Source organism: Desulfonauticus sp. (assembly GCF_055126295.1).
Genome location: NZ_JBSRHE010000005.1, coordinates 1 through 112,664, shown reverse-complemented (window position 1 = coordinate 112,664; position 112,664 = coordinate 1). Strand labels below are relative to the sequence as shown.

Annotated in this window: 118 protein-coding genes, 3 tRNA genes, 1 other RNA gene and 1 pseudogene (1 of these 123 running past the window's edge); 58 read left to right on the top strand and 65 right to left on the bottom strand. The window is 38.2% G+C overall.

What is annotated here, in order from left to right; translation table 11 throughout:
• The 3 genes in view from ACTCIM_RS04815 to ACTCIM_RS04805 are tightly spaced (at most 13 nt apart) and all read right to left on the bottom strand, a layout consistent with a single transcriptional unit that may run on beyond the window.
• On the bottom strand, nucleotides 1-1,069 hold the 5' portion of the coding sequence (locus tag ACTCIM_RS04815; protein ID WP_464278479.1) for a sigma-54-dependent transcriptional regulator. Its footprint begins 287 nt before the window's first position; the window shows 1,069 of its 1,356 coding nt (coding positions 1-1,069); it begins with the start codon at nucleotides 1,067-1,069; its stop codon lies beyond the left edge, outside the window.
• On the bottom strand, nucleotides 1,070-2,341 hold the full coding sequence (locus ACTCIM_RS04810) for a dihydroorotase (RefSeq protein ID WP_464278480.1): 1,272 nt from the start codon (nucleotides 2,339-2,341) through the stop codon (nucleotides 1,070-1,072).
• Nucleotides 2,342-2,354: 13 nt separating this feature from the next.
• Complete coding sequence (locus ACTCIM_RS04805; RefSeq protein ID WP_472314145.1) at nucleotides 2,355-3,275, bottom strand: aspartate carbamoyltransferase catalytic subunit; 921 nt, start codon at nucleotides 3,273-3,275, stop codon at nucleotides 2,355-2,357.
• An 80-nt stretch (nucleotides 3,276-3,355) separates the two neighbouring features.
• Between ACTCIM_RS04805 and rimO the strand changes: the two genes are divergently transcribed.
• The 4 genes from rimO to mqnE all read left to right on the top strand — a co-directional run bounded on the left by rimO (nucleotide 3,356) and on the right by mqnE (nucleotide 8,420).
• Complete coding sequence (rimO, locus tag ACTCIM_RS04800) at nucleotides 3,356-4,660, top strand: 30S ribosomal protein S12 methylthiotransferase RimO (protein WP_472314143.1); 1,305 nt, start codon at nucleotides 3,356-3,358, stop codon at nucleotides 4,658-4,660.
• Between the two features lie 116 nt (nucleotides 4,661-4,776).
• Nucleotides 4,777-6,507, top strand: coding sequence for a 30S ribosomal protein S1 (locus ACTCIM_RS04795; protein ID WP_472314140.1), 1,731 nt, complete (start codon nucleotides 4,777-4,779; stop codon nucleotides 6,505-6,507).
• A complete protein-coding gene (gene sppA, locus ACTCIM_RS04790; RefSeq protein ID WP_464278483.1) occupies nucleotides 6,491-7,384 on the top strand; it encodes a signal peptide peptidase SppA in 894 nt (297 codons plus the stop codon). The genes ACTCIM_RS04795 and sppA overlap by 17 nt, the downstream gene beginning before the upstream one ends.
• Complete coding sequence (gene mqnE, locus ACTCIM_RS04785; RefSeq protein ID WP_472314138.1) at nucleotides 7,377-8,420, top strand: aminofutalosine synthase MqnE; 1,044 nt, start codon at nucleotides 7,377-7,379, stop codon at nucleotides 8,418-8,420. Before sppA ends, mqnE begins: the two co-directional genes overlap by 8 nt.
• Here the strand turns inward: mqnE and ACTCIM_RS04780 are convergent.
• A complete protein-coding gene (locus ACTCIM_RS04780) occupies nucleotides 8,417-8,572 on the bottom strand; it encodes a hypothetical protein (RefSeq protein ID WP_464278485.1) in 156 nt (51 codons plus the stop codon). The genes mqnE and ACTCIM_RS04780 overlap by 4 nt on opposite strands.
• Nucleotides 8,573-8,835: 263 nt before the next feature.
• On the opposite strand from ACTCIM_RS04780, the gene ACTCIM_RS04775 reads away from it, so the two are divergent.
• Nucleotides 8,836-8,985, top strand: a complete 150-nt coding sequence (locus tag ACTCIM_RS04775; protein WP_464278486.1) for a hypothetical protein — start codon at nucleotides 8,836-8,838, stop codon at nucleotides 8,983-8,985.
• Here the strand turns inward: ACTCIM_RS04775 and ACTCIM_RS04770 are convergent.
• Nucleotides 8,982-10,025 (bottom strand): radical SAM protein, encoded by a 1,044-nt coding sequence (locus tag ACTCIM_RS04770; protein ID WP_472314135.1) that lies wholly within the window; start codon nucleotides 10,023-10,025, stop codon nucleotides 8,982-8,984. The genes ACTCIM_RS04775 and ACTCIM_RS04770 overlap by 4 nt on opposite strands.
• Nucleotides 10,026-10,112: 87 nt before the next feature.
• On the opposite strand from ACTCIM_RS04770, the gene ACTCIM_RS04765 reads away from it, so the two are divergent.
• Both ACTCIM_RS04765 and ACTCIM_RS04760 read left to right on the top strand, forming a co-directional pair.
• Nucleotides 10,113-10,523, top strand: coding sequence for an HIT family protein (locus ACTCIM_RS04765; protein WP_464278487.1), 411 nt, complete (start codon nucleotides 10,113-10,115; stop codon nucleotides 10,521-10,523).
• 13 nt (nucleotides 10,524-10,536) lie between these two features.
• A complete protein-coding gene (locus ACTCIM_RS04760; protein ID WP_029968147.1) occupies nucleotides 10,537-10,824 on the top strand; it encodes an HU family DNA-binding protein in 288 nt (95 codons plus the stop codon).
• Here ACTCIM_RS04760 and ACTCIM_RS04755 read toward each other — a convergent pair.
• Genes ACTCIM_RS04755 through ACTCIM_RS04745 form a run of 3 tightly spaced genes read right to left on the bottom strand, consistent with a single transcriptional unit; the run spans nucleotide 10,814 to nucleotide 13,709 of the window.
• Nucleotides 10,814-11,506 carry a septal ring lytic transglycosylase RlpA family protein gene (locus ACTCIM_RS04755; RefSeq protein WP_464278488.1) on the bottom strand — a complete coding sequence of 231 codons (693 nt, stop codon included), beginning with the start codon at nucleotides 11,504-11,506 and terminating at the stop codon, nucleotides 10,814-10,816. The genes ACTCIM_RS04760 and ACTCIM_RS04755 overlap by 11 nt on opposite strands.
• Nucleotides 11,507-11,511: 5 nt before the next feature.
• Nucleotides 11,512-12,504 (bottom strand): GTP 3',8-cyclase MoaA, encoded by a 993-nt coding sequence (moaA, locus tag ACTCIM_RS04750; protein WP_472314132.1) that lies wholly within the window; start codon nucleotides 12,502-12,504, stop codon nucleotides 11,512-11,514.
• An 11-nt stretch (nucleotides 12,505-12,515) separates the two neighbouring features.
• Nucleotides 12,516-13,709 carry a glycosyltransferase family 9 protein gene (locus tag ACTCIM_RS04745; RefSeq protein WP_464278491.1) on the bottom strand — a complete coding sequence of 398 codons (1,194 nt, stop codon included), beginning with the start codon at nucleotides 13,707-13,709 and terminating at the stop codon, nucleotides 12,516-12,518.
• Between the two features lie 66 nt (nucleotides 13,710-13,775).
• On the opposite strand from ACTCIM_RS04745, the gene ACTCIM_RS04740 reads away from it, so the two are divergent.
• The 10 genes from ACTCIM_RS04740 (at nucleotide 13,776) to mnmE (ending at nucleotide 21,573) form a co-directional block, all read left to right on the top strand.
• Nucleotides 13,776-14,438, top strand: a complete 663-nt coding sequence (locus ACTCIM_RS04740) for an NAD(P)-dependent oxidoreductase (protein WP_029968156.1) — start codon at nucleotides 13,776-13,778, stop codon at nucleotides 14,436-14,438.
• Nucleotides 14,422-15,246 (top strand): cytochrome C assembly family protein, encoded by an 825-nt coding sequence (locus ACTCIM_RS04735; protein ID WP_472314129.1) that lies wholly within the window; start codon nucleotides 14,422-14,424, stop codon nucleotides 15,244-15,246. The genes ACTCIM_RS04740 and ACTCIM_RS04735 overlap by 17 nt, the downstream gene beginning before the upstream one ends.
• A 2-nt stretch (nucleotides 15,247-15,248) precedes the next feature.
• On the top strand, nucleotides 15,249-16,562 hold the full coding sequence (hemA, locus tag ACTCIM_RS04730) for a glutamyl-tRNA reductase (protein ID WP_464278493.1): 1,314 nt from the start codon (nucleotides 15,249-15,251) through the stop codon (nucleotides 16,560-16,562).
• A gap of 2 nt (nucleotides 16,563-16,564) precedes the next feature.
• Nucleotides 16,565-16,900 (top strand): hypothetical protein, encoded by a 336-nt coding sequence (locus tag ACTCIM_RS04725; RefSeq protein ID WP_464278494.1) that lies wholly within the window; start codon nucleotides 16,565-16,567, stop codon nucleotides 16,898-16,900.
• Between the two features lie 74 nt (nucleotides 16,901-16,974).
• Nucleotides 16,975-17,109 (top strand): 50S ribosomal protein L34, encoded by a 135-nt coding sequence (gene rpmH / locus ACTCIM_RS04720; RefSeq protein WP_029968164.1) that lies wholly within the window; start codon nucleotides 16,975-16,977, stop codon nucleotides 17,107-17,109.
• Nucleotides 17,097-17,462 (top strand): ribonuclease P protein component, encoded by a 366-nt coding sequence (rnpA, locus tag ACTCIM_RS04715; protein WP_472314272.1) that lies wholly within the window; start codon nucleotides 17,097-17,099, stop codon nucleotides 17,460-17,462. Before rpmH ends, rnpA begins: the two co-directional genes overlap by 13 nt.
• Entirely contained in the window at nucleotides 17,459-17,707 is a 249-nt protein-coding gene (gene yidD, locus ACTCIM_RS04710) for a membrane protein insertion efficiency factor YidD (protein ID WP_029968169.1), read from the top strand. Before rnpA ends, yidD begins: the two co-directional genes overlap by 4 nt.
• The gene (gene yidC / locus ACTCIM_RS04705; protein ID WP_472314126.1) at nucleotides 17,700-19,310 is read left to right on the top strand and encodes a membrane protein insertase YidC; all 1,611 of its coding nucleotides are present in this window, start codon (nucleotides 17,700-17,702) and stop codon (nucleotides 19,308-19,310) included. Before yidD ends, yidC begins: the two co-directional genes overlap by 8 nt.
• Nucleotides 19,311-19,415: 105 nt before the next feature.
• Nucleotides 19,416-20,099, top strand: coding sequence for an RNA-binding cell elongation regulator Jag/EloR (gene jag, locus ACTCIM_RS04700; protein WP_464278496.1), 684 nt, complete (start codon nucleotides 19,416-19,418; stop codon nucleotides 20,097-20,099).
• A 106-nt stretch (nucleotides 20,100-20,205) separates the two neighbouring features.
• Nucleotides 20,206-21,573, top strand: a complete 1,368-nt coding sequence (mnmE, locus tag ACTCIM_RS04695) for a tRNA uridine-5-carboxymethylaminomethyl(34) synthesis GTPase MnmE (RefSeq protein ID WP_464278497.1) — start codon at nucleotides 20,206-20,208, stop codon at nucleotides 21,571-21,573.
• 11 nt (nucleotides 21,574-21,584) lie between these two features.
• On the opposite strand, the gene ACTCIM_RS04690 is transcribed toward mnmE, so the two are convergent.
• Nucleotides 21,585-22,553: a DctP family TRAP transporter solute-binding subunit gene (locus ACTCIM_RS04690; protein WP_464278498.1), complete on the bottom strand. Its 969-nt coding sequence runs from the start codon at nucleotides 22,551-22,553 to the stop codon at nucleotides 21,585-21,587.
• Between the two features lie 80 nt (nucleotides 22,554-22,633).
• Here ACTCIM_RS04690 and lpxB point away from each other — a divergent pair, with 80 nt between their 5' ends.
• Nucleotides 22,634-23,749, top strand: a complete 1,116-nt coding sequence (lpxB, locus tag ACTCIM_RS04685) for a lipid-A-disaccharide synthase (RefSeq protein ID WP_472314124.1) — start codon at nucleotides 22,634-22,636, stop codon at nucleotides 23,747-23,749.
• A gap of 184 nt (nucleotides 23,750-23,933) precedes the next feature.
• Nucleotides 23,934-24,010, top strand: a tRNA-Met gene (locus ACTCIM_RS04680).
• Between the two features lie 61 nt (nucleotides 24,011-24,071).
• Here ACTCIM_RS04680 and ACTCIM_RS04675 read toward each other — a convergent pair.
• From ACTCIM_RS04675 to ACTCIM_RS04625, 11 genes are all read right to left on the bottom strand, one after another.
• Nucleotides 24,072-26,822, bottom strand: a complete 2,751-nt coding sequence (locus tag ACTCIM_RS04675) for a tetratricopeptide repeat protein (RefSeq protein WP_472314121.1) — start codon at nucleotides 26,820-26,822, stop codon at nucleotides 24,072-24,074.
• A gap of 7 nt (nucleotides 26,823-26,829) precedes the next feature.
• The gene (locus ACTCIM_RS04670; protein ID WP_472314119.1) at nucleotides 26,830-27,780 is read right to left on the bottom strand and encodes a tetratricopeptide repeat protein; all 951 of its coding nucleotides are present in this window, start codon (nucleotides 27,778-27,780) and stop codon (nucleotides 26,830-26,832) included.
• The gene (locus ACTCIM_RS04665; protein WP_472314118.1) at nucleotides 27,725-30,379 is read right to left on the bottom strand and encodes an endo alpha-1,4 polygalactosaminidase; all 2,655 of its coding nucleotides are present in this window, start codon (nucleotides 30,377-30,379) and stop codon (nucleotides 27,725-27,727) included. Before ACTCIM_RS04665 ends, ACTCIM_RS04670 begins: the two co-directional genes overlap by 56 nt.
• A gap of 58 nt (nucleotides 30,380-30,437) precedes the next feature.
• The gene (pelG, locus tag ACTCIM_RS04660) at nucleotides 30,438-31,811 is read right to left on the bottom strand and encodes an exopolysaccharide Pel transporter PelG (protein WP_472314115.1); all 1,374 of its coding nucleotides are present in this window, start codon (nucleotides 31,809-31,811) and stop codon (nucleotides 30,438-30,440) included.
• The gene (gene pelF / locus ACTCIM_RS04655) at nucleotides 31,799-33,304 is read right to left on the bottom strand and encodes a GT4 family glycosyltransferase PelF (protein WP_472314112.1); all 1,506 of its coding nucleotides are present in this window, start codon (nucleotides 33,302-33,304) and stop codon (nucleotides 31,799-31,801) included. The genes pelG and pelF overlap by 13 nt, the downstream gene beginning before the upstream one ends.
• A complete protein-coding gene (locus tag ACTCIM_RS04650; protein WP_472314109.1) occupies nucleotides 33,301-34,077 on the bottom strand; it encodes a tetratricopeptide repeat protein in 777 nt (258 codons plus the stop codon). The genes pelF and ACTCIM_RS04650 overlap by 4 nt, the downstream gene beginning before the upstream one ends.
• A gap of 128 nt (nucleotides 34,078-34,205) precedes the next feature.
• Nucleotides 34,206-35,426, bottom strand: a complete 1,221-nt coding sequence (locus ACTCIM_RS04645) for a hypothetical protein (RefSeq protein ID WP_472314107.1) — start codon at nucleotides 35,424-35,426, stop codon at nucleotides 34,206-34,208.
• A 2-nt stretch (nucleotides 35,427-35,428) separates the two neighbouring features.
• Nucleotides 35,429-35,926, bottom strand: coding sequence for a hypothetical protein (locus tag ACTCIM_RS04640; RefSeq protein WP_472314105.1), 498 nt, complete (start codon nucleotides 35,924-35,926; stop codon nucleotides 35,429-35,431).
• A gap of 23 nt (nucleotides 35,927-35,949) precedes the next feature.
• The gene (locus ACTCIM_RS04635) at nucleotides 35,950-37,188 is read right to left on the bottom strand and encodes an HD domain-containing protein (protein ID WP_464278509.1); all 1,239 of its coding nucleotides are present in this window, start codon (nucleotides 37,186-37,188) and stop codon (nucleotides 35,950-35,952) included.
• Between the two features lie 2 nt (nucleotides 37,189-37,190).
• Nucleotides 37,191-37,976 carry a universal stress protein gene (locus tag ACTCIM_RS04630; RefSeq protein WP_472314103.1) on the bottom strand — a complete coding sequence of 262 codons (786 nt, stop codon included), beginning with the start codon at nucleotides 37,974-37,976 and terminating at the stop codon, nucleotides 37,191-37,193.
• A complete protein-coding gene (locus ACTCIM_RS04625) occupies nucleotides 37,960-40,410 on the bottom strand; it encodes a Lon protease family protein (protein ID WP_472314102.1) in 2,451 nt (816 codons plus the stop codon). The genes ACTCIM_RS04630 and ACTCIM_RS04625 overlap by 17 nt, the downstream gene beginning before the upstream one ends.
• A 173-nt stretch (nucleotides 40,411-40,583) precedes the next feature.
• Between ACTCIM_RS04625 and rplM the strand changes: the two genes are divergently transcribed.
• The 3 genes from rplM to ACTCIM_RS04610 all read left to right on the top strand — a co-directional run bounded on the left by rplM (nucleotide 40,584) and on the right by ACTCIM_RS04610 (nucleotide 42,845).
• Complete coding sequence (rplM, locus tag ACTCIM_RS04620) at nucleotides 40,584-41,012, top strand: 50S ribosomal protein L13 (protein WP_029969074.1); 429 nt, start codon at nucleotides 40,584-40,586, stop codon at nucleotides 41,010-41,012.
• A gap of 15 nt (nucleotides 41,013-41,027) precedes the next feature.
• Nucleotides 41,028-41,420, top strand: a complete 393-nt coding sequence (gene rpsI / locus ACTCIM_RS04615; RefSeq protein WP_472314099.1) for a 30S ribosomal protein S9 — start codon at nucleotides 41,028-41,030, stop codon at nucleotides 41,418-41,420.
• Between the two features lie 171 nt (nucleotides 41,421-41,591).
• Complete coding sequence (locus ACTCIM_RS04610; RefSeq protein ID WP_472314096.1) at nucleotides 41,592-42,845, top strand: radical SAM family protein; 1,254 nt, start codon at nucleotides 41,592-41,594, stop codon at nucleotides 42,843-42,845.
• On the opposite strand, the gene purM is transcribed toward ACTCIM_RS04610, so the two are convergent.
• A complete protein-coding gene (purM, locus tag ACTCIM_RS04605; RefSeq protein WP_472314093.1) occupies nucleotides 42,842-43,891 on the bottom strand; it encodes a phosphoribosylformylglycinamidine cyclo-ligase in 1,050 nt (349 codons plus the stop codon). The two genes, ACTCIM_RS04610 and purM, sit on opposite strands and share 4 nt — an antisense overlap.
• Before the next feature lie 89 nt (nucleotides 43,892-43,980).
• On the opposite strand from purM, the gene ACTCIM_RS04600 reads away from it, so the two are divergent.
• Nucleotides 43,981-44,208 (top strand): hypothetical protein, encoded by a 228-nt coding sequence (locus ACTCIM_RS04600; protein ID WP_472314090.1) that lies wholly within the window; start codon nucleotides 43,981-43,983, stop codon nucleotides 44,206-44,208.
• Here ACTCIM_RS04600 and ACTCIM_RS04595 read toward each other — a convergent pair.
• From ACTCIM_RS04595 to ACTCIM_RS04585, 3 genes are read right to left on the bottom strand one after another with little or no spacing between them, the layout of a single operon-like run.
• A complete protein-coding gene (locus ACTCIM_RS04595) occupies nucleotides 44,191-45,501 on the bottom strand; it encodes a TRAP transporter large permease (RefSeq protein WP_472314087.1) in 1,311 nt (436 codons plus the stop codon). The two genes, ACTCIM_RS04600 and ACTCIM_RS04595, sit on opposite strands and share 18 nt — an antisense overlap.
• Nucleotides 45,498-45,974 (bottom strand): TRAP transporter small permease, encoded by a 477-nt coding sequence (locus ACTCIM_RS04590; protein WP_464278518.1) that lies wholly within the window; start codon nucleotides 45,972-45,974, stop codon nucleotides 45,498-45,500. The genes ACTCIM_RS04595 and ACTCIM_RS04590 overlap by 4 nt, the downstream gene beginning before the upstream one ends.
• On the bottom strand, nucleotides 45,975-46,979 hold the full coding sequence (locus ACTCIM_RS04585) for a TRAP transporter substrate-binding protein (RefSeq protein ID WP_464278519.1): 1,005 nt from the start codon (nucleotides 46,977-46,979) through the stop codon (nucleotides 45,975-45,977).
• 359 nt (nucleotides 46,980-47,338) lie between these two features.
• Here ACTCIM_RS04585 and potA point away from each other — a divergent pair, with 359 nt between their 5' ends.
• From potA to ACTCIM_RS04565, 4 genes are all read left to right on the top strand, one after another.
• Nucleotides 47,339-48,433 (top strand): spermidine/putrescine ABC transporter ATP-binding protein PotA, encoded by a 1,095-nt coding sequence (gene potA / locus ACTCIM_RS04580; RefSeq protein ID WP_464278520.1) that lies wholly within the window; start codon nucleotides 47,339-47,341, stop codon nucleotides 48,431-48,433.
• On the top strand, nucleotides 48,423-49,262 hold the full coding sequence (locus ACTCIM_RS04575; protein ID WP_472314084.1) for an ABC transporter permease subunit: 840 nt from the start codon (nucleotides 48,423-48,425) through the stop codon (nucleotides 49,260-49,262). The genes potA and ACTCIM_RS04575 overlap by 11 nt, the downstream gene beginning before the upstream one ends.
• A 160-nt stretch (nucleotides 49,263-49,422) precedes the next feature.
• Nucleotides 49,423-50,046: an ABC transporter permease subunit gene (locus ACTCIM_RS04570; protein ID WP_464278522.1), complete on the top strand. Its 624-nt coding sequence runs from the start codon at nucleotides 49,423-49,425 to the stop codon at nucleotides 50,044-50,046.
• Nucleotides 50,043-51,068: an extracellular solute-binding protein gene (locus ACTCIM_RS04565; RefSeq protein ID WP_464278523.1), complete on the top strand. Its 1,026-nt coding sequence runs from the start codon at nucleotides 50,043-50,045 to the stop codon at nucleotides 51,066-51,068. Before ACTCIM_RS04570 ends, ACTCIM_RS04565 begins: the two co-directional genes overlap by 4 nt.
• A gap of 22 nt (nucleotides 51,069-51,090) precedes the next feature.
• Here ACTCIM_RS04565 and ACTCIM_RS04560 read toward each other — a convergent pair whose 3' ends face one another.
• Nucleotides 51,091-52,197, bottom strand: coding sequence for a DUF362 domain-containing protein (locus ACTCIM_RS04560; RefSeq protein ID WP_472314081.1), 1,107 nt, complete (start codon nucleotides 52,195-52,197; stop codon nucleotides 51,091-51,093).
• 79 nt (nucleotides 52,198-52,276) lie between these two features.
• A pseudogene (locus ACTCIM_RS04555) lies at nucleotides 52,277-53,500 on the bottom strand (OmpP1/FadL family transporter).
• 176 nt (nucleotides 53,501-53,676) lie between these two features.
• Here ACTCIM_RS04555 and ACTCIM_RS04550 point away from each other — a divergent pair.
• Entirely contained in the window at nucleotides 53,677-54,462 is a 786-nt protein-coding gene (locus tag ACTCIM_RS04550) for an ABC transporter ATP-binding protein (protein ID WP_472314079.1), read from the top strand.
• Nucleotides 54,395-55,294, top strand: coding sequence for an ABC transporter substrate-binding protein (locus tag ACTCIM_RS04545; protein WP_472314076.1), 900 nt, complete (start codon nucleotides 54,395-54,397; stop codon nucleotides 55,292-55,294). The genes ACTCIM_RS04550 and ACTCIM_RS04545 overlap by 68 nt, the downstream gene beginning before the upstream one ends.
• On the opposite strand, the gene ACTCIM_RS04540 is transcribed toward ACTCIM_RS04545, so the two are convergent.
• The 6 genes from ACTCIM_RS04540 to ACTCIM_RS04515 form a co-directional block, all read right to left on the bottom strand.
• Nucleotides 55,291-55,464: a hypothetical protein gene (locus tag ACTCIM_RS04540; protein WP_464278534.1), complete on the bottom strand. Its 174-nt coding sequence runs from the start codon at nucleotides 55,462-55,464 to the stop codon at nucleotides 55,291-55,293. The two genes, ACTCIM_RS04545 and ACTCIM_RS04540, sit on opposite strands and share 4 nt — an antisense overlap.
• Nucleotides 55,465-55,565: 101 nt before the next feature.
• Nucleotides 55,566-55,793 (bottom strand): DUF2905 domain-containing protein, encoded by a 228-nt coding sequence (locus ACTCIM_RS04535; RefSeq protein WP_472314074.1) that lies wholly within the window; start codon nucleotides 55,791-55,793, stop codon nucleotides 55,566-55,568.
• Nucleotides 55,769-56,920 (bottom strand): radical SAM family heme chaperone HemW, encoded by a 1,152-nt coding sequence (gene hemW, locus ACTCIM_RS04530; RefSeq protein WP_472314072.1) that lies wholly within the window; start codon nucleotides 56,918-56,920, stop codon nucleotides 55,769-55,771. Before hemW ends, ACTCIM_RS04535 begins: the two co-directional genes overlap by 25 nt.
• Before the next feature lie 11 nt (nucleotides 56,921-56,931).
• Nucleotides 56,932-57,474, bottom strand: a complete 543-nt coding sequence (locus tag ACTCIM_RS04525) for an epoxyqueuosine reductase QueH (RefSeq protein ID WP_472314069.1) — start codon at nucleotides 57,472-57,474, stop codon at nucleotides 56,932-56,934.
• Nucleotides 57,475-58,920, bottom strand: a complete 1,446-nt coding sequence (locus ACTCIM_RS04520; RefSeq protein WP_472314067.1) for an Rne/Rng family ribonuclease — start codon at nucleotides 58,918-58,920, stop codon at nucleotides 57,475-57,477.
• A complete protein-coding gene (locus ACTCIM_RS04515) occupies nucleotides 58,898-59,860 on the bottom strand; it encodes a radical SAM protein (protein WP_472314065.1) in 963 nt (320 codons plus the stop codon). The genes ACTCIM_RS04520 and ACTCIM_RS04515 overlap by 23 nt, the downstream gene beginning before the upstream one ends.
• 83 nt (nucleotides 59,861-59,943) lie before the next feature.
• Here ACTCIM_RS04515 and ACTCIM_RS04510 point away from each other — a divergent pair, with 83 nt between their 5' ends.
• From ACTCIM_RS04510 to ACTCIM_RS04490, 5 genes are all read left to right on the top strand, one after another.
• Complete coding sequence (locus tag ACTCIM_RS04510; RefSeq protein WP_472314063.1) at nucleotides 59,944-60,711, top strand: tRNA (adenine-N1)-methyltransferase; 768 nt, start codon at nucleotides 59,944-59,946, stop codon at nucleotides 60,709-60,711.
• A 105-nt stretch (nucleotides 60,712-60,816) separates the two neighbouring features.
• Complete coding sequence (locus tag ACTCIM_RS04505; RefSeq protein ID WP_464278542.1) at nucleotides 60,817-62,082, top strand: phenylacetate--CoA ligase family protein; 1,266 nt, start codon at nucleotides 60,817-60,819, stop codon at nucleotides 62,080-62,082.
• Nucleotides 62,073-63,149 carry a ChaN family lipoprotein gene (locus ACTCIM_RS04500; RefSeq protein ID WP_472314060.1) on the top strand — a complete coding sequence of 359 codons (1,077 nt, stop codon included), beginning with the start codon at nucleotides 62,073-62,075 and terminating at the stop codon, nucleotides 63,147-63,149. The genes ACTCIM_RS04505 and ACTCIM_RS04500 overlap by 10 nt, the downstream gene beginning before the upstream one ends.
• A complete protein-coding gene (gene mutM / locus ACTCIM_RS04495; protein WP_472314058.1) occupies nucleotides 63,149-63,967 on the top strand; it encodes a bifunctional DNA-formamidopyrimidine glycosylase/DNA-(apurinic or apyrimidinic site) lyase in 819 nt (272 codons plus the stop codon). The genes ACTCIM_RS04500 and mutM overlap by 1 nt, the downstream gene beginning before the upstream one ends.
• Nucleotides 63,960-65,045: a GGDEF domain-containing protein gene (locus ACTCIM_RS04490; RefSeq protein ID WP_472314056.1), complete on the top strand. Its 1,086-nt coding sequence runs from the start codon at nucleotides 63,960-63,962 to the stop codon at nucleotides 65,043-65,045. The genes mutM and ACTCIM_RS04490 overlap by 8 nt, the downstream gene beginning before the upstream one ends.
• A gap of 5 nt (nucleotides 65,046-65,050) precedes the next feature.
• Here the strand turns inward: ACTCIM_RS04490 and ACTCIM_RS04485 are convergent, their stop codons facing one another.
• The 21 genes from ACTCIM_RS04485 to mrdA form a co-directional block, all read right to left on the bottom strand.
• A complete protein-coding gene (locus ACTCIM_RS04485; protein ID WP_472314053.1) occupies nucleotides 65,051-65,323 on the bottom strand; it encodes a hypothetical protein in 273 nt (90 codons plus the stop codon).
• Between the two features lie 3 nt (nucleotides 65,324-65,326).
• Complete coding sequence (thrC, locus tag ACTCIM_RS04480; protein WP_472314050.1) at nucleotides 65,327-66,766, bottom strand: threonine synthase; 1,440 nt, start codon at nucleotides 66,764-66,766, stop codon at nucleotides 65,327-65,329.
• A 2-nt stretch (nucleotides 66,767-66,768) separates the two neighbouring features.
• A complete protein-coding gene (locus ACTCIM_RS04475) occupies nucleotides 66,769-67,380 on the bottom strand; it encodes a UbiA-like polyprenyltransferase (protein WP_472314269.1) in 612 nt (203 codons plus the stop codon).
• Between the two features lie 11 nt (nucleotides 67,381-67,391).
• Nucleotides 67,392-67,571, bottom strand: coding sequence for a hypothetical protein (locus ACTCIM_RS04470; RefSeq protein ID WP_472314047.1), 180 nt, complete (start codon nucleotides 67,569-67,571; stop codon nucleotides 67,392-67,394).
• A 1-nt stretch (nucleotide 67,572) separates the two neighbouring features.
• Nucleotides 67,573-68,775, bottom strand: coding sequence for a tyrosine--tRNA ligase (gene tyrS / locus ACTCIM_RS04465; RefSeq protein WP_472314045.1), 1,203 nt, complete (start codon nucleotides 68,773-68,775; stop codon nucleotides 67,573-67,575).
• A complete protein-coding gene (locus ACTCIM_RS04460; RefSeq protein ID WP_472314044.1) occupies nucleotides 68,762-69,556 on the bottom strand; it encodes a TIGR00282 family metallophosphoesterase in 795 nt (264 codons plus the stop codon). Before ACTCIM_RS04460 ends, tyrS begins: the two co-directional genes overlap by 14 nt.
• Nucleotides 69,546-71,105, bottom strand: coding sequence for a ribonuclease Y (gene rny / locus ACTCIM_RS04455; protein ID WP_472314043.1), 1,560 nt, complete (start codon nucleotides 71,103-71,105; stop codon nucleotides 69,546-69,548). Before rny ends, ACTCIM_RS04460 begins: the two co-directional genes overlap by 11 nt.
• Before the next feature lie 98 nt (nucleotides 71,106-71,203).
• A non-coding RNA gene (gene ssrS, locus ACTCIM_RS04450) (6S RNA) lies at nucleotides 71,204-71,389 on the bottom strand.
• Nucleotides 71,389-71,652, bottom strand: a complete 264-nt coding sequence (locus tag ACTCIM_RS04445) for a cell division protein ZapA (RefSeq protein WP_464278551.1) — start codon at nucleotides 71,650-71,652, stop codon at nucleotides 71,389-71,391. The genes ssrS and ACTCIM_RS04445 overlap by 1 nt, the downstream gene beginning before the upstream one ends.
• Before the next feature lie 5 nt (nucleotides 71,653-71,657).
• The gene (locus ACTCIM_RS04440) at nucleotides 71,658-71,837 is read right to left on the bottom strand and encodes a hypothetical protein (RefSeq protein WP_472314040.1); all 180 of its coding nucleotides are present in this window, start codon (nucleotides 71,835-71,837) and stop codon (nucleotides 71,658-71,660) included.
• A 1-nt stretch (nucleotide 71,838) separates the two neighbouring features.
• Nucleotides 71,839-73,191 carry a bifunctional UDP-N-acetylglucosamine diphosphorylase/glucosamine-1-phosphate N-acetyltransferase GlmU gene (gene glmU, locus ACTCIM_RS04435; RefSeq protein ID WP_472314038.1) on the bottom strand — a complete coding sequence of 451 codons (1,353 nt, stop codon included), beginning with the start codon at nucleotides 73,189-73,191 and terminating at the stop codon, nucleotides 71,839-71,841.
• A gap of 85 nt (nucleotides 73,192-73,276) precedes the next feature.
• On the bottom strand, nucleotides 73,277-73,705 hold the full coding sequence (locus ACTCIM_RS04430; RefSeq protein WP_472314036.1) for a F0F1 ATP synthase subunit epsilon: 429 nt from the start codon (nucleotides 73,703-73,705) through the stop codon (nucleotides 73,277-73,279).
• A gap of 14 nt (nucleotides 73,706-73,719) precedes the next feature.
• Entirely contained in the window at nucleotides 73,720-75,126 is a 1,407-nt protein-coding gene (gene atpD, locus ACTCIM_RS04425) for a F0F1 ATP synthase subunit beta (protein WP_464278555.1), read from the bottom strand.
• Between the two features lie 20 nt (nucleotides 75,127-75,146).
• Nucleotides 75,147-76,016 (bottom strand): F0F1 ATP synthase subunit gamma, encoded by an 870-nt coding sequence (locus ACTCIM_RS04420; protein WP_464278556.1) that lies wholly within the window; start codon nucleotides 76,014-76,016, stop codon nucleotides 75,147-75,149.
• Between the two features lie 14 nt (nucleotides 76,017-76,030).
• Nucleotides 76,031-77,539 carry a F0F1 ATP synthase subunit alpha gene (gene atpA, locus ACTCIM_RS04415; RefSeq protein ID WP_472314033.1) on the bottom strand — a complete coding sequence of 503 codons (1,509 nt, stop codon included), beginning with the start codon at nucleotides 77,537-77,539 and terminating at the stop codon, nucleotides 76,031-76,033.
• Between the two features lie 5 nt (nucleotides 77,540-77,544).
• Entirely contained in the window at nucleotides 77,545-78,096 is a 552-nt protein-coding gene (atpH, locus tag ACTCIM_RS04410) for an ATP synthase F1 subunit delta (protein ID WP_472314030.1), read from the bottom strand.
• The gene (gene atpF, locus ACTCIM_RS04405; protein WP_472314267.1) at nucleotides 78,093-78,626 is read right to left on the bottom strand and encodes a F0F1 ATP synthase subunit B; all 534 of its coding nucleotides are present in this window, start codon (nucleotides 78,624-78,626) and stop codon (nucleotides 78,093-78,095) included. The genes atpH and atpF overlap by 4 nt, the downstream gene beginning before the upstream one ends.
• Before the next feature lie 66 nt (nucleotides 78,627-78,692).
• The gene (locus ACTCIM_RS04400; protein WP_472314028.1) at nucleotides 78,693-79,115 is read right to left on the bottom strand and encodes an ATP synthase F0 subunit B; all 423 of its coding nucleotides are present in this window, start codon (nucleotides 79,113-79,115) and stop codon (nucleotides 78,693-78,695) included.
• A gap of 141 nt (nucleotides 79,116-79,256) precedes the next feature.
• Nucleotides 79,257-79,613 carry a bactofilin family protein gene (locus tag ACTCIM_RS04395; protein ID WP_472314026.1) on the bottom strand — a complete coding sequence of 119 codons (357 nt, stop codon included), beginning with the start codon at nucleotides 79,611-79,613 and terminating at the stop codon, nucleotides 79,257-79,259.
• Between the two features lie 10 nt (nucleotides 79,614-79,623).
• Entirely contained in the window at nucleotides 79,624-80,733 is a 1,110-nt protein-coding gene (gene rodA / locus ACTCIM_RS04390) for a rod shape-determining protein RodA (protein ID WP_472314023.1), read from the bottom strand.
• Entirely contained in the window at nucleotides 80,711-82,525 is a 1,815-nt protein-coding gene (gene mrdA, locus ACTCIM_RS04385) for a penicillin-binding protein 2 (RefSeq protein WP_472314021.1), read from the bottom strand. Before mrdA ends, rodA begins: the two co-directional genes overlap by 23 nt.
• A gap of 236 nt (nucleotides 82,526-82,761) precedes the next feature.
• Between mrdA and ACTCIM_RS04380 the strand changes: the two genes are divergently transcribed.
• The gene (locus ACTCIM_RS04380; protein WP_472314018.1) at nucleotides 82,762-82,896 is read left to right on the top strand and encodes a hypothetical protein; all 135 of its coding nucleotides are present in this window, start codon (nucleotides 82,762-82,764) and stop codon (nucleotides 82,894-82,896) included.
• A 52-nt stretch (nucleotides 82,897-82,948) separates the two neighbouring features.
• Here ACTCIM_RS04380 and mreC read toward each other — a convergent pair whose 3' ends face one another.
• Nucleotides 82,949-83,704, bottom strand: a complete 756-nt coding sequence (gene mreC / locus ACTCIM_RS04375; protein WP_472314015.1) for a rod shape-determining protein MreC — start codon at nucleotides 83,702-83,704, stop codon at nucleotides 82,949-82,951.
• Between the two features lie 55 nt (nucleotides 83,705-83,759).
• Complete coding sequence (locus ACTCIM_RS04370; protein ID WP_472314013.1) at nucleotides 83,760-84,800, bottom strand: rod shape-determining protein; 1,041 nt, start codon at nucleotides 84,798-84,800, stop codon at nucleotides 83,760-83,762.
• A 65-nt stretch (nucleotides 84,801-84,865) separates the two neighbouring features.
• Here ACTCIM_RS04370 and mnmL point away from each other — a divergent pair, with 65 nt between their 5' ends.
• From mnmL to ACTCIM_RS04340, 6 genes are read left to right on the top strand one after another with little or no spacing between them, the layout of a single operon-like run.
• The gene (gene mnmL, locus ACTCIM_RS04365) at nucleotides 84,866-85,804 is read left to right on the top strand and encodes a tRNA modification radical SAM protein MnmL/YtqA (protein ID WP_472314011.1); all 939 of its coding nucleotides are present in this window, start codon (nucleotides 84,866-84,868) and stop codon (nucleotides 85,802-85,804) included.
• A gap of 48 nt (nucleotides 85,805-85,852) precedes the next feature.
• On the top strand, nucleotides 85,853-86,449 hold the full coding sequence (locus ACTCIM_RS04360) for a TetR/AcrR family transcriptional regulator (protein WP_464278565.1): 597 nt from the start codon (nucleotides 85,853-85,855) through the stop codon (nucleotides 86,447-86,449).
• Complete coding sequence (locus ACTCIM_RS04355) at nucleotides 86,442-87,665, top strand: hypothetical protein (protein ID WP_464278566.1); 1,224 nt, start codon at nucleotides 86,442-86,444, stop codon at nucleotides 87,663-87,665. Before ACTCIM_RS04360 ends, ACTCIM_RS04355 begins: the two co-directional genes overlap by 8 nt.
• Nucleotides 87,666-88,145 (top strand): MFS transporter, encoded by a 480-nt coding sequence (locus ACTCIM_RS04350; protein ID WP_472314009.1) that lies wholly within the window; start codon nucleotides 87,666-87,668, stop codon nucleotides 88,143-88,145. It begins immediately after the preceding gene.
• Nucleotides 88,030-89,214: a DHA2 family efflux MFS transporter permease subunit gene (locus ACTCIM_RS04345; RefSeq protein ID WP_472314266.1), complete on the top strand. Its 1,185-nt coding sequence runs from the start codon at nucleotides 88,030-88,032 to the stop codon at nucleotides 89,212-89,214. Before ACTCIM_RS04350 ends, ACTCIM_RS04345 begins: the two co-directional genes overlap by 116 nt.
• Nucleotides 89,215-89,228: 14 nt before the next feature.
• Nucleotides 89,229-90,521 (top strand): TolC family protein, encoded by a 1,293-nt coding sequence (locus tag ACTCIM_RS04340; protein ID WP_464278567.1) that lies wholly within the window; start codon nucleotides 89,229-89,231, stop codon nucleotides 90,519-90,521.
• 1 nt (nucleotide 90,522) lies between these two features.
• On the opposite strand, the gene ACTCIM_RS04335 is transcribed toward ACTCIM_RS04340, so the two are convergent.
• Entirely contained in the window at nucleotides 90,523-92,958 is a 2,436-nt protein-coding gene (locus ACTCIM_RS04335; RefSeq protein WP_472314007.1) for a Lon protease family protein, read from the bottom strand.
• 248 nt (nucleotides 92,959-93,206) lie between these two features.
• On the opposite strand from ACTCIM_RS04335, the gene ACTCIM_RS04330 reads away from it, so the two are divergent.
• The 10 genes from ACTCIM_RS04330 (at nucleotide 93,207) to lpxC (ending at nucleotide 99,967) form a co-directional block, all read left to right on the top strand.
• Complete coding sequence (locus tag ACTCIM_RS04330; protein ID WP_029968342.1) at nucleotides 93,207-93,455, top strand: AtpZ/AtpI family protein; 249 nt, start codon at nucleotides 93,207-93,209, stop codon at nucleotides 93,453-93,455.
• Nucleotides 93,439-93,855 (top strand): ATP synthase subunit I, encoded by a 417-nt coding sequence (locus ACTCIM_RS04325; protein WP_029968345.1) that lies wholly within the window; start codon nucleotides 93,439-93,441, stop codon nucleotides 93,853-93,855. The genes ACTCIM_RS04330 and ACTCIM_RS04325 overlap by 17 nt, the downstream gene beginning before the upstream one ends.
• A 3-nt stretch (nucleotides 93,856-93,858) precedes the next feature.
• The gene (gene atpB, locus ACTCIM_RS04320) at nucleotides 93,859-94,563 is read left to right on the top strand and encodes a F0F1 ATP synthase subunit A (protein WP_472314005.1); all 705 of its coding nucleotides are present in this window, start codon (nucleotides 93,859-93,861) and stop codon (nucleotides 94,561-94,563) included.
• A gap of 56 nt (nucleotides 94,564-94,619) precedes the next feature.
• On the top strand, nucleotides 94,620-94,943 hold the full coding sequence (gene atpE / locus ACTCIM_RS04315; RefSeq protein ID WP_029968356.1) for an ATP synthase F0 subunit C: 324 nt from the start codon (nucleotides 94,620-94,622) through the stop codon (nucleotides 94,941-94,943).
• 92 nt (nucleotides 94,944-95,035) lie between these two features.
• Entirely contained in the window at nucleotides 95,036-95,692 is a 657-nt protein-coding gene (locus ACTCIM_RS04310; RefSeq protein ID WP_472314003.1) for a redox-sensing transcriptional repressor Rex, read from the top strand.
• 160 nt (nucleotides 95,693-95,852) lie between these two features.
• Nucleotides 95,853-96,077, top strand: coding sequence for a 50S ribosomal protein L31 (gene rpmE / locus ACTCIM_RS04305; RefSeq protein WP_029968360.1), 225 nt, complete (start codon nucleotides 95,853-95,855; stop codon nucleotides 96,075-96,077).
• 3 nt (nucleotides 96,078-96,080) lie between these two features.
• Nucleotides 96,081-97,001 (top strand): DUF1385 domain-containing protein, encoded by a 921-nt coding sequence (locus ACTCIM_RS04300; RefSeq protein WP_472314001.1) that lies wholly within the window; start codon nucleotides 96,081-96,083, stop codon nucleotides 96,999-97,001.
• Nucleotides 96,991-98,055 carry a peptide chain release factor 1 gene (gene prfA / locus ACTCIM_RS04295; RefSeq protein WP_472313999.1) on the top strand — a complete coding sequence of 355 codons (1,065 nt, stop codon included), beginning with the start codon at nucleotides 96,991-96,993 and terminating at the stop codon, nucleotides 98,053-98,055. The genes ACTCIM_RS04300 and prfA overlap by 11 nt, the downstream gene beginning before the upstream one ends.
• Nucleotide 98,056: 1 nt before the next feature.
• Nucleotides 98,057-98,905, top strand: coding sequence for a peptide chain release factor N(5)-glutamine methyltransferase (gene prmC / locus ACTCIM_RS04290; RefSeq protein WP_472313997.1), 849 nt, complete (start codon nucleotides 98,057-98,059; stop codon nucleotides 98,903-98,905).
• A 135-nt stretch (nucleotides 98,906-99,040) separates the two neighbouring features.
• The gene (lpxC, locus tag ACTCIM_RS04285; RefSeq protein ID WP_464278573.1) at nucleotides 99,041-99,967 is read left to right on the top strand and encodes a UDP-3-O-acyl-N-acetylglucosamine deacetylase; all 927 of its coding nucleotides are present in this window, start codon (nucleotides 99,041-99,043) and stop codon (nucleotides 99,965-99,967) included.
• Between the two features lie 123 nt (nucleotides 99,968-100,090).
• Here lpxC and ACTCIM_RS04280 read toward each other — a convergent pair whose 3' ends face one another.
• The 7 genes from ACTCIM_RS04280 to ACTCIM_RS04250 all read right to left on the bottom strand — a co-directional run bounded on the left by ACTCIM_RS04280 (nucleotide 100,091) and on the right by ACTCIM_RS04250 (nucleotide 104,352).
• Entirely contained in the window at nucleotides 100,091-100,225 is a 135-nt protein-coding gene (locus ACTCIM_RS04280; RefSeq protein ID WP_464278574.1) for a hypothetical protein, read from the bottom strand.
• Nucleotides 100,226-100,492: 267 nt separating this feature from the next.
• Nucleotides 100,493-100,570, bottom strand: a tRNA-Glu gene (locus ACTCIM_RS04275).
• Nucleotides 100,571-100,576: 6 nt separating this feature from the next.
• Nucleotides 100,577-100,650 (bottom strand) — tRNA-Gln (locus ACTCIM_RS04270).
• A gap of 132 nt (nucleotides 100,651-100,782) precedes the next feature.
• Complete coding sequence (gene queF, locus ACTCIM_RS04265; protein WP_029969873.1) at nucleotides 100,783-101,190, bottom strand: preQ(1) synthase; 408 nt, start codon at nucleotides 101,188-101,190, stop codon at nucleotides 100,783-100,785.
• 83 nt (nucleotides 101,191-101,273) lie between these two features.
• Nucleotides 101,274-102,128: a protease modulator HflC gene (hflC, locus tag ACTCIM_RS04260; RefSeq protein ID WP_464278575.1), complete on the bottom strand. Its 855-nt coding sequence runs from the start codon at nucleotides 102,126-102,128 to the stop codon at nucleotides 101,274-101,276.
• 4 nt (nucleotides 102,129-102,132) lie between these two features.
• Nucleotides 102,133-103,185, bottom strand: coding sequence for an FtsH protease activity modulator HflK (gene hflK, locus ACTCIM_RS04255; RefSeq protein WP_464278576.1), 1,053 nt, complete (start codon nucleotides 103,183-103,185; stop codon nucleotides 102,133-102,135).
• Between the two features lie 84 nt (nucleotides 103,186-103,269).
• The gene (locus ACTCIM_RS04250; RefSeq protein WP_472313994.1) at nucleotides 103,270-104,352 is read right to left on the bottom strand and encodes a GAK system CofD-like protein; all 1,083 of its coding nucleotides are present in this window, start codon (nucleotides 104,350-104,352) and stop codon (nucleotides 103,270-103,272) included.
• 117 nt (nucleotides 104,353-104,469) lie between these two features.
• Between ACTCIM_RS04250 and ACTCIM_RS04245 the strand changes: the two genes are divergently transcribed.
• Genes ACTCIM_RS04245 through rnhA form a run of 6 tightly spaced genes read left to right on the top strand, consistent with a single transcriptional unit; the run spans nucleotide 104,470 to nucleotide 109,955 of the window.
• A complete protein-coding gene (locus tag ACTCIM_RS04245; RefSeq protein WP_029969888.1) occupies nucleotides 104,470-105,840 on the top strand; it encodes a phosphomannomutase in 1,371 nt (456 codons plus the stop codon).
• Nucleotides 105,841-105,844: 4 nt separating this feature from the next.
• On the top strand, nucleotides 105,845-107,065 hold the full coding sequence (locus tag ACTCIM_RS04240) for an HlyD family secretion protein (protein WP_472313992.1): 1,221 nt from the start codon (nucleotides 105,845-105,847) through the stop codon (nucleotides 107,063-107,065).
• A 9-nt stretch (nucleotides 107,066-107,074) separates the two neighbouring features.
• Complete coding sequence (locus ACTCIM_RS04235) at nucleotides 107,075-107,755, top strand: ABC transporter ATP-binding protein (protein WP_029969893.1); 681 nt, start codon at nucleotides 107,075-107,077, stop codon at nucleotides 107,753-107,755.
• Nucleotides 107,756-107,781: 26 nt separating this feature from the next.
• Entirely contained in the window at nucleotides 107,782-109,014 is a 1,233-nt protein-coding gene (locus ACTCIM_RS04230) for an ABC transporter permease (protein ID WP_472313990.1), read from the top strand.
• Nucleotides 109,015-109,027: 13 nt separating this feature from the next.
• Nucleotides 109,028-109,501 (top strand): TPM domain-containing protein, encoded by a 474-nt coding sequence (locus ACTCIM_RS04225; protein WP_029969897.1) that lies wholly within the window; start codon nucleotides 109,028-109,030, stop codon nucleotides 109,499-109,501.
• Nucleotides 109,494-109,955 (top strand): ribonuclease HI, encoded by a 462-nt coding sequence (rnhA, locus tag ACTCIM_RS04220; RefSeq protein WP_472313988.1) that lies wholly within the window; start codon nucleotides 109,494-109,496, stop codon nucleotides 109,953-109,955. Before ACTCIM_RS04225 ends, rnhA begins: the two co-directional genes overlap by 8 nt.
• Before the next feature lie 41 nt (nucleotides 109,956-109,996).
• Here rnhA and ACTCIM_RS04215 read toward each other — a convergent pair whose 3' ends face one another.
• Entirely contained in the window at nucleotides 109,997-111,058 is a 1,062-nt protein-coding gene (locus ACTCIM_RS04215) for a phosphotransacetylase family protein (RefSeq protein WP_472313985.1), read from the bottom strand.
• Between the two features lie 176 nt (nucleotides 111,059-111,234).
• Between ACTCIM_RS04215 and rnc the strand changes: the two genes are divergently transcribed.
• A complete protein-coding gene (rnc, locus tag ACTCIM_RS04210; RefSeq protein WP_472313983.1) occupies nucleotides 111,235-111,963 on the top strand; it encodes a ribonuclease III in 729 nt (242 codons plus the stop codon).
• A gap of 103 nt (nucleotides 111,964-112,066) precedes the next feature.
• Here rnc and ACTCIM_RS04205 read toward each other — a convergent pair.
• Nucleotides 112,067-112,664 (bottom strand): flagellin (locus tag ACTCIM_RS04205; RefSeq protein WP_472313982.1); only part of this gene is annotated, 598 nt, incomplete at its 5' end.

The window sequence follows — 112,664 nt, the reverse complement described above, 5'->3', positions numbered from 1 at the left end:
CATTACCAGGATAATTATAGCTTTTTATCTTTTCTAAGGCCTCAGGAGTAAAACCTTGAATATTCTTCTTCTGCTCCTTTACTGCTCGTTGCAGGAAATACTCAGCCAGCAAAACCACATCCTCTTCCCGTTCTCTTAAAGGAGGTAAGTTGATAATAACTCCACTTAACCTATAAAATAGGTCTTCTCGAAAATCTCCCTGGGCTACCATTTCCAGGATATTTTGATTGGTGGCAGCAATAAAACGAACATCCAGTTTTCGCTCTTCGCTACTTCCCAGGGGACGAAAGGTCTTTTCCTGTAAACATCTAAGGAGCTTTACCTGTACCCCAGGAGCTAACTCTCCCACTTCATCTAAAAAAACAGTCCCACCCTGGGCTTCTTCTAAAAGTCCCTTTCGGGCCCTATCTGCTCCAGTAAACGCCCCCTTTTTATAGCCAAAAAGCTCACTTTCAATAAGGGTATCTGGAAGCCCGCCGCAATTTATAGGCACAAAGGGTGCCTTTTGACGGGGACTGGCTTCATGAATGGCCCTGGCCACAATTTCTTTGCCTGTACCTGACTCTCCAGTAATTAAAATATTGATGTTGGTGGGGCTAACCCTTTCTATAAGCTTAAAAACCTCCTGCATCTTGGCACATTGGCCAATAATGCGGCCAAAGTAACCTTTGACTTTGTTTTTAAGTAAGATATTTTCTCTGCGTAATCTTTTTTCCTCTAAAATTCGCTCTATGGAAAAGAAAAGCTCGGTCAGGTCAAAGGGTTTGGGTAAATAGTCCACTGCCCCCAGTTTTATGGCTTCTACTGCACTCTGAGTTTCAGCAAAGGCCGTTATCATCAACACAGGTAGTTCTGGATAAACCTTTTTAATCTCTTTTAAGACCTCCAGGCCACTTTCCTGCCCAAGCTTCAGGTCTAATAAGACAATATCTATGGGATACTCGTTTAAGTGTTCCCAGGCTTCTTTACTATCAGCAGCCAGGTAAACCAGCCATTTCTTTTTTTTACAGGCTATTTCCAGCACTTCCCTTAAACTGGGGTCGTCATCTACCACCAGAATTCTGGCCATTTATTTATCCTCATAGACAAGTTTGCCTTCTAAAAAATGATACTTTACCTTGCCCCTTAAAGTCTGCCCCCAAAAAGGAGTATTTTTTCCTTTAGAATACATGGTCTTTTCACTTACTACCCATTTTTTACTTTCATCTACCAGGATAAAATCAGCCCTATCACCCGGTTTAAAGGAATTAAAATTCAAATTAAACAAAGTTGCAGGTGTTTCTGCCCAAAGCCTTATAAGGTCTTGCTCTTGAAGTTGCCCCTGTCTTTTTAGTTCCAGACTCAAAGCCAGGGCTGTGTCCAGACCAGAAATACCATTGGGAGCCTGAGCCAGAGGCACTTCCTTTTCAAAGTCAGCATGAGGCGCATGATCAGTAACCAGAATATCAATAACTCCTGTTCTTAACGCAGCCAATAAGGCCTGCCTATCTTCTTCTGTGCGTAAAGGAGGATTGACCTTGGCCAGGGTATTGTAATCTGCCAAAATCTCTTCAGTAAGGAGCAAATAGTGTGGACAGGTCTCAGCACTTACGGGAATACCTTTTTCCTTGGCCCAGGCAATTAACTCGACAGATTCCTTACAACTGATGTGCGCTAAGTGCAGAGGAATATCCAGATAAGCAGCCAAAAGAATGTCCCTGGCCACCTGCAAACTCTCAGCTACCGTAGGAATACCCTTTAGTCCCAGGTAAGAAGACATTTTTCCTTCATTTATAACGCCAGCTTCACTTAAATCAGGGTCCTCACAGTGATCAATTACCAGAAGCCCAAGGTCATGGGCATATTCCACACAGCGCCTAAAAAGTTCATTGTTTTTTACAGGCAAACCATCATTGGAAAAGGCTTTACACCCTGCTTGAGCCAGTTCCCCTAAGGGAGCCATTTCCTCTCCCTGTAAGCCCCTGGTAAGCGCACCCACCGGATGCAAAGACGGCCCTGAGGGATAAAGTTCTCTGGCCCGAGTGAGCATAAACTCGGTCACACTGGCCTTATCATTTACGGGATTGGTATTGGCCATAGCCAAAACCTGGCCAAAGCCACCAGCTAAAGCTGCCTTTAACCCGCTTTCAATATCTTCCTTATATTCAAAACCAGGCTCTCTTAAATGCACATGGGCATCAATAAAACTGGGGAAAAGGGTACATCCCTGCCCATCAAAAACCGGTACTCCTTCTATGCTTAAATCCTTAAAGGAAAGCTCTGCAATCTTACCCTCTTTTATACCTAAAAATACCCTTTGGCCCAAAAATTTAATATTGTTAATTACTAAATCAAAATTCATAACCTTTCTCTCCTTAGGCGCCCACTAAATAAAGATACAACAAGGCCATTCTTACTGCCACCCCAGAGTGCACTTGCTCTAAAATGAGGCTTTCCTGACTATCGGCAAGCTCAGAATTTATTTCCACCCCTCTGTTCATAGGACCAGGATGCATGACCTTTGCTCCAGGTCTGGCTAGTTTTAAATGCTTCAGGCCTAAACCATAACGCCAGCTATATTCCCTTAAATCTGGCAACAGCCCCTTTTCCTGACGCTCCAGTTGTAAACGCAAACAAATAATAAGATCTACTCCTTTTACAGCCTCCTCTAAAGAAGAGTAGACCTTTACCGGCCAGGTATCCACCCTGGGAGGCAAAAGGGTCCTGGGAGCACAAAGCCTAACCCTGGCACCCAGCTTGGTAAAAAGTTTTACATCAGATCTGGCTACCCTACTATGAGCAATATCTCCCACAATCAAAATCTCTCTTCCTGCCAACTCCCCCCATTCTTCTTTTAGGGTAAAACCGTCCAAAAGAGCCTGAGTGGGATGGGCGTGCCAACCATCTCCAGCATTAATCACAGAACAATTAAGCTTGCTGGCAATAAATGCAGCTGCGCCACTAAACTGGTGCCTAATCACTATACAATCTGGCCGCATGGCCTGCAAAGTCAAAACCGTGTCCTTTAAGCTTTCTCCTTTTAACAGGCTACTTCCACTCTTACTTAAAGAAAAGGTATCTGCAGATAACCTTTTTCCAGCTATATCAAAAGAAACCCTGGTCCTGGTGGAAGGCTCAGCAAAAAACAACACCACAGATTTACCCTTTAAGGTGGGAACCTTTTTTACCGGCCTGTTATTTATTTCTTTAAAATTCCTGGCCAGCTCAAATATATGCTCAATCTCTTCTTTTTCCAGTTGATCCACATCCAGCAAATGCTTATGTCTCCAGTGCATAAAAACTTGACTCCTTTGGGTTAAAAGTTAAAAGTCGAGCTTTGCTTAAATCTTTTAGGAAATAACTTAATTTATCTCAAATGAAAAGAACAAATTCCCATCCAGCCAAACCAGGCCTGAAGGTCATTAGCCTGGGCTGCCCGAAAAACCTGGTGGACACTGAAAAAATCCTGGGTGCTCTGGCCACACATTTTGTCCTGGTGGAAGAGTTAAACCAGGCTCAACTGGTCCTTATCAATACCTGCTCTTTTATCCAGCCAGCCATTGAAGAGTCTCTAGAAAATATTTGCGAGGTAATTGCCAGCACTAGACATCTATCTCCAAAACCCAAAATAGTGCTTACTGGTTGTCTGGTTAATCGCTATTTTCAGGAAATAAAACAGGAATTTCCTGAAGTAGATTTAATCCTTCCCATTGCAGAACAAAAAAATATTTATCATCATTTAAAAACTTTTTTCCCCGAGCTTAGAACCAGTCAGCAAAGATTAATCACAACTCCTGCTTATGCCTATCTCAAAATAAGTGAAGGCTGTAATAATAGATGTTCTTTTTGCACCATACCCAGGATTAGAGGAAAACTTAAATCTGTTCCTCAAGAATTAGTACTTCAAGAAGCAAAAGAATTAGAAAAAGCAAAAATAAAAGAAGTGGTGATTGTTGCCCAGGATAGTACGTCCTATGGAAAGGATCTGGGCTATAAAGATGGACTTATTACTCTTTTACACAAATTAAGTGAGTTTGATTTTCAATGGATACGCTTGCTCTACCTATATCCTTCAGGAATAGATAAAAATTTACTGCAAATCATAAAAAACAATCCCAAAATCTTACCCTATTTTGACTTACCCTTACAGCATTCTCATCCGGATATTCTCCAGCAAATGGGAAGACCTTTTAAAAAAGACCCTCAGCTAATTATTAACCAAATTAGAGAGATTTTGCCTCAAGCCAGTCTTAGAACTACTTTTATCGTGGGATTCCCAGGAGAAACCAGCAAACACTTTGAACATCTGGTCCATTTTGTAGAAAAAAATAGGTTTAATCACCTGGGTGTATTTACCTTTTTTAAAGAAGAGGGCACACGGGCAGCTAAATTAGAAAGGCAAGTAAGTGCTCAGGAAAAAATAAAAAGAAAGCAAATTATAATGCAATTACAAAGTAAAATCAGTGCTCAAATCCTAAAACAATGGGAAGGTAAAAGTTTAGAGGTTATTATTGATAGGAAAAATCCGGAATGGCCTACCCTTTTTGAAGGTAGAGCCTGGTTTCAGGCTCCAGAAATAGATGGTCTTACTTACGTAAGTGGAGAAAATATAAAAGTGGGAGAATTTTACCAGGCTCAAATAGAGGAAACTAAAGTCTATGATTTGGTGGGATTGGTTTAATTCTTTTAATTGTCTAAGCAAATTAAAAATATTTATTTATTTAAATTAGTAGTTGTCTTTTAGGTCTGTCTTTGCTAGAAGGCCTAGAATATATCGTTTGTGTAGGGGGTTTTTTTATGATGAGTTCCAATGACATGGTCAACAAAAATCAAGACATGGAGGTGAATTTTGAAGCAGAGCTAGAAAAGTATCTCAACTTTGACTTTGATGAATTCCAGGAAGGAAGTATCATCAGTGGCAAAGTGGTCAAAATCACTCCTGAATTTGTCCTGGTGGATGTCAATTACAAGTCAGAAGGACAAATTCCTGTTGCCGAATTTATGGATGTAGACGGCAACTTAACCGTAAAGGAAGGAGATGAGGTTGAGGTCTTATTAATCCGCAAAAATGATGTGGAAGGAAGCATTTATCTTTCTTACGAAAGGGCACGCAAAGCCCATGTATTAGACAGCCTGGAACAAGCCTTTGAAAAAGGAGAAAGTGTTCGGGGCAAAATCATCAAACGCATCAAGGGCGGGTATCAAGTTGATTTGGGTGGTTTAATTGCTTTCTTACCCGGCTCTCATGTGGATTTAAGACCTGTTCCTGATATGAATGCTCTGGTTGGCCAAAGCTTTGATTTCAAAATCGTAAAAATCAACCGTCGCAGAAGCAATGTCATTGTTTCCAGACGGATTCTTTTAGAAGAAGAAAGAAACCAAGCAAAAGAAAAGCTTTTAAACACCTTGTCTGAAGGCGATCTCGTCAAGGGTAAGGTGAAAAATATAACCGACTATGGCGTATTTATTGACTTAGGTGGTCTGGATGGGCTCTTGCACATCACAGACATGTCCTGGAAAAGATTGAAACATCCTAAGGAAATGGTCTCCTTGGGAGATGAACTGGAATTAAAGATTTTAAGTTTTGATAAGGAAGAACAAAAGGTTTCTCTGGGTTTAAAACAGCTTACTCCCAACCCCTGGGAAAATATTGAAGAAAAATATCCTCTGGGCACCAAACTAAAGGGTGTGGTAACCAGTCTTACCGAGTATGGAGCCTTTGTGGAACTGGAAGATGGTGTGGAAGGCTTGGTCCATGTCACTGAAATGTCCTGGACCAGAAAGCTCAAACATCCTTCCCAGATGGTCAAAGAAGGCGATGAAGTGGAAGTGGTGGTTTTGGACCTGGACAAAGAGAAAAAACGCCTTTCTCTGGGTATGAAACAGGTCTATCCCAACCCTTGGGATATTGTGGCTGAAAAGTATCCAGAAGGCACTATCCTGGAAGCTCCCATTAAAAACATCACTGAATTTGGCCTTTTTATTGGTATAGAAGAGGGAATTGATGGTTTAATTCATGTTTCTGACCTTTCCTGGACCAAAAAAATCCGTCATCCTGGTGATCTCTACAAGGTTGGCGATGTGGTTAGGGCCAAAGTGCTTACTGTAGATAAGGAAAACCAAAAGTTCACCCTGGGAATTAAACAACTTACAGAAGACCCCTGGTTAAAAGTGCCTGAAAAATATCCCTCTGGCACCACTATTACTGGCACAGTGACCAATGTAACAGAATTTGGCCTTTTTGTAGAAGTGGAAGAAGGCATTGAAGGATTGGTACATGTTTCTGAACTAAGTACCAAAAAAGTCAAAGATCCCAGAGAAATCTACAAAGAAGGACAACAGGTTACAGCCAAGGTCTTAAATGCCAGTGCTGAAGAGCGCAGATTGGGACTGTCCATCAAACAATGGATGGAAGAAGAAGAGAAAAAAAGAGCTGAAGAACTAAAAAAGAAAAACCAGAACGCTGGTGGAAGCAACTTAGGGGAGATTTTAAGACAAAAACTAGAAGAGAATGAACAAAAGTCTTAAATTCAGTCAAAAACATCCCTTTCTCTTTGGTATTTTCCTGATTTTTATGGCCATGGTTCTAATAATTGGAGCCATGGCCTTTTTTACCTTTTCCTTTAATAAAAACAAATTAGCCTTTAACAAAGAAAAAATAGGCGTTGTTTACATAGAAGGCATTATTGCCAATCCCTTACCCATCCTGGATTGGATAAAAAAATTAAGCAAGGACTCAGAAATAAAGGGGATTTTAGTGAGAATAAATTCCCCTGGTGGCGTAGTAGGACCTTCTCAAGAAATCTATGAAGCCTTAAAGGAAGTATCCAAAAGCAAGATTATTGTAGCTTCTATGGGAGCAGTAGCTGCCTCTGGTGGTTATTATGTGTCTTTAGGAGCACACAAGATAGTAGCCAACCCTGGGACCCTTACTGGCAGCATTGGAGTAAAGGCCCAGCTTACCAATTTTCAAAAATTAATGGAAAAAATAGGCATAGAAGAAGAAACCATTACCAGTGGAAAATTAAAAAATGCAGGTACTCCCTTCAGGAAACTAAGTCCTGAAGAAAAAATATACTTTCAAGAACTGGTAAATGACCTTTACGAGCAATTTATCGGTGCAGTAGTAGAGAGTAGAAAATTGAGTAAAGAAGAAGTGCTAAAAATTGCTGATGGTAGAGCCCTTACTGGCAAACAGGCCCTGGCTCTGGGCTTAATCGACGAACTGGGAAATTTTAATCAAGCTCTGGAAATTTTAAAGGAAATGGCCGGGATAAAAAAAGAAGTAATTTTAGTAGAAGGACCACCTAAAGAAAAGAACTTTCTCTCTTCTGTTTTGGGTTCTTTAAATCTGAAATTAGACTCAGCCATCTTTGCTCCTACCTGGATTTTAAGCTATGAATAAAGAATTTTCCCAGAGATTATCCTCAACAGAAGCCTTAGAACTTGTACAAAAAGATATCCACTACCTAGGCCAACTGGCCTATGCTAAAAGAAAAGCCCTACACCAAAACAGGGCTTACTACATTTACAATCAACACCTAAATTACACCAATATCTGCAAAAACAAGTGTAAATTTTGTGCTTATTACAAAGATAAAACAGATAAAGACTCTTATACTTTTAGTATAGAAGATATAAAAAAAGAAATAAATAAAAGAATAAGGGAACCAATTAGAGAAATTCATATCGTAGGGGGCTTAAATCCTGACTTACCTCTTAGTTATTATGAAGAAATGCTTTCTACCATAAAAGAACTTCGTCCAGAAGCTGTAATAAAGGCTTTTACTGCTGTGGAAATACATTTTTTAGCTGAAAAACATCAGCTAAGTGAAGAAGAAGTTCTATTGAGACTAAAAAAGGCGGGTCTATCTATCTTGCCTGGTGGCGGAGCAGAAGTTTTTGCCGAAAAATTAAGAAAAAAGTTGTGCCCAGAAAAAATCTCTGGCCAAAAATGGCTGGAGATACACGCCAAAGCTCATAAACTGGGAATTTATACCAATTGCACCCTGCTTTTTGGACACATAGAAAGCTGGGAAGATAGGATTAAACACTTAGAAGTCTTACGCGACTTGCAAGACCAGACCCAGGGGTTTCTTTGCTTTATCCCTCTAGCTTATCAACCAGCTCACAATGAACTCAAGGCCCCAGGTCCAGATGGTATAGATTTTTTAAAAATGATTGCCCTATCTCGCCTGTTTTTGGATAATATTCCCCATATAAAAACATACTGGGCCTTTGCTGGCCTAAAACTCTCTCAAGTTGCCCTTTACTTTGGAGCAGATGATTTTGATGGAACCATTGTAGAAGAAAAGATTGGCCATGCTGCAGGCGCAGACACTCCTAAAGGTCTTACTGTAGAAGAATTAAAAACTTATATCAGACAGGCTGGATTTGAACCTGTAAATAGAAATTCTTTTTTTGAAGAAGTTAAAAATTAACCTTTTTTTACTTTAAACTTTTGTTTACAATTAACACATATCACTTCCTGGTCTTTATTTTTTATCTTTTGTTCATATCCACAAAAGGGACATTTAGTTACTTTTGTTAATTTTTTAAATACATTTATTACTGCTTGAAAAATAACACTCATCTTCACTCTCCTGGATAAAAACTTTTTTCATAAAAAAATATATTGACCCATAACTACTGTAAAAATTTTAAAGTTATTTAACTACCTATATCAGTTATTTTTTTAATTCTTACCTTCCTTTAACCTCAATTTCTTAAGTAATCAATCCAAAAACTATCTTGTTTTTATCCTCTCTTCTTCCTAAAACCTGTCCATATCTTGTTGACTTCTAACCCTATTTTGAGCTAAAAGGTTTTAATATCTTTTAGTGAGGAGGCCTAAAAATGCAAACCATTATAGAACTCTTGACCAATATGACCCACAGCACCACTGAAGGCAAATTTGGAGTAGCAGCAATCTTTATTTATTTCATCATTATCGTGGCTGTAGCTTGCTATAGGATAAAAGAAAATCTAAAGCACGAGCATCACTAATTGACAAAATCAATTTTTATCTCTCTATAGGGCCCTGTTTTTACCAGCTCAGGGCCTATTCCTATTTTTTCCCACTCTGTTTTTGCTTCTCCTTTGTACCCCCAAAAAAAACTCTCCAGCCTGGAAGGTAAATAGATGGTCTGGACCGTCCTGGAACTCCAGAATAAATACTCCTGCACATACATTCTAAAGGCCAGGGATTTTACCAGCAATCCCAAACTGGGGTGCCAGGGGCCTGCAAGAATATTTTCTAACAGTTCCTTTTCTGGAGTAAGGCCCACTCTAAGAATGGTAATTCCCTGTTCCCAAAGTTTTTTTACAGCCACAGCCAAAGCCAAAAGGGTTTTCTCAAGCTCCCAAGGCACAAATTTTCCCTGCCAATAGTACCTGGCTAGTAAAGTATCTTTTAAGACCAAACAGGGATATAGCCTAATGGTTTTAGGTCTTAGTTTTAGAGTCCAATCCAAATCTTCCCAAAAAATTGCTAAACTCTGTTTAAACATACCTGGCAAAAGCTGAAAACCATAATCTAAATTCTTTTCTTGCAACAAACTCAAAGCGCTTAAAATGTCTTTTAAACTATAAGACCTTTTATTGGCCTGTAACACCTCAGAGTTAAAACTTTGAATCCCCAGCTCCACCAAATCCACTTCTGCACTTGCCAGTAACTCTGCCACCTCATAGTTAACAAAATCTGGCCTGGTGGAAAGAGAAACAAAATCCACCCATCCCTCTTTCTTGAGTTTTCTTGCCTCACTCAAAATATAGGTTTGGAGTTCTAAACTAAGTCCGGTAAAAGTCCCTCCAAAAAAACCCAAACCAAAAACCTTCTTTTTTTGTTGCGCCTGCTTTTTTAGTTGCCTTAACTCTTTATTCACTAACAATTTTATATCATTGACTTTTTCTCTGCCTGTGCTAAGTTTTTGGTTACAAAACACACACCTCACCTTGCAGCCAGCAAAGGGAATAAACACTGGCCACAAGGATTTTTTTTTCTTGTTTAATTCTGGGCAGGGTAAAAGAAGAGAAGGTTTTTTCATTTTTAACTTGCCAAAAAAATAAAATTTAATTACCTCTATAAGTTAAAGTGATTTCTTTATAGTAAGAAGATTTAAGGAGATAGGCAAATGGAAAAATGTATCTTCTGTGAAATAGTAGCTGGAAATATCCCTTGCACCAAAATTTATGAAAGTGAAAACATCTTGGCTTTTTTAGACATAGCTCCAGTAAATCCTGGGCATACTCTGGTCATACCCAAACAGCACTATCCAACCCTCTTGGATTTGCCTCCAGCTTTGGGACAAGAACTTTTAGAAGCTCTGCAAAAGGTAGCTAAAGCTATAAAAGAAGGGCTACAGGCAGATGGAATCAACCTGGGAATGAACAATTACCGGGCAGCAGGTCAATTGGTGTTTCATGCCCACTTCCATCTTATCCCTCGTTATGAAAAGGACGGTCTAACTCTCTGGCCTCAGCAAAAATATGAAAGCGAAACCAAAATGCAAGAAATAGCTCAACAAATAATAAATAAGCTTTAAAAGGAGTTACACCATGGCCAACACCCTTACCAAAGCAGATATTGTAGAAAAAATTTACCAGTACAGCAAAAAGAACCGTACTGAACTAAAGGAAATCCTGGAGCATCTCCTCTTCTTGATTAAAAAAGGTTTAAAAGAAGAAGGAAGTGTACTTGTCAGCGGATTTGGCAAGTTTGAAGCCTATCAGAAAAATCCCCGTAAAGGGAGAAACCCTCAAACCAACGAAACCATTATTTTACCAGGGCGCAAGGTAGTTGTTTTTAGAATTTCCAAAAAATTTAGATCTGAGCTTAATTCATAAAAATAAAACTGCCTTTAAAAATATCACTTAACTTGGTTTTATTGGTTTCTGCCTGCAACAAATTATAATAAGGGCCAACTTGTACCCTCCAAAGAATAAGGCCATTTTTTCTAGCTTGCACCAGCCTGGAAGTATATCCCAGAAGAGAAAGTCTGTGTTGAAGTTTTAAGGCGTTTTGTTTTATGGAAAAAGAGCCCACCTGAATATAAAAAGTACCTTTTATCTTACTTTTAGGTAAACTATGCAAGCTCTCAACTCTAACCCTGGCAGTACCAGGGCCCACCATTCCCAAGGCTCTAGCCGCCTGATAGGATAAATCAATAATGCGCCCGGCCACAAAAGGCCCTCTGTCATTAATTTTAACAATTACCTGTTTTCCATTGTCTAAATTAGTAACACGCACTTTGGTGTGAAAAGGTAAAACCTTGTGTGCTGCAGTATAAGCATACATATTATAAATTTCCCCACTAGCTGTCCTGCGACCGTGAAATTTAGGTCCATACCAGGAAGCAATGCCCTCTTCTACATAATTGTTGGCACTGGGCAAAGGAGTATAGGTTTTTCCGTAGACTTGATAGGGTTTAGAAGGACTCTTGGGTAAAGGTGCATAGACCTTTTTTGTGGTACAACTAAAAATTCCCACGCATAGTAACAAACCAAGACCTAAAAAATAATAACGCACTCTACTTATCCTCCAATACCTACCATTGCTGAATCACAAACCTTATTTTTATTTTTTTCCAGCAAATGGGCACCTACAGGTTTGTGTTTGATGGCCAGAGATATCACCTTTTCCAGGTGTTTTAAGCTAAGTTTGGAATTTCTGACCAGAGCCAGCAATTTATATTCCCGATCTGAAAATAAACAAGGCCTTAACCTGCCTTGAGAAGTAATACGCAAGCGATTGCATCGCTCACAAAAATGATCACTTAGAGGAGAAATCACCCCAATTCTTCCCTTCCCTCCACTTATTTGAAAAACTCTTGCTGGACCTGCAGTTTGCTCCTGACTATCCAGAGGTAAAACCTCTACCTCCTGGGTTAATTGTCTTAAAATGTCTTGAGCAGACCAGAAATACTCTTTTTTCCATCTGGTCTTCTGTCCAATGGGCATAAATTCTATAAACCTAACATCTACTGGATACTTATAAGCAAAATTAGCAAAATCCACAAGCTCTTTATCATTTAAACCTTTTAAAGCTACAGCATTTATTTTGATTTTTAAGCCAGCTTCAAGTCCCCAGAAAATAGTTTGTAAAACCTGGTTTAAATAGCTAGCACCTGTAATTTGTAAAAATTTATCTTTATCAAAGGTGTCTAGAGAAACATTTAATCCCTTAAATCCTAATTCTTTTAATTTTAAGAGCTCTTTTTTACTTTTAATTAAAGTACCATTAGTGGTTAAACGAAAATCAAAATTGTTAAATTCCTTCCCTAGCTTTTCTAAAAAATCCCAAAAGTTACGTCTTAAAAAAGGTTCTCCTCCAGTAAGGCGTACCTTTTTTATCCCTATGGACTCAGCAACCAGCAAAAACTTTTCCATATCTTCATATCTTAAAATTTCTTTATGCTTTACCAGAGGGTCTCTTACTCCCTGACAATAAAAACAACGAAGATTACACTTATCCGTAATGCTCAAACGAAGATAACTAACACTTCTACCGTGTTTATCCATCAGCATATTCAACACCTCTAGGCTAAGATCCACTCCCTTTCTGCAAAGAGAAAATCAGGATAAGGCCAGTTTATATCTTTTCCCTGTAAGTAGGCAAGCAAACTAAACCTTGCCTGTTCTCGCTCTTGTAACCACAAAGGACCATAACTAAATCTATAATTTACACCCAACTCATCAAAATAGCTATTTCCAAGGCCTAAGTGGGGCATTGGTTCTACTTTCTCCTGACTTAGCAGGTAAAAGAGTTTGGGAGTAAAATCACTATGACACTTTTGTTGAAAAAGACATTTTTTATTTTCTATACAAGGAGCACAGGAATGAAAACCCTGAACCACCTTATGCCCCTTGCCATAAGGACCTGTTTCAAAAACCCAGGCTGAAGAAAGGAAAAAAGACCAGGTTTGTACTCCTAAATGGCAACAAAGGTGTAAAAGCCCTGTATCTGGGCTTATGACCAACTCTAGACCGGGTAACAAATCCAGTAAGTCCAATAAAGAAGTCTTACCGGTAAGATCTATTAAAAACTCCTTTTCCCTGGGACTTAAATGCTTTTTTAACTCTCTGGCCAGAGGTTGCTCTGCCCGGGTGCCCAAAAGATAAAATTTTTGTTTTTTTTGCTTTAATAAAACTTCAATTAACTGAGCTAAAGAATAAGGACTTAAGGACCTGCGCTGATTTCTTCCTGCCAGGACAATTCCCACTCCTTCCCCTTTATTTTGCGCAATGAGGGGATTTACCTCTTCTGGAGGACAAATCTCTCCCTTTTCCTTTAAATAGGCCCAAAAGTCTATGAGGTTAAGGGGAGCTAATTTGCGTTTTTTTATCCATTCAAAGGCCTTCCTGGTCCAGGAAGATTTAAGTTCTTGCCGGTTAAAGTGGGTATAACCTTTAACTATTTCTCCCGGAAAAAGCTGGGCACAGACATAATTTAAAGGAGAAAAGTTTAAATTGTAGACTGCAGCAAAATCTATTTCTTTTAATTCTTGAAAAACTCTTAGATTAAGAGCAAAAAGTTCAGCCAAATTACTCTGTCCATGGGCTTTTGCTGCCAGCACATAAGCAAAGGGATAAATTTGCCTGGCAAAAGCTTGCAGACTGGTATCCACCAGTAAGTAGACCTGCCCTTCTCTGGCCAAGGACAAAATAAGGCGCTTACTTTGCAGTAAATCTCCAAGCCTAGCAAACTGGATAACCAAAAAATTTGCAGCCATTTGGAAAATGATTTAAACACACCCCTATAAGTTTAGCAAGTAAATTTACAGCAAGGAATTTTCTCTATGCTATTTCCCCTTTGCCTGGATTTAAGCCAAAAAAAGTGCCTTCTGGTGGGAATAGGAGAAGTAGGGCAAAGAAAGCTTTCTACTCTTCTAAAATTTAAACCTCTACAGGTAAAAATCATAGACCCCATGCGTCCTTTACCCAAAAAGTTTAGCCACCTGGACAACATCCAGTTTTATGCCCGGCCCTTTAGCCCAGAAGATTTAGAGGGCATACACCTGGTATTTGCCTGTACTGACAACAAAGAGTTAAATCAAAAAATCGCTTCCCTGGCTAAGTCTAAAAACATCTTGGTCAATTCAGCCACCAATCCTCAGGATGGAGATTTTTCCCTGCCAGCTCTCTGGCAACAGGATTGCCTGCTATTAGCCATTTCTACCCAGGGACAGAGTCCAGCTTTAGCCAGGCTCATCAAAGAGGAACTGGACAAGTGCCTGGGGAGAGAATATGCTCTTTTAGCTGGCCTCATGGGGAAACTTAGGCCTTTGATTTTAAACCATATACCAGAAAACAAAAGGGCCAATTGTTTTAGAAAGCTGGCTAAAACTTTGCTTCTCCCTTTAAAAGAGCAAAACTGGGAACAGGTAAAAAGAACTATCCTTAAAGAGCTACCGCAAATAGAAGATGTAGTGGGAGATATTATTGATGAACTTAAACTTTAGCATATTTATCATTCTTATTTATTTATTATCCACTTTACTGGGATTTGCCAGTTATCTCAAAAATAATACATCCTTACAAAAAGTAAGTAAAATATTCTTAGGGCTTGGATTTTTCTTGCATACTGCAGAGCTTAGCTGGAGATATTTACTTCATTTCCCGCAAAGTCTTAATATTGTTCCCTTTTACTTTAGTTTACTGGCCTGGATCATTATATTTTTGCTTTTACTTATTTTTCTAAGGTTAAAGATAAATTTTCTTCTTTTTTTAGCTAGCCCTTTGTCCCTTCTTTTTTATATGTCTCATTTGCTGTTGAGCTTTAAACTTAAAGGAGTACTCCCAGCAAAAGGCGTAGCCCTCTGGTTTGGCTTACATATTGTTTCTTTGTTTTTAAGCTTTGCCTTTTTGGCCCTGGCCTTTGGAAGTGGGCTTATCTATCTTTATCTGGAAAAAAAAATAAAGACCAAAAGCAAATTGCCTTCCTTTTCCAATGACTTACCTTCACTTACCACCTTTGACCGTTTAAATCATCTGGCTGTGGTCTGCGGTTTTCCGCTCTTTAGCCTGGGGGTATTTACTGGATTTATCTGGGCAATTTTTAGCTGGAAAAGTTTTTTTACCTGGGATCCCAAGGAAATTGTGGCCCTTTTCATCTGGATTTTATATGCCTATCTTTTCCATCAACGTCTGGCCCTGGGGTGGAAGGGGAAAAAACCCGCCAAAATGGCCATTTTTCTCTTTATTTTATCCTTAATCTCCCTTATGGGAATAAACCTTCTTATGCCAACACACCATAGTTTTAGGCCCTAACTATGAAAAGTAGTATAATTCTTCTAGGACTAAATCATAAAACCGCCCCTGTAGAAGTAAGGGAAAAATATGCCCTTAGTCAGTACAATTACAGGGAAAACAATCTGCTCAAGGGAAGCGGTTGTCTCAAAGAATATTTGATTCTCTCTACCTGCAATCGGGTAGAAATATTAGCTATAGGTAATCCCAAAGAAAAAGTAGTTCAGGAAATACTAACCTTTTGGACTAATTATTGTTCTGGCAATAAAGAAGAGCTATACAAACACCTTTATATTTACCAGGACCTGGAAGCCATCAAACATCTTTTCACTGTGGCTTCTAGCCTGGACTCCCTGGTAGTGGGAGAGCCTCAAATTTTAGGCCAGCTCAAAGACGCCTATCGAGAAGCTGTTCAGGAAAACACTACCAAAGTTATTTTAAACCGCTTATTACACAAGGCCTTTTCTGTAGCCAAAAGGGTGCGTACAGAAACAGAAGTATCTTCTAGTGCTGTATCCATCAGCTATGCGGCAGTAAAACTGGCTAAAAAAATTTTTGGAGACTTAAGTAATTCCACAGTCATGCTCATTGGCGCAGGAGAAATGGCTGAACTGGCTGCTCTACACTTATTAAATCAGGGAGTAAAAAATATTTTAGTAGCCAATAGAACCCTAAGCAAGGGAGAAGAACTGGCTCAAAAATTTAAGGGAAAAGCCATCCCCTTTGCTCAGCTTTTAGACTACCTTTCCCAGACTGATATAGTGATAAGCTCCACTGGAGCCCCCCATACTATCCTCCAGGCCAGAGATTTAAAGCCCATATTAAAAAAACGTAAATACAGCCCCATGTTTTTTATTGATATTGCTGTACCTAGAGACATAGACCCGGATATCAATTTATTTGATAATGTATTTCTCTATGACATAGATGATTTAAAAGAAGTAGTTGAAGAAAACTTGGTTTATAGACAAAAGGAAGCTGAAAAAGCTAAATATATCATTGAAGAAGAAGTTTATAAATTTAAACACTGGTTAGATAACCTGGAAATAACTCCAACCATAAAAGAATTAATGGCCAAGGGAGAAGAAATAGCTCAAAAAGAATTACATAAAACTCTAAAAAAGGTAAACCTTGGAGATAAAGACAAAGAACATATAGAACTTATGCTAAAGTCCATAGTAAGTAAATTATATCAATCTCCAATTTTATTTTTAAAGAGAAGACAGCAGGAAGAAGGTACGGTAGAAAAATATCTTGATGCCTTACGCAAGATGTTTAATCTGGATGAAATAAATTTAGAAGAAAATAAAAAGATACATGAACACAAAAAGAGGTAATTATGAGATCCTATTATATCGAAGAATTAAACCAGCAGGACATGGAAAAAATAAAAAAGAGTTTTAAAGAAAAAAAACTGGATAACCCTCTTGATAATCTCTACTGGCTTCCTCTACCCCAAAAGTTCTATACTTCTGAACAGAAAGAACACCTATCCAACTGTGGACCTTATTATTTTCCTTTGGAATTGGGTAAAAACTGGCTAAAGGCCGAACTTTTAATCAGGGCCAGCAATAAAATCAGATGCCAGTGTATCACTTATGCTACGCCTGAACAACGAGAATATCTTGTGCAATGGATAAATCAGCTTTTATCTGAAAATCAAATTTTTATCTGAGTTTTTTTCTTGACCATTATCTTTCAAGAAGTTATCTAAAGAGTTTGTCTTAAGTTAGCAAGAAGGAGAGAGCAATGAAGAGAACATATCAGCCCAGTAAAATCAAACGTAAAAGAACTCACGGTTTTTTGGTTAGAATGCGCACTAGAGGCGGAAAACTGGTTATCAAAAGACGTAGGGCCAAGGGCAGAAAAAGATTAGCTGTTTAACCTTTCCCAAAACAAAACGTTTATTAAAGCGACCTCAATTTCAAAGATGTTATGAAAGAGGTCGCCGTTTTTTTACCTCTCTGTTTATAGTCTTCATCTGTCCCAACTCTTATGAATATGCAAGAGTGGGTATTACTGTAAGTAAAAAGATCGGGAAAGCAGTGGTGCGCAACCGGGTAAAAAGGTTAGTTCGTGAATTTGTAAGGCTATATCAAGACCTACTTCCTGGTGGACAGGATATAGTAATTGTGCCTAAAAAACACCCTGTATGGTCCACATTAAAGTTTAAAGATGTGGAAGAAGACTTAAGTTCCTTTTTTAAGAGCCTGAGGGAAAAAAGTATCTGTGTATGAAAAAAGTGCTCTTGTTTTTAATCAAAATTTATCAATATGCCCTTTCTCCTCTCTGGCCTGCCAAGTGCCGTTTTTATCCTTCCTGTTCTGAATATGCAAAAGAAGCCATCCTGCGCTTTGGTTGTTTAAAGGGCTCTTATCTTTTTCTTAGACGCTTTTTACGCTGTAATCCTTTTTTTGAGGGCGGAATCGACCCTGTACCTCAACAATTCTATATTTTAAGGAGAAAAAAAATCCATGGATAACAATATTCGAGTACTCTTGGCTGTGGGGCTATCTTTAGTGGTATTATTACTCTGGAATATAATTTTTCCTCCACCTCAACCTAAACAACAGCCACAACAACACATTACTACTAACTCCTCCAACACTGTGGCTACTAAACAACCCACTTCTACACCTGCTCCCAGTTATACTCCTTCCAATTTGGGACAAATCAACAACTTATTTGACCCCCAGAAGGGAAAAAAAATAACCATAGAAACTCCTCTATATCAAGCCATACTTAATACTCAAGGGGGAGTGCTGGAACATTTTGTCTTAAAAAAGTACCGAGTAAGTGTAGAGAAAAACTCTCCTCATATAGATTTAATCAGCCCTGAAGCTCTGGCCAAAGGACCTCTGGGCATTATCTGGAATCGCATACCTACCTGGTACAAATTCAACTGGAGCTATCAAGGGGAAAACAAAAAATTAAATCCAGGGGAAAGCACCTCTTTGACCTTTAAAGGTGAATTTGAAGGTATTACCCTCTTAAGGACACTCACCTTTTTTGCTGACACCTATCAAGTCAAGGAAGAACTCAAAATCTTAGCTCCTGGAAACAAGGACAATGAAGTAAGTTTTGTAATTTCTACCCTTCCTCTTACCAGAGAAGAAAACCGTTATAATCCCACCCAGATAGTATACTTGGGGACAGATGGACTAAGTGCAGAAACAGATAAAGATGACCTGGAAAAAGGAATTCTAACAGATAACAAAGTAAAATGGGGAGCAATAAGTAATAATTATTTTTTACTGGCTTTAGTGCCTACAAGCAACAATTTTGTCTTTAAAGCAAAGCTGGAAAAAAATATCTATCGCTTAGCTTTGTCTCAAATCGTAAATAACAATGAAACCACTTTAAATTGTATTTATTATTTAGGACCCAAGGAAGAAAAACAACTAGCTTTAGTACCCAACAATCTATCCCAGGCTATACACTATGGGTGGTTTGATTTTATTGCCAAACCACTTATAAAAGTTTTAAACTTCTTTTATACCTATACTCATAATTATGGAATTGCCATTATTTTACTAACCATTTTAATTAAACTTCTTTTCTGGCCTTTATCCCAAAAAAGCTATAAATCCATGAACCAGATGAAAAAGTTACAACCTCTCATGGCTGAAATACGGGAAAAGTACAAAGACGATCGCCAGAAAATGAATGAAGAGATGATGCGGCTGTATCGAACTTACAAAGTAAATCCAGCTGGTGGTTGTATGCCCATGCTGATTCAAATCCCTGTCTTTTTTGGATTATACCAGGGGCTTTTAGGAGCTATTGAGCTTAGACATGCTCCTTTTATAACTCACTTGCCCTTTACCAATCTCTTGTGGTTAGCGGATCTTTCTGCTAAAGATCCTTTTTATATTACCCCCTTGATTATGGGGGCAACAATGTTTATACAACAAAAGATGACTCCAGCGCCAGGGGACCCAACCCAAGCAAAGGTAATGTTGTTTATGCCTATACTTTTTACCTTTCTCTTTTTAAACTTTCCATCTGGGTTGGTAATATACTGGCTGGTCAACAATATACTGTCCATTGCCCAACAGTGGTGGATGTTGAAAAAACAGGCTTAAAGACCCGGTGATGACCTTTATCTTTCCCCTTAAAAAGGGTAATGGACGAAAAAGGGGAACTGTTCTTTGAAAATTAAAAACCGGGAAAAGAGGTAAGGAGTGAGCATGGAGGAATTTGTAGAATTCGTCGGTAAGGATGTGGATGAGGCTATCTCCAAGGCCTGTGAGTACTTTCAGACAGAACGCGACTCTCTGGAAATTGAAATTCTAAGCGGCGGCTCTTCTGGTATTTTTGGTTTGGTTGGGCTAAAAAAGGCAAAAATTAAAGCCAAAAAACGGGAAAATCCTTTGGAAGTGGAAAACAAAGTGCGGGATATTGTACACAACCTGACCCGCCCCATTGCCCCCAATTCGCAAATAAGTGTGGATTTGAGCAAAGAGCCAATCTATGTAAGTATTGAAGAAGAGGAAAATGCTGGGGTACTCATTGGCAAAGACGGACAAACTATCTCAGCTATCCAGTACCTGGCTAACAGGATTATAGCCAAACAATGTCCAGGTATCTCTAGAATCCAGCTGGACGCTGCTAACTATCGCCAAAGACAAAATGAAAAAATTAAACAAACAGCTCTGGCCTTGGCTCAACGGGCAAAACGTACTGGAAAAACAATGAAAACCCAGCCCTTAACTTCCTATCACCGCAGAATCATTCACCTCACCTTGCAAAAGGATAGAGGTATTCAAACCAAAAGCCTTGGAGAAGGCCCGCTGAAAAGAGTACTCATTATGCCTAAGAAAAAAACAATGCGACGCAAACCAGAACAATTACAAACAAGGCTTACCCAGTAAGCACTAAAAAAAGGCGAAGCTTAAACGCTTCGCCTTTTTTCTTTCCAACACTTCTTAACCCCAAAGAGCCTAAAAAGTATAAAAATTAAATAACAAGGACCCAAACATGGAGCACCAGAAGGATACCATAAGTGCTATAGTTACTCCTCTGGGACAGGGAGGAGTGGGAATCATAAGATTAAGTGGCAAAGAAAGTTTAAATATTGCCCTTCGCTTGTTTAAATCCAGTCAAAAACACTTTACCAGCCCAAAGCCCTACCGTTTACACCACGGTCATGTCTATTCCACTCAAGGCGAATTGCTGGATGAAGTGTTGTTAGCTTATATGCCAGAGCCTGGCTCCTATACTGGAGAAGATGTGGTAGAAATAAATTGCCACGGTGGACCTGCTATTTTGCAAGCCCTTTTAGAGGAAACCTTAAAGCTAGGGGCCAGATTGGCCAAACCAGGAGAGTTTACCTATCGGGCTTTCCTCAATGGCAAGCTAGACCTCACCCAAGCTGAAGCTGTAGCTGAACTAATCAGTGCTCCTACGAAAAAAGCCATTCCCCTGGCTCAACAAAAACTATCTGGACTGTTAAAAGAAAAGATTTCTTCCCTGAGGGCCAATCTAGAGGAAATAAAACAACACTTTTGCTTGGCAGTGGATTTTCCAGAAGAAGAACTGGAAATCCTGCCTCCCACTCAATTAAGCCCCCAAATCAAAACCATCCTCAGAGAAATACAAGAATTAATTACCAACTACGAACAAAAACACATCTACCAGGATGGAGCTCTGGTGGTTCTAACAGGAAGGGTAAATGCTGGAAAATCCAGTTTGTTAAATGCTCTTATTGGTAAAGAAAGGGCCCTGGTCACCCCCATTCCAGGAACTACCAGAGACTATTTAGAGGAAAGCATCAATCTTAAAGGACTTCCTGTACGCCTGGTAGATACTGCTGGTCTGCGTGAAACTCAGGATGAAGTAGAAAATCTGGGCTTAAAAAGAGGCTGGGAGCTTTTAAAACAATGTGATCTTTGCTTATTGCTAATAGATATTGAAGAAGAGTGGAGTGAATTTGAAGACAAAGTACTGGAAAGTATAGAGCAGGAAAAAATTATTCTGGTTATCAATAAAATAGATAAAACAGAAACAAAGCCCCTGTGGCTAAATCAATGTAAGTTAGAGCCCATTTTCCTTTCTGCCAAAACCGGTAAAAATCTGAACCTCCTAACCGAACAAATCTTAAAAAAACTAGTAGGCCAGCAAAAAGAACAGCAATCCCTACTGGTACCCAACCTGCGTCAAAAAATTTGCTTACAGCAAGCCCAGGAAGAACTGGAAAAGCTACTGCAAAACCTTTCCCAGTTTCCCTATGACCTTTTATCCCTGCACCTGGATGTAGCTATAAGAAAACTAGCGGAAATAACAGGAGAAATAACCACAGAAGAAACCCTTGAGGCTATTTTCTCCCGTTTTTGTATAGGAAAGTAATTACAAATATTTTACTTATTTTCCTGCAAAAAGGCTTCTATTTCCTTCAGCCAGGGAAAGCTTTCTGCCCACTTTTCTCTTAAGGGAGTTAAATAGGCTTTAAATTTTTCCCTATCCACCTGAAAAACCTTCATACCTGCTTTTTTTAGTTCTTCCAGTTGATTTTGTTCCTGCTCTCGAATCAACCTTTTCTCATATTTCGCTGCGATTAACCCTTTACTCTTTAAAATACTTTTTTCTTGAGCAGATAAACTTTGCCAGGTTTTCTGAGAAACTAAAAGCAAGGCAGGAGAATAAACATGCCCAGTAAGGGAAAGGTACTTTTGTAAGGTGTAGAGCTTAAAGGCATAAATAATGTTTATGGGATTTTCCTGACCATCTAAAACACCTTGTTTGAGGGCAGCTAAAGCCTCTCCATAAGGTAAAGGTTGAACAATGGCCCCCAGGTATTCAAAGGCTTCAATGTGAACCCTGTTTTCCATGGTTCTTAGTTTTAATCCCACCAAATCCTGAGGTACCAATACTGGATGTTTGTTATTGGTAAGATGCCTGAACCCGTTTTCCCAAAAAGCCAGACCCACCAGCTTAGCTTTATTTAAGGTACTTAAAAACTTTGTACCCAGCTTTCCCTCCAGCACGCTATCTACTTGTGCATAGGAGGTAAAAACATAAGGCACATCCAGGGCCAGAAACTCAGGGACAAAGTTGCCCACAGGGCCTGTAGAAATAACTGCCAAGTCCACCAAGCCCATTTGTAAAGCTTCAATAAGTGCCCTTTCATCTCCCAGTTGCCTGTTGGGAAATATCCTTATTTGCAAATCACCTTTACTTTCCTGTTCCACTAGTTTTTTAAATTCCAAACTCCCCAGATGATAGGGACTTTGCGTATTGACAGCATGAGCCAGTTTTAACTCCCTGGCTTCTCCTGTGGGTACTCCCAACCATAAAAATAACCCTAAAAACAAAATAAGGTGTTTCATTTTTTCTCCCTTACTCTAAAACTTGTATTTATCCCAACTTCATATTACCTTTAAACTCAATTTTAAGCATAGGATAGACCATGGGCAAAACTATTTGGATAAACTGCTGTGAACCTTCGGCAGACGTATATGCCAGCCAGCTTATAACCTGGCTAAAAACTCATCATCCCCAAATAAACATCATCGGGATGGGAGGAGAGCTAAGCCGTAAAGCCGGCCTAAAAGCCCTATTTAGGGCTGAAGAACTTTCTGTAATGGGATTTACCGAAGTCTTTTCCGCCTTGCCCCGCATCCTCAAATTGCTAAGGAACATAAAGCAATCTCTTAAAAAAACAAGGCCTGACCTTATCCTTCTTTTAGATGCCCCTGACTTTAACTTTAGGCTGGCCAAATATGCCTGGCACCTAAACATACCTGTTTTTTACTACATTGCTCCTCAGGTTTGGGCCTGGAGGAAAAATAGGGTTCATTTTCTAAAAAAATATATCAAAAAAATATTTTGCATTTTCCCTTTTGAAGAAGATTTTTTAAAACAATATAAAGTAAATACCTCCTATGTGGGAAATCCACTATTAGATATCATAGACTTTAATTCCTTTAAAAATATAACCAGAGAAAAAAATAAAATCTTATTGCTACCAGGAAGTAGATATAAGGAAGTGCATTCTTTGCTACCACTTTTTAATGAAGTATGCTTAAACTTACAACAAAAGAAAAATTATCAATTTACTCTTATTAAGGCAGATAACATAGACCTGAAAACAATAACCCAATACCTTAACCCCCAATTAAATTGTAAGATTGTAGAAAGAAAATATAGATATCAAGAAATGGCCAGCAGTTACCTGGCCCTGGCTGCTTCTGGCACTGTAACTCTGGAGTGCGCACTAATGCAATTACCCACCATTATCACCTATAAGGTATCTTCTCTAACCTATCTGGTGGGTAAATTATTAATAGATGTTCCAGCAATAGGGATGCCCAATCTAATATTAAAAGAAAAAATTTTCCCAGAATATATTCAAAAAGAAGCTAATGTAGAAAACATCTTACAAAGCATAAACTTATGGGAACAGGAAAAAACCTACAACAACACTATCCTAAAATTAAAAGAAATCAAAACTATTTTGGGAAATAAAAAAGCTTCACAAAGTGTGGGAGAAGAACTGCTCTCTTTTTTAGAACAGTTAAACTAGTAAGTCCACAAAAACAAGGATATTCTAAATTCCCAGCATCTATCTTTTTTTCACACTCACTCCAGGCAAATAAACGATAAGGAAAGGATAATCACCAGGCAAGCTAAAAGGCTAAAAATAAAAAAACACTGACAAAAATGTTGACAAATATAAAAAAATATATAAAGTAGCTTTTCTCGATTGACGCGGGGTGGAGCAGCTTGGTAGCTCGTCGGGCTCATAACCCGAAGGCCGGAGGTTCAAATCCTCCCCCCGCTACCAAAAAAAGAAAAAAAAGGTGGTAAGTTTTAAAGCTTACCACCTTTTTTATTTTTATCTAAGCTTAAAACCAATAATTATATTCCCCGTAAAACCTATACACCCCTTCTCCTTCTTGTATGAGTTCTTTGGAATAACCAAATCCCAGGGCCAGATTATCCTGTCCTAATAAGGAACCTCCAACTCCCAGTTCTAAAAAAGGCCCCCAACCATTTTGATTGTTATAAACCACTCCAAATTCTCCAAAAGGCCGCCATACTCGATTATAGTTGTCTCTATTTTCCAGACCAAAATCCAAAACCAGGCCTGTTTCCCAGAAATCCGCTGGTAGCAAATCTGGTGGCTGAACTGAAAACCGATTTAAATAGCTACTCTGATTTTCTGCATAAGAATTATAAAGCCAGTAATTGCGTAAAGTCAAAGAAGGATAGCCCACTCTAAGCTTTTTACTTATTTGCCAAAAACTACTTCTACTCTGACCAAAGAGATTATACTTTAAATCTCTATATCTACTAAAATCCTGGCTAAACTCTGTCTGCCAGCTATCGGTTAAATCATAAACTAAATCAAACCCAATTCCTTCCCTAAGCCCTAAAGTCTCCACAAGTAAATTTTCAGAAGCAAAGTCATTACCATAAACTCTAAACCTTAAATTCAGTCTATTATTCAAATAAGAAGAAAACTCTAACTTCCCGCCCCAAACCTCTTGTTTACTTACTATTTTCCATAGAGAAAATTTTACTTCTTTTCTTTCTCTTTTATAGCTAAAACTTAAAGTATATTTACTTATGTTATCTGGAAGGTTAAATAAATTGTTATCCCTCTCCTTGATTAATTTATCTTCTAATAAAACACTATAACTTAAATACTTATTCCAATCAGACAAAACCAATACTCTATTAGTCCAGATATCATAGTCTTTATGTAAGCTAGCCTCTGTAGCCAGGTGTATTTTATCCTCACTTTCTTCTATTAAATCTTTAAATTGTTTATAGAGTAAAAAGTCCTTTTTATTCTTATCTAGGTTACTAAAAGCAACTTCTTTACTCCTATCTATTCTACCAATCCTGCGTAAGCTTTCAACTTCATCTCTTATAGGTAACCTGAATAAAAAATTTTGGGTTAACCGGGCTAACTCCTCTCTATTGTCCTGCTCCAGGTTCATACTCATCTTAGCCCAGGGGGGAGCAAATCCATATCTTTTTTGTAAAAAAATTGCTTTTTCATAACTTCCCCGTGCAAGAAGATAGCTATAATAAAGGTTTAAATATTCTTCTTCTGGGAGTATCTCTTTAGCTTTTGCTAATAATTTTTTTATTTTTCCAGGAGAATCAAAATAAAAAGACAATCGCAGATAGAGATAAAGATTGTCCTTATTAGTTAAAAATTTATCATCTTGTTTAATCCTTTCTTTTATTAAAGCATAAGCTCTTTTTCTAAGTTTTATCTCTCTGTTTTTATATTCCTCGAGTGAGCCTAAAACATCTGCATAATCAACCAAAAAACTAATATCTTGTTTGTTTTTATCCAAGTACTTATCATAGTAAAAAATAGCTTTTTGATTATACTGTAAATAGGTATAAGCAGAGCCAACTACTAAATATAGGGACTCATCTACTAACTTATTTTCTTCTAGATACCTTAAAAAAGTAAGTAAGTCCTTTGTCTCTCCCAACTCAATAGCAGCATAAATATACTCTCTAGCTAAACTATTTTGCCTATATTTTAGATAAAGCTCTAAATAAATATCCAATGCTTCCCTTTTCTTACCCAGCCAAGTTAAAGATTTGGCCTTTAGTAATAAAATATTTATATTATTTTCCAAAAAGTGTTTATCCTCTTGGGAAAACTTTTCTATTTCTGTATAAAGCAGTTTATAGTCCTTTAATCTATCTAAGACATAGGCATAATTTAAGAAATAAATAGGCTCTTTATATTTCTTCCAGGCCTCTAAATAAACCCTTTTAGCTAAATCAAAATCTTTCTTTTTAAGGCTAAGTATTCCTAAACGCTCAAAATCAACCTTTCTAGCTATATCGTGCTGAAACAAAAAGTAATTAACCTCCAGACCAATTTCATCTTTTTGCATAAGCCAAGATAAATCACTTAAATTATACCAATAATCTGGCTCAGTAAAATCCATTTTGTCCTTAATCGAATATAGTTTTTGCAACGCATGGTCATATCTTCTTTTTATAAGTAAAATTTTAGCATAAAGATTAACTTCTTCAGAATTTAATTTTCTAACCTTTTCTATTTCTTTTAAATAAAACAGGGATAAATCAAGCTCTCCCAAGGAAAAAGCTAGCTCTGAGGCTATAAAATAATAATTAAAAGCTATCTTCTTGGGTATTTTTTTAAGTAAAGCAAATACCTTTTCTGGAGAACCAATATAGATATAGGCTTTAATGAGGCTATCTACATAAAGATATTCTTTTTTCCTTACTTTTTCCTCTAGTAAATCTACAATCTTATCTAATTGATTTAACTCTAGACCCAGCTTAATAATTTTATTACTCAAGTTTAAACTGGGTTTTAGTTTATATATTTGCTTATAATAGGAAAAGGCCAGGTTTGTTTCTCCCTGCCAAAGAGAAATTTGAGCTAACCATTGAAGCCAGAAGATATCTCTTTTATTAAGTTTATAACCTTTTAAAGCTGTTTTATAGGCATTATCTAAATCATTATTTTCTACAAATACATTAAGAGCCAGTTTTAAAAGCTCTGTTTGTTGCTTTAAATTATCTTCAGCTAGAGCAAGATTTAAATTTAAAGCAAGCAAACAAAAAATCAAAGTAAAAATTACTTTTTTCATCTTCAATTTAATTTTCTCTCAAAATTTTCCTTGATAGAAACTGTGCTTCTTTCCTGGCTCCAACTTTTCTAGCCAGAGATAGAAAATAATTATAACTGGCATAATCTCCAGGAATCTCTTTCAAATAACTATGTAAATATTTTTTAATTTCTTTTACCTTATTCCCACTTTCTAAAACTTTAAAAGCTGATATTAAAAATTTTTTCTTTTGCTTTTTGTCCTTACTTTCTTTAAACAATTGAAAATAAATCTCAGCACTGGCCAGGTATTTACCCTCTTGTTCGAGCAAAACAGCCTTTTTTTGTTTCCAGAACAAAGAATTGGGGCTATCTTTGACTATGAGTTCTTCTAAAAAAAACATTGCCTTTTTAAAATCAGACTTAGCCAGAGTAAGTTCAAGCCCCTTTTTAGCCCACTTCACATCTTCCTTATAAAGGCCATAATTTTCAATTATTCTAAGCGCTTCTGCAGATTGCCCCAGCCTCCAGTACTCCTCATAAAGCCAGGACGGTTTTACTTCTTCTTTTATTTCTATTTCCTTAAGTAAGCTTAAACACTTTTGTAAGTAAGCTATGGCTTTTTCGGGTTCTTTGTTTTGCAAAGCAAAAAACCGACTTTTACTTAAATCATAGCGCAAAAAAGGGCTTAATTTAATCTTTTCTCCCAATTTTTCAGCGTTTTCCCACTCTCCCTTATGTACATAGCCTTGAAAAAGTACTCTGGCATAATCCACCCGTGAATATTTTTTTACCAAAACTTCCAGATAGGAAATTGCTAAATCCAAATTTTTCTGTTCGCTTAAGACATAAAAGTCCAAAGACTTTCTGGGAAAAACTAAAAATAAAGCCAATAAAAAGGCTCCTAAAATAAACAAAAGCTCACTTCCAGTGACAACTTTTTCTTCACTGTCTACAGGTAATTCTTCCTGCAACTGTTTTCTCTTTACTTTGAAAAACATATGTATCTACTTTTTTCTTTACTTTCACTTTATTTTTAAAATCAAGACGACAACCATCTGGCAAAAACAGCTCTCCCTTTACAGGTCTAAAAGAGGTAAATTTAAAATCAAAGCCTTGTTTATATTTTTTAAATCTCAAAACCTTTCCATTTAAAGAAATTATATATGGTTCTTTTTTATTTTTTAAATTAGATTTTGTGCGTACCTTTATTCTGTAACTATCAGGCTCTAAGTGATAGTAATAAAGATTTTTATCTTGCTTTCTTCCCCAGCTATTTGAAACAATGCTTTCCTGGCTCAACCTTAAGGTGCCAAGGTTAAATTCCAGTCCAAAGTATTTTCCCTTTTTAACTACTTCTAAGCCTTCACTAGTTTTAAGTATGACACTATTATAAAAGGCCAACACCCTTTGTAAAAACTCAGAAACATAAAGGGGATGAATGTCTTGCTGCAAGCAAAAATTGTATACCTCTTCCAAAGCCTTTAAAGATGCAAGTTTAGAACCAGAATAAAAATGATAATATATGTCTATGGGTTTTAACCTTTTGGGACTTTCGGTTTTTAAAAAGGTCTGGATTACCTGCTTATAGCCATAAAAGGGACCGCTCCATAAGTTGGTGTAAAGGTTTTCATTTTGTTCAGGGGCAAAAATTTGAATAAACTTTCCCCTTTTAAAGCCCAAAGGAACTATCCTGGAAAACCAGGGCTCTTGATTGGTTATTGTCGTATCACCCCCATTAATGTTGTATAAACCCTGTTTGTAAGCAATTTTAAGAGCCTTTTCAGTGGGCAAACAATCTCCTGTCCAAAAAAACAAGCGTAAGGGTTTAGAGGTAAGTTGACTCAGAAAATCAACTGAACCTATAATTTCCCTTTCCAGATTAAGGGTATAGTTTTTAAGGGGTAAGTTATAAAATTCTCCTGTTGTATCTTCTAACTCCTCCTTCTTCAGCAACACTTTTTTCCATTGAAAAGGATGCGAATAGCTATGGCTGGCTGGCTCCACATAGGGAAGTTGCCAAATCTTTTTAACTAACGTTAACATCTTAGCTGAAAGTTGGGGATAAAGTCCATGAGGAGCAATTTCTGCCTCAATAAAAGAAACTCCATGGGGCAAGGTATATTTTTTTAAAATTTTTGAATAAATGATTTCTGCAGCCAGCTTATCTGGTTCAAACTCAGCCCTACTTACTGCTCCATCTCCATCAATATGAGCTATGAAAATCCTTTTCCCCATTTCTGTGCTTACATCAGGTATGGGAAGAAGAGGTAGTTCCAGCATCTCCTGAACCAGTTGAAAAGGGTCAACAACCCAGATTTCTTCTGGGCTGTTGAGCAAAAAACTCTCTCCCCAAGCATACCCACCCCAGGGAGTTTTGGCCATAAGCGTAATTTGCTCCTTTTTATTCTTTAACATTAACCAGGGCTCTCCTCTTTGGAGCACCAGGCCTGTATCTTCTGCTCTTATTCTAGGTTCAATCTCAAAGCCCAAATACTTTTTATTAAACCATAAATTAAAGTTTTTATCCTGCACTTCTACTAAATCCAGGCCCAGAGGATTTAAAAACTCCTTTTCTTCTGGGAAACCAAAACTTTCCAAAAATAAAACCTTATTTCCTTCAGCAATAGCTCTTTTAACCCACACATAAAATCGGGAATAATCTTCTAAAACACCTTTATTCAACCAGACGATAATTCCAGCATATCTATCTTTTAAAGGAAACTCAGGTAAACTTCTGGACACATTTTTTATCTCTGGAACAAAACCTAAGTATTCTAAAGGAAGGGAAATAAGCCTTGAAGGAGAATTTTTATAAATATCATTATAAACGCTCCCATCTGTTAAAATTAAAACTTTGCGAGGATAAATACACTTTTCATTTATTCCCAGAGCATTAAGTTCTCCATTACTGATATAAGGAATAAATCCAAGCTGTTGTATCTTTTGAGATAACTCCAGACCTTTCTCCATTTCGCCAGGCTTTAAATAGTCAATAACTATTATGGGCAACTTATATTTACTCTTAATACCCTTAAGTAAAACAAGAAGTTTCTCTCTTTCTTCAGATTTCACTGGAACATAACTTTGATTTACAGCATCATATCCCCAAAAAAGAGACTCTACAGCTAAAGCGTCTATATCTTGAAAGACCTTAGGTATTATTTCAAAACCCCTATTGAGAATAATCAGCTTCTGAGGAAATAACTTTCTTAGAGTCTTAATCAGCTTAACCTCTTGTTCAAAATAAGCCTCTAATTTCTCTCCCTTTAAAAAAAGAGTAGCTGAGTCTAAGGTATCCAGAAAAATACCTCCATAATCTTTAGTTAAAAGTCTTTTGGCCCTGGCTAAAAGATAATCAAAATACTTCCTATTAGTTAAATCCATTACCTTAGAGTCCCATCTTTTATTTACTCCCAGGACCCAATCTTTAGCTATTGCCTTATCCAGACTTTCTCCCACACTCAAATAGGCTATATATTTAGTATCTAAATCATAAGTAACTACAGGCTTTTCTTCTAGGTTTTTATCATCCACAACAATATACTTACAATAGGCCAGCATTTCTTCAGGAAGTCTATTTCCATAATAAAAACACATTCCATCCTCAATTTTTTGGGCCCAAATATTACCTGCTAAAAAAATAAAGATTATTAAACTAATACTCTTGAAAGGCAAATGTCTCATATTCTAAATCTTCCATTACTTTACTTAATAAAAATAAGATTAAAACAAAACAAACGAGCAAAGAACAAGAAAATCCATAACCATAAAAATATGGACCTAATTTTATACTTAGGTAAGTAAAAATAAAATTTAAGACAAAAAATAAAATAGACATAATAAGACAAATAATTCTTTTATTCAAATAAAATAAAAAACTTAAACAAAAGGTAAACCCAAGCTGCAACTGAGCTCCAACCAGGTCCACATAAAAAAGTGGTAGATACAATTTGGGAATATTGAGCAAAGAAAAAATATCCTCTGAAGTTAAGAACAAAATCAAGGTAAATATACCCTGCACTATCATTATCTCCCGAATGGCCATTCTAATACTTCTAATCATCTTTTTTTTATAGTAAAAAATTTCCTCTAAGGTTCCCTTCTCTCTAACAGCATCGTAAAATTTTTCATATTTCTCTGCAAAATCTACTTCCAGGCGATAAAAAAGCACAGACATTCCAGGAACAATAGAAAGATAGGCCAAAAAAATAGGTAAGTCATAAAGAATGGAATTTTTTAAACCGCCAATAACTACTCTTCCTGTATCCCGGGAAAACCAAAACATAAATTTATCTATCCAAATACCAAGATTATAAAAAAGACCTATTAAAGCATAGGTAAGGTAAAAATTATCTTTTTGCAAAAAATCAAAAGAAATAAAATTGTTTAAAACAAAATTACTACCTATCAAAATTAAGGAAAAATAAAGAAGAATACTTAGGCCTAAAAGAAAAGAAAAAAGCAAACCAGATAATCCATATTTTTTAAAATAAAAAGAAAAAACAAATATACTTGCAAAGGAAACAAAGTATAATAATAAAAGTTTTTTATACTCTTTTAAGCCAGAGAACAAAACATTGACAATCCAGATTCCACAAAGAGCAATAAAAGAAAAAAGTATTAGAATTTTAATAGTCAAATCCAGAGAGTTTAAAAATAAACCTATACCAATAAACGCCCCAATTATACCTAGCCCAAAAGATAATAAAAGGGCTCCCATTAAATTGGGGAATACCTGTTCTTCCCTTTTTTGAAAAATAAAATCTGCTATACTCCGAACAAAAGAAAGCTGAAAAGAACCAGTAAGAATAAGGCTAAGGGCCAGCAAATAGGTCACTAGACTTTGAAACTGGAGAATAAAAAGATTATCCTGCTGGGAGTATGCAAAATAACCCACCAACAAAATGCTGATAATAGAAATTACCCAAGGACCAGAAATCAGCACAGCACTATAACCATAGGCTACAAGCAGGGAAAATAGTTTTTGTTTTTTTAAAAGTTTTTTTAGTTCAAAGGCTATACCGGCCATTTACTTAATGCCTCTTGATACAACATCTTATAATTATTATAAAAAACCTTCTGAGAATAAAAAGTATGGACTCTTTTTTGAGCTACCAGACTTGCCTTTTGCCATTTTTCTCTATCTACCAAAAAATCCAGATACACCCGGGCAATTTCCTTAGGACTGGCCAGGGGCACAATCTCTCCAGCTTTGCCTAGGGCTTTATCTTCTCCTTCCTGCCCATAGATCAAGTCCTTACATGCCCCCACATCTGTGGCCACCACTGGCACTCCACAGGCAAAGGCTTCTAAAATGACCAGAGGCATTCCTTCGCTTATGGAAGTTAAGGTCAACAATTTTACTCCGGGCAAAATTTCTTCTGGTTTTCTAAAGCCTAAAAACTTTATTTTATCTTCCAAACCCAAAGCAGCAACCAAGTCCAGACATTCTCTAGCATATTCCTCATCTTCTTCTGTGGGTCCAACAATCCAACCTTCCACATCCTTCTTTTTAGTCAAAAGAACCCCCATGGCTTTTATAAAAGTCTTTATATCCTTTATCTTTACCACTCTTCCGATATTTACAATTACATTTTTTCTTTGCTGCTTCTCTTTTTTAAATATACCTAGATTTATGCCATTGGGTATAACCAAGCATTTTTCTTTAGGAGCACCTATTTTAACCTGTATATCTCTAGCTTTAGGAAAAAGGGAAACTATTTTAAATGCTCTATTATAAGTTATTTTAGCCAATCCTTCAAATAAGGAAATCCAGATTTTCTTTATATCTAACTTACTTTTATCAGATGAAAATAAATTATAACCAGAAATATTATCTTCCTGAGAAAAAATATCAATTTTTCTCTCCCGCACATAAATACCATGCTCAGTTAAAATAAAAGGTATGTTTCTATCATAAGACAATAAAGAACCCAAAAATCCAGCATAGCCAGTTGAAGGGCTATGAATAACTTTACATTTAAAATCCAGTTTACAAATTTTACTAGATTCAAGTACAGGTAAGTGCAAATTTCTTATTTGCCAAAAATAGTCAATAAAAGGCAATTCCTTGGCACTTTGTAAGTAATTTTGAACAATAAAGTCAAAACTATCTCTAGAGTATAAAAATTTATCTGCCTCCAAATCTTCATAAAAGGTCCTGGGGGAGTGAAATACTGGAGGAAAATTGGGCTCTAAGCCCTTATACCACTTATGTAGCTTGAAAACATCTTCAATCGTGCTTTTTTTTATCTTTAAACCTTTTTTTATTTTAAAATACGCAAAATCAAAAATAAAGACAGCTTTTAGGTATACTAAATTTTCTGGGAAAGTATATTGTACCTCACCATAGTCTTCTTTTTTACTCCCTAAAAAAACAATTCCAAATTTGTATTCAGGAAAAATGGAAATTAAATGATGAATCCAGGAAGAAACTCCACCGCGTACATAGGGATATGTTCCCTCAGCTAAAATTAAAATATCAAAAGACTTCTCTTTTTCCAATAGGGTATATTCTTTCACTTAACTAACATCCTCCAGATAAGCCCAAGTTTAGGATGCTCTACAAACTCTTTAAATTCATTGGCTATTTTTTTAAGGCTGGTAAAATCTCTTAAAGCAAAAAAGGCTTCAGCCAAATAGGGAATCGTACTATAGTTGCTAGCTCCGTATTCTTTAGCCCTGGACAGCCAGAAAATAGCCTCTTGTTGCTTACCTTGCCGCAAAGCCATTCTTCCCAACAAAACCAGCACATAAGGGTCTTTGGGTAAAACCTTTTTGGCTTCTTCCAAGAAGAATTCTATCTTCTTTAAAATTACCTTTTCCATTTCTGTATCTACCAAATTATAATAGAGAAAGTCCCAAAAGGCATAGGCTATATTACGAGCCAGAATAGCCTTTTCTTTCTTTTCTTTTGCTCCATGATATTTATCTAAAAAATATTCTACCTTTTTACTTATCCTGGTTTCCAATTTATCCAGAACACTATATCCCAAAAGCCTTACTTCATCTTCTTTATCCTTTAATAAGTTTTCTACAATTCTTATACTCCAGGGACTTTTATATTGATTTAAAAGGTTGATTAATTCCAGTCTTATTTCTAAGGGAACATTTCCCTTTTCAGGCAAAAGGGATACACTTGCTTCTCCCAATCTTCTCATACCAAAATTAAAAGGTTTAGCCCAAATATTATCTTCTTCTTCAAATAGTACTTTTTCCTTACTAATTGTTTTATTTTTTTGTTTAAGAATAAAAATAAAAAATATAGAAGAAAAAACAGGATTTAAAACAGTCAAAAGAAACACAAGTAAAAAGATAAAAATATAACTTTTTTTATACAAATCTTTAATCAAAAAAATAAAAAAAGTTAAAGCTAAAATAAAGCAAAATACAATATAAAATAGTATATAGTTATCAAAAGTAATCATAATAAAGCTAGAAAAGCTCTTACTTCTTGTTTGATTTTGGTCAGAGAAGAGTTGGCAAAGGGTATTATTTGATAATCTCTAAGCTCAAAGCCTTCCTTTTTAATCCTTTCTACAAATCCCAAAGCGCCATTTTTACCTTCAAAGGGGAAAAGAATAAGGGCTATTTTTTTATCTTGCCAGGTTAAAAACTCTATTCTATCCAGAAGTCTAAGCCTTAACTTATAACTCTTTAAATAGTTTTCCAACTTGGGATTTAATAAAATAGCCACCAGGGAGCTATTAAGCTTATATTTCTCTCCCAGGTAAGATAAGGTATACACATCCTTTACAAAACGAGGGTCACAATATTTACAAAGCTCATCTTTAAAAGTATCTTTTACAAAACCTATCCGCATGGCCAAGTAGGAAAGGGTAATAAACATAGCCATAAAGTTTTCTTGATTAAAGTCTAAGAACTCCATTTCTCTTACCAATAAAACCAGTAGAGGTTTATTGTCCCAGTTAAAACCAGGAATAACGGCTAATAAATTGTTATCCAGGTCTTTTTCTTCTGAAGAAATAAAGATAGCTTCTTCTTGTTCAAAAAAATTTTGAATTAACTCCACTTCCCTGGTGGCAAGTTTTTTCTTTTTTAGATTTGGGGTATAAAACTCTAAATTTTTTCTATCTACCAAAAGTAAATCAAAATCTTTTACCTTAAAATAATTTTTTATTACTGCCTCCAGTTTTATAAGTGCCTCTTGTTTTGATTTTTGGAAAGCAGTTTCTATTTCGTACAAAATATTTCTCAAACTATAAGGTTTAGTTAAATATTTTTCTTCTAGCTGATTATGTGATATTTTCAAAACATAAAAACTTCTACCCAGCTCTCTTAATCTATTCTTAAAGTATCTTAATTTTTCTTCATTACCTCTTATCTTACTATTCCAATAATAGTTAAACTCTCCGCATACCAAAATAAATAAAAAATTCTGAATATAAAAAAGATAGGGAAATTCAGAATAAAAAAAATATCCCTCAATAATAAACAGAATAAGCAAGATTAAACCAGCACTCAACCCGTAAAATAAAGTCAAGACAACTGAAACCAGCAAAGTATAGTTTAAGTGGCTATGTAAAAAGAGAGGGTCTTTTGAATTGAAAAATAAACCCAACACAAAAAATAGGAAGGCAAAAATAATAGTCTCTAAGATTATTCCCCAAAGAGAGCTACGCATACTTAAAAAACTTCCTCTACAAGTTCCAACAACACTTCCTGAGCTACTGTACCTAAAGACTCGTGTCCCCAGCCGCTCTTAGCCCCAACTCCACTCCAGACAATGCTTTCCTTTTGTACATCCCACAAAGCCAGACGAACACTTACTGCAGGCTCTCCATCTATCCCTGTTTTATACCTCCACTCATTAACTTCTCCACTCAAAAGATATTCCAGACCATCGTCTTTGGCCTGAAGTAAAAATTTATTCACTTCTTGAGGTAAATACTCGTCCTGCAACTTTTCCTGTAAATAAAACTTTACCTTAACTTCCCTGGCTTCCAGAATACCTTCTAAGATACTACTAGCTCTAAATCCAGCTAAAGGAGTCTCTGTATTATTCTTCAAAACCACCAAACCCAACTTTTTTTCCAGAGGATAAGAAAAGTCCCCTTGAGTTTTAACACTAGAACAGCCCAACAAAAACAAGGAAAGTACCATAAAAATAAATATTCTTTTCATTGTCTATCTCCTTTTACTATTTTTTAATCAAAGTCAGAAAGCAATCCACCTATATGTAGCTTATTAGCTAACATATAATTTTGATATTGACTTTTAATCCTAAAAATAGCTACTTGCAACTGTTCGTTCATAATTCCATTTCTATAGGCAGTATAAGCTTCAATAAAAGCAGCTAAATTATCACACACTTTTAATAATTCTCCATCTTTTGGGTCAAATTCATCTTTATTATAATTTACTTCCAGTTGTTCTAAAGTCACTTCCCTTACTTCTTCCTGTAAAATAACTGTAGAAGTAAATTCTGACCCCACATCAAGACCTAAAAAATATTTTAGCCTTTCCACCACCAGAGGATAATCCTTTAAAAGCGAAAATATCCGTTTTTCCAATTCACTTTCTTCATACTCTCGAATGAGATTGCTAATTTTAGGTACAGACTTTTTTACCGGTGAAATAATATCCCTGGTTAAAAGCTCGGGTAAGTCATGAAACAAGCCTGCAAAAAAGTTATTTTGTCTTCTTTTGGGGCAAGCCCCTATGACCAAACTGAAGAAATAGGCATAGCAGGCAACGATAAAAAGATGTCCTAAAACAGAAGTTTCTGGAATCCTGGGAGTTTGAGACCAGCGTTTTTGGAATCTAAGCTGCCCCCATAAGTTAATTACCTTTTTCAAGGCATTGTCTTCTTCAGCAAGTAATTCAGCAACTCCCTGCAAAAAGGTGTATTGTTGAATCTGTTGCTTAAAAGAAGCATCAATTTCTGCCATTTCTGGATCAAAAGCATTTAAGTCCCTAATCAAGGAAAACTCCCACCAGCTGGCCAATAAGTGGGCTGCCTCCAGGATTTGATTGCTAAGTCCCTCTTCTTTTTGCTCTTTAAAATAATTGACAAGTTTTTGCCAAAAACTTTCACCCAGACACTCTATCTTAGGATGAAGCTGTTCTAATACCCAGGAAGTAAGTTCAGAAAAATGGGCTGGATTTCCTTTTATTTTATAATAAATAGGGGGTTTTATATCTGTGATAATTAAACGATAAAAATAATCAAAAATTCCTTTTAAAATAACTTCCTCTCCAAGTTCAATTTGCTCTTCTTCCTGTAAATCCTTACTATTTAAGAGGTACAATACAAAAGCCAGCATCATCTTATGGGCTTGCTTTTCTACTTCTACCAATTCAACAGGTCTTAGCTTATCATTCCATCTTTTCATAAAAGAACCAGAAAATACAAACTGCAGCAAACTTTTTCTAACTGTAAGCATAATCACCTCAAAGCAAAAACACTTCCTTTAAAGTTGCAAATAAAATTAAACAACTCTTCTTCAGCCAAAAAATTCAAAAACAAAAAATTATTCCCTCTAACTTTACTCAATGCAAAAAATAATTCGGCCCTATTTTTAAATTCAAAAATATCTTTATCCTTTAAAAAAGGATATTCTATACTTAATGAGCTTAAAAAATTCTTTTTTTCTGCAGGAATAAAAAAGAAGATATCCTTGGGATAAGAATTATAGACCTTAAAACTAAAATCTAAAACCTGCCTATCGTGTTCACACCCTTCAAGGATAACTAAGTAATGATTAATTGGTTTCTCTCCTTCTTCCAGAAGGAGCACGCTTCCACACCCTTTTTTTAAGAGCTGGGTAGCAGTGGAGCCCACACAAAAAAAACCCCTCTTACTCCAGCCTCTTTTACCCAAAATTACCAGATCCCCAGATGTAATCTGGTTTAACAAAACCTCTTCCCCATTACCTTGCACTTTTGCCAGGTGCAAATCTGAAACTTCTCCTTGCCCCAAAAACTTACGCACCCTCTCCTCTTTAAATCTCACTTCCTTTTGCCAAAAAAAATCTTCTCTTTGGACTTGAAAGGAGAAAAAACGCACCTCTCTAGCATATATTTTCTGAGGCAATAAGGAAGGTTCTTCGATATAGACAGGCTTTACTTCAGCTGAAAAAATCCTTGCCAGCCACTGCCCAAACCTTAGAATCTGCCAGCTTAGCTTGGAACCATCCAATAAAAGCAAAAGGCGTTTAATCCTCTTTTCCATCCCCTTCCTTTCCCTGAAGCTGCCTGGCCAGCTCCTTTCTTCTTTGAGCAAAAAACTCCAATTTTTCCTGAACCAAGGCATTAAAACTTCCTCTGGCAAACCCTTCTCCCTCTATACTTTCTCCTGCTGGTAGGCCAGTAAAAAGTTCTATGGCTTCATCAATAGATTCTATAGCATAGACCTTAAACTTACCTTCTTTTACTGCTTCCACTACTTCTTCTTTTAACATCAAATGCTTAACATTGGCCCTGGGAATAACCACACCCTGGTCTCCAGTAAAACCTCTTTTCTTACAAAGAGTAAAAAAGCCCTCAATCTTTTCATTTACTCCCCCAATAGGTTGAATCCTGCCCTTTTGGTCCACGGAACCAGTAATGGCCAAACCTTGCTTTAAGGGCACTTCAGCTATAGCTGAAAGCAGGGCCAAAAGCTCTGCAGCTGACGCACTATCTCCTTCTACGCCTGAATAGGATTGTTCAAAAACCAAGGTAGCCTTTAAGGATAGAGGGTTGGTTTTAGCATAACGCGCTCCCAAAAAAGAACTCAAAATCATTACTCCTTTGGAGTGAATAGGCCCTCCCAATTTCACTTCTCTTTCAATATCAACCACTTCTCCCTCTCCCAAACGCACATTAGCAGTGATTTTACTTGGCCTTCCAAAGGAAAAATCACCTAAAGAGATAACAGAGAGACCATTAATCTGCCCAATGGCCTCTCCTTCTGTTTCTATAAAAATAATATCCCTTAAAATGGCTTCCAGCACCTTTTCTTGATGGCGATTTACTCTAAACTCTCTAAATTCTATGGCCTCCAGGACATCTTCTTTTTCCACTTCTTCTTTGTTTTTACTTTTGGCCAGAAAAGAAGATTCACTTACTAAATCACTTACCTTTCTTATCTCTGCACTTATTTTTTCCTTATCTTCAACAACTCTTAAGGCATATTCCATAACCTTAGCTATGGCTTCGACCTTAAAGGGAAGTAAGTTATTCTTCTTAATTATAGAAGCTATAAGTTTAAGATAATAATTAATATTTTCTGCATCAAAGGGTAAAGATTCATCAAAATCAGCTATTATCTTAAACAGCTTGATAAAGTCAGGGTCATACATTTTTAAAAGATAAAACAGATAAGGAGGAGCAATAAGAATTATTTTTACCTCTAAAGGAATGGGTTCTGGTTCTAAAGAAACTGTACTTATTAAAGAAAACTTTTCAGCTAAATTCTCAATGCGAATTTGGGCAGATTTTAAACACCTCTTCAAGGCTTCAAAACTGCCTGGATTTAACAAAAGCTGCTCCAAATCCAGGATTAATACGCCTCCATTGGCCTTATGTAGTGCTCCTGGTTTTAAAAGGTGAAAGTCTGTAACCAGAAAGCCCATTTGTTGGATATGCTCTATTTTCCCCACCAAATTCCCCAGACTGGGATTATCTTCATAAATTACAGGCGCGTGGCTTAAATGGGAGTTATCCACTAACACATTGACTAAATAGCGTCTGAAAAAAGAAGAGTTCTTACTCTCTTCACTTTTTAAAGGCACAGGCATTTCTTCTTGCAGGGCAGCTTTTTTTTGCTCTTCTAAAAAAAACAGGGCTATATTTTTGACCATATCTGCTTCTACTTTTTCCAGATAAGCAAGGACCTGTTTATTCTGGGCAAACTTTTCTTTTAGTTCATCTAAAAGATGTTTAAGTGTAAACTTGGCAACCTCTTGATTTAATTGTTTTATTTTCTCTCTTACTTCCTGTTGCCACCTGGGAATCTTCTGAAAAAAACGCTGGGCCTCCTTTTGCATTTCTTCCAGATGTTGTTCAAATACTTCTCTTTCCTCTGCAGGAAGGCTTTCAAACTCTTCTGGAGTAAGGGCTTTGCCTTCTTTTAAGGGGACAAAAACCAGACCCTGGGGAGTTCTCATTAAAGAGAGGCTTCTTTCTGCAGCCATTTGTTGCAAGCGCTCTATTTCTCTTTGTTGTTTTTCCCTTAACTCCTGTTCCAGGGCATCTTTTTGGGCTTGGTATTCTTCACTTTCAAAGGCGCTACGCAGATTACTTTTAGCATTTTCAATAAAAGTTTCCATGGATTGGGCCAGAACCTTCCCTTCCCCAGGCTTTAATTTTAAGTACAGGGGATTAAAGGGCTTTTCAAAGTTATAGACATAACACCAATCCCCAGGATTTTTTTTCTCTGCTGCCCACTTTTTAGCTACAGACTTAACTAAGGTATGCCTTCCTGTACCTGGCACTCCTGTAACTACTATATTATATCCAGGAAGCTCTATTCTCAGCCCAAACTCCAGGGACTTACACGCCCTGGGTTGTCCGGGTAACAAAATCACATCTTCTGCTTCCAGCTCTTGACTGCTCTTTATCTTCAGAGAAGCAGGGTCAATGGTCCTTCTCAATTTTTCTGGAGGTAGGGCTAATAAAGACATTCTTCTTCTCCTAAGATTTTTATTTTTATCATTTTTTTAAGCTAAGAAAAATAAAAAGTAAATGTTTCTTTTTTTTAAGAGGCTATTTTCTTTTTTTCCTTTAGAGAAAAGGTTGACAGATTTTTTAAAAACACATAAACAGTCTTTCTTCAGTTCAAGGAGAGGTAAGGAAAATGAAAACCTATAGTCCAAAGCCACAAGAGATTTCTCGCAATTGGTATGTAGTGAATGCCGAAGGCAAGACCTTAGGTCGTTTGGCCACAGAGATAGCAACAAGGCTCAGAGGTAAACATAAACCAGAATTTGCCCCTCATTTAGATTGTGGGGATTTTATTGTGGTGGTAAATGCTGAAAAGGTAAGCGTTACTGGTCGCAAACTAGAGCAGAAAAAATATTATTGGCATACAGGTTATCCAGGTGGTATTAAAAGCAGAACCCTGGAAGAAATGCTGGCTAACAAGCCAGAAGATGTCATCTTAAAAGCAGTGAAGGGTATGCTTCCCAAAAATCGCTTGGGAAGAAAATTGTTAAAAAAACTAAAAGTTTATAGAGGTGCAGAGCATCCCCATACAGCCCAGCAACCTCAAGCATTAGAAATTTAATACACGGAGAAGGTTATGAGTGTAGATTTCTTCTATGGAACAGGCAGAAGAAAAACATCTGTGGCAAGAACCAGGCTCTATAAAGGTAGTGGTCAGATTATTGTCAATGGCCGTCCTTTAGAAGATTATTTTCCTCGCCCCACTTTGCGTATGATTGTTAGACAGCCTTTAAAGCTGGTAAAGCTGGAAGACAAGTTTGATATCAAAGTAAATGTAGATGGCGGGGGTATGACTGGTCAGGCTGAGGCTGTTAGGCACGGCATAAGCAGAGCTTTATTGGACTACGATCCAGAATTAAGACCTATTCTTAAAAAAGCAGGATTTTTAACCCGCGATCCTCGGGCCAAGGAAAGAAAAAAATACGGACAAAAAGCTGCCCGAGCCAGGTTCCAATATTCAAAGCGTTAATTCATCTTCGCCTCCCCTTTTTACAAGGACAGGGCTCTGTTTTAAGGGCTCTGTCCTTCTTTTTTTCTTTAAAAAGTGTCTTTACAGAAGACCAATTTCCATTTAAAAATTTAGATTTGGCCTTAAGACCAATGGAAACCCCATAACCAACAAATTCAAATAACAAATAAGATGAGTGAAAAAATAAGACCCCATTTAGTTTTTGCTGATGATGAAGGCAATATCTATGACCATCCCCACCTACTCATGCTGGTTAGAAGGGGAAAAGAATGGGGACTGCCCCGTCCAGATGAACTTATAGAGCTTCCTCCAGAAAGCTCTTTATACTTACTTCCCCAAAGAAGGGCTTTGGGGTTAGACCCTGATAGTGGTCAGGTGGAGGTTTTAGAAGAAAACGCAGTAGCTGCCTTTGTTTCTCCAGGTTATACCCTCTCTGGAGTATGCGCCTTTTTAGAAGAAAATCCCCAAAAACCTCTACCCTTATTTGCTTATGGAGCAGTAGGCTTTTATCAGGACAAATTTTACGTAGCAGCAAAAAAGGTAGATAAGGACCAGCGTCAGGTGTTTTTAAATATCCCCAAGGAAAAGATTGCTCAGGGAGCAAGACAACTTTTACAACTTTTACCCCAAAATAGACTTATCCAGCATCTAACGCGCTGTGCCCTTACCTATTCCTGTCCTGCAGCCAAAAACCTGGCCTTGGGGCGCTTTGAAGCCCCTTTGCCCACAGCCCAAAGGTGTAATGCCCGGTGTATAGGTTGTATTTCCTTACAACCAGAAGATTCTGGCTTTCCAGCCACGCAAAAACGCATTAGTTTCAGGCCTAAACCGCAAGAAATTGCTGAAGTAATGGAAATACACGCCAAAAGGGCTAAAAACCCTATTTTCTCCTTTGGTCAGGGTTGTGAAGGTGACCCCTTGACTGAATGGAAAATCATTACCAAGGCCATAACCCTTTACAGAAAGAAAAAAGGGCACGGCACTATCAATATAAATACCAATGGCTCTATTCCAGAAGCAGTAGAGCCTTTAGCCAGAGCAGGTTTAACTTCGTTTCGCATCAGCCTAAACTCTGCCCAAGAACAATACTATCTACCCTACTATAGGCCCAATTACTCTTTTGCTCAGGTATTAGAAACCATAAAAGAAGCCAAAAAACATAATCTTTTTGTTTCCTTAAACTATTTATTTTTTCCTGGATTTAATGATACCGAACAGGAAACAGAAGCTCTCTTGGATTTGTTAAAAACTTATCAGGTAGATTTTATTCAACTTAGAAATTTAAATCTCGACCCCAATCTTTATTTAAGCCTTTTTCCCCAATTTAATAGCCCCAGCCTGGGACTTCATAACTTCTTAAAGAGAATAAAAAAAGAATGCCCCTGGATAAAATTTGGTTATTTTAATCCTTACCTGGGAAATTAAAAAACAATTTCTACCTTTTCTTCCTCTTTTTTATCTAAAGAAAGAACTTGCCCTATCTCATAACTATTTAAGTCAAAGGCCTTTAAACGCAAAATAATATCTTCCTTTAGTTCGGGATTGACAATCAAAATATATCCTATACCACAATTAAAAATACTGGCCATTTCTTCCCAGCGCAACTTTCCTTCCTCTTTTATCCACTCAAAAACAGGTAACTTAGGGAAGGCATTAAAATCAATACGCACCTTAACCCCTTTAGGCAAAACCCGTGGGATATTGTCGTAAAATCCACCGCCAGTAACATGGACCATGCCTTTTATTTCCATATCTCTTAAGATATTTAACACTGGCTTTACATAAATCTTGGTAGGCGTAAGTAAAACTTCCCAGACCTTTTTCTCTGTGCCCGGAAAAGTGTCCTCCTTTTTCAGCTTGGATTGAGACAACAGCTTTCTTACCAGAGAAAAACCATTGGAGTGCAGGCCTGAAGATTCAATGCCAATTAAGACATCTCCCTGGCGAATCTTAGAGCCATCTATAATTTTATCATAATCCACCACTCCCACACAAAAACCAGACAGGTCATATTCTCCGGGTCCATAAAAATCAGGCATTTCAGCTGTTTCCCCACCCAGGAGGGCACAGCCGCTTTCTTTACAACCTTCCACTATCCCGGAAATAACAGCTTCTGCCTTCTCCACTTCCAGGTGGCCTGTAGCAAAATAATCCAGGAAAAATAAAGGTTTAGCTCCTTGAACCAGGACATCATTGACACTCATGGCCACCAGATCAATACCCACGGTATGATGAAGGTCAAACAAGAAAGCCAATTTTAACTTTGTACCCACTCCATCTGTGGCACTTACCAAAATGGGCTCTGAATATTCTTCTGTATTTAACTTAAACAGCCCCCCAAATCCTCCCAAATCTGTAAGTACTCCTTTGGAAAAGGTAGAAGCAACCTTTGTTTTTATTCTCTGCACAAATAAATTTCCCTTTGCTATATCTACGCCAGCCTGGGTATAAGCCTTGGTTCGCTCACTCATTTAAATTTTCTCCTGGTTCACTTTTTGCTTTTTTTTATTGGTAAAAAATAAGTCTACAAAACAAGCACATTTTTGACAAGGAGGAAAATATGAAGGTTGTTAGCTGGGTTATGACACTCATAGGTTTTATTCTAGTTTTATCTCTAGCCCCGGCTCAAGATAAGCCCCAGGAAACCAATCCCCCTCAACAGGGAATAATTTTTCAAGAAACTCCCTCTGAAAGCTCTCTTAAGGTAATTTCTCCAGAACTGGAAAAAAACAGCACCAATAAATATTTTATAATTCAACCAGAGATAAACTTACCTGACCAGGACTAATTTCTCTCCCAAAAGGGCCAATTCTGGAAACCAGATAAGAAGCAAAATAAGTAAAAGATAACAGGGAATAAACAAAAATATACCTTTAAAAATTCTGGTCATGGGGACTTCCTTGGCCATAGAAGCTACAATAAAGGTATTGATTCCCACTGGAGGGGTAACAGCCCCTAAGGTAGTGACCACAGTGATAAATACGGCAAACCATACCGGGCTATATCCCAGAGAAGTGGCCAAAGGGAAAAAGATGGGAATGGTAATAATTAAAAGGGCCAGGGCATCCATAACTGCTCCACCCAGGATATAAATAAGGGCAATAAAAAACATTATCATCCCACCAGAAAGTTTTAAACCAGCTACAAACTGAGCCAGTTCATAGGGAAGCCTGGTTATAGCCAAGAAACGGCCAAAAATAATAGCTCCCAAAAGTATTACCATAATCATGGAACTGACTTTTAGAGTATCTTCTACAGACCTTTTAAACCCTTCCCAGGAAAGCCGTTTTCTAAGGAGAGCTATAAGCAAAGCAATAAAGGCTCCTACTCCGCCTGCTTGAGAAGGAGTAAAAAAGCCAGCTAAAAGACCTGTCATAACCAGAGCAAATAAAACCACCATTTCCACAGAGCCGCGTAAAGATTTAAACTTTTCTTTCCAGCTCACTTTAGAGCCACAAGGTGCCAACTCTGGTTTTAGCCAACACAAGATAAAGGTCGCCAGCATAAAAATCAAAGTAAGCAAAATTCCCGGGAAAAAACTGGCCCAAAAAAGTACGGCTATGGACTGGCCGGTTTGTAAACCAATAATAATTAAAACCACACTGGGAGGAATAACCACTCCCAGAGTAGCACCTACAGCCACACTAGCAGTGGAAAGTAAAGGGTCATAGTTAAATTTTTTCATTTCAGGCAAAGCCACAGTGCTCATAGTAGCTGCAGTAGCAGTATTAGAGCCACAAATAGCTGAAAACCCTGCACAGGCCAAAATAGTGGCGTGTACCAAACCACCCTTTACCTGGCCCAGCCACTTATAAGCTGTATCATAAAGGCGCCTGTTTACCCCTGCATAAAAACAAATCTGTCCCATAAGAATAAAAAGGGGAATCACTGTAAGCCCATAGGAGGAAAAGACTTTCCAGCATTCATCCGCCAGCATACTGGAAGCTGCCTTAAAATTTACCACCAGGCCAAACCCCAAATATCCAATTATGGCCATGGCAAAACCTACAGGCAATCTAAGAACAAAAATAACTAGCAAAAGTAAAACTATTCCCCAAAGACCAATGCTAAAAAGACTCACTCTTTCCCCCTCAAGCAAATTAAAAACTGTGCTCCCAGATTTAAGACCAAGAGAAACACCCCTACCCCCACAATAAGGACAAAGGGATAAAAAATAATATTTAAAGTTTGAGACAATTCTTCAAATTCATAAAGAGACCTGGCAAGTTCCAGCAGTTTAATTCCCAGGACAGCAAAAAAAACCAGGGCTAAAAGCAAGGAAAGGGCCTGTAAAAACTTACCAGTGCCTTTTCCCCAAAAGCCATCCAAAAGGGTGACCCGAATGTGCCCATCCTGGGCCTGAGTTGGGCCCAGGGCCAAACCACTCAGGATGGCCCCACAAAACCCCAATAATTCAAAAGCACCCTTTACAGGATAGCCCAAAAAAGTAGACAAGGTATTAAAAACAGTTAAAAAAAGCATAAACAAAAGCACACTGCCTGCTAAAAAAAGGCTTACTTTATTTAAAGAATTAAGCCATTTTAATCTATGCATTTAATACCCCATGGCTTCATATTTGGCTTTTAATTTGTACACATCTTCTAAAATCTGCTCTGCAGGCAACCCCTTGTCTTTTGCCCTTTGTTTCCAGGATTCAATCAAAACCTGCAATTTGTCCTGCACCATCTTTTGCTCTTCTGCTGGCAAAGTAAAAATCTGGAAATTATATTTGGACCTGGCATAATCCAGAGCCTCTTTAATATGCTCATCCATATATTTTCCTGTCCAGAGGGCCTGTTCCCGTCCCAAATCCTCCAAAACTTTTTTTACATCTGCAGGTAAACTCTCCCACTTATCTTTGTTCATCACCACTGCAAAGGGATAGACCTGAAAATCAGTCTGCGTACCATAGGGTAAGTAAGCCGCAAAATTGAGGTCTTTTAAAACTTCAAAAGAGGTTAGCAATCCCTTGGCCACACCTTTTTGAATAGCCTCAGGAGTTTCAGACATGGGCAAAGCCACTGGAGAGCCTCCTAAAATTTCTACAATTTTACCCGCTGCACCAGAGGCCCGCACCGTCATCCCCTTAAGGTCACTTAAACCTTTAACCGGAGATTTGGTCATTAAATTGGAAGGAGCAGAAGTAAACATGGTCAGGACTTTTACCTTGGCAAATTCTTGAGGTTGATATTTTTGGAAAATATCCCACAAAACCAAACTGGCAACCTTTGCCGACTTAAAGCCCACAGGAAGCTCTGCTACTGTAGTCAAAGGAAACACTCCAGGTTGATAAGACATAACCAAACACCCTATATCTGCCTGTCCGGCAATAACCCCTCTAAACATATTTTTGGCCCCCAGAAGCGTACTCCCGGGATAGGTTTCAATAATAACTTTGCCTTTAGTCCGCTTTTCCACTTCCTGCTTATAACGCTCCATCTGTACACAGGGAAAAGTAGAAGCTGGAGGGAAATTGGCATAACTGAGCTTTATAGGACCAGCTTGCCCGGGCAAAATCCAGGCCAAAACCAAAAAGAAACTCAACAACACTCTAAACATAAAATCGCCTCCTCTAAAAAATTAGTTTAAAAAAAAAGCCGCAAGGTTTTTACCTTGCGGCCTGAAAAGCAACCCGTTTAAATTATTATTCTACAAGGCCCCTTTCAGACCGCAACATATCCTGCTACGCCACCACCAAAAACCTGTCCAAGAAAAATCCAGAGCTGCGGTCTGAAAGTTTAGTTTTTTCATAAGAATTTTTTAGCCTTTTTTCTATCTAAAAGTCAACTTTAAAAAATATTTGCAACATATTAAAAAAAGCTTTTTATCCCAATAAGTTATAAAAGAAAAAAAGCTTGCTAAAATAAAGCTAGTTGGGCATAGTTTCTCTTCGTTTTTATTATTCTTAAGGTTGCTCTATGCCTATACTCTCTCTACACAATATAAATAAATCTTTTTCTGGCCAAAGGGTTTTAAAAAATATCTCCTTTGAGGTCTTTAAGGGAGAGTTTTTTACCTTGCTTGGGCCTTCAGGATGTGGAAAAACTACTATTTTGCGCCTGATTGCTGGTTTTGAAACTCCTGACAGTGGAGAGATTATCCTAGAAAACCAGGTCATAAACTCCATTCCAGCTCATAAACGCAATGTAAATACTGTTTTTCAAAGTTATACCTTATTTCCCCACATGACTGTGGAAGAAAACATTGGCTTTGGCCTAAAAATGAAAAAATTTTCTCCATCTCAAATAAAAACAAAAGTAAAACAAGCTCTCCATTTGGTAAAACTGAAAGGTTATGAAAACCGTTATCCCCACCAGCTTTCTGGCGGACAACAACAAAGAATTGCCCTGGCCAGAGCTCTAGTCAATGAACCCAAAGTCTTGCTTTTGGATGAACCCTTTTCTGCTCTAGACTATGCCCTGCGCAAGGAAATGCGCTTAGAGCTCAAGTTAATCCAGGAAAACCTGGGAATTACCTTTATCTTTGTTACCCACGACCAGGAAGAGGCCCTATCCCTTTCAGATAGAGTACTGGTCCTGGAAAATGGAGAAGTAAAACAACTGGGAACTCCCACAGATATCTATGAAAATCCCAGTAGTTTAAAAGTAGCTAAATTTGTAGGGGAAACTAACATTTTCAAAGGAAAAATTTTGCAGACTAGCGGAGAAAATGTACTCTGCAACATAGAAGGGCATGAAATAGAATTAAAAAATACAAAAAACTTTCAGACTGGAGAAAAAATAGTCTTAGTCTTAAGGCCAGAAGACATGAGTATATACTATCCTGAGGAAATCACAGAAAACAACAATCATGAATTATACTTCCCTGGAAAAATAATAAACACTGTTTATAAAGGAAGTACTTATGACCTTATAATCGAGCTTGAAAATAAAATTGTTAAAGCAACTCAATTCTTTAATGAAGACGATGAAAGTATGATTTATAAAAAAGGAGAAAAAGTGCTAGTAAGCTGGATAAAAGGATGGGAAGTTATCTTAAAAGATGAAACATAAATTTTATTTCTTCAAATATCCTTTAATATTTTGGCTCATAACCTTTGTCCTTATACCTTCAAGTGCCATTTTTGCCGTAGTTTTTTTTTCTTTTCATCCTACAAACTTTTTTTCCCTTCCCTTGACCTTATCTAATTTTAAAAAATTATTTGAATTACACTTTGTACAAATATTTTTAAACTCCCTTTTTCTAGCTGGAGGAGCTACTATTATAAGCTTGCTTTTAGGTTATCCCTTTGCCTTTATCTTATCTTGGCTTACTCCTAAAAAGAAAAAACTGGCCCTATTTTTTATTATTCTTCCATTCTGGACCAACTCGTTAATTCGTACCTATTCTTTAGTATTACTTCTGGGCAAAAAAGGATTTTTTAACAATTTTCTCCTCGCTTTGGGAATTGTTAATACTCCTTTAGAACTACTCTACACCAAAATAGCTGTCTTTATTGGCCTGGTTTATACCCTGCTACCCTTTATGATTCTGCCTATTTATTCCTCTTTTGAAAAAATGAATAAAAAACTTTTGGAAGCTGCCAGAGACTTGGGAGCCAGTTCCTGGAATGTATTTTTTAGGATTATTCTGCCTTTGACCAAGTCAGGTATATATAGCGGCTGCTTACTGGTTTTTTTACCAGCCCTGGGAATGTTCTATATTCCAGACATCCTGGGAGGTTCCAGAGATATTTTATTAGGAAACTTTATTAAGGACCAATTTCTTTTTACCCGCAATTGGCCCCTGGGAGCTGCTGCCAGTCTAGTTTTAAGCTTAATTATGATTGTGCTAAGCACTCTATTTTTCAAAGAGAAAAAAATAAAGTTTGTCCATGAATAAAAAGAAACTATTTTCAACCCTTTACTTATTTTTAATCTACGCTTTCTTATACATCCCTTTAATTTTACTCATCATCTACTCTTTTAACCAAAGTAAATTTTCCCTTTTTTGGAAAGGCTTTTCGCTCAAATGGTACCTTTCTCTTTTTCATAACAGTTTTTTGCTAAAGTCAGCTCTAAATTCTCTTATTTTAGCAACTACCTCAGCTACTCTAACCACCCTTCTATCCCTTATAGGCTCGCTGGGTTTAAAATATTCACCTAAGGCCAATAAAAATTTCTGGTTGGCTATAATCAATCTAGCTTTGGTTTCTCCAGATATTATTATTGGTGTTTCCTTACTTATTATCTTTACTTTACTTCAATTAAAGTTAGGTTTCTTTACTATTTTACTTTCTCATTTAACTCTCTGTTTGCCCTTTGGGGTGATTACCTTTTTAAGTACTCTAGAGCACTTTGACTTTAATCTCTTAGAAGTAGCTCAGGATCTGGGAGCCTCAGAAATCAATGTGCTTCGCTACATATTTTTGCCTTTACTTTGGCCAGCAATTTTATCTGCCTGGATTTTGAGTTTTACTCTCTCTTTAGATGATGTGGTTATAAGCTTTTTTACCACTGGGCCCCAATTTGAAATACTACCTTTACGCATTTATTCTATGGTAAGGGTGGGTATTAAACCAGAGGTAAATGCCTTATGTACTTTATTGATTATTTTAACCTTTATTTTTGTAGGCTTAGCTCACTTTTTACTAGAAAGGAATATTAAAGGAGGAAAAAGAACATGAAAAAAATCATTTTAACTTTGCTCTTTACCTTTTGCTTACTTATTAACATAGCCCAAGCAAAAGAACTTTATTTGTTTAACTGGTCAGAATACATACCAGATGAAGTTCTAGAACAATTTACAAAAGAAACAGGAATAAAGGTATACTTGAGCACTTATGATAGTAATGAAGCCATGTATACTAAAATAAAACTGGTAAAGGGAGAATATGATTTAATTGTGCCTTCTACCTATTTTGTAGAAAAGATGGCCAGAGAAGGCCTTTTAGAGCCCATAAATCATAAACTAATCCCCAATTTAAAAAACATCTCTCCTAAATTCCTAAACCAGTCCTTTGATCCTGAAAATAAATATTCAGTACCTTATATGTGGGGAAGTACTGCTGTTTGCTACAACAGTGCCAGGCTGGGAAAAGGTTATATCAAAAGCCTCAATGACCTCTGGAATCCAGAACTAAAGGGAAAGCTTTTACTTCCCAATGACGTAAGAGAAGTGTTTGGCTTGGCTCTAAAAAAATTGGGATACTCTATTAATGAAACCAACCCCAAACACATTGAAGAAGCCTATTTAGAACTTAAAAAACTACTTCCCCTGGTCAAGGTCTTTGATTCTGATTCTCCTAAACACGCCTTATTAAACGAAGAAGTTTTAGTGGCAGTTACCTGGAGTGGAGAAGCCTTTATTGCCAACTCTGAAGACCAAAACTTCCTCTATGCTTATCCTAAAGAAGGCTATTCTCTCTGGATGGATAGTTTTGCCATTCCCAGGGGCGCTAAAAATGTGGAAAATGCTCATAAGTTTATGAACTTTATTTTAAGGCCAGACATTTCTGCTAAGATTTCCCAGGAAATGGGGTATGCTACTCCCAACCAGGCAGCTATAAAATTGCTACCTCCTGAAATCCAGAACAATCCTATTATTTATCCCTCCCAGGAAGAATTAAAAAGGGGAGAATTTCAAACAGATGTGCAAGATGCCCTCTTGGTTTACGAAAAATACTGGAATGAATTAAAAAACAACTAAAAAAGGGGGCTTTAAGCCCCCTTTAAATTTTTATCAACTTATAGCTTCTTGTGCCTAAGCCTATTTGTTCAGCATATTCCAGAAGATATTTACCCTGGGTCTTGGGATGAATGGCTTGAAAAACATCCTCTTTTTTCACTAATTTTTCTGCATACTGGCTAAAGGGATTATAACTGGCCTTATTGACCAAATCCCAGGCAGCCTGATCCAGAGCTACTGGGTCATAAGAAGCCAAAATTCCAATATCAGGGCACAAATTGGCATCACTAAACCCCACGCAGTCACAATCAGGAGTTACATCCTTTACAAAATTTAAGTGCAAAAGGGGTGCTGAAAACTGGGAAACCACCCCCAAAACATATTCAGCCATACGCTCCAGAAAAACTTTTACATCTACCTTCCAATTGACCTCCAGAGCACCAGTTTTACAGGCCAGAAAGCAAGCTGCACAACCTGTGCACTTTTCCTTCTTTAAAGCAACCTTCTTATCCTCTAAAGTTAGGGCCTGGCTCTGGCACACCTGAACACATTCTCCACAGCCAACACATTTTTTTACCTCCACCTTGGGACCAAAACCACAATGTTGTTGCATTTTACCCTTTCTGGTAGCACAGCCCATGGCCAGATTTTTTAGGGCCCCACCAAACCCGGCAAGCTCATGCCCTTTAAAGTGAGCCAGATTAATTAAATAGTCTGCTTCTACTATATCCCCGGCCAAAAAAACCTCTTGAAAGTGTTTTCCTGCCAGGGATACTTTTTTTTCATTCTGGCTTTTTAAACCATCAGCAATAATAATAGGTGCACCCAGAAGCAAGGGGTCAAATCCATGCCTGGCTGCTTGCATCAAGTGGGATACAGCTTCTCCCCGTTCCCCCACATATAAGGTATTGGTATCAGTCAAAAAAGGAAGAGCGCCAGTTTTTTGTACAAATTCCACAAGGGGCTTTACCCACAAGGGAGCAATAAAGCCTGTAACGCCCTTTTCTCCAAAGTGAATTTTCAAGGCCACCAATTTTTTGCTACCTAAAAATTTAGCCACTTCACAGTTCTTTAAAAGCTTTTTTATTTTTTGCTCATAGGTATACTTTCTAGAAGTCCTAAAATCCCAAAAATATACTGAACTGGCCATAATCACACTCCTCTAAAAATAAAAAGGGATGAAAGTAAGTTACTTTCATCCCTGAAAAAAGTAAATGCCTGCAGGGAATTTAAAAGGAATAGCCTACACTAACTCCCACCAAATGGGCATTTCCATCTTTAAACTTGCCATCATAGACATGATCACTAGTTCTACCATCCACATCTCTATCTTCATACATAAGGTAGTTATAGGAAAGGTCAATGGTCCACTTATCTAGCTTAAAGCCAGTTCCAAGTCCAAAAATGTGTCTGTTATTAGCTGGTAAGATATAATCCACATGTTCATCAGGAATAGGCGACTGGTCATAAATATAACTGGCCCTTAAATCCACCATTTCATTTAAACTATACTCCACCCCAAACTGAAAACGCCACACATCCTTCCAGTCCTTTTTAGATGAAGATTGTGTAGCCAAGGGGGTAAGTTTGCTAATCGAACCATCATACTTTATGGTCAAAGCATCATAGGTACTTCACCTGGTATAAACCACATCTGCTTCCACACTTAACTTTTCGGTAGGATAAACAGCGATACCTAAAGTAAAGGAGTCAGGTAATGTGATACTTCCAGTAGCATCCTTATCATTATAATAAGTATTGTCTGTAAAATCTATTCTACCCCTTAACTGTTGCTCCACCTGACTTTTATAGGTAAAACCAAGCCTTAACCACTCAACAGGCTTATAGTGTAAACCCAGATTAAAACCATAATTTACACTATCTCCCTTAAGATGTGCATCTGTACTACCAATAGGTCCTTGAGGATAGGTATATTTTTTTTGCTGGAACTCAAAATACATGGCTTCCAGGCCCACAGCAAAGGAAAGTTTATCGGTTAATTTTACAGCCACACTGGGAACAATAGAGTAGGAAACAATAGAAGCATAATAGGAATTATAACGACCAGCCCAGTCTGAAGGAAAGTCTGTAGCCAGACCAAAGCGGGTATATTCACCCACCCCAATCCAGTAACGGTCATTTATCTGATGAGTCAGGTAAAAATGAGGGGGAAAGAAAATGTTGTTGTTTTCATTAGTAGTACCATAACCTTTGGCCTCTACCTTCATATCTGGAGCAATAGCAGTAACACCAGCCATAAAATGGGTTCCTTCCAGTTGGGTCATGCCCGCAGGATTAAAGGCAACAGCAGAAGCATCATCAGCCCTACCCACCAAAGTGCCTCCCAGGGCATTACCCCTGGCACTCCATTCATAAAGGGCAAATCCTGCACCATAACTTACTCCGACCAAAGCCAACCAAAAAATCAACAAAAACAAACTAACTTTGCGCATACCAACTCCTTTAAACAATTTTTGACAGAATAAGCACCTTAGATTAGCCACAAAAAAAACTCTGGGGCAAGAAATTTTTATTTTTTTAAATAGAAACTAAAAAGTTTTATTAACACTAAAAATAGACCCCCTTAAAAACATTAACAATCCCTTTATCTCAGGATAAGATAAAACCTATGACCAACCCCAAAAAACATCAGCTAGAGGTAAAAAATTTAAGCTTTGGCTATGAAGATAAAAAACTTTTGCAAAACATCTCCTTTTCCCTTGTGCCTGGGCAAATAAAGGGAATTTTGGGGCCCAATGGCAGTGGTAAAACCACTCTTTTTTTCTGCTTAAGTGGCTTTTTAAAGTACAAAGGACAGGTTCTTATTCAGGGGCAGGAAGTACAAAAACTCCCCTCGAAAAAAAGGGCCTTGCTTCTATCCCTGGCTACGCAAAACCCTGCCTTTCCAGAAATAAGAGTTAAAGATTATCTTTTACTTGCCAGATTTCCCTATCTTTCCTTTTTAGGACAATATAGAAGGGAGGATTTTCTTTTTTTAGAAGAAAGGCTAAAGGAGATGCAGTTAATAAATTTTCAGGCTAAAAATCTTGCCCACCTTTCAGGTGGCGAACAAAAACAAGTGCTTTTAGCTAAAATTTTAACCCAGGATACCCCTTTTATCCTCTTAGACGAAATAACCTCCAACTTAGACCCCAAAATATGCTTGCAAATTTTAAAACTTTTAAAACAAAAGGCAAAAGAAAAAAATAAAGCCATTCTTTTGACTTCACACGACTTAAACTTAGCAGCTCAACTGTGTTCAGAACTGATTTTTATAAAAAAGGGAAAAATTATTGCCCAGGGAAAAACTAAAGAAGTTTTTAAAACAGAAATCCTAGAGGAAGTTTATGAAACCCAATTTAAAATTTACCATCATCCTGATAATAACATTCCTCAAGCTTTGCTTGGCTTTTAAAGCCCAGGCTCTCACCATTACAGATGATCGGGGTAAAACCATTACCTTAACCAAACCTGCTTCGAGAATAGTAAGTCTTTACGGTGGAATAACAGATATCTTACTTAGCTTAAACCTGGAAAATAAACTAATTGCCTGGACCAAACAGGACCAGGCTCTTCATCCCAAGCTCACCTTTACCCAGGTAGGTACTCATTTAAGGCCTTCTTTAGAAACCATTCTAAGCTTAAAACCAGACCTCATATTACAAATGGGCAAAAGGCCCCATAGTTTACTTATTGCCCAAAAACTAGAACACTTTGGATTAACTGTGGCTATTTTTGACCCCCAAAATTTTACAGAGCTTTTTCAATGCATTCATAAAATAGGTATTCTTACCCAGACAGAATCCAAAGCCAAAAAGCTCATTCAAAAACTTAAAGCCCAGTTAGAAAACCTACAACCAGTGCCATCCCAAAAGCGTCCCACTGTATTTTTTGAAGTGCGCTATCCCAATTTACTGGGTGCAGGGAAAAAATCCTTTGTCTCAGAAATAATCTTTATGGCTGGAGGTCAAAATGTTTTAAATCACCCCAAAAAATTGGTACACCTAAACCCAGAGGTACTTTTAAAATTAAATCCAGATGTTTATATTGTGCAGGTAGGGCCCATGAATCCTGTTTATCATCCTCTGGCCAACAGGACCTTTTATCAGGACTTAAAAGCAGTAAAAAAGAAAAATATCTTCTTGGTAAAAGAAGAAGAATTTTCTCGGCCTGGACCTAATACCATCCAGGCCGCTATAAAATTACATAATTTTTTAAAAGAAAAGAGACTTATTCCCCAAAACTAGTCTTCGTGCTTATGGTCGTGATAAATAACTTCTCCAGTTTCTGGATCATGTTCGTGATCATGCTCATGGGGATGAGAATGCACTATATCTCCATGGGAATGTTCGTGTTCATGAATAAAGGTTTTACCTTTTGATTCTTTACCTTGACCACATCCACAATCTTTACACATACTTTCCTCCTTCTAAAAAATACTAGAAGCGTTTAACTTATTTACTACAAGAAGGCAACTATCAGCTTTTCTTCTCAAAGCTACTTTTTTAAAAAGGCATTTTATTTGCGAAAAATAAATAAAAGCAAGCTCAATACCACACTTAAAAGTAAACAGGTAACCCAGGGAAAATAAAAGGTAAAATTACCCCTTCTCACCACAATATCTCCAGGCAGTTTACCTAAAGGAAAGGAAATTTTATCCAGTCCCCACAGAAGTAGTCCCAGCAAAATTAAAAGGACTCCGCCCAAAATTAAAACCCTGGCTAGCTCTTGTCCCCATCCGGACATAAACCTTCCTCCAGAAAAAATTGTGGAATTATACTATCACTTAAAAGCAATCCCGGCCTTGTCAAGCGAACATATCCCTTTCTAAAGCTAATCAGTCCCTTATTATACAATACTTCCAGACTCTTTTGAAAAATTTGGGTAAAATTTAAGCCAATTTTTTGTCTAAACTTTTTCAGGCTTAGGCCCTTACAGGTTCTAAGAGAAAGCATAACCATTTCATTTACTTCTTTTATTCCTTCTATGCGTTCTACCTTTAAACCTTTAAAACCTTGCTCGACCTCCAGGGCATATTGCTTGATGTTGGGAGGATTTTGCCACCTTTTTTGACCTATGGTAGAAACTGCTGAGGGACCCAGCCCCAGAAAATCTGCTCCCTCCCAATAGCCCACATTGTGCTGGGCATTGTATCCCATGCGAGCATAGTTGGAAATCTCATACTGCAGATAGCCAGCACTCTCCAGATACTCTGCACCATAAAGATACATTTTAGCCACTTCTTCCTCTAGAGGCCAGAGATAGTCCTTTTCTTTTTCTGCAAAATAAGTCCCTGGCTCCAGAGTAAAACCATAACAGGAAAAATGCTCTGGCCTCAAACTAACTCCCATTTTTACTTCTTCCAGCCACTTACCTACACTCTGGCCGGGCAAGCCAAACATAAGATCAAAGTTTATATTTTTAAATCCAGTCTGGCGCAATAAGTAATAAGCCTTTCTACTTTCTTTAAGCGAGTGAATCCTGCCCAGAAGTTTTAAGTTTTCTTCTGTAAAACTTTGAATTCCCAGACTTACCCTATTTACTCCCAATTGATACCAGCCTTTAACTTGCTCTTTTTTACAAGATTCTGGATTGGCTTCTAAAGTAAACTCAATAGGAGAAGGAACTTTAAAATAATGATGAATTTTTTCCAGGACCTGCTTAAGAAAGGAAAGGGAACATAAAGAAGGAGTGCCACCTCCTAAGTAAATGCTCTCAATTTGCCTGCTTCCCAAATTTCTGGCCCAAAAATCAATCTCCTGCAAAAGAGCCTGCTCATAGATTTCAACCATCTCAGGCACCAAAACCTGAGAATAAAAGGCACAATACTTACACTTTTGGACACAAAAGGGGAAATGAATATAAAGAAGCATGCAAATAAAAATTAAGAATTAAGTTCTTTGGCGTATCTTTCTACTTCACTATACAAACAACCACAATACTGCTGACGATAAATACCCATTTTTTTACTTTGCTCTTGTCCTATACTCCAGCCTTCACGAAAGTCATAATAGTAAAAATTTACCTTGCTCCCAGTACGCATATCTAGAGCCAAATCTTTTATCAAGTTATGTTTTTGAAATTTACTATAAAGTAAAGTAGTAGTAAAATAGTCAAACTTTCCTCTTCTAGCAATATAAAAAGACTTTTCCAATCTTAATTGATAACAATAAAAACATCTATTGTTTTCTCTAAAATTAACCAGCCTAAAATATTCTTGAGGATTATAATCCTTGTCCAGGCACAGATATTTTATATCAAAATACTTGCAAACTTCTATGAAAGCATTTCTTCTTTGTAGGTATTCTGTTAAAGGATGAATATTGGGATTATAAAAAAGGGCAAAAATCTCCCAACCTTTCTCCTTTAAGACCTGAAAAGGATAAATAGAGCAGGGACCGCAACAGCAATGAACTACAATCCTCACCTATACAGCCTCTATTATAATTTTGACTTTAAATTTATCTTCCAAACGCAAAATATTTTTTTTCTTGTTATTTAAAAGATATAAAGCCAGTTGGGCTGGAAACTTAAAATTTATCTCTTCTTTAGGGTGCTCTTTTCTCAAGGTGGTATAGATTTTCTTCAAACTCAATTGAGCCTGCCATTCCAGGCTGGGAAAAACTCCTCGGCCCTGACAACAGGTGCACTTTTCCAAAGAAGAAGAAAAGGCAGAAGTGCCCAGTCTTTGTCTTACTATCTGGGCCAACCCAAAACGAGAGATGGGGATAAAATCTGTCCTGGCCTTATCCTTTTTTAAACCCTGGCGTAATACCTTTTCCACTTCTCGAATATAGCGTCTGTCTTTCATTTCAATAAAATCTACAACTATCTGCCCTCCAATATCCCTAAGTCTTAACTGTAAAGGTATTACCTGGGCAGCTTCCAGGTTCGCTCTATAAGCCATTTCCTTAAAATTTTTCTCTCCAGAGATTTTGCCAGAATTAATATCAATAGAAGTAAGCGCTTCTGTGTAGTCAAAAACCAGCCTGGCTCCGCAGGGTAAATCTATCTCCCGTGAGTAGATATTGGCTATTTCCTCATCCAGGTTAAAGCGTTCAAACAAGCTAAGCCCGCTGGTCGGCACATGTAAACGCACCAAGTTCTTTTTGCGGGGAAACATAAGCCCAATATATTCTTCTACCTGTACAGCCACCAGTTCGTGGTCTACCCAAACTTCTTCCACATCCTGGGTCAAATAATCTCTAATGGCTCGAAAAACCAAGTCCTTTTCTTCATAAAGTAGGGCTGGAGCGCTTTTACTTCTGGCCTTTTCTTTAATATCTTTCCACAATCTCTTTAAAAAATTAAAATCATGTTGCAAACTGGCCTTGGTCTGACCTTCACTTACCGTGCGTACAATAATCCCCAAACCTTCTTCCAGGCCAAAGCTCTCCACTATTTTTTTAAGTCTCTCCCTTTCCTTGGCCTTTTCTATTTTTCTGGAAACGCCTATTTCTTCTCTTCCAGGCGTAAGTACCAGGTACCTACCAGGTAAAGACAAATAAGTGGTCAAATAGGCCCCTTTGGAGCCTGTAGGCTCTTTTACCACCTGCACCAAAATCTCCTGGCCAGCCTTTAGTACTCGATGTAAGGGAGGATACTTTTGTCCAGGTAAGGGCTGAATTTCCTTTTGATAGTATTCAGGGTGCACCTCATCTACCTGTAAAAAACCATTTTTTTCTGCTCCATAATTGACAAAAGCAGCTTGTAAAGAAGCATCTATATTGTGAATTTTTCCCTTATAAATATTTCCCTTGGTCTTATCCTGGGAAATTACTTCAACATAATATTCCTGTAACAATCCCTTTTCAGTAATGGCCACTTCCACTTCTTCTTCTGGAAGATAACTAATAAACATTCTTTTTTTCATTCTTTCCCTCATTTATTTGATAATAAATTTCTTTTTCATCTCTTATCTGCATAACTTTTTTTTCTTGCAGCAACTTATATAGCATATCTTCTAACCTTGCTTTTTCCACCCCCAAAGCCTCTGCCATATCTTCTACCCTCTGGGGTCTTCTTTTTAGAGAAGCAAGCACACTAGATTCATCTATTTCCCTTTTTGAAAAAATATGAAAGTCAGCCTTAGGCTTGGTATCCTCTTTATTAAAATTCACCCTAAGATTTTTCTGCCAGTATTTTATTTCCTCTGAAGACACCCTTTGAAAAAGGTAAGCTCCAGGCCTGGTCATGGTCGTGACATCCACCCTGGCTAGATTCAACTGGGAAATAAAATCCTGCAAAGCTTTTAAGTTCTCCCTGGAATTATTGATTTTAGGCAACAAAAGCACTTCTAAAAAAATTTGTCCCTTAAAATGCTTACTTAAAGTCAATAATCCGGCTTTTATTTCCTTTAAGGTAATGTCTTTTACTGGACGATTAATTTTTTGAAACTCTTTTTCTACACAACTATCCAGAGAAGGTAAAATTAAATCAAATACTTCTATTTCTTTTAAGACCTCGGGCAAAAACAAAAGACTACTATTGGTAAGCAAGGCCAGGGGCAAATCATATTTTTGTTTTAAGCTTTTTGCTATCTCTCCTAACTGTACATTAAGGCAAGGCTCCCCACTACCGCCCAGGGTGATTACATCTGGCAAAAAAGTGTTTTGGGCAAACCAAACTTCCACTTCTCTAAGCACCTGTTCAGCCAGAACATAGGGCTTGCGTTCTAAAGTCTTTTCTTTAGTTTTACCCACTTCACAATAAAGGCAATCAAAACTACAAATCTTTTCTCCCAACAGGTCTATACCCAGAGAACGCCCCAAACGGCTGGAATAAACAGGACCAAACACATAATTAAAACTCATCAACCTCTTCCTCTTTAAAAACTTGACACAGAGAAGACAACTGTCTAGCGCTCTGCTTAGACTTAAGCAGGGAGATTGTCAAAATGATAAAACCCAATACTTTGGTAATGCTAGTTAGTGAAAAGGACAAGACCTACTTTAGGGTGGTAAAAGAAGAAGGCTCTTTAAACACCAACGAAGGCATGATAGAATACAGGCAGATTCTAGAGAGCAATTTTGGCCAGCAAATAAGTACGCATTTAGGGAAAACCTTTTATCTCTTAAAGCCCACTCTTTACGACCTGGTCAAATCAGTAAAAAGAAAAACCCAAATCATTTATCCTAAAGAAATAGGCTATATTTTACTCAAGCTGGATATTGGGCCAGGTAAAAAGGTAATTGAAGCAGGTACTGGCTCTGGTGCTCTAACTACAGCTCTGGCCTTTATGGTAGGAGAAGAAGGTAAAGTTTATTCCTACGAAAAAAGAGAAAATTTTTCTCAATTAGCTCAGGAAAACTTAAAAAGAGCCAATCTCCAGCACCGGGTTGAATTTTTTAACCAGGATATAGCAGAAGGCTTCTTACAACAAGATGTGGATGCCCTATTTTTAGATGTACGCACTCCCTGGGACTATCTGGAACACATCTTTAAAGCAGTAAAACCAGGAGCCCCTCTTGGTTTTTTACTCCCTACCACCAACCAAGTAATAACCCTTCTTACTCATCTGGAAAATGGTCCCTTTTACCCTCCAGAAGTAGTAGAGATACTACTTAGACGCTATAAACCGGTTCCAGAAAGGTTTAGACCTCAAGACCAAATGGTAGCCCACACAGGCTTTTTGGTCTTTTCTAGATACATAGAAAAAAAGTAAATAATTACAATTTATTACGCCAGAAAAACTTGATTTTTTCTTTTTTTTTACTATTAAAATATTTTTTTAAAGATAGAAAACCTGCATGAAGGGGGTAAAAGATAAATGACTCGTAAAGACAGAACTGAAGGCATATTGAGTAGAAAGGAGGTTTTAACTCCCCAGGAAAGAGAAAAGTATTACCTATTAAAATTAAAAGAACTTTTAAATTATGCTTACAGGTATTCTGAGGATGTAAAAAAGCGTTTTGACCGGGCACAGTTTTCTGTAGAAAAATTTAAAACCTTAAACGACTTAAAACATATTCCCATTTTAAAGAAAAAAGAACTTATCTTTTTGCAATCCATGGGTCCAAGGCTGGGGGGGTTGCTCACCCAGGACTTGGGAGAGTTAAGAAGAATATTTATGTCTCCTGGTCCCATTTTTGACCCTGAAAGTAGAGAGCCTGACTACTGGGGCTGGACCGAAGCCTTTTATGCTGCTGGCTTTAGAAGAGGTGATATTGCTCAAATAACCTTAAATTATCACTTAACTCCAGCAGGGCTTATGTTTGAAGAACCCCTAAATAACTTAAACTGTGCTGTGGTGCCTGCAGGCCCTGGAAATACCAACCTCCAGTTAGAAATTATGCAAAAATTAAGGGTAACAGGTTATGTAGGTACTCCCAGTTATCTTTTGCACTTAGCGCAAAAGGGTGAAGAAAAAGGGCTTAACTTAAGAAAGGACTTATTTTTAGAGGTAGCTTTTGTTACTGGAGAAAAATTTTCTGAAAAGATGCGCTCTACCATAGAAAAGAAATTTGATTTGATTATGCGCCAGGGTTATGGAACAGCAGATGTGGGTTGTATTGGTTATGAGTGCTATCACAAAACAGGATTGCATATCTCCACTAAAGCTTATGTAGAAATATGTCATCCTGATACAGGCATCCCTCTTAAAGAAGGAGAGGTAGGCGAAGTAGTAGTAACTGTATTTAACAAGACCTATCCTTTAATTCGCCTGGCTACAGGAGATCTGGCCTATATCGACTATTCGCCCTGTGCCTGTGGAAGGACCTCTCCCAGACTAGGAAATATTGTAGGTAGAGTGGACACCACTGCCAGAATTAAGGGCATGTTTGTCTATCCACACCAGGTAGAACAGGTGATGGCCTCCTTTGAAGAAGTAAAAAGATGGCAAATAGAAGTAACCAATCCTGGTGGAATCGATGAAATGACCCTCTACATTGAAGCCAGTCAATTTACCAGAGAGGCAGATTTACTGCACGCCTTTAGAGAAAAAATAAAAATCAGACCTATTTTAAAAATAGTTCCTCCCGGGACTCTTCCACCTCAAATCAAACCCATTGAAGACAAGAGGAAATGGGATTAAAACAAATATTTTTCTCTTTTTTACTCTGTTTTTTTCTTTTTGCTTGTGCTTCCAGACCCCCTTTAAAACTGGAGGGGGCTTATTCTTCCTGGAGTAAAAGTGATTATATCCTAGTGGGAGAGCGCCACTTAAATCCCTGCGACCACTTAATAGAAGCAAAAGTTCTGGACCTTCTTTTACAAAAAGGCATCCGCCCTGTTCTGGGCTTAGAAATGGTGGATGTAACTTATCAAAAGGTCCTGGATGATTTTTTAGCCCAAAAAATTAGTATCCAAGAACTTCCGCAAAAACTTAACTGGGACAAGACCTGGGGATATGATTTTGCCTTTTATGCGCCTCTTTTTAAAAGAGCCAAGGAATATCAGCTAAAAATAATCGCCTTAAACATCCCCAAAGCCATTTTAAAAAAATGGACTCAAGATAAAAAACTAACCCCTTATGAACAAAACCTCATGCCCTATTTTTACCAGCCTCCCACTTCCAAGCAAAAAGAATTTTTAGCAAAACAATTTCACGAACATCAAAATTTTTTGCCCAACTTTTCAGTAAAAATAAATTCTTTCTTAAAAGGCCAGGCACTTTGGGAAAGCAAAATGGCAGAACAGGCTTTTTGGGCCAGGAAAAAATATAACTCGCCAGTAGTGATTTACATTGGCTCAGGCCACTTAGAAGGTGGTTTTGGACTGCAAAAACGTCTGCATTTACTTGACCCCCTGGCCACCATCTTTGCCTTTTTACCTAAAACTACCCCCTCAGACTCTAAGACCTTTAACCCAAGTCTATATTATTATACCTGCCCAGAAACTCCGCACAAAAGAACCTTTCGCCTGGGGCTCTGGCTAATAAAAAAGGATAAATCCATTCAAATAAAAGCAGTAAAACCCAAAAGCAAAGCAGACCTGGCTGGCCTAAAAAAGGGAGATATTATTTTGGAAGTAAATAAACAAAAAATCCATGACCTCTGGCAACTTCATAAATTGGCTCTAAAAGCTATCCAGAATAAGAGTCGTCTTGAATTTAAAATAAGGCGGGGAAAAGAAATTTTAACCCTTAATTTGGAGTTATAATGCCAGAACTTCCTGAAGTAGAAACCATAAAAAATTCTCTTCTTCCTTTACTTCAAGAAAAAATTATAACCAGGGCCCAATTGGTAAACTCTCATTGCCTGGTGCAAAACAGTCTTAAATTCCCCCAGGACCTTTTAGGAGAGCCTATCCTGAATATAAAAAGAAGAGGTAAATTGCTTTACTTTCTTTTAAGCAAGAAAAAAATTTTGGCCTTTCACCTAAAAATGACAGGAAAAATTTTTGTAGCTCACTCTAAAGAAACACCAGGCAAACATGTGCATTTTATCTTAACCTGTGAAAATAAAAAAGTATTCTTTGAAGACGTACGCAAATTTGGTCGTATCTATCTCTTTACCCAAGAAGAATTTTTTAACTGGTCTTTTATTAAAAACCTTGGTCCAGAACCATTTGAAATAACTGAAGAAAAGTTTATAACCCTTTTTCAATCTTCTGCCAGGGTAAAATCTTTACTATTAAATCAAAGAGTTATTGCAGGCATAGGTAATATTTATGCTGATGAAGCCCTGTTTGCTGCCAAGATTCATCCTCAAAGTATAGCCAGGGCCATTCCTCCTGATATACTAAAAAAACTACACCAATCCTTATTGCAGGTATTAAAAAAGGCCATTCAAGCTGGAGGTAGTTCTTTTAGAGATTATGTAAATGGTTTAGGACAAAAGGGAAATTTTCAAAAGGAATTTCAAGTCTATGGACAAAAAGAAAAACCTTGCCCTAAGTGTAAAAACACATTAACTACTTTAAAAGTAGCAGGAAGAACTACTACTTTTTGCGTTAGTTGTCAAAAAAAATATGAATAAAAACAATCCATTAAAACCATTAAAACAAGCTGAACTTTTAGAAACGCTTAAAAACTTAGGCATAGTCGACAATCCCAACTGGACAGGTCTTCTTCTTTTTATCCGCAATTTAATCTATTATTTTTCCTCTTTAAAAGAAGAACAAAAAGCCAACTTACAGAAAAAATTACTCGCTTTTTTTGCTGAAAAAGACTTTTCCCTGGGCAAGTTTTTTACTGCTCTTCTGGTTCTGGAAAACGGCTTATTGGAAAATTGCCGGGAAAAATTAATCCAAACCCAAAGGCGCCTGGAAGAAGAAAAAAAGATAAATAGTCAAATTGTGGCTGAAATAGAAGATATCCTGAATTCCTTAAAAAACAACTTTATATCTCAAAATCAACAATTAAAAACCTTTCAAGATAAAACCATTGCCACCATTGAAAAAAATCCCAACCCCAGAGACTTAATTACTTTCATCAAAAAAGAAGTGACCACTATCATTGAAAACAACCAAAAAGAAGCCCTAAAGTGGGAAAAAAAGGCCAAAATGTTAGAAGAAAAAGCCAGATATGACCACCTTTTGGACAATCTTTTTAATCGCAGTGTTTTTGACCGTTATATCAAAGAAACTGCTCCAGCCCTGATAAAAAGTGGCCGCAAACTTTCTTTACTTATGATAGATATAGACCACTTTAAGTCCATAAATGATAAATGGGGACACTTGATTGGAGACGATGTGCTTAGAGCTGCTGCCAAAATTATTAAGTCCCACGCTGATGTTTCTAGTGGCCTGGCCTGTCGTTATGGGGGTGAGGAAATAGCTGTAATTTTAGAAGACTTAAATGAAAAAGAAGCCTACTTGCGAGCAGAAGCTCTGAGGCTAGATATTAACCGCTACCAGTTTGTGCCCAGACAAGAAGATGGAAAAACTACTTCCCCTATTCACTTTAGTGTGAGTATAGGAGTAGCCGAGGTAGCTCCTTCTGATTTGCCTGAAGACCTTATTGGTAAAGCAGATAAAGCCCTTTATGCAGCCAAAAGTGGTGGACGTAATCAGGTAAAGTGTTATTCTGAAATAGCCTGTGATTTAAAAAAATAAAGCTCTTATTTTTTATTTTTTTCTTCCCACTCTTTTAAAATTGCTCTAGCTACAACCAGGTCATATAACTTTAAGGGGTTGTCTTTACCCTGATACAGGCTAAGTGCCCTTTTTACGATACCTAAATCCAGCCAGCCATGCTCTTCCCAGACTCTAGGGTGGTCCTGGTGCCATAATCGAAATTCTATCTCTCCCTGTTCATTTTTACGCACGTACATGCGTTCTTTTTTATCCAAGGGATTGGGATAATAAAAAGGTCCGTCTGGAATCTTGGTCATCTACTACTCCTCGTTTTTTTCTATTCCCAAAGTCTGGACAATGGCTTCGCCTGCCTTCTGCACAAAATCCTGAAAATCAAGCTGACTTTTCTCTTCTTCAGATAAAACCTCTTTAGGCCAGTTAATTAATTCTTTCTTAGGTGTAATGCCATATTCAGGAGGAAAGGAATTCTCAAAATACATCTGCTGAAAACCTACAAATTTGAGCATGTGAGCAGTAGCATCTAAAATTGCCAGTTCCCTTTTATCCAGTAACCCTTTTTCCTTGGCTCTGATAAGTCCAGCCAAACATTCTCCCCCCTGGGTACAGGAAATATGGCCATGCCTGTTGGCTAAAAGCATGCCTTCAATAATTTCCTGCTCCTTAACCTGCACAACATAAAAAGTTCCTCCCAGATTTTCATACTCTTCTACCAGCCCTTTTACCCTGGGAAAGGAAACCGGATTGCCAATCATGGCGGCCTGAGCCACACTGGGCTTTACTTTTACCGGACTATACCTTCTCTTGTCCTTGGGTTGGCTATAGTATTTAAACACAGGGTCAGCGTGCTCAGATTGGACTCCAATAATTTTGGGTAAAGTGGAAATTATTTGTAATTTATATAACTTTAAAAAACTATTAATAACTGCTGTAATGTTTCCTGCATTGCCAATGGGGACAAAAACAGCCTTGTTGGCTAAATCCCAATCATACCACTGGGCAATCTCAAAGCCATAACTTTCCTGGCCTAAAATTCTCCAGGCATTTTTAGAATTGAGTAAAGCAACCTGATAGTTGTCTGCCAGATATTCCACTACCTTCATGCAATCATCAAAGACTCCTGGAAGCTCTAAAACCAGAGCACCACTGCCCAGGGGCTGAGCCAGTTGCTGGGGAGTAACCTTACCCTTAGGCAACAGTACCACTGAACCAATGGACTCACTCACATAGGCAGCATACATGGCAGCTGCAGCAGAGGTATCCCCGGTAGAAGCACAAATGGTTAAAATCTTTTTATAACCATGTTTACGCACCAAATAATTTAAATAACTAAAGGCACAGGCCATGCCCCTATCTTTAAAAGATGCACTGGGATTTTGCCCATCATTTTTATAAGCTAAAGGCTGACCAACATACCTGCTAAGTTTTTCACTGGCTTCTACGATGGGAGTATGTCCTTCTCCCAGATAAACAATATCCTCTTCCTCTAAAATAGGAGCCATAAGTTCATAATAGCGAAAAATTCCTCTAAAGGCCTTACGTTTACTTCTGGCTCTATTATCAAAAATTTCCTGCCACTCTGAGCCGCTTTTCTGCGTTAAACTAGAAAAATTATGGTCCACTAGCAAAAAAACACCCTTACACTCGGGACAGGTATAATAAAGGTTAGAACTGGGATATTCTTGCCCACAAGAAAGACATCGGTAAGATAAATTGCCCCTATATTGAGGAAAAGATAACATAACTACACTCCTACATATAAATCAAATAACACAATTAACAACAAAAAAATGGCAATAAAACCATTTAAGGTAAAAAAAGCCAGGTTAATTTTACTCAAATCCTTAGGAGAAATAATTTTATGCTCTATGCTTAAAACAATACCTACCAGTAAAAGCCCTAAAAAATAAATATAACCACTGCTAAAGGCATAGCCAGCTAAAAGAAAAAATAAAAAGGAAATAAAGTGAGAAAGCCTGGCAAAACCAAACCCAGCTTCTAGGCCAAAACAAGCTGGAACAGAAAACAACTTTTCCTGCTGGTCAAATTGGAGGTCTTGCAAACTATAAAGGATATCAAAGCCAGCTACCCAAAACATAACACCCAATCCCAGGAGTACAGGAGGCAAGGCAAACTCAGGTTTATAAGCAATCCATCCAGCTATGGGAGCAAGTCCCAATACAGAGCCCAAGATAAAATGACAAAACCAGGTAAACCTCTTACTAAAGCTATAACCTGCAGACCAGATAAGTGCTGGAAAAGAAAGGTAAAAACAAAGCTTATTTAAGCCCAAACAGGCCAGGATAAAGATTAAAGCAGCCCCACCTAAATAGAGATAGCCTTCCTTTACACTTATCTTTCCACTTACTAAAGGACGGTCCTGGGTTCTGGGGTTTTTGGCATCTTAGCTGACCAAAAAAGGCCAATATAGGCAAAAGGAAGGGCAAAAACAGAATGCTCTATTTTTACCAATAGGCAAAAGGCTTTTATTTTTTTAAAAAGCAAATTCTTTTCCAGCATCTTTTTATCCACTGTTTCTAAAAACAACTTATTTATCTACTATTACCTTTAAAAACCTTTTTTTACCCACCTTAAGGACATATTCCCCTGGCTCAAACACAAAATCAATAGCAGTTATACTCTGATTGTCTTTTTCCGGCAGATGAATGGCCTTTTGCTTACACAATCGTTTGGCTTCACCCCTGGATTTACATAATCCACTTTCAAATAAGATATCCACAATTGTTTTTTTCTCTTTAACTTCAAATACAGGAATATCTTCTGGAATATTGCCTTTGGCAAAGACCAGGTTAAAGGCTTCTAATTCTTTTCTGGCTGCTTCCACTCCATGATAACGGGCAGTAATCTCCAGGGCCAGTTCTTCTTTACATTTTTTGGGATGAAGCTCTCCTTTGCTCACCTGCTCCTTCATCTTTTCAATTTCAGCCATGGACTTACTGGACAACAACTCATAATAACGCCACATAAGCTCGTCTGAAATGGACATGAGTTTACCAAACATATCCTTGGCAGGCTCAGTAATTCCAATATAATTCCCCAGGGATTTGCTCATTTTTTGCACCCCATCCAGGCCTTCTAAAATAGGCATGGTCAAGATTACCTGGGGCTCCTGGCCATATTCTCTTTGCAGGGTCCTTCCCACTAACAAATTAAACTTTTGATCTGTCCCCCCCAGTTCCACATCTGCCTGCAAGGCCACTGAATCATAGCCCTGCACTAAAGGATATAGAAATTCGTGAATGGAAATGGGTCTATTTTCTTTCCAGCGCTTGCTAAAATCATCTCTTTCCATCATCCTGGCTACAGTATATTTAGAACACAACTCCACAAAATCTGCAGCAGAAAACTTATCCATCCAGGAAGAATTAAAGGCGATTTCAGTTTTCTCTGGGTCCAGGATTTTAAAAATTTGCTCTTTGTAAGTCTCTGCATTTTTTAGCACTTCTTCCCGGGTAAGTTTTTTCCGTGTCTCAGACTTACCTGTGGGATCGCCAATCATTCCAGTAAAGTCACCAATTAGAAAAATAACTTGATGGCCCAACTCCTGAAAGTGTCTGAGTTTGTGAATCAAAACAGTATGTCCCAGGTGCAAATCTGGAGCAGTGGGGTCAAACCCAGCTTTGACGCGTAATACTTTCCTGGTTTTAATTTTTTCCACCAATTCTTTTTCTTCAATAACTTCCACAGCCCCTCTTTTAATAAGGGCTAACTGTTCTTCAACAGGAATCATTTTCTTCCTCCCAATTACAAAAAGCAATGTCCTCACATCTGCCAGTAAGCCTATCTATAGTCAAGCTCAGTCCACAAACCTTGACCTTTCCCTTAGCCAAATCAAACTTTTGTGGACGCTTGCTTAAAAATCTCTCTATAATAATACTTTTTTCCATTCCTAAAACAGAATCCACAGGGCCACACATGCCCACATCACTAATATAAGCGGTAAAACCATCCAGTATTCTACAATCATTGGTTTGCACATGGGTATGGGTTCCCAGGACTCCACTGACCCTCCCGGCCAAAAAATAGCCCATAGCCACCTTTTCAGAAGTAGCTTCAGCATGAAAATCCACTATAACAGGTCCCTTAAAATTGAGCTCTTCCAGCAACCTATCTACACCTAAAAAAGGGCAATCTATAGCCTCCATAAAAGTCCTGCCCTGCAGATTAATCACCAGAATCTCTCCACCCTGTGGAAGAGAAAAAAAAGTAAAGCCCCGTCCAGGGGCTAAAGGATAATTTAGAGGTCTAAGTATCCACTCTTCTGTTTCTAAAACCTTAATTATATCTTTAAACTTCCAGATATGATTACCAGAGGTTAGAATGTCTATGCCTGCTTTCTTTAACTCCCAGGCATTTTTGGCATTCAGTCCCAAACCGCCAGAGGCATTTTCTGCATTGGCAATAATAAGTTCATATTCTTTTCTTACCTTGGCTACAAAGGACTTTACTACCTTTCGTCCTCTGCGGCCCACAATATCTCCTAAGAACAATACCCTGAACTTACTTGGCAAAGTCCACAGCCCTTCTTTCTCTAATTACAGTGACCTTTATCTGTCCAGGATAGGTCATTTCTTCTTCTATTTTTTTGGCAATATCCTTACACAAGAGATAAGTATTTTCATCACCTACCTTTTCACAATCCACCATCACTCTAAGCTCTCTTCCTGCCTGAATAGCATAGGCCTTTTCCACGCCATCAAAACTGGTAGCTATGTTTTCCAATTCCTCTAAGCGCTTTACATAATTTTCTAAAAGTTCTTTTCTAGCACCAGGCCTGGCTCCAGAAAGACTATCTGCAGCCTGGACCAAAACAGCCAACACGCTGGAAGGAGTTACATCTTCATGGTGAGCAGCAATAGCATGCACCACTTCTTCACTCTCTCCATATTTTTTAGCCAAATCAGCTCCGATTAAGGCATGGGGGCCCTCTACTTCGTGATCCACAGCTTTGCCTAGGTCATGAAGCAATCCTGCTCGCTTGGCTATTTTCTCATCCAATCCCAATTCAGCAGCCATAATTCCGCACAAAAAGGCTACTTCTAAGGAATGTTGCAGGACATTTTGGGAAAAACTGGTTCGATAATAAAGCCTACCCAAAAGTTTCACCAACTCCGGATGAATACCATGCACCCCCACATCAAAGGTGGCCTGTTCTCCTATTTCTTTTAACTTGTCTTCCATTTCCTTTTCTACTTTCTGCACCACTTCTTCAATACGGGCAGGATGAATGCGACCATCACTAATAAGGCGCTCTAAGGCCTGCCTGGCAATTTCCCTGCGTAAAGGATTAAAGGCAGAAAGGACTACTGTCTCTGGTGTATCGTCAATAATAAGGTCAACTCCAGTAACAGCCTCTAAGGCCCTAATATTTCTACCTTCTCGTCCAATAATCCTACCCTTCATCTCTTCACTGGGAAGTTCTACCACTGTAACTGTATTATCAATTACATATTCTCCAGAATAACGCTGTACAGCTGTGGCCAAAATTTCTTTGGCTTTTTTGGCAGCCTGTTCTTGAGCTTCCATTTCAATCTGACGCATTCTTTTGGCTGCTTCATGCCTAACCTGATTTTCCATTTCAGCCAGTAAAATCTTTTTGGCTTCTTCTCTGGTAAGGCCAGAAACTTCTTCTAATTTCTTGGTCTCTTCCAAAATCAAAGCATCCAGCTCTGCTCTTTTTTCTTCTAGCCTTCTCTCCTCTTTACTGAGTTTACTTTCCCAGGAAAGAAGTTCTCGCTCCTTTTGAGAAACATCTTCTAGTTTTTTTTCTAAACGCTCTTCCTTTTCCTGCAGGCGCTGCTCTTGCTTTTTAAGCTCTTTCTCCTTTTCCCGATATTCCTGCTCCCATTCCCTTTTTTGACGAAATATTTCATCCTTGGCCTGTAATAGAGCTTCTTTTTTCTGAGCACTGGCTTCCTTTCTAGCTTCTTCTAAAATCTTGTCAGCTAGCTTCTTACTTTCAGCTAATTCTTTACCTAAAAAGTATTTATAAAAGAAAATCCCAGCAACAGCTCCAACTCCAAAAGTAATAAAGGCGGTAATAATGATACTACTTAACATCGCTAACTCCTTAAAATATATATAGTAACGCCTCTTTCAGGCGCAAAAACAAAATATCTATTAAGAGGGGAAAAGAAAACAGGAAGTGCCTTTTTAGATAAAACCCCAAAAGGCCGTGTAGCGGGTAATTTTGAACCTCTTATGTATAGGTGGGCGCCAAAGTAACTCTTTTAGGCTTCCTCTTGTCAGACAAGAGGCCTGCACACCAGAGCTACACAACGGCTCCCAAGAGGTAAGCATTGGCTCAAAAATTATTCCCACTATCACGAACCCTTCAGGAAGATTATTCTTCTCGGTTTAATCTATCTAAAAGCCTGGAGATACGACTTTCTACCTGCTGAAACTTTTTCTCCAACTCCAGGTAGTCATCTGCCAAGCTTAGACTTAAATATATAAGCAACTTCTCTTTGCTTAGCTTTTTTCCCCTCTCTTCCAACACCTTAAAACGTTCTTCTAACAAGGACCTGGCTTTATTCACCCTTTCTGGAGGCACATCAGTTTTAAAAGATACCTCCATTCCTAAAATTTTTAAATTATAGCCAGTCATCCTTCTTATTCTATATTTAGTTCTTCTATTTTTTGCAACAACTTCTCTATCTTTTTCCTAACCTGTTGTTTTTTATGATTTTCTTTTTCAAGCTCTCTTTTTAACTGCCAGTTTTCCTTTAAAATTTTGCGCTGTTTAAGTAAGAGTTCTTCAATTTTTTTTTCCAGCAAGCTAATTTGTTCCATCTCAGTCTTTTTTCTTTCTGGGTAGAAGCACTTGTTTAGCTCTAGCAATAGCCAGGGTATTCTCTGGCACCTCTTTAGTCAAGGTGGAACCCGCACCCACTAAACTTCTTTTGCCAATCTTAATGGGAGCAACCAGGGCAGTATTACTGCCAATAAAAGCACCTTCTTCTATAATGGTTTGGTGTTTGTTTTTACCGTCATAATTACAAGTAATGGTACCAGCTCCAATATTCACTCCAGGTCCAATGTCACTATCTCCAAGATAAGTTAAGTGATTGGCCTTGCTGCCTCGTCCCAGTCTGCTTTTTTTCACTTCTACGAAATTACCAACTCTGGATTCTTCTTCTAAATAAGCTCCAGGCCTAAGTCTGGCATAAGGTCCTACATTGACTCCTCTTTTTACCTCAGCCCCTTCTACATGACAAAATTCATGGATGGTACCTTCAATCTCAGAATCTTTAATAAAGGTATAAGCACCAATCCTGGCGGAAGCATAAATTCGGGTTTTCCCCAGAAGGTGAAGTGGGCCACTCAGGATACTTCCCTTTTCCAGTTCAACTTCAGGTCCAATGACCACACCCCAGGGTTGTCTGATAAGTACACCCTGCTCTTGCCAGTAATTTACAATCTTTTGGCGTAAAAACTCCTCTTGTGAGCTAAGTTCGTAAACAGTATTTATGCCCAACAACTCAGAAACATTACCTAAATTGACTCCTTCAACCTTAAAACCTCTTTTTTTAGCTATACCAATCAAATCGGTAATATAATACTCTTTTTGAGCATTTTCTGCCTTTAATTCAAATAGGCATTCCTGTAAAAATTTGAATTTAAAACAATAAATTCCAGCATTTACTTCCTTAATTACTTTTTCCTGTACTGATAGGTCTTTGGCTTCCACAATCCTTTCTACTTCAAAATTAGCATTTCTCAACACCCGTCCATAGTCTTTGGGATTTTCCAGAGTTAAGGAAAGAAAACTCAAGTCAAAATCCTTCCCTCTATCCAATAACAATTTAAAATGCTCAGGTTCCACTAAAGGAGTATCTCCATTGGTAACCAAGATATACTCTGGCTTTTTTTGCTCAATTAAAGGCCAGGCCATTTGCAGGGCATGTCCGGTACCCAGCTGACTTTCTTGCACGATAAATCTATCTTTATATTCTGGGAAATAATTTTCTATAACTGCCCTTTGATACCCTATCAAAGGATAAACTTCTGTATCAGCCACTTTCTCTAAACTCTTTAGCACATACCAGAGTAAAGGCTTTCCCAGTATTTCCTGCATCACCTTGGGACCTGTAAGCCCCATTCTCGTCCCTTTTCCTGCAGCTAAAATTATCCCCAAAACCTGCATAAATTCATTACTCCTTTAAAAAAGAAATGCCCCACTCTTTGGCTATTTTAAGAGTGGGGCATTTAAAAAGCAAGTTAACTTTTAACTACATTTTGCAAGTACCAGCCTGCACAGCGCTTTCTCTACAGCGCATCCTATGTAAGGCTTTGGCGAGAGAAGCTCTTGCTCTGGCATAAGCCTCTCTATCTGCTTGCTCTTGAAGTCTTTGCTGGGCTCTTTCTAAAGCCTTTCTAGCCCTTTCCACATCAATTTCTTCAGCCTTTTCAGCCAGTTCAGCTAAAATAGAAACTTTATTTTGCCCTACTTCTGCAAATCCCCCAGCAACAAAGACATAAAAACGTCTACCATCTTTTTTATAATAAAGACTGCCCACTCCCAAAGCAGAGAGAAAAGGGATGTGGTTGGGCAAGACCCCAAACTCACCCTCTACTCCAGGAGCAGCTACATATTCCACTTCCTCAGAAAGAACCTTTCTATCTGGAGTCACTATTTCTAACTTTAATGTACGTGCCATGATGTCACCTTTTTTTATGCTTCTTTAGCTTTTTCTAAAGCCTCCTCAATTGTACCAACCATATAGAAGGCCTGCTCAGGCACATCATCGTGCTTACCTTCGATGATTTCCTTAAATCCTCTAATGGTATCTTCCAGCTTTACATAACGACCAGGCTTACCTGTGAACTGTTCAGCAACATGGAAGGGCTGAGACAGGAATCTTTGAATTTTTCTAGCTCTGGACACGATAAGCTTATCTTCATCAGAAAGCTCATCCATACCCAGGATAGCAATAATATCCTGCAAGTCTTTATATTTCTGCAAGATCTGCTGTACCTGACGAGCAACCATGTAGTGTTCATTACCCAGAACATTGGGATCCAGGATACGAGAAGTAGAATCCAAGGGATCCACCGCAGGATAAATACCAAGCTCAGCAATCTGACGGGAAAGAACGATGGTACCATCCAAGTGAGCAAAGGTAGTAGCAGGAGCAGGGTCAGTTAAGTCGTCCGCAGGTACGTAAACAGCCTGAACAGAAGTAATAGAACCCTTCTTGGTAGAGGTAATTCTTTCCTGCAAGGCACCAAGGTCAGTGGCCAGGGTGGGCTGATAACCTACTGCAGAGGGCATACGTCCAAGCAACGCAGATACCTCAGAGTTGGCCTGAGTAAAACGGAAAATATTGTCAATAAACAGAAGTACGTCCTGATTCTCTTCATCACGGAAGTATTCAGCCATGGCCAAAGCAGTCAAAGCTACTCTAGCTCTAGCTCCTGGAGGCTCGTTCATCTGACCATAAACCAAACCAGCTTTTTCCAATACGCCAGCTTCCTTCATTTCCAGGTAAAGGTCAGTACCTTCTCTAGTCCTTTCACCAACACCAGCAAACACAGAAATACCACCGTGCTGCTTAGCGATGTTATTAATAAGCTCCATTAAGATAACGGTCTTACCTACACCAGCACCACCAAACATTCCCAGCTTACCACCCTTGGGAAAGGGAATGAGCAGGTCAATAACCTTAACACCTGTTTCCAACAGCTCAATCTTGGTGCTTTGCTCTACAAAAGCAGGAGCTTCTCTGTGGATGGGATACATCTTTTCGCCCTTAACAGGCCCCATATCATCCACAGGACGTCCTACTACATTCAATACACGACCCAAAGCAGACTTTCCTACAGGCACCTGGATAGGAGCACCAGTATCCTTTACAGGCATACCCCTAACCAGACCATCAGTGGTATCCATAGCTACACAACGAACAACATTGTTTCCAAGATGCTGAGCAACTTCTACAACCAGGTTATCAGGTTCATCACTAATAGTTGGGTTGTTCAAAACCAAGGCATTCAAAATATTAGGAAGTTTCCCCTCTGGGAATTCCACGTCAATAACGTTACCAATAACTTGCACAATTTTGCCTATATTTTCACTCATTTTAAAAGCCCCCTCTTAGTTTAAGCATTTTTTAAGGCTTCAGCACCACCCACAATATCCATAAGTTCTGCAGTGATGCTTGCCTGTCTTACTTTGTTAAAGACTAGAGTTAAAGAGTTAACCAACTCATCACAGTTTTTAGTAGCATTATCCATGGCAGTCATTCTGGCAGCATGTTCACTAGCAGAAGTATCCAGTAAAGCTCTGTACACTTGGACTTTTACATAGCGAGGTAAAAGTTCTGCCAAAAGACCTTCCACAGAGGGTTCAAAAATATATTCACTACTTGCTCCAGCTTCAGCCTCTGACTCTACAGGAAGAATCTTGCTTACTACCGGGTCCTGTTTGACCACAGAAACAAACTTACCAAAGATAGCATATACCTCATCCAGTTCCTGGTTTAAGAATTTACTGATAAGGAATTCACCTGTCTCGTTGGCTAGCTGAAAGTCAAAGTTATTTAAGACATCTGCTTTTGCTTCTATAACTTCAAACTCTGTTTTCTTGAAAAAATCCCGGCCTTTCTTCCCTACACAGATAAACTTTACTTCCTTTCCTTCGGCCTTCTTTTCCAGGGCTAATTTGTTAGCAGCATTGCACAAATTGGTATTAAAAGCACCACAAAGCCCTTTATCAGAGGTAACCAGGAGGATGCCTACTGTCTTTACCTCTTCTCTCTTTTCCAGAAGAGGATGGATAGAGGCATCTGCCCTGCCAGAAAGGTCAGCTATGATTTCATAGTATTTATCAGCATAGGGACGAAAGCGCTCAATTCGCAACTGGGCGTTGCGTAACTTTGCCGAGGCCACCATATTCATGGCCTTGGTTATCTGTTTGGTCTTTTTGACCGCATCTATTTTGCGCTTAATATCCCTTAATGATGCACCCATTATATTATCTCCCTTTAAGCCTTAAAGGTCTTTTTAAATTCCTCAATAGCCGCAGCAAGTTTCTTATCCAACTCAGGACTTAGGTCTTGAGTTTCTTTAATTTCATTTAAGATATCACTTCTTTGATTTCTCATGTAATCCAAAAGTCCATCTTCAAACTTTCTTACAGCTTCTACAGGTAAATCATCCATAAAACCACGAGTACCAGCATAAAGGGATACTACCTGCTCTTCTACAGGCATGGGTTGATACTGAGGTTGTTTTAAGAGCTCTACCAATCTTTCACCACGAATAAGCTTTTGCTTGGTAGCTTTATCCAAATCAGAACCAAACTGAGCAAAGGCAGCCAACTCACGATATTGAGCCAAATCCAGACGCAAGGTACCAGCAACCTTCTTCATAGCCTTAATCTGAGCAGCACCACCAACCCTGGATACAGACAAACCAACATTAATAGCAGGACGAATACCTGCGTAAAACAGGTTGGGTTCCAGGTAAACCTGACCGTCAGTAATGGAAATAACGTTAGTAGGAATGTAAGCAGATACGTCACCAGCCTGGGTCTCAATGATAGGCAAAGCAGTTAAGGAACCAGCACCCAAACGATCATGCATCTTAGCTGCACGCTCTAACAAACGGGAGTGCAGGTAGAAAACGTCACCAGGGAAAGCCTCACGTCCTGGAGGACGTCTTAAGAGCAAGGACATTTCACGATAAGCCACAGCCTGCTTGGAAAGGTCATCGTAAATAATAAGGGCATGCTTGCCATTATCTCTATAATATTCACCCATAGTACAACCAGAATAAGCAGCAATAAACTGCAAGGAAGCAGGCTCAGAAGCTGTAGCTGCAATAACTGTAGTGTATTCCATGGCTCCATGTTTTTCCAGAGTATCCACTACCTGAGCCACTGTAGACTTCTTTTGCCCAATGGCAACATAAAAACAATAAACGCCAGAATCTTTCTGAGCTAAAATAGCATCAATACAAACAGCAGTCTTACCTACCTGACGGTCACCAATGATAAGCTCACGCTGACCACGTCCGATAGGAGTCATGGCATCAATAGCCTTTAAGCCAGTATACATGGGTTCATGTACTGGCTTTCTAGCCATAAGACCTGGAGCCTTAATTTCTACAAAACGATATTCTTTGGCTTGGATAGGACCTTTCCCATCCAAAGGATTACCCAAGGGATCAATAACCCTACCAATAACTGCATCACCTACAGGTACCTGAACAATTTTGCCAGTCCTTTTGACCAGGTCACCCTCTTTAATGTGAGTATCTTCACCCAAGAGAGCAACACCCACACTGTCTTCTTCCAGGTTAAGAACCATTCCCATAACGCCACCAGGGAACTCTAAAAGCTCCATTGCCATAGCATTTTCTACACCATAAACTCTGGCAATACCATCACCCACAGACAGGACCACTCCTGTCTCACTCATCTCTACACGTTGTTCGTAGTTCTTAATTTGATTTTCAATGATTTGACTAATTTCTTCTGCTCTGATTTGCATGGCCACTACTCACCCCTTTTTATGTTTTCTTTCAAAATTTGTAACTGAGCCTTAATACTGGCGTCTAAAACCTTATCCCCTACCTTTAAAATAAGTCCACCCAGGATGTCTGGATTAACTTTATAATCCAAGACCACCTTGGCTTTGGACTGCTCTGCCAACTTGGTAGCAATCTCTGATTTTAGCTCTTCTTCCAGTTCGATAGCTGTAAACAGTTCACCCCTGATAACCCCACTGGCCAAGTCCAAAAGATGGCTATAATAAGCCTGAATCTCTGGCAAAAAGGCCAAACGGTTTTTATCAGCTAAAAGAAAACAGAAATTTTTAATCATGGGTTCTGGCTCGATCTTCTCCAGAACCTTAGCTAAAACTGCCTTCTTTTCTTCTACAGTAAAAATGGGATTAGCAAATATTCTAAGAAGCTCAGGGGCTACATTCAAAACTTCAACTACAGCATCTAGGCCCTTGCCATACCTCTCTAAAGCCTCTTGCCCTTCCTTTTGACCCAGGGCAAAAAGGGCTCTTGCATACCTTCTAGCTACTATGTTCCCTCTCAATTTACCACCACCTTTGTTAGATATTCATTAATAAGTTTCTTATGAATATCCCCACTTAGCCTCTCTTGAATAATCTTTTCGGCAGCCTCTACAATTTTGTCTGCCAACTCTGCCTTTACCTGATCAAAGGCAGCCTTGGCTTCCTGCTCAGCAGTAATCTTGGCCTGTTCTTTAATCTGCTCTGCAGACTTTTTGGCCTTCTCAATAATCTGAGCTTTCACAGCCTCACCTTGCTCTCTAGCTGCCTGCAAAATAGCCTCACGCTCCTGCTCTAAATTAGCAATTTTACCTTCAACTTCCCTTAGCTTTGCCTCAGCTTCCTTTCTCCTGTTCTCTAAATCTGTCAATTCACTTTCAATTTGATAGGAACGCCCAGAAAAGAAATCGCGAATACGTTTTCCCACCAGCTTATAAATAATTCCCACCACCAAGACAAAGTTAATCACTCGATAAAGGAAGTTCATCCACTTATCGCCATGACCTCCACCACCTTCTGAGGCCCAGGCTATCCCTGCCGTTAGCAGGAACATCAGGCTAAACCACAAGATTTTTTTCCACCTGCTACTCAATTTACGCCCTCCTCTTGCCCTATTTTTTTAGGCCTCTCCCAAAATCTTGGAGGCCACTTTTGCTGCATAATCACTTACTTTTGCTTCTAAGCTCTTTAAAGCAGCATTACGCTCTTGCTCAAATTTTTCTCTAGCACTCTTAATCACTCCAGCAGCTTCACCCATAGCTGCTTCCACTAACGACTTTTCTTCTGCATACCCTTCTTCTTTTAATTTACTCCTGATTTCCTGAGCCTGCTTTCTGGCTTCATCCAGAGAAACTTCATAAGAAGAAAGCTTCTCTTCTGCTGCATTGGAAAACTTTTCTATTTCCTCCAAACGAGAAGCCATAAGCTCTGCTCTTTTACGCAGATTTTCTCGAATAGGACGAAATAAAATGAGGTTTAAAACCAAGAGAGCAATCAAAAAGTTAACCAGTTGGACAAAAAAGGTAAAATTTAATTCAATCATAGTGCCCCCTTCAAAGTATGTGAATTTTTGTTCAAAGTCAGTCGGGCTTTAGCTAATTTTAAGGCCTGTGTCAAAGAGTTTTTCACAAAAAACTAACTAAAAACAGGCTACAAACCCTTAATCTATTTATTGTTAAAGATTTCACATATTTTCTAACGACTCTGTTTTTACCCCATTTTTCATGCTTACTTGACCATGAATTTGGGCACCTTCCTCTACCACTAAAACACTGGTTTCCAAATTACCCAAGAACTGAGCCCCCTTATAAAATACAGCTCGATTGGCAACCTTAACTTCTCCCTCAATTTTTCCACTGACCATAAGTTGCTCCACACTGATATTACCCTTTACCTCAGCTTCTTGTCCCACAACCAGGGTTCCCTGAGAGTCAATCTCGCCATTAAAACTACCATCCAGACGCACCGTACCCTGAAATACCAGTTTCCCTTCATAATGGGTACCTTTACCCAAAAAAGCATTGAAATCATCTTTGGACATTTCTTCACTCCTAGATTTTTTTGAAAATAAAGCGCCGCATACCAACATTTATCACCAACCCCACTAAAATAAAGTTAATAATTAAAGAAGTTCCTCCATAACTAATAAAGGGAAGAGGAACTCCCACCACAGGCATTAAACCCAGGACCATTCCCATATTAATGACAATTTGCCAAAAAAAGTAAAAAAAGATTCCCACTCCCAAATAACGACCAAAGGCATCTTTGGCCTGAAAAGCTATCTGCAAAATAGAATAGAGAAAAAAACAAAATAAAAAAAGCAAAAAAATAGCTCCCATAAACCCCCATTCTTCAGCAAACACGGCAAAGGCAAAGTCTGTGTGTTTTTCTGGTAAAAAACGTAATTGACTCTGACTGCCTGCTAAAAAACCCTTACCCCAAAGTCTCCCTGAACCTATGGCTATTTGAGACTGAATAACATGATAGCCAGCCCCTAAAGGGTCTCTGGAGGGGTCTAAAAAATTTAAAATCCTTTCTTTTTGATAATCATGTAAAAAAAACCAGGAAGTAGGTAGCACTAAAGGAAATAAAAAGGCAATAAGCTTTACCAGTCCTTTCTGAAATCCCTTATAAAAAATCATCCCTCCAATAATTAATAATAAAAGTAAAGCTGTGCCTAAATCCGGCTGTTTCATGATTAGAAGAGAAGGCACTAAACCAATAAAGCTAATCTTAAAAAAGTCCTTTTTACTTAAAACTCCCTCGGTCTTGCTCAGTAAGTAAGCCACCAAAATTAAAGTAGCAATTTTAGCCATTTCACTGGGTTGGAAGCTAAAAAATTTTAAGTCTATCCATCTTCTCGCTCCATAAACTACTTTCCCCCACTTAAATACAGCCAATAAGCACACAATGGAAATACTATAAAAATAAATAGCAACATATTTTAAATGTCTATAGTCTATAAAAAGAGATACTAATAAAAATAAAAACCCAAGCCCACCCCAAATAGATTGCTTTACAAAAAAAGGAGTAAAATTTAATCCATCTTCCAATCTATATACACTAGCAGAAAATAAATTTACAACTCCAATTGTAAAAAGGAAAATTACTACAGTAAAAAATCTAAAATCTATATTTTTAATTAATCTTCTGTCTATCATTTTTATTCTTTAAATACTGATATATTTTTTTTACAATTGGCCCACTTCCAGAAGCACCATGCCCACCATGTTCCATTAAACAAACCACCACATATTTTTTCTTACCAATAAAACCAAAACTAGCCATCCAGGCATGGTCCCTATACTTATAAGGAATTTCTTCTACTTCCTTTTCTAAGTCTTCCTCTTTTAATTTTACTACCTGGGCAGTACCTGTTTTAGCTCCTATTATTAGGCCCAGATTTTTTAATCTTCTCGCTGTCCCTCTTTCAGCCTGTACAGTATCAATCATGGCTTTTTGAATAAATTCCAGACTGCTTTGAGAAAAAGGTAAACTTTCTGGAAACATTTTTTGCTCTTCTAACAACAAGGAAGGTCTGTAGGTTATTCCCTTATTTACAATTCCTCCTATAAACTTGGCTACTTGCAAAGGGGTAACCAGGACATATCCTTGTCCAATGGAAACATTTAAATTTTCACCCTTTTGCCATCCTTCTTTAAAACGTTTCCACTTCCATTCTTTACTGGGGAAAAATCCAGATTTTTCATAGGGTAGATTGAGAAGAGTTGGCCTGGCAAAACCACTAGCCAGGACAAAAGACTTTAACTCATCAATATCTATATCTTCTCCTTGCTTGTAAAAATAAACATCACAGGATTCTACCAAAGCCCTGTTTAAATCCACCCAGCCATGCCCTTCTTTTCGCCAGCACCTGAAAACTCTGCGTCCCAGCTTATAAGCTCCAGGACAAAAAATCCTTTCCAAGGGATCAATTTTTAACTTATTTAATAAAAAACCTGCCATTACTAGTTTAAAGACAGACCCTGGCGGATAAGTTCCCTGAGTCACTTTGTTCTGTAAAGGATGAAAAGGATGTTTAAGCCAGGCTTTCCACTCCTTTGCACTTACTCCAAACACAAACTTATTTAAATCATAACCTGGAGAGCTTACCAGGGCTAGAATTTGTCCTGTTTCTGGGTCCAGGACCACCACTGCCCCTGCTTTCCCCTCCAGAATTTGATAGATATAGTTTTGAAGTTCAAGATCTATACTCAAAAAAACATCTTCACCAGGCTGAGGAGGAGTAAGCAGGTTTTCCTTAAAAACCCTCCCTACAGCATCTACCTCTAACTTCTTTTTACCTTTTTCACTTCTTAAGATATTTTCATAACTCTTTTCAACCCCATTTTTACCAATGTAATCTCCTGGATCTAAATTTAAGTCCTTATTTAAATCTTCTTCACTAGCCAGACTTACATACCCTAAAACATGACTTAAGGCATAGGCATGGTTATATTTCCTTCTTGGCCTTACTATTATTTTTAAAGCAGGCCACTTATATATCCTGGACTCTATTTTAGCCAGTTCAGAAAAATTTAAGTTTGTTAATAAAATAAGAGGCTCAAAAACCTTTACTCTTTTTTTTACTTTTAAAAATTTTTCTTTTAATTCGGTAAAATCTTTTTTTAAAAGACTACTTATGGTTTTTAATTCCTGCTCACAGCTCTTAATCTTATCTTTACAGTCTTCTCTAATGATAGCTAAATCATAAGCAGGCTCATTAAAGGCTAAAAGTTTTCTTTCCCTATCTAAAATCAATCCTCTAGGAGCATATACCTTTACTATTCTAGTCCTGTTATCCAAAGACTTCTTAGCAAAATAGTCACCTTTTAAAATTTGTAAAAACCACAATCTGACACTAAAAATAAAAGCAATAAAGAATATAAGCAAAATTAAAATTTTGGAAGAATAATCTTCTTCCCAATTTATCTTGGGTTTAAGTAAGTTCATATTTTTCTACTATAAAAGAAAAAATATAGTATGTTAAAAAAGAAAATACAAAATATAATAAACAATTAAAGCTTCTAACATAAACATTTAAAAAAACCCGGGCTTCTTTAATTAAAAAGAACAAACTCAAAGAAACTAAAAAAAAATAAATAGCATCAAATACCAATGTTTCAAAATCAATAAACTTACTTATTAAATGAAATAATAGATATTGAACAAAAACAAAAGGCAAAAAAATGGAAAAATTAAAACTAGATACTCCCTCTAGCAACACCAAAGATATAAAACCTAAAAACCAAAAAGTAGCATACTTACCTTTTTTAAGATTAAAAAATAAAATTGGAGTAAACATTTCAACTACTGGCAGGTAAGACATGCAAAGAACAGAAAATATAAAGTAAAATATATAAACAAATATTATTTTCATTTTCTTAGAATTAAAACTTCTTCTAAAAGATAAGGATCTACCAGAAGAGAAGCTTTTACATCCAAAAAAAGAGAAATATCTTGAGATTTAAAAGAATCAATTTTTGCAATAGGTAGGCCTGGAGGGAAAAATTCATCTGTACCAGAAGTTAAAAGGATTTCACCCTTTTCTAAGGTTACATTTTTAGGCACATACAGTACACTTAATAAGGACCTATACCCTTCTCCCTTTAAAATCCCAGGTACCCTGTGTTTGGCTGAAACAACAGCAATCTTACTATTAGGGTCACAGGCCAGAAGTACTAGAGAAGAAGTAAGAGAAACTTTTTGTAAACGTCCAATTACTCCATAAGGACTTAAAACCACATCATCTGGCTTTAGTCCCTGAACCTCTCCCTTATCCAGGACAATTGTCTCCAATAACCCCCCTGGCCCTAAACGCTTGGCTAGGATTCTACTTCCTATATATTTATACTCAGGAAAGGGGTTAAGGTGAAAAATACTGGCAAAACGCTCCAAAGTATTTAGTTTAAATTCCAGGTTATGCTTTTCTAGAAGTAGCTTGTTTACCTGTTCTTTTAAAAGGTCATTTTCCTGCTTTAAATTTACCAGATAAATATACGAATTCCAGAAATACTCTCCCTTTTCCTTTAAGTAATCTACAGGCTTTAAAATCCAGCCTACCACTTCCAGCCCGGTCTTGCCCAAGGTTTTATCCAGGATAGCAGTTTTACTATTAAGAGTATAAAGCAAAAGATACAGGGCTAGAAAAAGAAAAAAAAGCCTCAGGAGATTAGTAGAAGTACGCTTAATCTATGGTTACCTCCTTTAAAACATCCAGGTTTTCCAGGACCTTACCTGCTCCTAAAACCACAGTGGAAAGGGGATCGTCCACTACAGTAATAGGTAAATCTGTAGCCTCTCTAATTAGAGCATCTAATCCTTTTAACAGGGCTCCGCCTCCTGTTAAAACAATACCTTTATCCACTATATCTGCAGCCAATTCTGGCGGAGTTTGCTCTAAGGCAATGCGCACTGCTTGTACAATGTTTTCCACCTGTTCAGAAATGGCTTTTCTCACCTCTTCAGAAGTAATGGTAATATGCTGGGGAATACCAGAGACCAGGTCCCGGCCCTTAATTTCCATTTCCATTTCTTCTGATAAAGGATAGGCCGAACCTATATTAATTTTAATCATTTCTGCTGTGCTCTCGCCAATAAGCATGTTATATTTTCTCTTTACATGGTGAATAATTGCTTCATCCATTTTATCTCCACCAACCCGCACAGACCGACTATAGACCACTCCAGAAAGGGAAATTACTGCCACCTCAGTAGTTCCACCTCCAATATCTACAACCATATTGGAAGTAGGCTCAGTAATGGGCAAATTAGCACCAATAGCAGCAGCCATGGGTTCTTCTATGAGATAAACTTCCCTGGCCCCAGCACTCTGGGCAGACTCTCTAACCGCCCTTTTTTCCACCTGAGTAATGCCTGTAGGTACGGCCACTATAATTCTGGGGCGAACCAGCCTTCTACTATTATGCACTCTGCAGATAAAATGCCTGAGCATGGCCTCAGCCACTTCAAAGTCAGCAATTACCCCGTCTTTCATAGGCCTTACAGCTACAATATTTCCCGGAGTTCGGCCCAGCATTCTTTTGGCATCAGAACCTACAGCCAGGACCTTATTGCCCGAGCGCAAATCTCTACGCACTGCCACCACAGAAGGTTCATTGAGAACTATCCCTTTACCTTTCACATAAACACAGGTATTGGCAGTTCCCAGGTCAATGGCTAAATCAGAAGAAAAGGCTCCTAAAACTTTATTAAATACTTTAAACATATTCTAACTCCAAACTAACTTTAGGTTTAGACTCCTAACTTGAGAGAAGAAAAAACTCAATAGCTATGATGAGATATTTTCCTCTAAATTTATATTTAAAGAAAAAATTTGGTCAAAGAGTGCAAAAAATACCTCTGGATGCAGGGTTTTCCTGTCCCAACCGAGACGGCACCCTTTCCACTCAAGGATGTATTTTTTGCAACCCTCAGGGTTCAGGAACCTCTTTAAAAACCAAGGGTTTATCTCTTAAAGAACAATTTAGCTACTTTCAAGCAAAATTTCAAAAAAAATACAAAGCTCAATTATTCCTGGCTTACCTTCAATCTTACAGCAATACTTACGGACCGTTGGAAAAAATTAAAAAGGTCCTGGAAGAAATAAGTTCCTTCCCTCAGCTAGCTGGCCTATGCCTGGGCACGAGACCAGATTGTTTAGATGAGGAAAAGCTCTCTTTAATTGCTAAATACCACTTTAAAGAAGTGTGGTTGGAAATTGGCCTTCAATCTGCTCACAACCGCACCCTTGCCCTCATCAACAGAGGTCATCTTAAAGAAGACTTTAGTCAAGCAGTAAAAAGGGTGCACTCCTTTGGCTTTAAAACCTGCGTGCATGTAATCGCTGGACTTCCTCAAGAAAAAGAAAAAGACTTTTTGCAAACCATCGAGTTTATCAACAGTCTACCTGTCCAAGGAATAAAGTTTCATAATCTTTATATTTGCGCTAATACCAGGCTGGCTGACCTCTACAAAGAGGGCAAATATATGCCTCTAAGCTTAAAAGAGTATGTAACCTGGCTGAGAAAAGGCTTGGAAAGTTTACGGCCAGACATAGTAGTCCACCGCCTAAATGGCGACCCCCAACCCCAGGAACTCATCGCACCTACCTGGGCTGGCAATAAGCAAGAGGTAATAAAAAACATCTTATTAGAATTGGAACAACATGACTCCTGGCAAGGCAAAGCCAGAGGAACCTCTTTAGTAGAATTAAATCACTTCCTTTTATAGTAAAAAAATAATTGACTCCAGAAAGGTAAGTAAACATTTACTTACCCTATGCGTCTTACTGGAAGAGAAAGAAGACAAAAGATATTGCAGGCTGCCAAAAAACTTTTTGCCAGCAAGGGATTTAAAGGCACCACAACCCAGAAGCTAGCTCAAGAAGCTGGCTTAAGTGAAGCCGGACTTTACAAGTACTTTAAAAATAAACAAGAGATTTACGAAGAAATTTTAAATCAAAAAATTCAAGATATAGATTTTTACTTTCCCAGTGGACAACAACCTAAAAACAATCTAAAAATAGAACTTAGAGAATGTGCTATTAGATTTTTACAGAGAAATATTCAAGATACTACTTTCTTAAAAATTATTCTCTATAGTGCTTTGGAAGAAAATGATTTTTTATTTTCCTTTTTAAAGGAAGTAAGAAAAAAATTTTTTACACCTATAAAAAAATCTATAAAAAAAGGGATAGAAAATAAAAAAATAAAAAATTTTGATGAAGATATTTTAGCTAAATTATTCTTTTCTATGATTTACTATACATTACTCTTAAAAACTTTATTCAAAGATGAAAGTTTTGATGCTTATAAAATTGAAGAAATAGTTGATTTGATTATTGAAATATTTTTCAAAGGAGTGGAAAGTGAATAATAATTTTAATAACCATCGACATCAAAAAAGAATAAAGATATTTATGACTATCGTAATACTTTTAATCATACTTTCTTTTCTTTACTGGTTTTTCCTGGTTAGAGGACGGGAGTTCACTGATGACGCTTATATTCATGCTGATATGGCTAAAATTTCTTCTCGTATTTTTGGTACCATAAATAGTATATTAGTAGAAAACGACGATTACGTAAAAAAGGGTGATTTACTCTTAACTTTAGATGACAGGGAATTAAAGTTAGAAAAAGAATCCCTTTTAGCCGTTAAAGAACAAATTTTAAGTGCTCTGGAAGCAGAAAAGATAAACCTGGAAATGATAGATAAAACCACTTTAGCTGATTTAGAAAATGCCCAGGCCAATCTTAAAAAGGCTATACACATAAAAACACAAACAGAAAAAGAACTAGAAAGCTTAAAAAAACAACGAGAAGAAACCATAATTTTATTAAACCAGGCCCAAAAAGACTATAAGCGTTACAAAGATTTAATCACCAATAAACTGATATCTCCCAGAGAATTTGAAGAAAAGGAAAATAACTTAAATATCTTACAAGCAAAAGTAGATTCCATTGACAAAAAAATAGAATCCTTTGAAGAAGTTTATAAGCAAACCCAGAGTCAAATTAGAAGCTCCAGAGCTATTTTAGAAAAAAGTAAGGCTCTTCAGTTAAATGTCCAAAGAACAAAGCTCAATATAAAGAATTTAAAAGCCAAACTAGAAGAAGTAGAAACTAAAATAAAAAAGACAGAACTGTATTTAAGCTATACTCGAATTACTGCTCCTATTTCTGGCTATATTGCTCAAAAAAGCATACAGATAGGTGAAAAAGTACAACCTGGAGAACCCCTTTTAGCCATTGTTCCTTTAGATAAAATTTATGTAGAGGCCAATTTTAAAGAAACTCAGTTAACACACATGTATTTGGGGCAGAAAGCAATTATTGAGCCAGATATCTATCCGGGCTTAAAACTGGAAGGAAAAGTTGTAGGAATTAGAGCGGGCACAGGCACCACCTTTTCCCTCTTACCTCCAGAAAATGCTGTAGGGAACTGGATTAAAGTAGTACAAAGGGTGCCGGTAAAAATTCTTTTTACCGAGCCCATTCCTGCAGAATATCCTCTAAGAGTGGGGCTCTCTCTGGAAGTAACTGTGTTTACCTCTGAAAAAACTGGTCCAAGACTCAGGAGTGCCAAGTAAGTGTCTGTACCCAGGGTAAATAAGTGGATAATAGCAGGTACGGTTATCCTGCCTACCTTTATTGAAGTAATGGATACCAGTGTGGTCAATGTATCTCTTCCCCACATTCAGGGAAGTTTGAACGCAGGAGTAGATGAGTCCACCTGGGTGCTTACCAGCTATCTGGTTTCCAATGCCATTATTATTCCTATTACCGGCTGGCTAGCCAGTGTTTTTGGACGTAAACGCTATTTGCTTTTTTCCATTTTTCTCTTCACCTTTGCTTCCATATTGTGTGGAGCAGCACCCAGCCTGGAAATCCTTATTCTGGCCAGAATTCTCCAGGGCATTGGGGGGGGGAGGATTACAACCTCTCTCTCAGGCTATTTTATTAGAGACCTTTCCGCCCAAAGAACACGGAGTGGCCATGGCCATTTTTGGTATGGGAGTGGTGCTTGCACCTACCATAGGTCCGGTTTTAGGGGGATGGATTACGGATAACTTTTCCTGGCGCTGGGTCTTTTATATCAATTTACCAGCAGGTATTTTGGCCATCCTCTTAACTATCTTTTTTATTTATGATCCCAGCTATCTCAAAAATAAGGCCAAAAACTATATTGATTATATTGGATTGAGCTTAATTGTTGTGGGGCTGGGAGCCCTGCAAGTGGTCTTGGATAAGGGAGAAAGAGAAGATTGGTTTAATTCTGACTTTATACTTACCTTGAGTATTATTTCAGCCATTAGCCTCACCCTATTTGTACTCTGGGAGTTAAAAAGTAAAAACCCAGTAGTAAACCTAAAAGTCTTTAAAGACCGTACCTTTACCCTGGGAAATATTATTATGTTTTTAGGATTTCTCTCCTTTTTTGGAGGGATAGTCCTGCTACCTCTATATTTACAACAGCTCATGGGGTATACTGCTCTCTGGGCTGGTCTGGTATTGGGCCCAGGAGGTATCTCCACCCTTTTGATTATGCCCATAGCCGGAGCACTGATGAAAAGGGGGGTACAGCCCAAATACCTCCTCTTTTTGGGGCTCATCATTGCCAGTTATGCCCTGTACTTAATGTCTGATTTTAATTTAAGTGCCAATTTTCTCAGTATAGCTTATCCTAGAATCATTCAAGGATTTGGACTTGGACTTTTCTTTGTGCCTTTAAGTGCAGCCACCTATCTCAATATCCCCAAAGAGCAAATGGGTAATGCCACAGGTATATTTAATCTTTTGAGAAACCTGGGCGGAAGTTTTGGTACAGCCATAGGCACCACTTTGCTCTCGCAGCGCTCTCAAGTACATCAGAACTTTTTAGTAGAGCACATCACCCCCTTTAATCCTTTATTAAAAGCCAAAGCCTATCTCTTAAATAAGCTCCTGGAGGGAAAAGAAGCCCTCTTACCTCAGGGAAAGGCTCTGGCCCTATTATATAAACAGGTACTGGCTCAAGCCCAGATGTTGGCCTTTAATGATTGCTTTTTGGTCTTCTCTTGTTTAACAGCAATCTTAATCCCTTTGATCTTTTTTATGCAATCCAGTGGAAAAGAATTTAAACCTGTGGTCTTAGAGTAAATAGGGAGGATTTTATGTATAAAAAATTAATATTCTTTTTCTTCTGTTTTTTTCTTCTAACCCCTGCCTATGGACAAGAAGCGCTCAATCTTCAGCAGACTTTAGAAAAGGGCCTTAAGGACAATCCCTCTCTTCAAGCCTATAAACAGGCCTTAGAAGCCAGTGAGTACAACCTCAAAGCCAAAAGAGGAAGTTTTGGACCATCCTTAACCACTAACTATTCTTACCTTCACTTAGATGAAGAACCCAGGAGTCAAGGGCAAAAAGCAGGAGACCAAGACCTCTGGACTTTGAATTTAAATCTTAGTCAGCCTCTTTTCACAGGTTTTTATCTTTTAAATGACTATCAAAAGGCCAAGCTGGAAAAAGAACAGGCTAGACTACGCCTCAAGCAAGCCAGGATAGAATTGGCTTACAAAATAGAAGAGAGTTTTTTCAACTTTTTAAAAGCCCAAGCTGAAGTCAAAAGTGCCCTCAAAAGCACAGAAAGATTAAAAAGCCATCTCCAGGTAGTTACCAACTTCTATAATGTAGGCCTAAAACCCAAAATAGAAGTATTACAGGCACAAGTGGAGCTTTCTCAAGCTGAGCAATACCTTATTGCAGCTCAAAACCAACAAAAAACTCAGGCAGCACTTTTAAATTCCCTTTTAAATATTCCCATCACTCAAGAGCAAAATTACATCGGAGAGTTAAAGTTTTTACCTTTAAACCTGAGCCTGGAAGAATGTTTGCAAGAAGCCTGGAAAAATAGGCCAGATCTTATTTTAGCCCAAAAAAGCGTGGAAATTGCCCATAAAGAGAAAAAACTGGCCTTAAGTAGCTTTTACCCTCAGGTAGAGGCTGATTTTGATTACTATCGATATGGAGAAGATCCCCGGGTAGATGGCACCAAGTTTAAAGATCCCAGTCAGTGGCAGGTAAGTGTAGGGTTGAAGTGGAATCTTTTTGAATCTGGTCAGAGCTTTTATAAGGTAAAACAGGCCCAAAGCAATATCTTTAGATTGGAATCAGAATATCAAAATCTAAAAAACACTCTCTCCTTTGAAGTAAAAGCTGCCTACCTCAAAGTGCAAAGCCAAAAACAAAGCATCATAGTGGCTAAAAAGGGTCTGGCTGAAGCTGAAGAGGGTTTCCGTCTGGCCCAGGCCCGTTATGAAGCCAAAGTAGGCACCAACACCGATGTCTTAGACGCCCAGGCCAGATTAAGCAAGGCTGAAGCCAATTACATCCAGGCCATGGCCGATTATCTTATTGCCCTGGCCAATCTCAATAAGGCCATGGGAAAAGAGGAGTTTTCTTTTTAAGTTAAGTGGATTTCCGTTTTCTAAAGCCCACTTTTCTTTCTGCCAGATAGGCGAGCTCTTTTAGCCTTCTATCTACCAGATCATAGATGGAATTAGGACTAAATCCCCCTCTGGCCAAAGGTTTACCAGCTTTTTTGCCTGTTAAAATTTCCAGGGCCTCTTCAATGGTGGAAACAGCATAAATGTGAAACTTCCCGGCCTTTACTGCCTCCACCACCTCATCCTTTAACATCAAATGCACCACATTATCCCTGGGGATAATAACTCCTTGCTCGCCACTTAGGCCTCTGCGCACACAAACAGCAAAAAAACCTTCTATTTTTTTGGAGACCTCACCCACAGCCATAATCTCCCCAGCCTGATTCACTGCTCCAGTAAAAGCCAAAGAAAGATTAAGAGGAACCCTGGCCAGGGCAGATAATAAGGCAGCCAGCTCTGCTCCAGAGGCAGAATCTCCATCAATGTGAGCATAACTTTGTTCAAAACAAAGGCTTCCTGAAAGCACCAAAGGTTTATCCTGGGCAAAGAGGTTTTGTAGATAGCTCTTCAAAATCATCATGCCCTTGGTATGAATAGGACCTCCCAGCTCAGCCTCTCTTTCCAGGTCAATAATTCCCCCATGTCCTACTCCAACAGTACAGGAAATCTGGTGAGGGAAAGCCATAACATAATCCCCCACTTCTACCACAGATAAACCATTAGCCCGCCCCACAGCAAAGCCCGAAGTCTTTACTTTAATCAATTCCCGATCGTAATCTTCCATAAATTCCTGCTCGTACAGGTTAAGGCGAAACTCTCTATTGCGTAAACTCCTTTTCAGGCAAGCTGCGTCAATCTTTTTTTTCTTTTTACTACAAGCCAGGGTGTGGGCTTCTAACATTATCTCCTTTAAGGTGGAAAAATGTAAAGAAAGCTTTTCCTTATCTCCACACAACCGGCTAGAAAAATCTACCAACTCAGCTAATCCATCTTTGGTAAGAGGTTTTAAAGACTCTTCCTGGGCAATCTTTGCAAGCACACAGGCATAGTTTACAATATTTTCTTTGGTCCTATAAACTGTACTTTGCAAGTGAGCCTTTAGCTTAAATAGTTTTCTAAAGCGTTCATCCTGTTCATAAAGCAATTCATAAAGTTCATCTGTACCAATCAAAACCACCTTTAACTCCAAAGGAATTGGTTCAGGAGCAATGGTTTTGGTACGAATGAGATCGTATTGGTCTCCTGGATCTTCCAGTACTGCTACCTCTTTGTTTAAGGCCCTGAGCAAACCTTCCCAGGAAGAAGGATGGCTTAAGATGTCTTCCACCTTGAGGATTAAAAATCCCCCATTGGCCCGATGGATGCTCCCACTTTTAAGCAGGGTAAAATCCGTATAGTAAGTTCCCAGCTCAGTTTCGCGTTCAATACACCCTAGTAAATTGAAATAATTGGGATTATCCTCCACAATTATGGGCGGAGCATTTAAACAGGAATTATCCACAAAAAGATTTACTTCATAGCGCTGAAAAAAATCTTCTCCCCCGCCAAAGAGATCCTGGGATAAAGAAGCACGGCTGTCTTTTTTGCGAAATTCTTCTAAATTTTCTAAAATGTCCTTTTTTAATTCTCCTAAAAATTGCTTTAGTTTGGGAAACTGGCCAAATTCCTTTTCCACAGGGTCGAGGGCCTGCTTGATTTTTTTGGAGGCAACTTCTTGTTCCAATTTGCGTTCACTTTGCCGAAAATCTTCTTCTTCCTTTCCCATCTTGCGGGTATAATCTAAAAGCACCTCCATGACCTTGTTGCTTTTAACCCGCAATTCTTTCTTAATTCCAGGCTCAAGTTGCTCAAATTCTTCAGGAGTCATTACTTTCCCTTCAAAGACAGGATATAAAGTAATACTCTCCTCATCCATATTCAGACTAAAACCATCTTTTTGAGCCTTTTCTTCCATTTTATTAAGCAAATCATCTCTACTATCCTGATAACTCTGAATCAAATCATCGTGTTTCTTTATAAAAGCATCCTGTTCAAAGGCCCTGGGAATAGTCTTTTTAAGCTCTTCAATAGCCTTTTTTAATTTCTGTTTAAAAGCTTTACCTTGTCCGGCTGGAAGACTAATGGCCCTGGGCACATCTGGATTTTCAAAGTTGTATACATAAATCCAGTCCGGTGGAGGAGTACCCTTGGGCAAATAGGTACTCAAAAATTCTCTAACCAAATAGGTCCTGCCTACTCCTTGCTCTCCAGAAACATATAAGTTATAGCCCTTTTGCTTTATTTCCAGAGCTAGCTTTAAAGCCTGATAAGCCCTCTTTTGAAACACATCCAACCTGGGTTTAAAGGCTTTACTGCTATCTAAAAAAGGAATCTCACTTGCTGGCAACTTAACTCTAAGCTCATTTACCTTAAGCTCGCATCTCCTTTTAGTGCCATTTTGCTTTTTTAATCCCTCCAAAGAACTTCCCTCCTAAAGAATAAAGATAAACTTAAAATCTAAACACTCCTGGGACCAAAGGCAAGCAATAGTTGGCACAGGCTCTTTTTTTAACAGACTGAAAAAATTAACAAAAAAACACAAAACTTTTTGTGAAGAAAAAAACAAATCACCAATTGACTAACACCTAGACCTTGTGCTAGAAGCCTGCCATTGTGAATGTTTGAACGAACTAAAAGTATGTTAACCCAAGGAGAAAAGAGCTCTTTATGTTCTTTAAAAAACGAGATAGTGCCCTGTGGCAAACTTTAAGCAAAGCCAGTCTTATTGGGATTCATCTGGTCACTTGTACCTTTGTTGGTCTGTTGATTGGTTATTATTTGGACAAGTGGCTAAATACCAAACCCTGGTTCTTAATCCTTTTTTTAATTTTTGGCATTGCTGCTGGTTTTAAAAATATGTACCTGGAGACTAAAAAAATCCAGCAGGAAGAAAAAAAGCGTGAACAAAGTAAATAAAAAGGTTGAAAAATTTTTATATCAAAGAAACTTTAAGGTAGAAGGTGTACGCAAACTGGTACGCAATCAAATCTACCTTTCTCTAGGTGGAATGGTTTTAACTTTACCTTTTTTTTCAAGCTGGTGGCTGGAGTTTAGCATCGGCAGTTTGCTTGGGCTTTTTAACTTTTATTTTTTGGCCAAATTGATTCAAGAATTGGTTTATATCAAAAGAGGAGCTGTAGCAGCTCTACTTTTTCAGTTTTATTTAAGGCTTTTTATTACAGGAATCGTTCTTTTTATAACAATTGTCTATCTCAAGGCGGACATAATAGCCCTCTTAGGAGGGTTAAGTATAGTTTTATTAAATGTTATTCTTTTTGGCTTAATACTAGTTGGGGAAAAATTTAAGGAGGCATAATCAATGGCAGGCAGTTTACATCCAGTGTTTCTCTTAGAAGAAGCAGCAAAGTTGGTCGGTCTAGTGGATGCCCATGGGCACAGTTTAATACCTAACAATGTGCTTTACTCCTGGGCAGTAATTGCAATTCTGGTTTTCTTTGGCTGGAGGGCTACCAGAAACATCTCCTTGGTGCCCAAAGGAGCGCAAAACTTTTTTGAATTTATTATTGGCTCCTTAGAAGACTTTGTGGTTGCCAATATGGGAGAAGAAGGAAGAAAAGTATTTCCTGTTTTGGCCACTCTCTTTATCTATATCTTTTGTTCCAATGTAGGTGGTCTTATTCCTGGTGGAGATGCACCCACTGCTAACATCAATACCAATGCCTCTATGGCTATTTTTGTTTTTCTTTACTACAATTACTGGGGGATTAAACTACACGGTGTAAAATACATTAAACACTTTATGGGACCCTACTGGTGGCTGGCTCCTATTATGTTGCCCATTGAGTTGGTCAGTCATTTGGCCAGACCTCTATCTCTTACTCTCCGTCTTTTTGGAAACATCATGGGTGAAGATATAGTTTTGGCTCTGCTCTTTATCCTGGCTCCCATTGTTTCCACTTTACCCATGTACTTCTTGTTCTTGCTGGCTGACTTTATTCAAGCCTTTGTATTCTTTATGCTCTCTATGCTTTACTTAAAGGGAGCTTTTGAAGAGGCTCACTAATTTACGGGGGGAATGGTCGTTTGACCAAAAATTATAAATTCTTAGGAGGTTTTGTGATGCGTAAAGTTTTAATGGTTGCTTTAAACACTTTGGCTTTCATCGTTATGGCTAGCGTAGCTTTTGCTGCTGAAGCTGCTCCTGAAGTTATTTCCTTAACTTCTATTGCTACTGCTTTGGGTATGGCTCTTGCTGCTGCTGGTTGTGGTATTGGTCAGGGCCTTGGCCTTAAGGCTGCTTGTGAAGGTACTGCTAGAAACCCTGAAGCCAGTGGTAAAATCACTGTTACCATGCTCATCGGTTTGGCCATGATCGAGTCCTTGGCTATTTACGCCTTGGTTGTTAACTTGATTCTTCTTTTTGCTAATCCTTTCTTGGGTTAATAAAAAACAATCAGAGGAAAGCCTACAAAAGGCTTTCCTCTTTTTTTTGAGAAAGTATTTGTTAAAAATTTCACACTATCATGAACAAGGTAATGTTTAACCTGAAGAATGAAAAAATTCCCCGGGCCACAATTACCAGGCTGGCCCTTTATGTTCAGCAATTAGAAGCTCTAGAACAAAAGGGAGAAAAGGTTATCTCCTCGGAAAAATTAGCTCAAGAATGCGGGGTAAACCCTTCTCAGATTCGTAAGGACCTGGCGTATTTTGGGGAATTTGGAGTTCGAGGGGTTGGTTATTACATTTACGAGTTAAAAGAAGCCATCAAGAAAAGTCTGGGCTTGGATCGCGTCTGGAATGTGGTTTTAGTGGGTGTAGGTAATCTGGGAAGAGCCCTTCTCAGACATAATGTACTCAGAAAAAGGGGCTTTGTTATCGTAGGAGCCTTTGACTGTGACCCCTTTAAAATTGGGGAAGAAGTAGCAGGATTAGAGGTCTTTTGCTCCAGTACCCTACCAGATAAAATTCAGGAATTAAATGCTGAAATAGGTATTATCACCACTCCTCCAGAACGGGCTCAAAGAGCTGCCAACAACTTAATCAAAGGTGGAATAAAAGGTATTGTCAATTTTGCTCCCACTCGCATTTCTGCTCCAGAAAATGTAGTGGTAGAATATGTAGATTTTATCAACCATCTCTTTTCCACTGCCTTTCAAATTTCGTTAAACCAGAGTAAAGGCCTATATATTTAGTGCCTTTATTTTTTCATTTTTCTAAAAGCACCACCTGCTCAATAATATTCAACTACTTTGAACTAAAAAAGGGACCAAAGAAAAAACTTGCCAAGAGTATTTTTCTTGGCTAACTAATATCCTCTTTAGTTTTAGTTTTTTTCTTTGAGGAGGTTTAGTTATGAAAAAGGACATTCATCCCAAGATGTATGATACTACTGTGGTTTGCTCCTGTGGTCATAGTTTTGAAACCAAGTCTACAGCTGGTGAAAAGATTATGGTGGAAATTTGCTCCAACTGTCATCCCTTTTTCACTGGTCAGCAAAAATTTGTAGATACCGCTGGAAGAATAGATCGTTTTCGTCGCAAATACGCAAAATTCCAAGAAAATTCTGAAGAAAAATAATCTATGGCCAATGTTTCCATAGGTGGGCAAGCAGTCATGGAAGGAGTGATGCTCCGTTTCCGTGACTGGTTGTCTATTGCTGTGCGTACTCCTAAAGGGGAAATAATTGTTGAAACCAGAAAGTGGTGGAGTCTAAGTAAAAAAAAGTGGCAAAAAAAGCCCTTGATTCGAGGGTTCTTTATCCTCTTAGAAACCCTGGTAAATGGCATTAAGGCCTTAAACTTTTCCACTAAAACCATTGTTGAGGAAGAAGGAGAAGAACTTCCTTCCTGGACACTTATATTAAGCCTGGTTTTGGCTTTAGGTTTTGGTTTATTGTTATTTGTTTTTCTTCCCCATGGAATTTCCCTGCTCTTGAATAAACTGGGGATTAGTGGAGATTTAAACTCCTTTTCTTTTCATTTTGGGGATGGTGTAAGCAAGTTTATTATTTTTATCCTTTATATTTTGGGCATTTCTCTTTTGCCTGAAATCAAAAGAGTTTTTGAATATCACGGAGCAGAGCACAAAACCATTCACGCTTTTGAAAATCAGGAAAAGCTTACTCCTCAAAATATAAAAAAATTTTCCAGGCTACATCCTCGTTGTGGCACATCCTTTTTGCTTTTTGTCCTGGCTTTATCCATTATTTTGTTTACCATTGTTGTACCTTTATTTTTCAAAATTTTTCCAGTAGAGAATTTTTGGTTGCGCCATTTAATCGCAGTGGGCTTAAAAATTATTCTCATGGTTCCCATAAGTGGACTAGCTTATGAAACTATTAAACTGGCCAGCCAAAAAGAAAACACCTGGTGGTGCAAATTACTTTGTTTGCCAGGACTTTTTTTTCAACTTCTCACCACCAAAGAACCAGATGAAAAACAAATAGAGGTTGCAGTAGCAGCCCTGGAGAACCTTTTAGAGAGAGGAAATTATGCTGGCTAAACTGGATAGTTTGGAACAAAAATTTATTGAACTGGAAAAAGAACTAAGTGCTCCAGATATTTTTCAAGACCAGGAAAAATATAAAAAAGTCTCCAAAGCACACGCAGAGTTAGAAGAAATTGTAACTACCTATAGGGAATATAAAAAATTAACTCAACAATTAGAAGAAAGTCAGGAACTACTCAAGGACCCAGAGTTAAAAGACCTGGCAGAAGAAGAGATAAAGACCCTCAAAAAAGAACTAACAGCCTTGGAAGAACGTTTAAAAATCCTCCTGGTACCCAAAGATCCTTTGGATGAAAAAAATATCATCCTGGAAATAAGAGCTGGTACAGGCGGAGAAGAGGCTGCTCTTTTTGCCGCAGACCTCTTCCGCATGTATTCCAGGTATGCAGAAAAAAAAGGCTGGAAAGTGGAAATCATGGATTCCCATGAAACTGGTACTGGAGGTTTTAAGGAAATAATTGCCAATATTTCGGGAAAACAGGTGTATAGCCGTTTAAAATACGAATCAGGAGTGCACAGAGTCCAACGAGTACCAGCCACTGAATCCCAGGGAAGAATCCATACCTCAGCTGTAACTGTGGCCATTTTACCTGAAGCAGAAGAAGTAGATATTGAAATCAATCCAAATGATTTGAGAATAGACGTCTATCGTTCTTCAGGGCCTGGCGGGCAAAGCGTAAATACCACAGACTCTGCTGTGCGTATCACTCACATCCCCACAGGGTTGGTGGTTACCTGTCAGGATGAAAAGTCTCAACACAAAAATAAAGCCAAAGCCCTTAAGGTGCTGCGTGCTCGCCTCTTGCAAATAAAACAAGAAGAACAAAAAAAAGAATTGGATGAAAACAGGCGCTCTCAAGTGGGTAGTGGAGATAGATCAGAACGAATCAGAACCTATAATTTTCCCCAGGGAAGAGTTACTGACCATAGAATTAACCTGACCATATACAACCTAGAAGCTGTCCTGGAAGGAGAACTGGATCAAGTTATCGATCCTCTAATCCAATTCTTTCAAGCAGAAGCCCTAAAAGCAGAGGCTATAAGCTAGTGTGTCTTCTAGTATTAAAGAGCTTTTAATCGCAGCCAAACAAAGATTACACCAAAAAAACATTGAAGGCGCTTATCTAGCGCCAGATTTAATTTTAGCCCATCTCTTAAAGGTCACCAAAGAGCATCTATACGCTTACCCAGAAAAGCCCGTACCACCTAATCTAGCAAAACACTTTTGGGAACTTATAGAGAGAAGAGAAAAAGGTGAGCCTCTAGCTTATATCCTGGGTAAAAAAGAATTTTATGACCTGGAACTGGAAGTAGCTCCAGGCGTACTCATTCCCAGACCAGAAACAGAATTAATTATAGACATTATACAGGAGTACTTTTCACCCAGCCAGAAATTTATTTTTGCTGATTTGTGTACTGGGAGTGGTTGCCTGGGCATCACCATAGCTAAAAAATTTCCTCTAGCTAAAGGAATTTGCCTGGACCTCTCGGCTAAAGCCCTACAAGTAGCCTCCAAGAATAAAAACAAATACAACCTAAAAAAACAGTTACTTCTGGTTCAAGGAAACTTAACCCACTTTTTCTTCCAAAAACAATTAGACCTGATAGTAAGTAATCCCCCTTATCTTAGCTATGAGGAAGTGGAAAAGAGTTCTTTGGAAGTCAAAGGATACGAACCTCATCTAGCCCTTTTAGGCGGAAAAAAGGGGCTAAAATTTTATCCCTTCCTAAAGCGTTTAATTCAACAAGCTTTAAAACCCAGAGGAATATTTATAGCTGAATGTTCTCCCTTGCAAAAAGAAGATTTGAAAACCATCTTCTCTTCCTTTCCTAACCTAAAGATAATTAAAGACCTTGCAGGACGAAATAGATTTGTTTTTGTCCAAAACCATTGCTAAAAAACAACAGTTATCTTTTTAACAACAGTTAGTTGCCTTTCTTTAGTTAAAAATATACAATTATTTTAATAAGTTAGAATAGGCACACTTCTTGCTTTTAGGAATGAAAATTTAAAATTCTAAAAGGAAAAAATAATGCGTCAAAAGACTATAAAAAAAGATATTAGCTGTTCAGGCATAGGTTTACATGAAGGGAAAAAGGTAAATCTTACCCTGAAACCAGCTCCAGAAAATACAGGAATTGTTTTCTGGTTAAAAAAAGGTAGAGAAAGGGTAAGTTTGGATCTAAACCCTTACTATGTCTCAGATACCCTTCTGGCTACAACTCTGAGCAAAGACAACAAACAGGTAGCCACAGTAGAGCACCTCTTAGGTGCCATTCAAGGTCTGGAAATAGATAATCTTTACATTGAAGTAGAGGGAGAAGAGCTACCCATAATGGACGGTAGTGCTACTTCTTTTGTTTTTTTAATGCGCTCTGTAGGACTAAAAAAACAAAACGCTCCCAAGAAAGTTTTGGGGATAACTAAACCCTTAAAAATAGAAAACGGAAATAAAAAAATCGAAGCCAGACCCTATAAGGGCTTAAAAATTCACTATGAAATAGATTTTCCCCATCCTCTAATTGGCAGGCAAACCTACACCTATATAAACTCTCCAGAGCGTTTTGTTACAGAAATAGCCAAGGCCAGAACCTTTGGTTTTTTAAAAGACGTAGAAATGCTCCAACAGGCTGGCAAGGCCAAAGGTGGTTCTTTAGAGAATGCCTTAGTTCTGGATGAATATGGCCTTATCAACACCGATGGTCTTCGTTTTAAAGATGAATTTGTTAGGCACAAAATTCTGGATTTTCTAGGAGACATTCTGTTAATTGGTATGCCTTTATGGGGAGAATTTAAGGTCTCCTGCTCTGGCCATGCCTTTAATAACCACTTTGTACGCTTTCTTTTAGAAAATAAAGACCACTACTTAACAGAAATAACCTTAAGCGAAGAAAAACACCTGGCTCCCAAGAAAAAGCCTGTTTTTGAGGCCGAGCCAGAAGTGGTTTTAAATATGTAGAGTAAAATTCTCTACTCCAGCAAGATTTGGTATTATAAAAAGTAAGTTTACCTTTAATAAATTCTCTAGAAGTGTTTTCTTCTGACTCTCTCTATAATTTGATATTTTTTGCCTTAACTGTTCCTATATGTGGGAAAAGGATAACTTTTCTTCACTAGCTATATTTATATTTACCTTAGCCAAAACCAGGGAGGCAAACAGGAAGATATTACTATATCTGGAAATATCCTCTTCATAATTTGATCTTCTTTGAACCATCTCTTTTACCTAAAAAATTAAGTAAAAAAAACATTTTACTCTTTTTGACAAGATTTTGAAAATTAAACCCAAAAATTCTTATAAAAAATAGATAAATTTAGATAGAGACCCAAAAAAACAATTATTTTTTGAGAGATGAAAACAACTTAACTGGTAAGTTATTTTATTGAAAAAATAGTTTTTTAAGGCTGGAAAAGTATCACTCAAACCTATCTTCTGAAAAAAACAAAAAAGCCTCACCTAAGAGATGAGGCTTTTCTTCTTTTTTGGCGTCCCCAAGGGGATTTGAACCCCTGTTACCGGCGTGAAAGGCCGATGTCCTGGACCGGGCTAGACGATGGGGACGCATTCTGGCTGGGGGACAAGGACTCGAACCTTGACTAACGGGGCCAGAACCCGTCGTCCTGCCATTAGACGATCCCCCAAGTAAGCGAGGAAACCTTCTTACTGGCAGGTGCTTTTTTTGTCAATCTTTTTTTTCTTTTTTTAAAGAACTGTCCTCGTCCAAAGGAAAGGTGCTTCTAGCCAAAAAAGGCTATGCTTGTCAATCTTTTTTTCTACTTTTTATAATTGGCTTCCACCTCAATAATTACTCCACCTCTGGGTTTAAACTTACCTATAACCTGCATCTCCTTAGGTGAACACACTTTAACCAGATCATCCAAAATACGATTTACCACTGTTTCCATAAAAGTAGGTTCCTGGCGATAACTGAAGAGGTAAAACTTTAAGGATTTAGATTCTATACATTTTTTATCAGGAATATAACGAATAAGAATAGTGCCATAATCAGGCTGTCCAGTCATGGGACAAAGGGAAGTAAATTCATCGCTTATCATGGTCACCCAGTAGTCCCTATCTGGAAATCTATTGGGAAAAGTTTCCAGAATATCTGGAGAAACCTTGGAAGGATATTCTGTTTTACTCTTCCCAAGTAGTTTTAACCCTGAAACATCATCAAACACGCTTCTTCCTCCTTATTTTTTATTCTTCTCTAACATCTCTTTTTTTCCTGTTCTCTTTGGCTCCAAATAAGCTTTTTACCACCTTACTTACTACTTTTTAAGTATTTAAAAAATTCACTATTGGGAGTTAAAACCAGCTCTGTATCCTTACTTAAACTCTGTTTATAGGCTTCCAAAGAGCGGGTAAATTGATAAAATTCAGAGTCTTGCTCCAGGGCCTTGGCATAAATCAGCGTAGCTTCAGCCTCTCCTTCACCCTTTAATTGCTCAGCCTTTTGCTTAGCCTCTGCCAGCATAATAGTCCTTTCCTTATCTGCCTGAGCCCTGATCTTAGTAGCTTCTTCTCGTCCTTCAGAACGATATCTTTTGGCCTGCCTTTCCCTTTCTGCTCGCATTCTATTGTAAACAGCCTTTTCATTTTCTGGTGGCAAGTCTGCACGCTTAATTCTTACATCCAGGACCTCAATTCCATAGTTAGCCAAAAGTTCATCACATTTTTTGGTCACTCTTTCCATTATCTCTGCGCGCTTGGAAGAAACCACTTCTGTTAACAAATACTGCCCCAAAGCCACTCGTAACTCTGCATAAACAATATCATCTATGCGTGAAATACCCTGGCTAACAGTTCTAACACTTTGATAAAACTTTAAAGGATCTTTGATTCTCCAGCGAGAATAATTATCCACTACCAAATTTTTCTTGTCCTGGGTTAAAATCTCAGCTGGTGGAGCATCGTATTCCAGGACCCTGGCATCAAAATAAATGACATTTTGAATAAAGGGCAATTTAAAATGCAAACCAGGTCCCAAAGCTTCGCTTACAGGCTTACCCAATTCCAAAACCAAGGCCTTTTCTCTCTGGTCTACAATAAACACTGACTGCCACAGCCCAAGAGCCAGAATAAAACTTAATATAATAAAAAAAACTTTAAGTTTCATAAATCTATTCTCCTTTTCTCTTTTCCAGCTTATTTAAAGGTAAATAAGGCACTACCCTCTCCAGAGATTTATCGGTAAAAATAATCTTACGCACATTGGGACTGGCCAAAATTTCTTCCAGGGTTTCCAAATAAAGCCTTTTTCTGGTAATATCTTTGGCCTTTTTATATTCCTTAAGCACAGATAAAAACCTGGAAGTTTCACCTCTGGCCTTACGCACCACACTTTCCTTATAAGCCATGGCTTCGTTAATAATAGCAGCCACTTCACCTCTAGTCTTGGGGATAAGATCATTGCGATAGGCTTCTGCCTCATTTATATATCTAATTTTATCTTCTTTGGCACTGGCCACATCTTTAAAGGCGTCCACTACCTGCCTTGGGGGGTGTACATCTTGTAATTGTACTGCTACTACCCTGATCCCACTTTTATATTTATCCAAAATGGTTTGCAAAAGTTCTCTTGCATCATTTTGAATAGCAAGTTTGCCTGAAGTAAGAGCAGAGTCTATTTTATTATAACCGATTACTTCTCGCATAGCAGCTTCAGCTGCATCCTTAACTGTCTTTTCTGGGTCAGCTATATTAAAAAGATAATTTTTAGGATCTTTTATTTGATATTGAACAATAAATTGAACATCTATAATGTTTTCATCACCAGTAAGCATCAAAGACTCTTCAGGTACAAGTCTATATTGTATATTCTTACTTATAAGAGATTTTGATAGTGTTCGAAAACCAATTTCTATTCTCTGAATACGAGTAACTTTAGGAGTTTGCACTTTCTCAATGGGGAAAGGAAAATGATAATGAGGTCCAGGAGTAGTAATTCTATGAAATTTACCAAAACGCTGCACAACCCCCACTTCATCAGGCTCTACAATATATATTCCACTAAGTCCCCATAAAACTAAGACAATAAGCAAAAGGATTGAACCACCTGGAAGTTTTTTTCTCCATTCTGACCACTTACTTTTAAAATCACCCAAATCTGGCCCTTTGGGCGTAAAACCCTGCCTTTCTCTTTGTTGTTGTAATTTTTCCCAATCCCAATTCATAAACTATCTCCTTCCATGAACTTTAAACTTTTAATGTTCTTTACATACCCTAAATAAGTAGTCAATAAACCCTAAAATGAAAAATCAACTTAAAAAACCAAGTAAGGTATTTCCCAAAAGTGAAGCATCATAATAGGGAAAGGACTCTGGAGAAACCAGATTTCTAAAGACTATCTCTATTCCTCTGGATTCTAAAAATTTCTTTTCCTGTGCAGTTAAAAAGTGATGTTTTTTATCCAAAAGTACAATCTCTACTCCCTGCCACCAATTTTCCACCTCTAAAACCTCAACCAACTTTTCCACCTGCTCCAATAAAGAATAGCCATAGAGTTCGGGGTCTTCTCCCAGGTTGGGGATAAATATTTTTCTGGCCTTACTTTGCCCAATGGTTCTGCCCACGCCTTCCACCAGCAAGGAACAAAGGATACTGGAAAAAAAACTGCCCATGGGATAAAGAATAAGTTTGCTTTTTAGTATGTATTGACGCACTTCTCTGGCAATTGCTGGTCTTACTATTTCTTTTTTTTGTTTGTCGTAAAGATAAATATTTTTTATCTTTTTCTTTAAAGGCGGGCATTCTTTACCTGTGATTTTATGTTGGCCAAGTATCTTTTCTCCACTTTCCAAATACACCAAAAGGTCCAGGCTGGCATCCACTATAGGTCTAACCAGTCCCTTTATCTGTAAAAAAGTATGACTAAACTCCAAAAAAGAATTTAAGTCCTTTTGCTTATGTAAATAAAGTCCAAGTAAAAACAAATTACCAATACTGGCTTTAGCTAAGGAAAAGTTTTGGGGCAATCTTGGATAAAGATATTGTAAATAGAAAAGAATCACTTCTCTATCTTCCCTGGATAAAGTTAAGACCAGAGGATGCTCTCCCTGGACAATGGTTTTAAACTCTTCCCGGAGAGCTTCAGGGGATCTGGTTTGGGGCAGCCTATAGGAAAGGAATTTGTGTTTATTCCTTTGCGCCTCAGAAGAGATATCCATAAGGCTTAAAAGCCTATTGCGTAAATCACCCAGGGCAAAAACCTGAAAGTGTTTTCTTATCTCAGCAGAGCTTCCACCTGAATCAAAAGCAGTAAGCAGGTGCACAGAAAACACTTTTTCTTTTAAAAAAATACTGAGTTTTTTTAAGGCTGTGCCCCCACTAAAAAAAAGCATTCCCTTTTCCATAACTAAATCTAAATAAAATAACTTTATCCTTAAGACAACTTTGTTTTTCTCTTGTCTTTAAAAAAGGTTAAAGGTATGCTTGACCTAAAAAAAGGAGTTTAAGAGATGAAAGAAATAAAGGCAGAAGTTTTTAGGGCTTATGACATTAGAGGCATTGTGGATGTGGACTTTGACCCAGAATGGGTAAAGACCCTTGGGCTTGCCTGTGGTACTTATTTTCGCCAACAGGGTATAAAAAGGGCCGTAGTAGGCCATGACTGTCGCCATACTTCTCCTCTTTACCAGCAATGTATCATCGAAGGGCTTACAGAAACAGGAATGGATGTAATCTTTTTAAATATGGTCTCTACTCCACTTTTTTACTTTGCAGCCAGAACGCTCAATTTCCAGGCTGGAATAATGATTACAGCCAGCCACAATCCACCAGAATTCAATGGCTTTAAAGTCTGGGCTGGTGATTCCACTATCCACACGGAGGAAATTCAAAAAATTTATCAAATCATGAAAAGTGGAGAATTTATTCTTCCCAACTACAAAGGAATGGCTACTGAGCTAGACATTGTGCCCTCTTATATTAGCCACATCGTCAACCAGGGAAAGTTTGCCCATCCAGTCAAAGTGGTGGTTGATGGCGGCAATGGAACTGGCGGAAAAGTGTGCGCAGAAATTTTAAGAAAGGCTGGAGCTGAAGTGATAGAGCTTTATTGTGAGCCAGATGGCAATTTTCCCAACCACCATCCTGACCCCACAGTGCTGGAAAATATCAAAGACCTGAGGCAAAAAGTTAGAGAAGAACATTGTCACCTGGGCATAGGTTTGGACGGAGATGCTGATCGCATTGGAGTAGTGGATGAAAAGGGAGACATCATTTACGGGGATAAATTACTAGCCATATTTGCCCGCGAACTACTTAAGGAAAAACCAGGTGCAACCATTATTGGGGAAGTAAAGTGCTCTCACCTTTTATATCAGGACATTGAAAAACACGGGGGCAGGCCCATTATGTGGAAAACAGGGCATTCCTTAATTAAGGCCAAAATGAAAGAAGAGCGTGCCCTTTTAGCTGGAGAAATGAGCGGACATATGTTTTTTGCTGATCGTTATTTTGGTTTTGATGATGCCATTTATGCAGCCTACAGGCTGGTCAAAATAGTTAGCCAGAATCCAGAAAAAAAACTAAGCTCCTATCTGGGAGATTGGCCTAAAACCATTACCACTCCTGAAATTCGCCTGGATTGCCCAGAAGAAAAAAAGTTTAAGGTCGTACAAAAGGCCCTTACCTATTTTAAAGACCAGTATGGAGTTATTGATGTAGATGGAGTGCGAATTGTTTTTCCAGACGGCTGGGGATTGCTTAGGGCTTCCAATACCCAGCCTGTATTGGTCTTGCGCTTTGAAGCAGAATCAGAAAAACGCCTGGAAGAAATTCGTAGCCTCATTGAAAATCCTTTAAAACAATGGATAGAAGAAGCCTAACTAAATGAAAAAAATAATTTTACTTTTTATCTCTGTTGTTCTGATTTTAGGGGCCAGTTATATTTTCTGGCCCCAATCTTCCAATAAAATCCAGGTCTTATCCACCGCTCAGGTGGAAAGGGGTAGTGTAAAACAAATCCTGCAAGTAACTGGCATAATCAAGTCGCAGGTAGGTGGAATTGTCAAAATAGGCGCCCAGGCCACAGGCCTTATTACTGAAATGAAGGTCCAGGTAGGAGATCTGGTCAAAAAGGGAGACATTATTGCCCTTATAGACCAAAGAAAAATCAAGGCCCAAATTCAAAATAGTAAGGCCAAAATCAAAGCCCTGGAATTAGAATTGGCCAATCTCAAGCACACTTATCCCTTAAAAATAGCCCAAAAGGAAAAAGATATTGCCAGGCTCCAGGCAGAGGTGGATTTTTGGGCAAAACAAGTTCAAAGGTACCAGAGCCTTTTTGAACAACACCTGGTAGCCCAGGTTGAGCTAGAAGAATATGTAAAAAATCTTAAAAGCAAAAAAGAGGAACTGGAAGCCAACCGTTTGGCCAAAGAAGAACTGGAAAAAGAATTTTTTTACACCCAGAAAAAATTAAAAGAAAACCTAAAAGCAGAGCAGGCCAATTTAAAAGAACTCTTAGTGGAAAAGAGTTTTCGGGAAATTAAAAGCCCTCTTACTGGTTATGTAAGCCAGGTCACTGCTCAAAAGGGAGAAACCATAGTCGCAGGATTACAGGTAGCCAATCTTATTACCATCTTAGACCCCAGCAAACTGGAAATGCGCATCTACATAGATGAAACAGATGTGGGACAGGTAAAACCAGGTCAGAAGGTACGCTTTTGGGTGGATGCCTTTCCCCAACAAACCTTTGAGGGCAAGATTAAAACCATTTATCCAGAACCTGAAATCAGGGACAACATTGTTTACTATCTTGCTCTCGTGCCCCTCACCTTAGCCCAGACTAAATATCTAAGACCAGAAATGACCACTCACTGCCAAATAGAAATCGCTGAAAAACAAGATGTACTCAGGATTCCCAACCAGGCTCTCAAGTGGGTTAAAGGAAAAGAAGTGGTCTTTAAAAAAATTGGCAAAGAGTTTAAACCCCTTTCCCCCACCCTGGGCTTAAGAGGCTTTAATTATAGTGAAGTAATTACAGGCTTAGAAAAAGGTGACCTGGTGGCCACTGAGGTGGTCCTGGGCCAGAGTAAGTCTGCTCAGTAAGTTTTCCCTATGAACTTAATAGAAACCCAAAACCTAAGAAAGGTCTTTAAACAAGGAGAAGTGGAAATAGAAGTTCTAAAGGGAATTGATTTAACCGTACAAAAAGGGGATTTTATTTCTCTGCAAGGAACTTCTGGCTCTGGCAAATCCACCCTTCTTTCCATCCTGGGGCTTTTAGATAGCCCCACTTCTGGCAGTTATTTCTTTAAAGGAGAAGAGGTGACTAAACTCAGTGAAGAAAGGATTAGCCAAATTCGCAACCAGCAACTGGGCTTTGTTTTTCAACACTTTTTTCTCATTCCCTATCTAACTGCCCTGGAAAATGTACTTATCCCCACCCTGTACAACAAAAACAGCAAACAAAGCCAAAAAAAAGCCAGGGACTTACTGGCCCTTTTAAACCTTCAGGATAGATTACACTTTAAACCTGCTCAATTATCTGGCGGGCAACAACAACGCGTAGCCATTGCCCGGGCCCTGATTAACGAGCCAGAGATAATTCTGGCTGACGAACCCACTGGACAATTAGACTCTCGCACTGGCGAAGAGATTTTAAACATTTTTCAAAAGATAAACGACCAGGGTAAGACCATAATTTTAGTGACCCATGATCCCAAAGTAGCTGGGTTTGCCAGGCAAAGTATTATTTTAGAAGACGGGCAAATTGTCAGTCAAAAGTTAACCAAATAGATAACAAGAAAATCTATCCTTTTAATATGCTTAACCTGTGGCTAAAAAAAATTTCCTTTCTCTTCTGGCTGGGCCAAAAATCCCTTTTAGCCTATAAGTTGCGTACTTTTTTTGTGCTTATGGCCATTGCCTTTGGTATCTCTTCCATCAGCATAGTTATCTCTTCCATTGATGGAGCCCAGAAAAAGGCCGTACAGATTGTAAACTGGTTTGGGCCAGATGCAGTATTTGTCTTGGGAGGTGATATTTACTCCAGGGCCCTGGGACAACGCCGCTATACTTTAAGTTTACAGGACCTAAAGGCCATAAAAGAACATTTGCCAGGAGTCTATCTGGCAGTGCCCATGCGGGCTATTCATAACATCCAGGTGCGTTACAAGGATAAAAACATGCAAGTAAACTCAGTAATAGGCTCCACCGCCCATTATGCTGATTCCTGGAACTGGCCTTTAAGTGAGGGACGAGACCTCAACGAAGACGACTATAAAAGGGCCAAGAGAGTTGCCCTAATCGGGGCCAATTTAGCTCGTTTTTTCTTTCCAGATTCCAATCCCTTAGGCAAAACCCTTTTTGTGCAAAATCTTCCCCTGCAAGTAGTTGGAGTTTTAAGTGAAAGAGATTTTTCTGGAGGCAGTGGAGACATAAACAAACGCCTCATCATGCCCCTTACCACCCTTACCAAGCGGTTTAACTTAAACAGAACCTATTACCGCGCTCTAAGACTTAAATTCCTTTTTCCTGAAAACATGCAATTTTATGCGCAAAACCTGGAAAGCTTACTGCGTTATACCCACAAGCTTCGTCCTGAGGAGCCCAATGATTTTACCATCTTAACAGCCCAGGATATTTTAAAATTTCTCTCCATGCTCAAAGGTGGACTGGTCCTTTTTTTAGGCCTTACAGCCTGTATTACCAGCATTATAGGCGGCTTTGTCCTGGCCAATCTTTTTTACCTCAACATAGAAGAAAGGAAAAAGGAAATAGGCCTCAAACTAGCTCTAGGTTATCCCAAAGAGCTTATTCTAGCCCAGGTGCTTTTAGAATCCCTTTTGCTTTGCCTCTGGGGTGGGCTGTTAGGCCTGGGATTGGGCTATGGGTTGGGTTTGCTTTTAAACAAACTCAATCTCATACCATTGCAATTTTCTTTAAAAACTTTTAGCTTATCTTTGGTTAGTGCCCTGGCAATTGGGATTGGCTTTTCCTTTAAGCCAGCCAAGACAGCTGTAAACATAAGCCCCTTGGAAGTATTAAAGAGTTAATAAAGAGTTAATTATGTCTCATAAAAACACCTTTAGGCCCATAGTCAAAGGAGTATTGCTGGCCTTTATTTTTGGAGGAGCAGCTTTTTTATTCTGGAAAAACTATGAATATTCTCTGTCCAAAATAAAAAACAAACAATCCCTCTGGGACCAGACCAAAACTCTCAGTACTGAAGAAAAAAAAGTTATTTATAACTTTGCCCATTACCTGGAAAAAAACTATGGACTTAAATTACGGCTAAAAATTACCTACGAACACATCTACATTCCCAAACTGGATAAACGAACCTTATTTATTGGCCTTGCCCCCAGCAAAAAAGAAGTTATCGTGCGTTTTCCTCCTCTTCTGGAAAAAGCAGTGGGACTGGACTTTATCCGTTATCTACAAGAAAAACACTTTCAGCCCTATTTTGAAAACAACAACTGGCCTGAAGGACTTATCTCTGCCCTGGTTTTAATTCAAAAAAAGGTAGAGCACCTTGGCTAAACTTCCCAAAGTCTATCTGTACACAGATGGTTGCTCTCTGGGCAACCCTGGCCCTGGCGGCATAGGAATTATTTTGCGTTATAAGGATAAAGAAAAGGAAATTTCCCGGGCTCATCCTCACACGACCAACAATAGAATGGAACTAGAGGCAGTAATCACAGGCCTGGAGGCCCTGAAAACCACCTGTGAAGTGGAAGTGTTCACAGATTCTCAATATGTGGCCAAAGCTTTAAATGAGGGCTGGCTGGAAAAGTGGCAAAAAAACAACTGGAAAAATTCCGCCAAAAAGCCTGTAAAAAACCAGGACCTGTGGCAGAGACTTTTGCCTTTATTAGAAAAGCACCAAATTACCTTCCACTGGATTAAGGGACACAACCAACACCCAGAAAATGAACGCTGCGATTTTCTAGCCAAACAAGCAGCAGAAAAAATAAAAAAGGAGAAAAAGAACTAGGTTCTTTTTCTCCTTTACTTTGCCCAAAACTTTTACTTCTTTTATAGACCAAGTTGCTTTTTAATGTAATCAAAATCCAGTAAAGAGCTTACCAATTTGGTCCCATGTTGTACCTTAATAACATCTCTTAGCTTTACCCTGGACAAAATAGCATCCATTTTTTGAGCCACTACATAAGTATCGTCTCGAACCAAAATAATAGGCACTCCCAGAACTTCTGCCCTGGTCATAATAATGTCGTTGGGATATAGATTTCCAGTAAGAACCAAACACTGACAATTTCCTTCCAGAGCTACCAACTGTACATCTGAACGGTCACCACCCACGATTACTGCTGCCTTGGGATTTTTCTTAAAGTGGGTCATAAAGTTTTCCACCTGCATGGTGCCAATTAAAAAGTTTTCTACGACCTTGTCTGCCTTTTCATTGGCAACAATAATCCGACCACCCAGTCTCTTGGCCAGGTCACTTATCTTAATAGCTCCCATCAAGGGATCCCTGGGAATAATACCCAAAACCTTTACCCCTTTACTCTCCAGAAAGGGAACTATCATTTTATTTAGCTCTTCATTAAAAGAAGGTGGAATATCATTTAACACACACCCAATAAGCCTGTCCTTTAATTCATCTTTTAATACTGCCAGATAGTCGTAATTGAGTTCTTTGTCATAGCGATCAATTACAATGGATTTGCAATCCAGCTCTTTCACCAGGTTTACGCCATCTACATTACAATACCTTCCAGAATACATACTTCCAGAGCCAGATACCAGCATAATATCCTTGTCTTTGCTAAGCAAAGCATAAGCTTCCTTTATTTTTTGCAACAGATTTTCACATTTACCGCTAAAAGCCTGGATTTTGAAGTCATGGTCTACCACCACTGGAGTAAGTTTCTCTGGATCTTCTGAAAGCCCCAGAATTTCTTGCATAAATAGAGCGTCTTCGTCTCCCAGCTTGTCGCCAACTTTCTTGGGCATAGCTCCCACTGGTTTCATATATCCCACTTTATAGCCTTCTTTCTGAAAATAAAGAGCTAAACTCATGGTAATTAAGTTTTTACCAGAATACCCAGAAGTAGAGCCAATATAGAGACTTACCATGTTTGTGCCTCCTTCACGTGTTTACTTTAGTTTCCTAATAAAAAGAACTTATCCATCCTCCAAGCACCAACCTGGTGAGAGGATAAAATTTAAAGGTAAAAGGAATATTGAATTTTACTTCAAATAACAATATGAAAAATCTATCTCTATCTAATAAGGAGTGCTTAAACTAAAAAATGAAAAAACACAAATCCAATTTAAGCGAACTGGAAGAATACCTAAACTATCCTTTTCGTAATTCTCAGTTATTAGAGCAGGCCTTAACCCACACTTCTTATGCCAATGAAAGCAAAACTGAAGATAATGAACGCCTGGAATTTTTAGGAGATGCAGTATTGGAATTGGCTGTATCTCATCTGCTCTACCTTTCTTTTCCTCAAGCAGAAGAAGGTAAGCTTACTAAAGCTAGAGCTTTTTTGGTTAATGAAAAAAGTCTAGCCAGAGTTGCTCATAAAATTAAACTGGGACAATTTATAAGGTTGGGTAAAGGAGAAGAACAACAAGGCGGAAGAAAACGGGAAAGCATCCTGGCAGACACTTTAGAAGCCATTCTTGGTGCAATCTATTTAGATAGCCAGGACTTTTTTCTGACCCAAAAAATAGTTGCCTACTTGCTAAAACCTTTCTGGCCTAAAAAAGTTGAAGAGCTAGAGGAAAAAAAGGACTACAAAACCCTTTTACAGGAATTAACTCAAGATAGATTTGGAGATAGACCTATCTATACTTTAGTGGATAGTTTCGGGCCTGATCATGCCAAAACCTTTAAAGTAAAACTCACCCTTCCCTCCAAAAAATTTCCAGAATTCTTTGCCCAGGCTCCCAGCATAAAAAAGGCAGAACAACAAGCAGCCAAGAAAGCCCTTTTCTTCTTGCAAAAAGAGCTAAATATCAAAAATAACTCTTAATACTTACAAGTGATTCCTGACCAAAGTTTTTCAGGGAGCTTAAAATTCATTTAAGCTCCCTTTGCTACAAGCCTTTGGTCATTTTTTTGACTAATTTTTAAAACTAAGCTCCACCACCTATAAGTTGCATGGCCATTCTGGGCAAACTATTGGCTTGAGCCAGCATGGCTACTGCAGATTGAGTGAGAATTTGATTGCGGACAAACTCAGTCATTTCTGTAGCTACATCTACATCAGAGATACGAGATTCTGCAGCCTGCAGGTTCTCCGCCTGAATCTGTAAGTTGGTAATGGTGTTCTCCAGACGATTTTGCAGTGCTCCCAGAGCAGCCCTAATCTTATCCTTGGAAACAATGGCTTCATTAATCTGATTTAACGCAGCTTGAGCAGCACTTTGGGTGGAAATGGTATAACCAGCAGCACCACTAGCAGCAGCATTACCCAGGCCAAAGGCAGAGGCTGTGGCGGTTTGAATGGCAATGTAGTAATAGTCTTCTGCAGAATCATTACCTGTACCAAAGTGAATCTTTAAGGGACCTGTGGGAGTTAAGCCAGCACCATTGTGGCTACTTCCCCAGTCAGCAGGGTTAACCGCACTTGTTGAGAGGTTTCCATTTAAGAGATAAATGCCATTAAAGTCTGTGGCATTGGCAATTCGGGTAATTTCTGAAGCCATGGCCTGATACTCAGAGTCAATAATC

Excerpts from the sequence above, each read along its gene's own strand:
- ACTCIM_RS04510 (WP_472314063.1), top strand. The coding sequence starts at position 59,944 with ATGATAAAACCCAATACTTTGGTAATGCTAGTTAGTGAAAAGGACAAG.
- ACTCIM_RS04370 (WP_472314013.1), bottom strand. The coding sequence starts at position 84,800 with ATGTTTAAAGTATTTAATAAAGTTTTAGGAGCCTTTTCTTCTGATTTA.
- hemA (WP_464278493.1), top strand. The coding sequence starts at position 15,249 with ATGAAAAGTAGTATAATTCTTCTAGGACTAAATCATAAAACCGCCCCT.
- ACTCIM_RS04485 (WP_472314053.1), bottom strand. The coding sequence starts at position 65,323 with ATGACCAAGATTCCAGACGGACCTTTTTATTATCCCAATCCCTTGGAT.
- ACTCIM_RS04490 (WP_472314056.1), top strand. The coding sequence starts at position 63,960 with ATGAATAAAAACAATCCATTAAAACCATTAAAACAAGCTGAACTTTTA.
- ACTCIM_RS04420 (WP_464278556.1), bottom strand. The coding sequence starts at position 76,016 with ATGGGTGCATCATTAAGGGATATTAAGCGCAAAATAGATGCGGTCAAA.
- sppA (WP_464278483.1), top strand. The coding sequence starts at position 6,491 with ATGAACAAAAGTCTTAAATTCAGTCAAAAACATCCCTTTCTCTTTGGT.
- rimO (WP_472314143.1), top strand. The coding sequence starts at position 3,356 with ATGAAAAGAACAAATTCCCATCCAGCCAAACCAGGCCTGAAGGTCATT.
- ACTCIM_RS04625 (WP_472314102.1), bottom strand. The coding sequence starts at position 40,410 with ATGTCTTTATTAGCCCTACCTCCAGAAAAATTGAGAAGGACCATTGAC.
- yidD (WP_029968169.1), top strand. The coding sequence starts at position 17,459 with ATGAAAAAAGTGCTCTTGTTTTTAATCAAAATTTATCAATATGCCCTT.
- ACTCIM_RS04635 (WP_464278509.1), bottom strand. The coding sequence starts at position 37,188 with ATGCTTACAGTTAGAAAAAGTTTGCTGCAGTTTGTATTTTCTGGTTCT.
- ACTCIM_RS04310 (WP_472314003.1), top strand. The coding sequence starts at position 95,036 with ATGTTTAACCTGAAGAATGAAAAAATTCCCCGGGCCACAATTACCAGG.
- atpA (WP_472314033.1), bottom strand. The coding sequence starts at position 77,539 with ATGCAAATCAGAGCAGAAGAAATTAGTCAAATCATTGAAAATCAAATT.
- ACTCIM_RS04770 (WP_472314135.1), bottom strand. The coding sequence starts at position 10,025 with ATGAAAAAACCTTCTCTTCTTTTACCCTGCCCAGAATTAAACAAGAAA.
- hflC (WP_464278575.1), bottom strand. The coding sequence starts at position 102,128 with ATGAAACTTAAAGTTTTTTTTATTATATTAAGTTTTATTCTGGCTCTT.
- atpE (WP_029968356.1), top strand. The coding sequence starts at position 94,620 with ATGCGTAAAGTTTTAATGGTTGCTTTAAACACTTTGGCTTTCATCGTT.
- ACTCIM_RS04795 (WP_472314140.1), top strand. The coding sequence starts at position 4,777 with ATGATGAGTTCCAATGACATGGTCAACAAAAATCAAGACATGGAGGTG.
- ACTCIM_RS04765 (WP_464278487.1), top strand. The coding sequence starts at position 10,113 with ATGGAAAAATGTATCTTCTGTGAAATAGTAGCTGGAAATATCCCTTGC.
- rny (WP_472314043.1), bottom strand. The coding sequence starts at position 71,105 with ATGTTAAGTAGTATCATTATTACCGCCTTTATTACTTTTGGAGTTGGA.
- ACTCIM_RS04500 (WP_472314060.1), top strand. The coding sequence starts at position 62,073 with ATGGGATTAAAACAAATATTTTTCTCTTTTTTACTCTGTTTTTTTCTT.
- ACTCIM_RS04630 (WP_472314103.1), bottom strand. The coding sequence starts at position 37,976 with ATGGAAAAGAGGATTAAACGCCTTTTGCTTTTATTGGATGGTTCCAAG.
- ACTCIM_RS04640 (WP_472314105.1), bottom strand. The coding sequence starts at position 35,926 with ATGAAAAGAATATTTATTTTTATGGTACTTTCCTTGTTTTTGTTGGGC.
- ACTCIM_RS04225 (WP_029969897.1), top strand. The coding sequence starts at position 109,028 with ATGTCTCATAAAAACACCTTTAGGCCCATAGTCAAAGGAGTATTGCTG.
- ACTCIM_RS04445 (WP_464278551.1), bottom strand. The coding sequence starts at position 71,652 with ATGACTGGCTATAATTTAAAAATTTTAGGAATGGAGGTATCTTTTAAA.
- ACTCIM_RS04670 (WP_472314119.1), bottom strand. The coding sequence starts at position 27,780 with ATGTTTTTCAAAGTAAAGAGAAAACAGTTGCAGGAAGAATTACCTGTA.
- ACTCIM_RS04380 (WP_472314018.1), top strand. The coding sequence starts at position 82,762 with ATGGAAAAATTAAAACTAGATACTCCCTCTAGCAACACCAAAGATATA.
- ACTCIM_RS04645 (WP_472314107.1), bottom strand. The coding sequence starts at position 35,426 with ATGCGTAGCTCTCTTTGGGGAATAATCTTAGAGACTATTATTTTTGCC.
- lpxB (WP_472314124.1), top strand. The coding sequence starts at position 22,634 with ATGGGCAAAACTATTTGGATAAACTGCTGTGAACCTTCGGCAGACGTA.
- ACTCIM_RS04590 (WP_464278518.1), bottom strand. The coding sequence starts at position 45,974 with ATGCATAGATTAAAATGGCTTAATTCTTTAAATAAAGTAAGCCTTTTT.
- ACTCIM_RS04280 (WP_464278574.1), bottom strand. The coding sequence starts at position 100,225 with ATGGTTCAAAGAAGATCAAATTATGAAGAGGATATTTCCAGATATAGT.
- ACTCIM_RS04340 (WP_464278567.1), top strand. The coding sequence starts at position 89,229 with ATGTATAAAAAATTAATATTCTTTTTCTTCTGTTTTTTTCTTCTAACC.
- ACTCIM_RS04245 (WP_029969888.1), top strand. The coding sequence starts at position 104,470 with ATGAAAGAAATAAAGGCAGAAGTTTTTAGGGCTTATGACATTAGAGGC.
- ACTCIM_RS04250 (WP_472313994.1), bottom strand. The coding sequence starts at position 104,352 with ATGCTTTTTTTTAGTGGGGGCACAGCCTTAAAAAAACTCAGTATTTTT.
- hflK (WP_464278576.1), bottom strand. The coding sequence starts at position 103,185 with ATGAATTGGGATTGGGAAAAATTACAACAACAAAGAGAAAGGCAGGGT.
- atpD (WP_464278555.1), bottom strand. The coding sequence starts at position 75,126 with ATGAGTGAAAATATAGGCAAAATTGTGCAAGTTATTGGTAACGTTATT.
- mqnE (WP_472314138.1), top strand. The coding sequence starts at position 7,377 with ATGAATAAAGAATTTTCCCAGAGATTATCCTCAACAGAAGCCTTAGAA.
- ACTCIM_RS04600 (WP_472314090.1), top strand. The coding sequence starts at position 43,981 with ATGAAGGTTGTTAGCTGGGTTATGACACTCATAGGTTTTATTCTAGTT.
- ACTCIM_RS04545 (WP_472314076.1), top strand. The coding sequence starts at position 54,395 with ATGAAACCCAATTTAAAATTTACCATCATCCTGATAATAACATTCCTC.
- ACTCIM_RS04535 (WP_472314074.1), bottom strand. The coding sequence starts at position 55,793 with ATGTCCGGATGGGGACAAGAGCTAGCCAGGGTTTTAATTTTGGGCGGA.
- ACTCIM_RS04675 (WP_472314121.1), bottom strand. The coding sequence starts at position 26,822 with ATGAAAAAAGTAATTTTTACTTTGATTTTTTGTTTGCTTGCTTTAAAT.
- ACTCIM_RS04235 (WP_029969893.1), top strand. The coding sequence starts at position 107,075 with ATGAACTTAATAGAAACCCAAAACCTAAGAAAGGTCTTTAAACAAGGA.
- ACTCIM_RS04610 (WP_472314096.1), top strand. The coding sequence starts at position 41,592 with ATGAGTGAAAAAATAAGACCCCATTTAGTTTTTGCTGATGATGAAGGC.
- ACTCIM_RS04585 (WP_464278519.1), bottom strand. The coding sequence starts at position 46,979 with ATGTTTAGAGTGTTGTTGAGTTTCTTTTTGGTTTTGGCCTGGATTTTG.
- thrC (WP_472314050.1), bottom strand. The coding sequence starts at position 66,766 with ATGTTATCTTTTCCTCAATATAGGGGCAATTTATCTTACCGATGTCTT.
- ACTCIM_RS04505 (WP_464278542.1), top strand. The coding sequence starts at position 60,817 with ATGACTCGTAAAGACAGAACTGAAGGCATATTGAGTAGAAAGGAGGTT.
- ACTCIM_RS04300 (WP_472314001.1), top strand. The coding sequence starts at position 96,081 with ATGGCCAATGTTTCCATAGGTGGGCAAGCAGTCATGGAAGGAGTGATG.
- ACTCIM_RS04565 (WP_464278523.1), top strand. The coding sequence starts at position 50,043 with ATGAAAAAAATCATTTTAACTTTGCTCTTTACCTTTTGCTTACTTATT.
- rpmH (WP_029968164.1), top strand. The coding sequence starts at position 16,975 with ATGAAGAGAACATATCAGCCCAGTAAAATCAAACGTAAAAGAACTCAC.
- mrdA (WP_472314021.1), bottom strand. The coding sequence starts at position 82,525 with ATGAACTTACTTAAACCCAAGATAAATTGGGAAGAAGATTATTCTTCC.
- jag (WP_464278496.1), top strand. The coding sequence starts at position 19,416 with ATGGAGGAATTTGTAGAATTCGTCGGTAAGGATGTGGATGAGGCTATC.
- ACTCIM_RS04735 (WP_472314129.1), top strand. The coding sequence starts at position 14,422 with ATGAACTTAAACTTTAGCATATTTATCATTCTTATTTATTTATTATCC.
- ACTCIM_RS04740 (WP_029968156.1), top strand. The coding sequence starts at position 13,776 with ATGCTATTTCCCCTTTGCCTGGATTTAAGCCAAAAAAAGTGCCTTCTG.
- rpmE (WP_029968360.1), top strand. The coding sequence starts at position 95,853 with ATGAAAAAGGACATTCATCCCAAGATGTATGATACTACTGTGGTTTGC.
- ACTCIM_RS04360 (WP_464278565.1), top strand. The coding sequence starts at position 85,853 with ATGCGTCTTACTGGAAGAGAAAGAAGACAAAAGATATTGCAGGCTGCC.
- ACTCIM_RS04440 (WP_472314040.1), bottom strand. The coding sequence starts at position 71,837 with ATGGAACAAATTAGCTTGCTGGAAAAAAAAATTGAAGAACTCTTACTT.
- mnmL (WP_472314011.1), top strand. The coding sequence starts at position 84,866 with ATGATGAGATATTTTCCTCTAAATTTATATTTAAAGAAAAAATTTGGT.
- purM (WP_472314093.1), bottom strand. The coding sequence starts at position 43,891 with ATGAGTGAGCGAACCAAGGCTTATACCCAGGCTGGCGTAGATATAGCA.
- ACTCIM_RS04775 (WP_464278486.1), top strand. The coding sequence starts at position 8,836 with ATGCAAACCATTATAGAACTCTTGACCAATATGACCCACAGCACCACT.
- ACTCIM_RS04810 (WP_464278480.1), bottom strand. The coding sequence starts at position 2,341 with ATGAATTTTGATTTAGTAATTAACAATATTAAATTTTTGGGCCAAAGG.
- hemW (WP_472314072.1), bottom strand. The coding sequence starts at position 56,920 with ATGCTTCTTTATATTCATTTCCCCTTTTGTGTCCAAAAGTGTAAGTAT.
- lpxC (WP_464278573.1), top strand. The coding sequence starts at position 99,041 with ATGCGTCAAAAGACTATAAAAAAAGATATTAGCTGTTCAGGCATAGGT.
- ACTCIM_RS04215 (WP_472313985.1), bottom strand. The coding sequence starts at position 111,058 with ATGGTAAGTCTCTATATTGGCTCTACTTCTGGGTATTCTGGTAAAAAC.
- ACTCIM_RS04520 (WP_472314067.1), bottom strand. The coding sequence starts at position 58,920 with ATGAAAAAAAGAATGTTTATTAGTTATCTTCCAGAAGAAGAAGTGGAA.
- ACTCIM_RS04240 (WP_472313992.1), top strand. The coding sequence starts at position 105,845 with ATGAAAAAAATAATTTTACTTTTTATCTCTGTTGTTCTGATTTTAGGG.
- atpF (WP_472314267.1), bottom strand. The coding sequence starts at position 78,626 with ATGTTCCTGCTAACGGCAGGGATAGCCTGGGCCTCAGAAGGTGGTGGA.
- ACTCIM_RS04690 (WP_464278498.1), bottom strand. The coding sequence starts at position 22,553 with ATGAAACACCTTATTTTGTTTTTAGGGTTATTTTTATGGTTGGGAGTA.
- ACTCIM_RS04575 (WP_472314084.1), top strand. The coding sequence starts at position 48,423 with ATGAAACATAAATTTTATTTCTTCAAATATCCTTTAATATTTTGGCTC.
- rnc (WP_472313983.1), top strand. The coding sequence starts at position 111,235 with ATGAAAAAACACAAATCCAATTTAAGCGAACTGGAAGAATACCTAAAC.
- prfA (WP_472313999.1), top strand. The coding sequence starts at position 96,991 with ATGCTGGCTAAACTGGATAGTTTGGAACAAAAATTTATTGAACTGGAA.
- moaA (WP_472314132.1), bottom strand. The coding sequence starts at position 12,504 with ATGCTGATGGATAAACACGGTAGAAGTGTTAGTTATCTTCGTTTGAGC.
- pelG (WP_472314115.1), bottom strand. The coding sequence starts at position 31,811 with ATGGCCGGTATAGCCTTTGAACTAAAAAAACTTTTAAAAAAACAAAAA.
- ACTCIM_RS04230 (WP_472313990.1), top strand. The coding sequence starts at position 107,782 with ATGCTTAACCTGTGGCTAAAAAAAATTTCCTTTCTCTTCTGGCTGGGC.
- ACTCIM_RS04550 (WP_472314079.1), top strand. The coding sequence starts at position 53,677 with ATGACCAACCCCAAAAAACATCAGCTAGAGGTAAAAAATTTAAGCTTT.
- ACTCIM_RS04805 (WP_472314145.1), bottom strand. The coding sequence starts at position 3,275 with ATGCACTGGAGACATAAGCATTTGCTGGATGTGGATCAACTGGAAAAA.
- ACTCIM_RS04745 (WP_464278491.1), bottom strand. The coding sequence starts at position 13,709 with ATGGCTGCAAATTTTTTGGTTATCCAGTTTGCTAGGCTTGGAGATTTA.
- atpB (WP_472314005.1), top strand. The coding sequence starts at position 93,859 with ATGGCAGGCAGTTTACATCCAGTGTTTCTCTTAGAAGAAGCAGCAAAG.
- ACTCIM_RS04330 (WP_029968342.1), top strand. The coding sequence starts at position 93,207 with ATGTTCTTTAAAAAACGAGATAGTGCCCTGTGGCAAACTTTAAGCAAA.
- rpsI (WP_472314099.1), top strand. The coding sequence starts at position 41,028 with ATGAGTGTAGATTTCTTCTATGGAACAGGCAGAAGAAAAACATCTGTG.
- ACTCIM_RS04400 (WP_472314028.1), bottom strand. The coding sequence starts at position 79,115 with ATGATTGAATTAAATTTTACCTTTTTTGTCCAACTGGTTAACTTTTTG.
- ACTCIM_RS04395 (WP_472314026.1), bottom strand. The coding sequence starts at position 79,613 with ATGTCCAAAGATGATTTCAATGCTTTTTTGGGTAAAGGTACCCATTAT.
- glmU (WP_472314038.1), bottom strand. The coding sequence starts at position 73,191 with ATGCAGGTTTTGGGGATAATTTTAGCTGCAGGAAAAGGGACGAGAATG.
- potA (WP_464278520.1), top strand. The coding sequence starts at position 47,339 with ATGCCTATACTCTCTCTACACAATATAAATAAATCTTTTTCTGGCCAA.
- yidC (WP_472314126.1), top strand. The coding sequence starts at position 17,700 with ATGGATAACAATATTCGAGTACTCTTGGCTGTGGGGCTATCTTTAGTG.
- ACTCIM_RS04540 (WP_464278534.1), bottom strand. The coding sequence starts at position 55,464 with ATGTGTAAAGATTGTGGATGTGGTCAAGGTAAAGAATCAAAAGGTAAA.
- ACTCIM_RS04780 (WP_464278485.1), bottom strand. The coding sequence starts at position 8,572 with ATGAGTGTTATTTTTCAAGCAGTAATAAATGTATTTAAAAAATTAACA.
- rplM (WP_029969074.1), top strand. The coding sequence starts at position 40,584 with ATGAAAACCTATAGTCCAAAGCCACAAGAGATTTCTCGCAATTGGTAT.
- mutM (WP_472314058.1), top strand. The coding sequence starts at position 63,149 with ATGCCAGAACTTCCTGAAGTAGAAACCATAAAAAATTCTCTTCTTCCT.
- ACTCIM_RS04725 (WP_464278494.1), top strand. The coding sequence starts at position 16,565 with ATGAGATCCTATTATATCGAAGAATTAAACCAGCAGGACATGGAAAAA.
- ACTCIM_RS04515 (WP_472314065.1), bottom strand. The coding sequence starts at position 59,860 with ATGAGTTTTAATTATGTGTTTGGTCCTGTTTATTCCAGCCGTTTGGGG.
- ACTCIM_RS04560 (WP_472314081.1), bottom strand. The coding sequence starts at position 52,197 with ATGGCCAGTTCAGTATATTTTTGGGATTTTAGGACTTCTAGAAAGTAT.
- mnmE (WP_464278497.1), top strand. The coding sequence starts at position 20,206 with ATGGAGCACCAGAAGGATACCATAAGTGCTATAGTTACTCCTCTGGGA.
- ACTCIM_RS04430 (WP_472314036.1), bottom strand. The coding sequence starts at position 73,705 with ATGGCACGTACATTAAAGTTAGAAATAGTGACTCCAGATAGAAAGGTT.
- tyrS (WP_472314045.1), bottom strand. The coding sequence starts at position 68,775 with ATGATTCCTGTTGAAGAACAGTTAGCCCTTATTAAAAGAGGGGCTGTG.
- rodA (WP_472314023.1), bottom strand. The coding sequence starts at position 80,733 with ATGATAGACAGAAGATTAATTAAAAATATAGATTTTAGATTTTTTACT.
- ACTCIM_RS04665 (WP_472314118.1), bottom strand. The coding sequence starts at position 30,379 with ATGTGTTTTTATTATGGAAATAGACTTCCTGAAGAAATGCTGGCCTAT.
- ACTCIM_RS04760 (WP_029968147.1), top strand. The coding sequence starts at position 10,537 with ATGGCCAACACCCTTACCAAAGCAGATATTGTAGAAAAAATTTACCAG.